The organism is Burkholderia sp. BCC0506, from assembly GCF_902833145.1.
Classification (GTDB): Bacteria; Pseudomonadota; Gammaproteobacteria; order Burkholderiales; family Burkholderiaceae; genus Burkholderia.
This window is the reverse complement of record NZ_CADFEN010000004.1, coordinates 1-115,343: the sequence shown is the minus strand read 5'-3', so window position 1 is coordinate 115,343 and position 115,343 is coordinate 1. Positions and strand designations below refer to the sequence as shown.

Annotated in this window: 96 protein-coding genes and 1 pseudogene; 40 read left to right on the top strand and 57 right to left on the bottom strand. The window is 66.0% G+C overall.

Annotation, left to right across the window (positions count from 1 at the left end; translation table 11 throughout):
• The first annotated feature begins 71 nt into the window (after positions 1-71).
• The 4 genes from HWX62_RS10525 (at position 72) to HWX62_RS10510 (ending at position 4,792) form a co-directional block, all read left to right on the top strand.
• Complete coding sequence (locus tag HWX62_RS10525; protein ID WP_175928654.1) at positions 72-2,669, top strand: fimbria/pilus outer membrane usher protein; 2,598 nt, start codon at positions 72-74, stop codon at positions 2,667-2,669.
• Positions 2,670-2,678: 9 nt separating this feature from the next.
• Positions 2,679-3,686, top strand: coding sequence for a fimbrial protein (locus HWX62_RS10520; RefSeq protein WP_175928655.1), 1,008 nt, complete (start codon positions 2,679-2,681; stop codon positions 3,684-3,686).
• A gap of 156 nt (positions 3,687-3,842) precedes the next feature.
• Positions 3,843-4,097, top strand: a complete 255-nt coding sequence (locus HWX62_RS10515) for a GlsB/YeaQ/YmgE family stress response membrane protein (RefSeq protein ID WP_175875304.1) — start codon at positions 3,843-3,845, stop codon at positions 4,095-4,097.
• 362 nt (positions 4,098-4,459) lie between these two features.
• Entirely contained in the window at positions 4,460-4,792 is a 333-nt protein-coding gene (locus tag HWX62_RS10510; protein ID WP_175928656.1) for a type 1 fimbrial protein, read from the top strand.
• A gap of 29 nt (positions 4,793-4,821) precedes the next feature.
• On the opposite strand, the gene HWX62_RS10505 is transcribed toward HWX62_RS10510, so the two are convergent.
• The 3 genes from HWX62_RS10505 to HWX62_RS10495 all read right to left on the bottom strand — a co-directional run bounded on the left by HWX62_RS10505 (position 4,822) and on the right by HWX62_RS10495 (position 7,789).
• Complete coding sequence (locus HWX62_RS10505; RefSeq protein WP_175928657.1) at positions 4,822-5,694, bottom strand: LysR substrate-binding domain-containing protein; 873 nt, start codon at positions 5,692-5,694, stop codon at positions 4,822-4,824.
• Between the two features lie 106 nt (positions 5,695-5,800).
• A complete protein-coding gene (bla, locus tag HWX62_RS10500; RefSeq protein WP_175928658.1) occupies positions 5,801-6,700 on the bottom strand; it encodes a class A beta-lactamase in 900 nt (299 codons plus the stop codon).
• Positions 6,701-6,907: 207 nt separating this feature from the next.
• On the bottom strand, positions 6,908-7,789 hold the full coding sequence (locus HWX62_RS10495) for a peptidoglycan DD-metalloendopeptidase family protein (protein WP_175928659.1): 882 nt from the start codon (positions 7,787-7,789) through the stop codon (positions 6,908-6,910).
• Positions 7,790-8,288: 499 nt separating this feature from the next.
• Here HWX62_RS10495 and HWX62_RS10490 point away from each other — a divergent pair, with 499 nt between their 5' ends.
• From HWX62_RS10490 to HWX62_RS10480, 3 genes are all read left to right on the top strand, one after another.
• Positions 8,289-9,185 (top strand): LysR substrate-binding domain-containing protein, encoded by an 897-nt coding sequence (locus HWX62_RS10490; protein ID WP_175928660.1) that lies wholly within the window; start codon positions 8,289-8,291, stop codon positions 9,183-9,185.
• A 46-nt stretch (positions 9,186-9,231) separates the two neighbouring features.
• A complete protein-coding gene (locus HWX62_RS10485) occupies positions 9,232-9,618 on the top strand; it encodes an ester cyclase (protein ID WP_175928661.1) in 387 nt (128 codons plus the stop codon).
• Between the two features lie 503 nt (positions 9,619-10,121).
• Positions 10,122-12,293, top strand: coding sequence for a hypothetical protein (locus HWX62_RS10480; protein ID WP_175928662.1), 2,172 nt, complete (start codon positions 10,122-10,124; stop codon positions 12,291-12,293).
• An 86-nt stretch (positions 12,294-12,379) separates the two neighbouring features.
• Here HWX62_RS10480 and HWX62_RS10475 read toward each other — a convergent pair whose 3' ends face one another.
• Positions 12,380-13,120, bottom strand: coding sequence for a sulfite exporter TauE/SafE family protein (locus HWX62_RS10475; RefSeq protein ID WP_175928663.1), 741 nt, complete (start codon positions 13,118-13,120; stop codon positions 12,380-12,382).
• 131 nt (positions 13,121-13,251) lie between these two features.
• Positions 13,252-14,253, bottom strand: a complete 1,002-nt coding sequence (locus tag HWX62_RS10470; protein WP_175928664.1) for an aldo/keto reductase — start codon at positions 14,251-14,253, stop codon at positions 13,252-13,254.
• A gap of 141 nt (positions 14,254-14,394) precedes the next feature.
• Here HWX62_RS10470 and HWX62_RS10465 point away from each other — a divergent pair, with 141 nt between their 5' ends.
• Positions 14,395-15,306, top strand: coding sequence for a LysR family transcriptional regulator (locus HWX62_RS10465; RefSeq protein WP_175928665.1), 912 nt, complete (start codon positions 14,395-14,397; stop codon positions 15,304-15,306).
• A 51-nt stretch (positions 15,307-15,357) separates the two neighbouring features.
• Here HWX62_RS10465 and HWX62_RS10460 read toward each other — a convergent pair whose 3' ends face one another.
• Entirely contained in the window at positions 15,358-16,512 is a 1,155-nt protein-coding gene (locus HWX62_RS10460; protein ID WP_175928666.1) for a porin, read from the bottom strand.
• Positions 16,513-16,893: 381 nt separating this feature from the next.
• Between HWX62_RS10460 and HWX62_RS10455 the strand changes: the two genes are divergently transcribed.
• From HWX62_RS10455 to HWX62_RS10445, 3 genes are all read left to right on the top strand, one after another.
• Positions 16,894-17,991, top strand: coding sequence for an OpgC domain-containing protein (locus HWX62_RS10455; RefSeq protein WP_175928667.1), 1,098 nt, complete (start codon positions 16,894-16,896; stop codon positions 17,989-17,991).
• 61 nt (positions 17,992-18,052) lie between these two features.
• Positions 18,053-19,000 carry an alpha/beta hydrolase-fold protein gene (locus HWX62_RS10450; protein WP_175928668.1) on the top strand — a complete coding sequence of 316 codons (948 nt, stop codon included), beginning with the start codon at positions 18,053-18,055 and terminating at the stop codon, positions 18,998-19,000.
• 184 nt (positions 19,001-19,184) lie between these two features.
• Positions 19,185-19,943 carry an SDR family oxidoreductase gene (locus tag HWX62_RS10445; RefSeq protein ID WP_175928669.1) on the top strand — a complete coding sequence of 253 codons (759 nt, stop codon included), beginning with the start codon at positions 19,185-19,187 and terminating at the stop codon, positions 19,941-19,943.
• Between the two features lie 102 nt (positions 19,944-20,045).
• On the opposite strand, the gene HWX62_RS10440 is transcribed toward HWX62_RS10445, so the two are convergent.
• A complete protein-coding gene (locus HWX62_RS10440) occupies positions 20,046-20,420 on the bottom strand; it encodes a hypothetical protein (protein WP_175928670.1) in 375 nt (124 codons plus the stop codon).
• A gap of 20 nt (positions 20,421-20,440) precedes the next feature.
• Positions 20,441-20,725, bottom strand: coding sequence for a hypothetical protein (locus HWX62_RS10435; protein WP_175928671.1), 285 nt, complete (start codon positions 20,723-20,725; stop codon positions 20,441-20,443).
• Between the two features lie 12 nt (positions 20,726-20,737).
• Here HWX62_RS10435 and HWX62_RS10430 point away from each other — a divergent pair, with 12 nt between their 5' ends.
• The 5 genes from HWX62_RS10430 to HWX62_RS10410 all read left to right on the top strand — a co-directional run bounded on the left by HWX62_RS10430 (position 20,738) and on the right by HWX62_RS10410 (position 28,412).
• Positions 20,738-21,664 (top strand): LysR family transcriptional regulator, encoded by a 927-nt coding sequence (locus HWX62_RS10430; RefSeq protein ID WP_175928672.1) that lies wholly within the window; start codon positions 20,738-20,740, stop codon positions 21,662-21,664.
• 22 nt (positions 21,665-21,686) lie between these two features.
• A complete protein-coding gene (locus tag HWX62_RS10425; RefSeq protein ID WP_175928673.1) occupies positions 21,687-22,361 on the top strand; it encodes a response regulator transcription factor in 675 nt (224 codons plus the stop codon).
• A gap of 154 nt (positions 22,362-22,515) precedes the next feature.
• A complete protein-coding gene (locus HWX62_RS10420; RefSeq protein ID WP_175928674.1) occupies positions 22,516-25,770 on the top strand; it encodes an efflux RND transporter permease subunit in 3,255 nt (1,084 codons plus the stop codon).
• Positions 25,760-26,965, top strand: a complete 1,206-nt coding sequence (locus HWX62_RS10415; RefSeq protein WP_175928675.1) for an efflux RND transporter periplasmic adaptor subunit — start codon at positions 25,760-25,762, stop codon at positions 26,963-26,965. Before HWX62_RS10420 ends, HWX62_RS10415 begins: the two co-directional genes overlap by 11 nt.
• Entirely contained in the window at positions 26,958-28,412 is a 1,455-nt protein-coding gene (locus tag HWX62_RS10410) for an efflux transporter outer membrane subunit (protein ID WP_175928676.1), read from the top strand. The genes HWX62_RS10415 and HWX62_RS10410 overlap by 8 nt, the downstream gene beginning before the upstream one ends.
• 85 nt (positions 28,413-28,497) lie before the next feature.
• On the opposite strand, the gene HWX62_RS10405 is transcribed toward HWX62_RS10410, so the two are convergent.
• A complete protein-coding gene (locus tag HWX62_RS10405) occupies positions 28,498-29,673 on the bottom strand; it encodes a porin (protein ID WP_175928677.1) in 1,176 nt (391 codons plus the stop codon).
• On the opposite strand from HWX62_RS10405, the gene HWX62_RS10400 reads away from it, so the two are divergent.
• A complete protein-coding gene (locus tag HWX62_RS10400; protein WP_175928678.1) occupies positions 29,672-29,869 on the top strand; it encodes a hypothetical protein in 198 nt (65 codons plus the stop codon). The two genes, HWX62_RS10405 and HWX62_RS10400, sit on opposite strands and share 2 nt — an antisense overlap.
• Positions 29,870-30,014: 145 nt before the next feature.
• Entirely contained in the window at positions 30,015-30,287 is a 273-nt protein-coding gene (locus tag HWX62_RS10395; protein WP_175928679.1) for a DUF4148 domain-containing protein, read from the top strand.
• 300 nt (positions 30,288-30,587) lie between these two features.
• On the opposite strand, the gene HWX62_RS10390 is transcribed toward HWX62_RS10395, so the two are convergent.
• The 4 genes from HWX62_RS10390 to HWX62_RS10375 form a co-directional block, all read right to left on the bottom strand.
• Positions 30,588-31,271 (bottom strand): response regulator transcription factor, encoded by a 684-nt coding sequence (locus HWX62_RS10390; protein ID WP_175928758.1) that lies wholly within the window; start codon positions 31,269-31,271, stop codon positions 30,588-30,590.
• A gap of 58 nt (positions 31,272-31,329) precedes the next feature.
• The gene (locus HWX62_RS10385) at positions 31,330-32,661 is read right to left on the bottom strand and encodes a HAMP domain-containing sensor histidine kinase (RefSeq protein WP_244136034.1); all 1,332 of its coding nucleotides are present in this window, start codon (positions 32,659-32,661) and stop codon (positions 31,330-31,332) included.
• 79 nt (positions 32,662-32,740) lie between these two features.
• The gene (locus tag HWX62_RS10380) at positions 32,741-33,487 is read right to left on the bottom strand and encodes a response regulator transcription factor (protein WP_244136019.1); all 747 of its coding nucleotides are present in this window, start codon (positions 33,485-33,487) and stop codon (positions 32,741-32,743) included.
• Positions 33,488-33,672: 185 nt separating this feature from the next.
• Positions 33,673-33,882, bottom strand: a complete 210-nt coding sequence (locus HWX62_RS10375) for a hypothetical protein (RefSeq protein ID WP_175928681.1) — start codon at positions 33,880-33,882, stop codon at positions 33,673-33,675.
• Between the two features lie 276 nt (positions 33,883-34,158).
• On the opposite strand from HWX62_RS10375, the gene HWX62_RS10370 reads away from it, so the two are divergent.
• Both HWX62_RS10370 and HWX62_RS10365 read left to right on the top strand, forming a co-directional pair.
• Positions 34,159-34,464 (top strand): DUF4148 domain-containing protein, encoded by a 306-nt coding sequence (locus HWX62_RS10370; RefSeq protein WP_175928682.1) that lies wholly within the window; start codon positions 34,159-34,161, stop codon positions 34,462-34,464.
• Positions 34,465-34,828: 364 nt separating this feature from the next.
• Complete coding sequence (locus HWX62_RS10365) at positions 34,829-35,998, top strand: porin (RefSeq protein WP_175928683.1); 1,170 nt, start codon at positions 34,829-34,831, stop codon at positions 35,996-35,998.
• Positions 35,999-36,119: 121 nt separating this feature from the next.
• Here the strand turns inward: HWX62_RS10365 and HWX62_RS10360 are convergent, their stop codons facing one another.
• The 8 genes from HWX62_RS10360 to urtA all read right to left on the bottom strand — a co-directional run bounded on the left by HWX62_RS10360 (position 36,120) and on the right by urtA (position 43,840).
• Entirely contained in the window at positions 36,120-37,145 is a 1,026-nt protein-coding gene (locus HWX62_RS10360; RefSeq protein WP_175928684.1) for an aliphatic amidase, read from the bottom strand.
• A gap of 78 nt (positions 37,146-37,223) precedes the next feature.
• Complete coding sequence (locus HWX62_RS10355; protein WP_175928685.1) at positions 37,224-37,559, bottom strand: zinc ribbon domain-containing protein; 336 nt, start codon at positions 37,557-37,559, stop codon at positions 37,224-37,226.
• 37 nt (positions 37,560-37,596) lie between these two features.
• Positions 37,597-38,835, bottom strand: a complete 1,239-nt coding sequence (gene fmdA, locus HWX62_RS10350; RefSeq protein WP_175928686.1) for a formamidase — start codon at positions 38,833-38,835, stop codon at positions 37,597-37,599.
• Between the two features lie 61 nt (positions 38,836-38,896).
• A complete protein-coding gene (gene urtE / locus HWX62_RS10345; RefSeq protein WP_175928687.1) occupies positions 38,897-39,586 on the bottom strand; it encodes an urea ABC transporter ATP-binding subunit UrtE in 690 nt (229 codons plus the stop codon).
• Positions 39,587-39,620: 34 nt separating this feature from the next.
• Positions 39,621-40,364 (bottom strand): urea ABC transporter ATP-binding protein UrtD, encoded by a 744-nt coding sequence (gene urtD / locus HWX62_RS10340; protein WP_175928688.1) that lies wholly within the window; start codon positions 40,362-40,364, stop codon positions 39,621-39,623.
• A gap of 3 nt (positions 40,365-40,367) precedes the next feature.
• On the bottom strand, positions 40,368-41,537 hold the full coding sequence (gene urtC, locus HWX62_RS10335) for an urea ABC transporter permease subunit UrtC (protein WP_175928689.1): 1,170 nt from the start codon (positions 41,535-41,537) through the stop codon (positions 40,368-40,370).
• Positions 41,538-41,592: 55 nt separating this feature from the next.
• Positions 41,593-42,510, bottom strand: coding sequence for an urea ABC transporter permease subunit UrtB (urtB, locus tag HWX62_RS10330; RefSeq protein WP_175928690.1), 918 nt, complete (start codon positions 42,508-42,510; stop codon positions 41,593-41,595).
• A gap of 55 nt (positions 42,511-42,565) precedes the next feature.
• Positions 42,566-43,840 (bottom strand): urea ABC transporter substrate-binding protein, encoded by a 1,275-nt coding sequence (gene urtA / locus HWX62_RS10325; RefSeq protein ID WP_175928691.1) that lies wholly within the window; start codon positions 43,838-43,840, stop codon positions 42,566-42,568.
• Positions 43,841-44,064: 224 nt separating this feature from the next.
• Between urtA and HWX62_RS10320 the strand changes: the two genes are divergently transcribed.
• Both HWX62_RS10320 and HWX62_RS10315 read left to right on the top strand, forming a co-directional pair.
• On the top strand, positions 44,065-47,490 hold the full coding sequence (locus HWX62_RS10320) for an ATP-binding protein (protein ID WP_175928692.1): 3,426 nt from the start codon (positions 44,065-44,067) through the stop codon (positions 47,488-47,490).
• A gap of 67 nt (positions 47,491-47,557) precedes the next feature.
• Positions 47,558-48,496, top strand: coding sequence for a response regulator (locus tag HWX62_RS10315; protein WP_175928760.1), 939 nt, complete (start codon positions 47,558-47,560; stop codon positions 48,494-48,496).
• 15 nt (positions 48,497-48,511) lie between these two features.
• On the opposite strand, the gene HWX62_RS10310 is transcribed toward HWX62_RS10315, so the two are convergent.
• A complete protein-coding gene (locus HWX62_RS10310) occupies positions 48,512-50,425 on the bottom strand; it encodes an FUSC family protein (RefSeq protein WP_175928693.1) in 1,914 nt (637 codons plus the stop codon).
• Positions 50,426-50,533: 108 nt separating this feature from the next.
• Positions 50,534-51,631: a branched-chain amino acid aminotransferase gene (locus tag HWX62_RS10305; RefSeq protein WP_175928694.1), complete on the bottom strand. Its 1,098-nt coding sequence runs from the start codon at positions 51,629-51,631 to the stop codon at positions 50,534-50,536.
• Positions 51,632-51,814: 183 nt separating this feature from the next.
• On the opposite strand from HWX62_RS10305, the gene HWX62_RS10300 reads away from it, so the two are divergent.
• Positions 51,815-52,273, top strand: a complete 459-nt coding sequence (locus HWX62_RS10300; protein ID WP_027806114.1) for an Lrp/AsnC family transcriptional regulator — start codon at positions 51,815-51,817, stop codon at positions 52,271-52,273.
• Positions 52,274-52,401: 128 nt separating this feature from the next.
• Here HWX62_RS10300 and HWX62_RS10295 read toward each other — a convergent pair.
• Positions 52,402-53,283, bottom strand: a pseudogene (locus tag HWX62_RS10295) (quinone oxidoreductase); the annotation flags it as partial.
• On the opposite strand from HWX62_RS10295, the gene HWX62_RS10290 reads away from it, so the two are divergent.
• The gene (locus tag HWX62_RS10290; protein WP_244136018.1) at positions 53,267-53,557 is read left to right on the top strand and encodes an MFS transporter; all 291 of its coding nucleotides are present in this window, start codon (positions 53,267-53,269) and stop codon (positions 53,555-53,557) included. The pseudogene HWX62_RS10295 and the gene HWX62_RS10290 overlap by 17 nt on opposite strands.
• Positions 53,558-53,601: 44 nt before the next feature.
• Entirely contained in the window at positions 53,602-54,333 is a 732-nt protein-coding gene (locus HWX62_RS10285; RefSeq protein WP_175928695.1) for an ABC transporter substrate-binding protein, read from the top strand.
• A gap of 32 nt (positions 54,334-54,365) precedes the next feature.
• On the opposite strand, the gene HWX62_RS10280 is transcribed toward HWX62_RS10285, so the two are convergent.
• The 7 genes from HWX62_RS10280 to HWX62_RS10250 form a co-directional block, all read right to left on the bottom strand.
• A complete protein-coding gene (locus HWX62_RS10280; RefSeq protein WP_175928761.1) occupies positions 54,366-55,568 on the bottom strand; it encodes an MFS transporter in 1,203 nt (400 codons plus the stop codon).
• Positions 55,569-55,791: 223 nt separating this feature from the next.
• Positions 55,792-58,128, bottom strand: coding sequence for a dockerin (locus HWX62_RS10275; RefSeq protein WP_175928696.1), 2,337 nt, complete (start codon positions 58,126-58,128; stop codon positions 55,792-55,794).
• 58 nt (positions 58,129-58,186) lie between these two features.
• On the bottom strand, positions 58,187-60,460 hold the full coding sequence (locus HWX62_RS10270) for a LamG-like jellyroll fold domain-containing protein (protein ID WP_175928697.1): 2,274 nt from the start codon (positions 60,458-60,460) through the stop codon (positions 58,187-58,189).
• 407 nt (positions 60,461-60,867) lie between these two features.
• A complete protein-coding gene (locus HWX62_RS10265) occupies positions 60,868-62,058 on the bottom strand; it encodes a M20 aminoacylase family protein (protein ID WP_175928698.1) in 1,191 nt (396 codons plus the stop codon).
• Positions 62,059-62,136: 78 nt separating this feature from the next.
• Positions 62,137-63,471 carry a DUF3100 domain-containing protein gene (locus HWX62_RS10260; RefSeq protein ID WP_175928699.1) on the bottom strand — a complete coding sequence of 445 codons (1,335 nt, stop codon included), beginning with the start codon at positions 63,469-63,471 and terminating at the stop codon, positions 62,137-62,139.
• 48 nt (positions 63,472-63,519) lie between these two features.
• Complete coding sequence (locus HWX62_RS10255; RefSeq protein ID WP_175928700.1) at positions 63,520-65,037, bottom strand: aldehyde dehydrogenase family protein; 1,518 nt, start codon at positions 65,035-65,037, stop codon at positions 63,520-63,522.
• Positions 65,038-65,090: 53 nt separating this feature from the next.
• Positions 65,091-65,963: an NAD(P)-dependent oxidoreductase gene (locus HWX62_RS10250; protein WP_175928701.1), complete on the bottom strand. Its 873-nt coding sequence runs from the start codon at positions 65,961-65,963 to the stop codon at positions 65,091-65,093.
• A 143-nt stretch (positions 65,964-66,106) separates the two neighbouring features.
• Here HWX62_RS10250 and HWX62_RS10245 point away from each other — a divergent pair, with 143 nt between their 5' ends.
• Both HWX62_RS10245 and HWX62_RS33195 read left to right on the top strand, forming a co-directional pair.
• Positions 66,107-67,015: a LysR family transcriptional regulator gene (locus HWX62_RS10245; protein ID WP_175928702.1), complete on the top strand. Its 909-nt coding sequence runs from the start codon at positions 66,107-66,109 to the stop codon at positions 67,013-67,015.
• Positions 67,016-67,494: 479 nt separating this feature from the next.
• Positions 67,495-67,806 (top strand): hypothetical protein, encoded by a 312-nt coding sequence (locus HWX62_RS33195; protein WP_175928174.1) that lies wholly within the window; start codon positions 67,495-67,497, stop codon positions 67,804-67,806.
• Between the two features lie 242 nt (positions 67,807-68,048).
• Here HWX62_RS33195 and HWX62_RS10235 read toward each other — a convergent pair whose 3' ends face one another.
• From HWX62_RS10235 to HWX62_RS10140, 20 genes are all read right to left on the bottom strand, one after another.
• A complete protein-coding gene (locus tag HWX62_RS10235) occupies positions 68,049-68,978 on the bottom strand; it encodes an N-acetylmuramoyl-L-alanine amidase-like domain-containing protein (protein WP_244136017.1) in 930 nt (309 codons plus the stop codon).
• Positions 68,979-69,208: 230 nt separating this feature from the next.
• Complete coding sequence (locus HWX62_RS10230) at positions 69,209-72,181, bottom strand: hybrid sensor histidine kinase/response regulator (protein WP_244136016.1); 2,973 nt, start codon at positions 72,179-72,181, stop codon at positions 69,209-69,211.
• Between the two features lie 62 nt (positions 72,182-72,243).
• On the bottom strand, positions 72,244-72,900 hold the full coding sequence (locus HWX62_RS10225) for a response regulator (RefSeq protein ID WP_175928764.1): 657 nt from the start codon (positions 72,898-72,900) through the stop codon (positions 72,244-72,246).
• Positions 72,901-73,162: 262 nt separating this feature from the next.
• The gene (locus HWX62_RS10220; protein WP_175928703.1) at positions 73,163-74,161 is read right to left on the bottom strand and encodes a fimbrial protein; all 999 of its coding nucleotides are present in this window, start codon (positions 74,159-74,161) and stop codon (positions 73,163-73,165) included.
• A 176-nt stretch (positions 74,162-74,337) separates the two neighbouring features.
• Positions 74,338-76,971 (bottom strand): fimbria/pilus outer membrane usher protein, encoded by a 2,634-nt coding sequence (locus HWX62_RS10215; protein WP_175928704.1) that lies wholly within the window; start codon positions 76,969-76,971, stop codon positions 74,338-74,340.
• An 86-nt stretch (positions 76,972-77,057) separates the two neighbouring features.
• Positions 77,058-77,798, bottom strand: a complete 741-nt coding sequence (locus HWX62_RS10210) for a fimbria/pilus periplasmic chaperone (RefSeq protein WP_244136015.1) — start codon at positions 77,796-77,798, stop codon at positions 77,058-77,060.
• A gap of 118 nt (positions 77,799-77,916) precedes the next feature.
• Positions 77,917-78,501 carry a fimbrial protein gene (locus HWX62_RS10205; protein ID WP_175928705.1) on the bottom strand — a complete coding sequence of 195 codons (585 nt, stop codon included), beginning with the start codon at positions 78,499-78,501 and terminating at the stop codon, positions 77,917-77,919.
• Positions 78,502-78,663: 162 nt separating this feature from the next.
• Entirely contained in the window at positions 78,664-79,320 is a 657-nt protein-coding gene (locus HWX62_RS10200) for a response regulator transcription factor (protein ID WP_175928706.1), read from the bottom strand.
• Between the two features lie 882 nt (positions 79,321-80,202).
• Positions 80,203-80,910 (bottom strand): M15 family metallopeptidase, encoded by a 708-nt coding sequence (locus HWX62_RS10195; RefSeq protein ID WP_244136014.1) that lies wholly within the window; start codon positions 80,908-80,910, stop codon positions 80,203-80,205.
• 491 nt (positions 80,911-81,401) lie between these two features.
• The gene (locus HWX62_RS10190; RefSeq protein WP_175928708.1) at positions 81,402-81,902 is read right to left on the bottom strand and encodes a hypothetical protein; all 501 of its coding nucleotides are present in this window, start codon (positions 81,900-81,902) and stop codon (positions 81,402-81,404) included.
• Positions 81,903-81,994: 92 nt separating this feature from the next.
• Positions 81,995-82,507 (bottom strand): peptidoglycan DD-metalloendopeptidase family protein, encoded by a 513-nt coding sequence (locus HWX62_RS10185; RefSeq protein WP_175928709.1) that lies wholly within the window; start codon positions 82,505-82,507, stop codon positions 81,995-81,997.
• Positions 82,508-82,605: 98 nt separating this feature from the next.
• Positions 82,606-83,454, bottom strand: coding sequence for a fimbrial protein (locus HWX62_RS10180; protein WP_175928710.1), 849 nt, complete (start codon positions 83,452-83,454; stop codon positions 82,606-82,608).
• Between the two features lie 320 nt (positions 83,455-83,774).
• Positions 83,775-84,068 carry a hypothetical protein gene (locus tag HWX62_RS10175; RefSeq protein ID WP_175928711.1) on the bottom strand — a complete coding sequence of 98 codons (294 nt, stop codon included), beginning with the start codon at positions 84,066-84,068 and terminating at the stop codon, positions 83,775-83,777.
• A gap of 66 nt (positions 84,069-84,134) precedes the next feature.
• Positions 84,135-84,449, bottom strand: a complete 315-nt coding sequence (locus HWX62_RS10170; RefSeq protein WP_175928712.1) for a hypothetical protein — start codon at positions 84,447-84,449, stop codon at positions 84,135-84,137.
• Between the two features lie 98 nt (positions 84,450-84,547).
• A complete protein-coding gene (locus HWX62_RS10165; RefSeq protein ID WP_244136013.1) occupies positions 84,548-86,692 on the bottom strand; it encodes a peptidase domain-containing ABC transporter in 2,145 nt (714 codons plus the stop codon).
• A 39-nt stretch (positions 86,693-86,731) separates the two neighbouring features.
• Complete coding sequence (locus HWX62_RS10160) at positions 86,732-87,991, bottom strand: HlyD family efflux transporter periplasmic adaptor subunit (RefSeq protein WP_175928714.1); 1,260 nt, start codon at positions 87,989-87,991, stop codon at positions 86,732-86,734.
• Positions 87,988-89,847 (bottom strand): TolC family outer membrane protein, encoded by a 1,860-nt coding sequence (locus HWX62_RS10155; RefSeq protein ID WP_244136012.1) that lies wholly within the window; start codon positions 89,845-89,847, stop codon positions 87,988-87,990. The genes HWX62_RS10160 and HWX62_RS10155 overlap by 4 nt, the downstream gene beginning before the upstream one ends.
• 324 nt (positions 89,848-90,171) lie before the next feature.
• The gene (locus HWX62_RS10150) at positions 90,172-91,134 is read right to left on the bottom strand and encodes a fimbrial protein (protein ID WP_175928715.1); all 963 of its coding nucleotides are present in this window, start codon (positions 91,132-91,134) and stop codon (positions 90,172-90,174) included.
• 419 nt (positions 91,135-91,553) lie between these two features.
• A complete protein-coding gene (locus HWX62_RS33295) occupies positions 91,554-92,105 on the bottom strand; it encodes a 4Fe-4S dicluster domain-containing protein (protein ID WP_347879936.1) in 552 nt (183 codons plus the stop codon).
• Positions 92,106-92,592: 487 nt separating this feature from the next.
• Positions 92,593-93,378, bottom strand: a complete 786-nt coding sequence (locus tag HWX62_RS10140) for a GntR family transcriptional regulator (protein ID WP_175928716.1) — start codon at positions 93,376-93,378, stop codon at positions 92,593-92,595.
• Between the two features lie 164 nt (positions 93,379-93,542).
• On the opposite strand from HWX62_RS10140, the gene HWX62_RS10135 reads away from it, so the two are divergent.
• Both HWX62_RS10135 and HWX62_RS10130 read left to right on the top strand, forming a co-directional pair.
• Positions 93,543-95,105 (top strand): DASS family sodium-coupled anion symporter, encoded by a 1,563-nt coding sequence (locus tag HWX62_RS10135; RefSeq protein WP_244136011.1) that lies wholly within the window; start codon positions 93,543-93,545, stop codon positions 95,103-95,105.
• 38 nt (positions 95,106-95,143) lie between these two features.
• Positions 95,144-97,552: a hypothetical protein gene (locus tag HWX62_RS10130; protein WP_175928717.1), complete on the top strand. Its 2,409-nt coding sequence runs from the start codon at positions 95,144-95,146 to the stop codon at positions 97,550-97,552.
• Positions 97,553-98,048: 496 nt separating this feature from the next.
• Here HWX62_RS10130 and HWX62_RS10125 read toward each other — a convergent pair whose 3' ends face one another.
• Positions 98,049-99,140 carry a potassium channel family protein gene (locus HWX62_RS10125; protein ID WP_244136010.1) on the bottom strand — a complete coding sequence of 364 codons (1,092 nt, stop codon included), beginning with the start codon at positions 99,138-99,140 and terminating at the stop codon, positions 98,049-98,051.
• 60 nt (positions 99,141-99,200) lie between these two features.
• Entirely contained in the window at positions 99,201-100,535 is a 1,335-nt protein-coding gene (locus HWX62_RS10120; RefSeq protein ID WP_175928718.1) for an FAD-binding oxidoreductase, read from the bottom strand.
• A gap of 212 nt (positions 100,536-100,747) precedes the next feature.
• Here HWX62_RS10120 and HWX62_RS10115 point away from each other — a divergent pair, with 212 nt between their 5' ends.
• Positions 100,748-101,395, top strand: coding sequence for a hypothetical protein (locus tag HWX62_RS10115; RefSeq protein ID WP_175928719.1), 648 nt, complete (start codon positions 100,748-100,750; stop codon positions 101,393-101,395).
• Positions 101,396-101,408: 13 nt separating this feature from the next.
• Here HWX62_RS10115 and HWX62_RS10110 read toward each other — a convergent pair whose 3' ends face one another.
• A complete protein-coding gene (locus tag HWX62_RS10110; RefSeq protein WP_175928720.1) occupies positions 101,409-101,684 on the bottom strand; it encodes a hypothetical protein in 276 nt (91 codons plus the stop codon).
• Positions 101,685-101,855: 171 nt separating this feature from the next.
• On the bottom strand, positions 101,856-102,065 hold the full coding sequence (locus tag HWX62_RS10105) for a hypothetical protein (RefSeq protein WP_034204620.1): 210 nt from the start codon (positions 102,063-102,065) through the stop codon (positions 101,856-101,858).
• A gap of 451 nt (positions 102,066-102,516) precedes the next feature.
• On the opposite strand from HWX62_RS10105, the gene HWX62_RS10100 reads away from it, so the two are divergent.
• From HWX62_RS10100 to HWX62_RS10085, 4 genes are all read left to right on the top strand, one after another.
• On the top strand, positions 102,517-103,371 hold the full coding sequence (locus tag HWX62_RS10100) for a helix-turn-helix domain-containing protein (protein ID WP_175928721.1): 855 nt from the start codon (positions 102,517-102,519) through the stop codon (positions 103,369-103,371).
• Between the two features lie 130 nt (positions 103,372-103,501).
• Entirely contained in the window at positions 103,502-105,175 is a 1,674-nt protein-coding gene (locus HWX62_RS10095; RefSeq protein ID WP_175928722.1) for an ATP-dependent helicase, read from the top strand.
• Positions 105,176-105,257: 82 nt separating this feature from the next.
• A complete protein-coding gene (locus HWX62_RS33045) occupies positions 105,258-105,881 on the top strand; it encodes a DUF6402 family protein (protein WP_244136009.1) in 624 nt (207 codons plus the stop codon).
• 146 nt (positions 105,882-106,027) lie between these two features.
• Positions 106,028-106,399, top strand: a complete 372-nt coding sequence (locus tag HWX62_RS10085; protein ID WP_244136008.1) for a hypothetical protein — start codon at positions 106,028-106,030, stop codon at positions 106,397-106,399.
• Positions 106,400-106,526: 127 nt separating this feature from the next.
• Here HWX62_RS10085 and HWX62_RS10080 read toward each other — a convergent pair whose 3' ends face one another.
• On the bottom strand, positions 106,527-108,086 hold the full coding sequence (locus HWX62_RS10080) for a methyl-accepting chemotaxis protein (RefSeq protein WP_175928723.1): 1,560 nt from the start codon (positions 108,084-108,086) through the stop codon (positions 106,527-106,529).
• A gap of 232 nt (positions 108,087-108,318) precedes the next feature.
• Here HWX62_RS10080 and HWX62_RS10075 point away from each other — a divergent pair, with 232 nt between their 5' ends.
• The gene (locus HWX62_RS10075) at positions 108,319-109,833 is read left to right on the top strand and encodes an MDR family MFS transporter (protein ID WP_175928724.1); all 1,515 of its coding nucleotides are present in this window, start codon (positions 108,319-108,321) and stop codon (positions 109,831-109,833) included.
• Positions 109,834-109,892: 59 nt separating this feature from the next.
• Here the strand turns inward: HWX62_RS10075 and HWX62_RS10070 are convergent, their stop codons facing one another.
• On the bottom strand, positions 109,893-110,891 hold the full coding sequence (locus HWX62_RS10070) for a quinone oxidoreductase (RefSeq protein WP_175928725.1): 999 nt from the start codon (positions 110,889-110,891) through the stop codon (positions 109,893-109,895).
• A gap of 131 nt (positions 110,892-111,022) precedes the next feature.
• On the opposite strand from HWX62_RS10070, the gene HWX62_RS10065 reads away from it, so the two are divergent.
• The 5 genes from HWX62_RS10065 to HWX62_RS10045 form a co-directional block, all read left to right on the top strand.
• On the top strand, positions 111,023-111,895 hold the full coding sequence (locus tag HWX62_RS10065) for a LysR family transcriptional regulator (RefSeq protein WP_175928726.1): 873 nt from the start codon (positions 111,023-111,025) through the stop codon (positions 111,893-111,895).
• A gap of 80 nt (positions 111,896-111,975) precedes the next feature.
• The gene (locus tag HWX62_RS10060; RefSeq protein ID WP_175928727.1) at positions 111,976-112,536 is read left to right on the top strand and encodes a GNAT family N-acetyltransferase; all 561 of its coding nucleotides are present in this window, start codon (positions 111,976-111,978) and stop codon (positions 112,534-112,536) included.
• Between the two features lie 9 nt (positions 112,537-112,545).
• Positions 112,546-113,394 carry a MerR family transcriptional regulator gene (locus HWX62_RS10055; RefSeq protein WP_175928728.1) on the top strand — a complete coding sequence of 283 codons (849 nt, stop codon included), beginning with the start codon at positions 112,546-112,548 and terminating at the stop codon, positions 113,392-113,394.
• 124 nt (positions 113,395-113,518) lie between these two features.
• A complete protein-coding gene (locus tag HWX62_RS10050; protein WP_175928729.1) occupies positions 113,519-114,499 on the top strand; it encodes a sulfonate ABC transporter substrate-binding protein in 981 nt (326 codons plus the stop codon).
• 218 nt (positions 114,500-114,717) lie between these two features.
• The coding region (locus tag HWX62_RS10045; protein WP_244136007.1) for a pyridoxal-phosphate dependent enzyme at positions 114,718-115,343 on the top strand (626 nt) is incomplete at its 3' end.

The following is a 115,343-nucleotide window of genomic DNA, read 5'->3' as shown; positions in this document are numbered from 1 at the left end:
GCCGCGCACGCCCGCGCGACTGCGCAGGCTAAACGCGTCCGCGCGATTCGACACTATCTGGAGTACTGCTCATGACCACGACTCGACTGCCGCGCCATACCGTGGCCGACATGCCCAAGATCAAGCCGATCCATCTGCTGGTGGTGGCTTGCGTTGGCGCGTGGTCGAGCGAGGGTCGCGCGACCGCTCAATCCGCCGCCGGGAGCACGCTCGCGCAAGTCGAGTTCGACGGCGCATTCATGCAGAATCGCCTGGGCCGGAATTTCGACGTCTCGCGCTTCGCGCAGCGCAACGTCACGGCCCCGGGCGTGTACACCGCCGACATCCATGTCGGCGCCGACTGGATCGGCCGCTACGACGTGCGCTTCGCGGCCGCGCCGGACACGGGCGACGCCCAGCCGTGCTTCGACCGCACGCTGCTCGAACGCGTCGGCGTCGATTTCGGCAAGCTCGCGCCGGAAGTCGTCGCGGCGCTCGACGGCGAGCGCGCATGCCTGCGGATCGAGCAAGTCGTGCCGGAGGCAAGCGCGGCGTTCGACTTCACGCGCCAGGTACTGCGGCTCTCGATTCCGCAGGCATCGCTCGCGCGCAAGGCGCGCGGCTACGTGAACCCCGATCAGTGGACCGCCGGCGAAACCGTCGGCCTGCTCGGCTACAACTTCAACCTCTATTCGTCGAAGGCCAGCGGCCATACCACCCAGACGCAAGGCTACCTCGGCCTGAACGGCGGCGTGAATCTCGGCAGTTGGCGTTTTCGCCACGAAGGCTCGTTTGCATGGTCGTCGCGCGGCCAGAGCCACTACCAGAATCTCGCGACCTATCTCCAGCGCGACCTGCCGTCGCTGTCGTCGCAACTCGTCATCGGCGAAAGCTATACGTCCGGGGAGCTGTTCGATTCGACGCAGTTCCGCGGCGTGCGCCTGTCGACGGACGACCGGATGCTGCCCGACTCGCTGCGCGGCTATGCGCCCGTGGTGCGCGGTATCGCGAACAGCAATGCGAAGGTGACGATCCGCCAGAACGACGTGACGATCTACGAAACGACGGTCGCGCCGGGCAATTTCGAAATCGACGACCTGTATCCGACCGGGTATGGCGGCGACCTGGAGGTGTCGGTCTCCGAAGCCGACGGCTCCGTGCACACGTTCTCCGTACCCTATGCGGCCGTGCCGATGTCGCTGCGGCCGGGCATCAGCCGCTACAGCTTCGTCGCGGGCGCGCTGCGCAATTCCTACGGATCGAGCCAGCCGCTGTTCGCGCAGGCCACGTACCAGCGCGGCCTGACCAACCTGCTGACGGCCTATGGCGGCGTCACGCTTGCGGGCGGTTACGCATCCGCGATGCTGGGCGGCGCCCTCAATACGTCGTTCGGTGCATTCGGCACGGATGTGACGCATGCCATGACCTCGATTCCCGGCGAGAAGCGCTACAGCGGTTCGAGCGTACGCGTCAGCTATGCGAAATCCGTCGAAACGACCGGCACCGACATCGCCCTTGCCGCGTATCGGTATTCGACGGACGGCTATTTCGGTCTCAACGATGCAATGCAGGCGCGCGATGCCGTGCGGGACGGCCGCCCGGCCAGTTCGGTCTGGCGTCAGCGCCATCGCGCGTCGCTGGCGCTCACGCAGCGCCTCGGCGCGACCGGCGGACGCATCAACGCCACGGCATCGGCCGTGAACTACTGGAACCGCTCCGGTTCGGACGTCAACTATTCGATCGGCTATACGAACCAGTTCCGCAACCTGTCCTATAGCCTGACGGCCACGCGGCAGCGCAACGCCGGCGGCGACATGAGCACGCTCTATTACGCGAGCGTCACGATCCCGTTCGGCCGCGCGCGCCCGGTGACCGTCACCGGCAACGTGTCGCACGACTCGCTCGGCCGCACCCGGCTGCAGTCGACGCTGTCCGGGTCGCTCGGCGAGGATCACGCGCTGTCGTACAGCGTCAGCGCGAACCATTCGACCGGGTCGGGCTCGGTCACCGACGGCAGCGCCAACGTCACGTACCGCACGCGCATGGCCGAAATCAATGCCAGCGCGGGTGCGGGCACGGAGTTCCAGCAGGGTTCGCTCGGCGTGCGCGGCGCGTTGGTCGCGCACCGCGGCGGCATCACGTTCTCGCAGCCGTTGTCCGAAACGTTCGCGATCGTCGAGGCACCGGGTGCGGCCGGCGCGCGCGTCACGAACGCGTCGGGCGTCAAGGTCGACGGCAACGGTTACGCCGTCGTGCCGTACCTGACGCCGTACAGCCTCAATACGGTCGCGCTCGACCCGAAGGGGATCTCGATGGACGTCGAGCTGAAGGAAACCAGCCGGCAGATCGCGCCGCGCGCCGGTGCGGTGCCGCTCATCCGGTTTGCCACCGACACCGGCCGTGCCGCGCTCGTCCGGGCACCGCAGGCCGACGGTACGCCGTTGCCGTTCGGTGCCACCGTGCACGACGAGACGGGCAAGGAAGTCGGGGTCGTCTCTCAAGCGAGCAAGATCTTCGCACGCGGGCTCGCCGACAGCGGGTCGCTCACGGTTCAATGGGGCGCCGACCATCGCTCGATCTGTCGGATCGCATACGACCTGCCGGTCGCGGACCATCGCCGGCAATCGTCCGGCATCCAGACCGTCACGAGCGTCTGCCAGGCCGATGCGACGACCGCCGCCACTCAATAAGGAATCGATATGACCACCCTCTACGCATCGTCCGCATCGCCCCGGGTGACGAGCCGGGCAGGCATCGCGCATCTGCGCGGCACACGTGCCGGTATTGGCCGACGCGCGGCGCGCATGATCGCGGTTGCGTCGACCCTTGTGCTCGCATGCACCGCATTTGCGACCGACGCGGCTGCGGAGACCCTGTATGCCTTCGGGCAGGCGACGTTGTCGAGCCCGTCGAACGCGCCGGCCGGAACCATCGTCGCCCGTCAGTACTTCACGCCCGAGGACATTTGTGGCAAGAGCACATGCCAGATCACTGACACCACGATGAACTCGAAGGGCAGCGTGTGGGGCAGCACCACCGGTCCCGACCTGGACACCAACGTGTCCGGCCTGTCGACGCGGATGCTGATTGACGGCCAGGTGGCCACCTCGAAGACGAAAGCAACACTGCGCGATAGGCTCGAGATACAGTTGTTTCGCAACAGCGGCCAGCCGAAGGACGGTTCGCTCAATGCGGGCTCCTTCAACGGGTATTACTACATCCATTACAAGTCCGGCCTCCTCGGTCAAACGACAATCATCCACCTCGCCGCGAACGTCAGCTTCATCAACGGAACGTGCTCGGTTTCCGACCAGAACGTCACGCTGCCGACAGTGCAGAACCGCGACTTCAACGGCGTGGGCTCGACTGCAGGCGCCACCGATTTTCACGTGCAGTTGAACAACTGCCCGGCCGGCTACAACCGTATCGGATACCAGCTGGACCCGCTGGACGACGTGGTCGTCGGCGTGCCCGGCGGCATGCGGTTGCGTCCGGGTGCGACGGCCCGCGGCATCGGCATCCATATCGCCGATGCCGCGACCGGGCAGCCGCTGATGCTGCGACAATCGCACACGGTAACGAACTACAACCGGGCCACCGGCGGATCGCCGTCGATTCCGCTCCGGGCGTCGTACCTGCAAACGGATGCGACGATCGGCGGCGGCTCCGTTCATGCCGCGGCGCAGGTCCTGCTCGATTACCAATGAACGGCAGGCACTGCCCGGCCGCCCCGACATCCGCACGACACGGCGTCATGCGATACTCGGCGCACCGCGCGGTGATTTCCCGACGCCGGGAACCTCGGTGCGCCGCGCCGGTCCACTTCCCTTCGTCAACAGCACAACGGCTATAAGGAGGCATTCATGCTGCAATTCATCGAAACCCTGGTCGTCGGGCTCATCGTCGGCCTCCTCGCCCGCGCGCTCAAGCCGGGCGACGACAAGATGGGCATCCTGATGACCATCGTGCTCGGCGTCGTCGGTTCGCTGGTGGCCGGCTATATCGGCCGCGCCGCCGGCTGGTATGCGCCGGGCCAGGGCGCCGGCTGGATCGCGTCGATCATCGGCGCGATCGTGCTGCTCGTCGTCGTGGGTGCGATCCGCAAGCGCGCGAGCTGAACACCGCACGCCGCGCCTCATGGCAAAACGGCCGCTCAGTCAACGAGCGGCCGTTTTCTTTTGGCGAATCGTGATTCCCGGGATCGTCGAATCGTTGAGTCCTCAACGATTCACCGGCAAATCGCGCATCCATCGGCGCGCCTCGTCCGAACTTACATCATCGGCAATACCCTGACTTGCGGCCGCACAAATTTGAGATAAATTGAATGAACCAACCCGGCGTCATTTGCTCGTCGCCGCTATTTCCGGTTTTTCACTCAAGAGGTTCGATGAAGTTGCCGTTTACGCATACAGCACCGCAGCGTTGACGGACTGCCACCCGAGCGGCCGCGCTGCGACGCGCTTCCTCTCTGGAGCCTGTCATGAAGCATCGTGTGTTCGCCTCGTTCGCCCTGGCTGCCTCGCTTCTGGCCTCGTCCTCGTCATTTGCCGCCGGCACGTCCGGCATCATCTACTTCTCCGGCATGATCGTCGAGCCACCGTGCGCGTTCGCGCTCGATACGGCCGACGCCGCGCATGCGCACGTGCGCCCCGACTGCCCGCGTCCCGCGAGCGGACAAGTCGCGTTCGTCGACGCGGCCAGCCTGCGCACGATCAAGACCACGACCTTTACGCAGGCCTCCCGCGCAATCGTTTTACCTGACCGTCCGGGCAACGCGCACGCACCGATGATCGCCGTCGTGACCTACCAGTAAAGCCCGCCGCGGCGCCGCGGCGCCGCGCGTCAGTCGCGATGGCGCGCGATCCAGTCGCTGAACGCGCGGATCTTCTGCTGGTTGCCGAGGTTCTCGGGGTAGACGAAGAAGTAGCGTGCGCCCGTTTCGAGCACGATGTCGAACGGCCGTTCGAGCCGGCGCGCGCTGACGTCGTCGTCGACGAGCGTCACGTCGCCGATCGCGATGCCGAAGCCCTGCATCGCCGCGTTCGTCGCCAGATCGAGCGTGTCGAACGTCGGCCCGCGCGCGGGATCGACGCCGCGCTCGCCCGCATGGTCGAGCCAAGCGCGCCAGTCGCGATGGTCGCGCGTCGGATGCAGCAACGTATGGCGCGCGAGATCGCCGATCGTGCCGAGCGGCGACGCCTGCCGCAATTCGGGCGCGCACACCGGTGTCAGCCGCTCGTCGAACAGCGGCAGCGCGACGACGCCCGGGCCCGGCGACGTGCCGTAGACGATCGCCGCATCGAACGGCTCGCTCGAGAAATCGACGACGTGCTGCCACGTGGTCGTGATCTGCACGTGGAGATCGGGATGTTCGCCCTGGAAGCGCATGATGCGCGGCAACATCCAGCGCATCACGCAGGTCGGCACCTTCAGCGCGAGATCGGTGCGCTGCCGCGTGAGCTTCATCGAGATGTCCTCGATCCGCGCGAAGCTCTCGTCGACCACCGGCAGCAACTGCTCGCCCTCCGCCGTGAGCGTGAGGCCCTTCGCATGCCGCTTGAACAACGGAAAACCGTAATGCGCCTCGAGCGTCTGGATCTGCCGGCTCACCGCGCCCTGCGTGATGCACAGCTGCTCGGCCGCGCGCGTGAAGCTGCGGTGGCGAGCCACCGTGGAGAAGATCTGCAGCGCGTGCAGGGGCGGAAGTCGGCGCATGGCGAACGGGAAACGGAAAACGGCGCGGAAGGATCGCGCGCCGACACCGGCGCGCGCTGACCGACACGATAAGCCAAACGCCGGCTTCGCGCGAGACGGCGCAGGCTCAGGCCGTCGCGGCAAGCGCGCCCGCGGCGATGCGCGCCGCCGACGCGACGACGTCCGCGCGCGCCGCGGCACCGGCCTGCGGCTGCGTGAACGACACGGCCATCACGATCGGCGCACGCGACGGCGGCCACAGCACCGCGACATCGGTCGTCGTGCCGTAGCCGCCGGTGCCGGCCTTGTCCGCGATGCGCCAGCCGGGCGGCACGCCCGCCGCGATGCCGGTCGCCCCGCGTGCGCCGCCGGCCAGCCATTCGGTCAGTTGCGCGCGCTGCGGTTCGCGCAGCGTGTCGCCGAGCAGCAGCCGCTGCAGCGTGTCGACCATCGCGACCGGCGTCGACGTGTCGCGCTCGTCGCCGGGCACGGCCTGGTTCAGTTCGGGCTCCCAGTGATCGAGGCGGAACGTGGTGTCGCCGCTTTCGCGCGCGAACGCCGTGACGGCCTGCGGGCCGCCGAGCACGCCCATCAGCAGGTTGCCCGCGCCCTTGTCGCCCGACTGCAGCATCGCGGCACACAGCTGCGCGATCGTCATGCCGGTGTCGACATGGCTTTCCGTCACCGGCGAGCCGGACACGATTTCATAGCGGCGGTACAGGATGCGGCGCGGCAGCAGCGATGCGTCGAGCGCGCCGCGCGCGAGCACCGCGGCGGCGGCCATGACCGCATACGTGCCGCACAGCGGGAAGCGTTCGCGCGCATGGTGCGCGATGCGCACGCCGTTCGACGTATCGAGCGCGGCGACGCCGAGCCGTCCGTTCGAGGCCTTGTCGAGCGCGGCGAGCTCGGCTTGCGCGGTGTGGGCGCGCCCCTGGTCGGCCACCGGCGCGGACGTGCATGCGGCGACGAACGGCGCGGCAACGGCGGCGAGCAACAGCGAGCGGCGTGTCGGAGAGTGTTCCATGGATGAGATCTGTTCTGTCGGAAACGATGGCGCGAAGCGACGCGGCCGCGCATCGGCGACGCGCGACCGCTCACACCGACGGCCGGCCCGCGACGGCGTTTGCCGCGCTTCCCCGAAAGACGCCCGTCGGCCCCGCGCGCAGGCGGGATTCGCATGAACCCTAGCGTAGCAGCGAGCGCCGCCGCGTTCCAGCGAAACGGCCGCGCTTCACCCTTGCGACGACGGCAGGTACGGCATCGGGTTCACCGGCTTGCCGTCGCGTCGCACCTCGAACAGCAGCGCGACGCGCGAGTTGTCGAGGTCGCCCATCTCGGCGATCGCATCGCCCTGATGCACGATATCGCCCGTCTTCACGAGCAGCTTGCGGTTGTGCGCGTAGGCCGTCAGGAAATCCGCGTTGTGCTGGACGATGATCAGGCTGCCGTAATCGTTCAGGCCGGTGCCCGCATACATCACGCGGCCGTCGGCCGCGGCGCGAACCGGGTCGCCCGGCCGGCCGGCGATCTGGATGCCGCGGTTCTGCCCCGGCCGGAACCCTTCGACGATCTTGCCGGTTGCGGGCCACCTGAGCGCGACACCGCCCGCATGACGCCGGGTTTCCTTGACGACCTGACGATCGCTCGCGGCCGATGCGACGGCCTGCGAACTGGCCTGTGAACTGGCCTGTGAAGCGGCCTGCGCAGTGGCCGGAGTGCCCGCCGCGCCATTGCCCGCGACAGTCTGCGTGCCGGCCACGCCGGCGGGCGGCAGCGGCTGCTGCTTGACGATGCGCAGTACCTGTCCCCTGCGCAGCCTGCCGTTCGCGGCCAGCTTGTTCCAGGTACGCAAGTCGGCCACGCTGCAATCGTTCGCGGATGCGATGCCCGTCAGCGTATCGCCGCGTTTCACGACGTACTTGCGCGCGACGAGAATCGGCGCGGGCGGCATCGTGGCGGCCGCCGGCGCGGCAGGCTGGCTCGCATCGGAAGGTTGTCCCGCCAGCGTGTCGCTCGGCGGAACGGACTGCGTACTTGCACAACCGGCCATGACGAGCACGGCGGCCAGGCCCGACAGCCACGCCGCCTTGCGGTGAATCTCGCGCGTTTTCATGGACGATCCGACTCCGGTTTGACAATCTTTCAAGCATCTCAAAAACGGAACGGCCGACGTGTAACCGGATGCAAACAATGATGACAAACGATCACGGACCGGATGCCGGCCGGCATTCGCTACCGGTAATACGGTCCGATCCGGAAAAACTTGATGGTCTTTCCGCAGAAAAACGGAAGCATTTTCGTCGCAAAAAACTATGGCCGATTCGTTTTGATAGGCTCGAACCTGACATTCACCGCAACCATGCGACGAATTCGGCCCCGGCCCACGCGACGCCGATGCACAGGAACAGCAGATGCAGCGCGATCTTGAACGACACGCCCCACGACGGATCGATCCGCATGACAGGCTCCCCGGTTGATGTGCGTTCATGATCGGCCATCGATCGCGCCCCGAAAATGCGGAAGCGGCGAACCGGGCCTCAGGCTGCCCCTGAGACCGGCGCGGCGGTTCCTGCTAACTTATCGGCCATTCCCACCCCTCGCCTCGCCCCATCATGCGCTTCGACCTGACCGACCTGCGGCTCTTCCTGAACATCTGCGAGGCAGGCACGATCACGGGCGGCGCGGAACGCACGCACATCACGCTGCAGGCGGCGAGCGAGCGCATTCGCGGAATGGAGGACGAGCTCGGCGTGCCGCTGCTGCACCGGACCAAATCGGGCGCGCAGGCGACCGATGCGGGGCGCGCGCTCGAACACCACGCGCGCACCGTGCTGCAGCAGATCGATCACATGCGCGGCGAACTGCAGCAGTACGGCCAGGGGCTGCGCGGCCATATCCGGCTGCTGTGCAACACCGCGTCGCTGAGCGAATACCTGCCCGACGCACTGGCCGATTACCTGCCGCGCCATCCGAAGCTGTCGATCAGCGTCGAGGAACGCTCGAGCCAGGAGATCGTGCACGCGATCCGCAACAAGACGGCCGAGGTCGGCATCGTCGCCGATTCGGTCGGCCTCGGCGGGCTCGAACAGAAGCCGTTCCGCGAAGACTGGCTGATCGCCGTCGTGCCGGCCGCGCACCCGCTCGCGTCGCACGACCAGGTCGCGTTCGACGACATCGCCGACGAAGACTTCATCGGCCTCACCGACGGCAGCGCGCTGCAGGTGCATCTCGCCGACCAGGCGCGCGCGATCGGCAAGCGGATCCGCTATCGCGTGCAGTTGAAGAGCTTCGACGCGATCTGCCGCGTGATCGCGAGCGGCGTGGGCATCGGCATCGTGTCGCGGCACGCGGCCGAGCGCGCGATGCAGACGATGGACGTGCGGCTCGTCGAACTGTCCGATCCGTGGAGCCATCGGAAACTGACGCTTTGCGCGCGATCGTTCGACGCGCTGCCGAAGTACACGCAGGCGTTCGTCGCGTTCCTGTCCGGCGACGCACCGCCGCGATGACGCACGCCGTATTCGACTCGACCCATCGACACACGGAGACATGGCCATGACCGATACCGATCTCGCCACCCGCTACCGCGCGTATATCGATTGCCTGAACCGGCAGGACTGGACGGCGCTCGGCGCGTACGTGGCCGACGACGTGATCCACAACGATCGGCCGCTCGGCCTCGCCGGTTACCGCGCGATGCTGGAACAGGATTTCCGCGACATTCCCGATCTCCGTTTCGACATCCGGCTGCTCGTGTGCGAGCCGCCGCGCGTCGCGTGCCGTCTTCGCTTTGCGTGTGCGCCGAAGGGGACGTTCATGGGGCTCGCCGTCGACGGCCGCAAGGTCACGTTCGCCGAGAACGTGTTCTACGAATTTCACGAAGGCAAGATCCGCCAGGTGTGGTCGGTGATCGACAAGGCGGCGATCGAGAAGCAGCTTTGAACGTCGTCGAAACGGCGGGTCGCCGCGCGCGCTGCAGCCGATGGACAGTCGCGGATCGAACGTGCCTCGATTCGTATGGATAACGTTTTCTCTCTTCATGCATCGGAAACCTGCTCCGATGCCGCGCTGCCGTGCGCCGCTTGCAAGCCGTTCCTTCGGGCGATTGCTGCGCACCCGTCACGAAAAATCCCGGCGATTTCCGTGTAATTCCACCCAACCCCTCACACTCCACCTTCCTGCCATTCGGGTTTCTACCGGCGCATTCGACGTGAAAGTTCATTGACATCGCGTCGCTCGATGCCTAAATTTGGAAAACGTTTTCCATCGCTCGAGCGCGACGCCGGTCATGGCCCGCGCAGGGGGAACGTGTGCCCGCTCGCTATGCGATCCAGGCCATCCGCGTGCAGGGAACAGGGTTGCAAGGCGGAGGCCGGGTACGGGCATCGCGCGCGGCATCGGCCACACATGCCCGTGCTTCACCACTATTCAAAACTGGAGACACCATGCATCCGCGCAGCAGATTCGCGCTCGGGGCCGCGCTCAGCGCCCTTTCCGTCGTGCTCGTCAGCGCGTGCGGCGGCAACGACGTGACCGACACGCCGCCGTCGCCCCCTTCGTCCACCACGCCGACCACGCCGTCGCTCGCGCCGAACTCGCTGCAGGCGCTCGTCTACGGCGCGCCCGACACCGGCGTGCCGGCCGGCACGAACATTCCGGTCACGATGATGGGCCAGATGCGCGCGTTGTTCGACCTGATCCGGAAATCGCCCGATTTCACGCAGGTCGTGATGGATCTCGGCGACGGCACGCCCGTGCACGTGCTCGACACGAATACCGGCGACAAATTCCTGCCCGGCAAGCTCGCGCTCGGCCTGTCGTACATCCTGATCGACATGAAGTCGAAGAACGACCCGCAATACGCGAGCTACCTCGCGACGTACCAGACGATCACGACCGCGATGATGGCGCAGTCCGGCAGCAACTACGCGTATGCGAACACGTCGTGGGGCGAGTACTACTATCTCGTCGCGCTGAACAACCTGAAGGCGCACGGGATGCTCAACGAAGTCTTCAGCGACGCGATGCTCGCGACGCTGCAGCAGCGCCTCACGTTCTGCGACATGTTCGGCCCCGATGCGAGCGGCAAGACCAATACGTGCCCGGCCGCCGGCACGCCGATCGATATCGCGTCGCTCAACACCGCGCAGAACTACTATGCGGTGTCCTACGGCATCGCCGGGCTGCGCCAGAAGCTCGGCTGGAGCAGCCCGTCGTTCGCATCGAAGACCGATCCGGCGGTCGCGACGATGGGCGCACGCGACGCGCTGCTGTACACGCTGACGAACCACATCCGCAACGACTCGTCGGGCGGGTTCTCCGACGAAGCATCGAACACGCACACGACCTACTACGACCAGGCGCGCTTCGACCGTTACAGCACGCTGCTGATCGGCGAAGTGGTCGAGCGCACGTTCGAGATGGGTAACGAAGCGAATCTCACGCCGGAGCTGAAGGGCTATTTGCGCAAGTCGGTCGACCTGATCCTGCCGCAGCTGAACGCCGGCGGCCAGGGCTTCAACTACGGCCGCTCGATCGGCCCGTACGGCGATTCGGCGTTCATGGAAGTGCTGACGGCCGCGGCCAATGCCGGCGTGCTGACCGACCGCGAGAAGCAGGTTGCGTATGCGTTCATCTACCAGGCCGCGCGTCGCTTCGACACGTACTGGTACGACCCGTCGCTGCCGACGCCGTCGGTGAACATGTGGGTCAAGGGCCGCGGCACCGACACGTATCGCGGCAAGCCGCGCGTGATGGGCGAGAACTTCAGCCTGCTGCACCAGTACCTGTACGTGAACGCATGGTGGAACAAGCTCGGCTTCGGCGGCCAGGCGCCGATGGCCGATTCGGATTACGCCGCCTGGCTCGACGCGCTGCCGCGCTATACGCTCACCTGGTACAACCGGCCGGGCGACACCGCCCATCCGTACAGCGCCGCGCTGCTCACCGTGCGCGACGGCCGGCGCGTGATCAACCTGAACCTCAGCCAGGCGCCCGACTACGATTCGTACACGCCGTATTACCCGGTGCCGTTCTCCGACAAGCTCATCTACGGCACGACCGACCTCGGCTATGCGCTGCTGGTGCCGCAGGTGACGTACAACGCGAAGACCTACATTCCCGTCACGTACTACAAGAACCTGAACGTGCAGCAAGGCAACGGCCAGGTGATCGTGTCGTTCGATACGACGAAGTTCCGGCTCGCGTCGAAGAACGCCGCCTACACGACGGATCTCGACCTGCAGGTGCATACGGTGCTGACGTTCGCGCACGGCACGATCTCGCGCAGCGATACGCTGAGTTCGGGCGCGCTCGCCGGCAACCTCGCGGTCGAGACCGACTTCACGTCGTTCGCGGATTTCGCGTCGACGCAGGCCAATGGCGACGGCGTGTCGGTGACGTACGCGAACAGCGCCGCGACCGGCTATACGGCATCCGGGTTCGACAACTGCGCGCTGTCCGCCTTCGACACGGTAAACGGCGCGACGAATCCGCTGTCGACGACGCCGATCGGACAACTGCACTCGAACTTCGCGTGCACGACGAAACCGTTCGCGCTCGGCGCGGGCGCGACCCGCACGGTCGGGTGGACGCTGAAGTACGCGGATCCGGCGTGAGCGGCGCGACCGCCATCCCGTGACCGATCCCGAAGCCGGTTGCCGGAACCGGCTTCGGGATCATGCATCGGCGCCCGGGCACGCGTTCACCCTCGCCCCGCCCCCGCCATGTACGCGCCGAGCGCGATCAGCCCGACGAAGAAGCAACGCTTGAACATCTTCTCGCTCATCACGCGCCGCGCATATTGCCCGCCGGCCATGCCCGCCAGCGCGGGCACGAGCGCGAGCGCCGACACGCCGAGATCGACCGTCTGCAGTGCGCCCGTCACGCGCAGTTGCAGGCCGAGCACGATCGTCGATGCGGTAAATGACAGCCCGAGCGCCTGGATCAGGTCGTCCTTCGACAAGCGCAGCGCCTGCAGGTACGGCACGGCCGGTACGACGAACACACCGGTCGCGGCCGTCACGACGCCCGTCAGGTAGCCGACCACGGCCGACAACCATTTTTCGTGGCGCCCCGGTGCGGGCAGCCGCGCCGCCGCCAGCCCCCACAGCCCGTAAAGCACCAGTACGACGCCGAGCGCCGCGTGCGTCCACGTGCTGCCGGCCGCGAGTGCCGGCAACCCGCCCGTCAGCGTGCCGACCGTCAGGCCGACGAGCAGCGGCCACAGCCGGCGCAGCAGCGCGCCGAACGACGGACCGAGCCACAACTGCCACACATTGGTGATGAACGACGGCACGAGCAGCAGGCTCGCCGCGGCCGACGGCGGCATCGCGAGCGTCAGCAGCCCCATCGCGATCGTCGGCAGCCCGAGCCCGATCATGCCCTTGACCGCGCCGGCCAAAAGGAAAACCAGCGCGATGATCGTCAGCGTATGCATTTGCATGGCGGCATTCCGTCCGTTGAGTACGGCGCCGATGGTGCCTGCCCGGCATGCCGCCCGCCATCTGGTTTTGCCTGAGGCTGGCTCGGGGCCGTCCGACGGGGCTGTCAGGCTCGTCGATCCGGCCCCGTGAATCACCCCCGGCCTTGCTCGCTGTCGAGGTGCGCCATCTGCGCGGCCGGATAGCGCTCACCGGCCGCCGCCCCGGCGGGAACCGCCGCTTCGATGCGCTCGAGATCATCGACCGTTAGTTGCAATTCTGTCGCCTGCAAACCATCCTGCAGTTGCGTGCGCTTGCGTGCGCCGACCAGCGGCACGATGTCGGCGCCGCGCGACAACGCCCACGCGATCGCGACCTGCGCCGGATTGCTGCCCTTCTCGTCGGCGATCGCGCGCAGCGCGTCGACGAGCGCGAGGTTGTGCGCGAGGTTCTCGCCCTGGAAGCGCGGGCTCGCCGAACGGAAATCGCGCTCGCCCTGCCGTGCCGCGCTCCAGCGCCCGCCGAGCAGCCCGCGCGACAGCACGCCGTAGGCCGTCACGCCGATGCCGAGTTCGCGGCACGCGGGCAGGATCTCGGCCTCGATCCCGCGCGACAGCAGCGAATACTCGATCTGCAGATCGGCGATCGGCGCGGCGGCGGCCGCCCGGCGGATCGTGTCCGCACCGGCTTCGGACAGCCCGATATGGCGCACGTACCCGGCCTTCACGAGATCGGCGATCGCGCCGACCGTCTCCTCGATCGGCACCGCCGGATCGACGCGGGCCGGGCGGTAGATGTCGAGGTAGTCGGTGCCGAGCCGCTTCAGCGAATACGCGACGAAGTTCCGGATCGCCGCGGGCCGTGCGTCGTAGCCCGCAAACCCGCCCGCCGGATCGCGCAACGCGCCGAATTTCACGCTGATCAGCACCTGGTCGCGCGTCCGGCCGCGCAGCGCGTCGCGAATCAGCATCTCGTTGTCGCCCATCCCGTAGAAGTCGCCCGTATCGAGCAGCGTGATCCCGTTGTCGAGCGCCGCGTGCAGTGTCGCGATGCTTTCGTCGCGATCCGCCGGCCCGTAAAAATCCGACATCCCCATGCAGCCGAGCCCGATCGCCGAAACCTGCGGGCCCGTGCGGCCCAGTTGACGTGCGTCCATGTCCGTGTCCTTGCGGTAGTGACTGAATAAACCGGATTCTGGACGCATCGCGGCGTGCGATAAACGCGAAACCCCCAACCAATTCATTCGACACTGATTAACAATGGAGCCTGTTCCCATCCGCCACGCTCCCGCCCCCGCATGGACCATCTGCAAGCAATGCGCATCTTCGCGCGCGTCGCCCATCTGGGCAGCTTCACGAAAGCCGCCGAGCAACTTCAGCTGCCGCGCCCGTCGGTCAGCAACGCCGTCCAGTATCTGGAGAAGCACCTGAAGGTCCGGCTGCTGCAACGCACGACGCGGCGCGTCGCGCTGACCGCCGAGGGTGCGACCTACTACGAGCGCTGTACACAATTGCTGGCCGATCTCGACGATGCGGAAACGCTGTTCGAGGATGCCGGCGCGTCGCCGCGCGGCGTGATCCGCGTCGACCTGCCCGAACGGTTCGCGCTGAACCACGTGATTCCGGCGCTGCCGGATTTCCACGCACGCTACCCCGACCTGCGCGTCGTGATCAGCATGACCGACCGGTTCGTCGACCTCGTGGCCGACGGCATCGACTGCGCGGTGCGGGTCGGCGCGCTGTCCGACACGTCGCTCGTCGCACGGCGCGTCGGCGAGATGGCCCAGATCAACTGCGCGTCGCCGGCCTATCTCGCGCGCCACGGCACGCCGCGCTCGCCGGACGATCTGCCGGACCACGTCGCGGTCGGCTATTTTTCGAGCCGCACGGGCCGCGAACTGGACTGGGAATATGCGGACATGGATTCAGGCGAGATGCACACGGTGAAGATGCGCAGCGTCGTGTCGGTCAACAGCTCGCAGGCGTACCTCGCCTGCTGCCTCGCGGGCCTCGGGCTGATCCAGGCGCCGCGCGACGGGCTCGCGCCGCTGCTCGCCGACGGCTCGCTGGTCGAGGTGCTGCCGGAATGGAATGCCGGGCCGCTGCCCGTGTCGGTGGTGTTCCCGTCCGGCCGGCACCTGGCGCCGCGCGTGCGGATCTTCGTCGACTGGCTCGCGCACACGCTCGGCGGCACGCACCGGGCGGACTGACGACGGCCGTGCCGGGGCCATCCACCCCGGCGCCGGCGCCCGGTCGGAACGTCAGAACTTGTGGCGGATCGCGGCGCGCACCGAGAACTGGTTCGACGACGCCGACGGGCCGTCCGTCCCGACGACATAGCCGCCGTCCGCCGCCGTGCCCGTCTTGTCGCCGGCTACCTTCTGCCACGCGCCCTGCAGGTACACGTCGGTGCGCTTCGACAGGCTGTAGTCGGCCATCAGCCCGACCGTGTGGTACTTCGGCTTGATCGAACCGGCCGCGGCATCGTACTTGCCGTCCGTGTACACATATTGGGCGCCGAGGAAGAAGTCGGGCGTGAGCTGGTACTTGCCGTTGACTTCGAAGTTCTGGAACTTCGTCGCGGTCAGCCCGAGGCCGGCGAACGTCGACGCCGGCAGATACACCGTCGATACCGGATTCTTCACGTCGGTCTTCGTATAGACGAAGCCGACCGTGGCCGGGCCGAACGTGTAGTTGACGCCGCCGCCGAAGATCCGCAGGCGATCGGCGACGAAGTTCGCATCGTCGGCCGCGATCGCGCCCGCGCTGCCGACGCCCGGGTTGTTCGCCTGCAGGTACGCGGCCGCCACCTGCAGCCCGGCCAGCGAATACTGCGCGCCGATGCTGTACTGGCGGTTGTTCGAGAAGCCCGTGCTGTTGCTGAAGCTGTACGTGCCGCCGAAGGTCAGGCCGTTCCAGTCGGCGCTCGCGTACTTGACCGTGTTGTTGACGCGGAACGAGTTGTCGGTGTTGTCGTTGTCGAACGGGTGCGAGAACAGCGTGCCGCCCCAGTTGCCGTTCGCGGTCAGCGGCGCGAGATAGTCGACGACGGCATCGTACTGGCGGCCGAAGGTCAGCGTGCCGAAGCGCGACTCGGACAGCCCGACGAACGCCTGACGGCCGAACATCCGGCCGCCCTGGCCGAGCCGGCCGTTGTTCACGTCGAACCCGTTTTCCAGCGTGAAGATCGCCTTCAGCCCGCCGCCGAGATCCTCGCTGCCCTTCAGGCCCCAGCGGCTGCCCTGCGCATAGCCGCTCGCGAGCTGGTAATTGGTCTTTCCGACCCCATTGACATTGACGTTGTTCGTGTAATTGAAGCCTTCGTCGATCAGGCCGTACAGCGTCACGCTGTTCTCGGCAAAGGCCGGCGCGGCGAAAGCAGCGAGCGCGGCGGCAAAAATGACGGGGTTCTTCATGACGGATCTCCGGAGCCGGGGGCCGGGCAGGCCGAACGCCCGGCGAATGTTTGGTCTGTTCTAGCTGTGGCCCGCAGGGCGGACGACGCGGTGTGCGGCCGCGTGAGGACAAAATGGTGTCACGTCGGAAACCGTCCGTCCATCGGGTGCGGGTCGTCGCGCGCAAAGCGTTGCGCTCGTCCAACTGCCCCGTTGCGCAGACAGCCTGACCGGGCTTATCGGCAGCGGCCGCCGGGCCGGCCATCCGCGTAAACCCGATGGGCGTCGCATCGGTGGCACAATGCGCATCCGTTCGCCATTTCTTCACGAAGTCATGCTTCACCCCGATTCACGCGCGGCGCATGCCGGCCGTGCCCGCGGCCCGCGCCGCAAGGCGCTCCGATGACCGCGCCCGCCCGGGCCGGCCGCTACGCCGAGCTCGACTTCTTCCGCGGCCTCGTGCTGCTCGTGATCGTCGTCGACCACATCGGCGGCAGCATCCTGTCGCGCGTCACGCTGCACGCGTACGCGCTGTGCGACGCGGCCGAGGTGTTCGTGTTCCTCGGCGGCTTCGCGACCGCCATCGCGTACAACTCGCTCGCCGAGCGCCACGACGAGGCCGCCGCGCGCCAGCGCTTCATCCGGCGGGCGTTCGAGATCTACCGCGCGTTCCTCGTCACGGCCGGCCTGATGCTCTTGATCACCGCCGTGCTGAATGCGTTCGCGATCGACGGCCCGAACATGCCGACCAACGATCTCGACGGGCTGCTGCACAAGCCGCTCGCCGCGCTGCGCGACATCCTGCTGTTCCGCCGCCAGCCATACCTCGCGTCGGTGCTGCCGATGTACGCGTTCTTCGCGCTGCTCGTCCCGCTCGCGCTGCCGCTCGCCCGCACCCAGCCATGGCTGCTGCTCGCGTTCAGCGGATCGCTGTGGTACGCGGCGCCGCACGTCGCACGTTTCTTGCCGACCGTCGAAGGCGCGCCGTGGGATTTCAACCCGTTCGCGTGGCAGTTCCTGTTCGTGCTCGGCGTGATCGCGCGCTGCCAGCCCGTCTACCAGACGCTCGCGCCCAGGCCGCAGGGCTGGCTGCTGACGGCCGCGTCGCTCGCGATCGTCGCGGCCGGCGCGTACTACCGGCTGCGCATCGAGCCGTTCCCGACCGATCCGTCGATCAAGCAGAACCTCGGCGCGCTGCGGCTCGCGAACTTCCTCGCGATCGCGTGGCTCGCCGCCAAGCTCGTGCACCTCGGGTGGATGAAGAAGATCGCGCACGCGATGCCGTGGATCGGCACGATCGGCCGGCAAGGATTGCTGTGCTTCGTCGCGGGCACCGGCATCTCGCTCGCGGTCGATTCGCTGCTCTACCAGGCGACCGAAGGATATCTCGACGTGCCGCTCGGGCTGGCCGCCGACGCCGTCGCGATGGGGCTGCTGTATCTCGTGGCCAAACTCTACGGGCCGCTCGTCGCGCGGCTGCCGTTCCGCTCGCGGCGATGACGCGCCGCGCCGTCATGCGCCGCTGCTACGATAGCCGGCGTCTTTCCTGAAACGATTCGCCATGCGCCGACTCGCCCTTCCGCTCGCCCTTGCCCTGATCGCCGGCGCCATCGCCACCGCCCATGCCACGCCGCCGGCGCAGGCGCCTGCTGCCGCGCCGTCGGCATCGCCCGCGCCGCCGGCCGTCCAGACCGCCACGACCGCGTCGGCCGCGCAGGAGCCGTCGGTCAATCCGGGCAGCAGCGTCGTGCTGCGCACGTTCCGCTCGGCGTCGCTCAAGCGCGACTGGTCGTACACCGTCTACCTGCCGCCCGGCTACAACCCGGAAGGGGCGCGCTACCCGGTGATGTACCTGCTGCACGGCAACGCGGGCAACGCGAACGACTGGATCACGCAGGGCCGGCTGCAGGCCACCGCCGACACGCTGATCGAGCGCCGCGACATTCCGCCCGTCGTGATCGTGATGCCGCAGGGCGGCACCGACTGGTACGTCGATCGCAAGGAGAAAATGCAGAGCGCGTTCCTCAACGACCTGCTGCCGGAAGTCGAAGCACACTTCGCGGTGTCGAACCAGCGCGCGGGCCGCGCGATCGGCGGCGTGTCGATGGGCGGTTTCGGCGCGCTGCGCTTTTCGCTACTCGAGCCGGGGCTGTTCTGCGGCGCGATGCTGCTGAGCCCCGCGATCTATGCGAACGAGCCGCCGCTCAATTCCGCGGCGCGCTACGTCGGCGTGTTCGGCGACCGGCAGTTCGATCCGCGCGTGTGGCACGAACTGAACTACCCGGCGCTGCTGCGCGGCTATTTCGCGCGCAACTGGCGCGTGCCGATGTTCATCGCGGCCGGCGACGACGACCTGACGATCCAGGCGGAATCGAGCGTGCTGTACACGCACCTGCGCCGCGCGCAGAACCCGGCCGAGCTGCGCATCGTCGACGGCGGGCATACATGGGACGTGTGGCGCGGGATGCTCGGGCAGGGGTTGAAGTATGCGCTGGAGTGCGTGAAGTAAAGGCCGGCGGGCGTTGTCTCGCCCTGCCGCTCGGTCGGCTGCGCGTTGAACGAAAGCCACGGTATCCCGTGCGCTTAACGATGTCGCTCGAATCCTTACCGGCCGCATTTCGTCTACATTGCCGAAGTGGCGATGGCATCGTTCGTCGCCTGCCTCCCCTACTCGACCCGCAGGAAATCACGCCATGTCTGTCTCGAAGCAATTCGCCGCCGTCACGGGCGCCGGCTCCGGCATCGGTCGCGCCGCGGCCATCGCGCTCGCCCAGGCGGGCTTCACCGTCGCGCTGCTCGGGCGCACGGAGGCGTCGTTACGCGAAACGCAGGACGCCATCCGCGCGGCCGGCGGCGACGCGCACGTGTTTCCCGCCGACGTCACCGACGAAGCGTCGGTCGACCACGCATTCGCGCAGATCGCGCAACGGTTCGGCCGGCTCGATGTCCTGTTCAACAATGCCGGCCGCAATGCCCCTGTCGTTTCCCTGGACGAATACGAACTCGACGTGTGGAACAGCGTCGTCGCGACCAACCTGACCGGCGTCTTTCTGTGCGCGCGCGCCGCATGGCGGCTGATGAAAGCGCAGACGCCGCAGGGCGGCCGGATCATCAACAACGGCTCGATCTCGGCGCACGCGCCGCGCCCCGATACGATCGCATACACGGCCACCAAGCACGCGGTGACCGGGATCACGAAGTCGCTCGCGCTGGACGGTCGCCGGTACAACATCGCGTGCGGCCAGATCGACATCGGCAATGCCGCCACCGCGCTCACGGAACGGATGACACAAGGCGTCCCGCAAGCGGACGGCCGGCTCGCGCCCGAAGCGCGAATGGACGTCGCGCATGTCGCGAGCGCGATCGTCCAGATGGCGAATCTGCCGCTCGATACCAACATCCTCAACATGACGATCATGGCGACCGCGATGCCGTTCGTCGGTCGCGGATAGCGTGCACTGCGGCCCGCGCCGGGCGGCAGCGTTCGCGCACGGGCTGCTACCGACCCGCTCCGACGCCGCCGAATGCAAGCGCATTCACGACGCAACTGAGTTTCAGTGAGGCAGGCTGATCGCCTGCTGCTCGTCTTCGAGCAGTTGCGTCAGTGAACCGTGCAACCGTTCAAGGCTGCGCGGCGGGAGTGCAAAGCTGGCCCAGCCGAGCCCACTGTGACGCAACAACAGCACCACGCCGCCCTGCAGCGGATGGCGTTCGGCGTACCAGCAGGGATCCATTTCGGTCACGAATTGCTGCGCGTGCGGCGGACGTTCCGGCACGGCAGGCTGCATCGACGCGCGCAACAAGCTCAAGTACTGGATGACTGCGTCCACATCCTCCGGATCGAGCACTGCCGCGCCCCGTTCGATCGACATCAGCACGACGAGCTTGCCGCGCTCCTCGATCATCTTGATGCTCAACGGTTGTGCCATCTTCGTCATCCTTGCCGCAGTTACGTGATCCCATTATCGTCCGCGGTACACGTCGGCCGGCTGAAGATTTGTGATCCGCGCATGAATCTTTTTTTAGAAAGCTTGATAAAGCGCGTCGTGCCCATCGTCCGCGGGGCGGCACCGCTTTCTAAATGAAATTTCATCCGGTCAGCACCGTTTTTTAACGTCCCGCGCCCGCGTGCCTTCCATAATGAATTCGCTGCCCGACCCGGCAGGCGCGGCACGATGCGTCGACGCAGCCCGCTGAAGACCGGCGCGCCGCCCCGTATTTCCGGCCAATCCATTCCTCGCCGATCATGAACCAACTGCAAGCGATGCGCGTTTTCACGCGTGTGGTCGAGTTATCGAGCTTCAGTCTCGCCGCACGTCAGCTCGGCATGTCGGCCGCCGCGGTCACGCGCAGCGTCGGCATGCTCGAAGCCCACCTGAACATGCGCCTGTTGAACCGGACCACGCGCAGCCTGTCGCTCACCGAGACAGGCCGCGAATATCTCGACGGCTGCCGCGCGATCATCGAGAAGCTCGACGAGATCGAATCGAATCTCGCGCAGGTCAATCGCGACCCGCACGGCACGCTGCGCATCGCCGCGTCGGCAACGTCGGTTGCGGCCGGGCTTGGCGCGCTGCTGTCCACGTATCGCCTCGAGCATCCGCGCGTGCGATTCGACGTGACGACGTTCGATATCCAGGTCGACATGGTGGAAGGCGGCTACGACGTGTGCTTCTGCGACGATCACCGCCTCGTCAACTCGACCTTCGTGTCGCGGACGTTGACGAGCGTGCGCGACGTGATCGTCGCGTCTCCCGACTATCTCGCGCGCCACGGCAAGCCCGTCGAGCCGGCCGACCTGAATGCGCACAGCCTGCTGACCGTGTCGAACGGCGCCGCGCGCAACTGGGAGTTCTCGGATGCCGACGGCGCCTGTCGCATCTATACGGGCAATGCGCTGGCATCGACCAGCAACACGATGGTGCGCATCGCGGCACTCGATCACATGGGCATCGCGCAATTGCCGCATCCGCTCGTGGCCGACGATCTCGCGCGCGGCACCCTGGTGCCGATTCTCGAACGCTACGAAGTGAACGGCGGCCCGCGCTGCGTCTCGATCCTCTACCCCAGTCGCAATTATCTTTCCACGAAAGTGCGCAGCTTCATCGACTACGTGGTCGACCACTATCGCGCGCCGGACCGCACCGCCGCCATGCAGCTTGCCGCCGCCTGATTCCGCCGGAATCGCGCACGCCATGGCACACATCCTGACGATCGAAGACGATCCGCTGCTGGCCGATCACATCGCGCACACGCTGCGTGCCGAAGGCCACCGGATCGACGTCGCGCGCACCGGTCGCGACGGCATGGCGCGGGCGATGAGCGCGAACTACGACGTCGTCACGCTCGATCGCATGTTGCCCGACCTCGACGGGCTGACGATCCTCGCGACGATGCGCGGCGTCGGCCTCGATACGCCGGTACTCGTGATGAGCGCGATGTCCGACGTCGATCAGCGTATCCAGGGGCTGCGCGCGGGCGGCGACGACTACCTCGTCAAGCCGTTCTCGCTCGAAGAGATGTGCGCGCGTATCGACGTGCTGATTCGCCGGCGGCCGCGCGGCACGCACGTCGACACGGTGCTGCGCGCGGGCGAGCTGGCGCTCGACCTGGTGCGGCGACGCGCGACACTGGGCGCGCACGAGCTCGCGCTGCTGCCGACCGAATCCCGCGTGCTCGAATTCATGATGCGCAACGCCGGCCGCGTGCTCACGCGCACGATGATCTTCGAGGCCGTATGGGGCTGCCGCTTCGATCCGGGGACGAACCTGATCGACGTGCACGTCGGCCGCCTGCGCAAGAAGGTGAACCGGCCAGGCGCCACGCCGCTGATCCGCACGATCCGCGGTTCCGGCTACATGCTCGGTTGAGTCCGCCCGCTACTTAAAACTTGTTTCATCTTTTTTGCCACCGGCTGTTAGGGGCCGCTCCGCAGAATGCGGTCATCGGTTGCGCCCCGGTGTTTTCCCGAACACGCGCACATCCGGCTCTTCTTCACGACGATTTCGAACGGAGCGGCACCTCATGCTGAAAATTGTCCGGCTCGCGCTCACGCGGCCCTATACGTTCGTCGTACTGGCGCTGCTGATCCTGATCGCGGGCCCGCTCGCGGCGATCCGAACGCCCATCGACATCTTCCCGGACATCCGCATTCCGGTGATCAGCGTCGTCTGGAACTACGCCGGCCTGCAGCCGGACGACATGGCCGGACGCGTGATCACGTACTACGAGCGCACGCTTGGCACGACGGTGAACGACGTCCAGCATATCGAGTCGCAATCGTTCCGCGGCTACGGCATCGTGAAGATCTTCTTCCAGCCGACCGTCGATATCCGCACGGCGACCGCGCAGGTCACGTCGATCTCGCAGACGGTGCTCAAGCAGATGCCGCCCGGCACCACGCCGCCGCAGATCCTCAACTACAACGCGTCGACGGTACCGGTGCTGCAGATCGCGCTGACCAGCAACACGCTCGACGAACAGAAGCTCGGGGATTACGCGGTCAACTTCATTCGGCCGCAGTTGCTGTCGGTGCCCGGCGTCGCGATTCCGACGCCGTACGGCGGCAAGACACGCGAAGTGCAGATCGACCTCGACCCGCAGGCGCTGCAGTCTAAAGGGCTGTCGGCGCAGGACGTCGCGCGCGCGCTCGCGCAGCAGAATCAGATCATCCCGGCCGGCACGCAGAAGATCGGCCGCTTCGAATACAACATCAAGCTCAACAACAGCCCGCTCTCGCTCGATGCGTTGAACGACCTGCCGATCAAGTCGGTGGGCGGCACGACGATTTACATGCGCGACGTCGCCCATGTGCGCGACGGCTACCCGCCGCAGGGCAACATCGTGCGCGTGGACGGCCACCGCGCGGTGCTGATGAGTATCCTGAAGAACGGCTCGGCGTCGACGCTCGACATCATCGCGGGCGTGAAGGCGAAGCTGCCGCTGGTCGAACAGACGCTGCCGCCGGGCTTGAAGCTCGTCACGATGGGCGACCAGTCGACCTTCGTGAACGGCGCCGTCAGCGGCGTGGCGCGCGAAGGCATCATCGCCGCCGCGCTGACCTCGCTGATGATCCTGCTGTTCCTCGGCTCGTGGCGCTCGACACTGATCATCGCCGCGTCGATCCCGCTGGCCGTGCTGTCGGCGATCGCGCTGCTCGCGGCCACCGGCGAAACGCTGAACGTGATGACGCTCGGCGGCCTCGCGCTCGCGGTCGGGATCCTGGTCGACGACGCGACGGTGACGATCGAGAACGTGAACTGGCACCTCGAACAGGGCAAGGACACGCGCACCGCGATCGTCGACGGCGCGAAGCAGATCGTGATGCCGGCGCTGGTCTCGCTGCTGTGCATCTGCATCGTGTTCGTGCCGATGCTGATGCTCGACGGCATCTCGCGCTTTCTGTTCGTGCCGATGGCCAAGGCGGTGATCTTCTCGATGGTGTCGTCGTTCGTGCTGTCGCGCACCTTCGTGCCGATGCTCGCGCAATACCTGCTCAAGCCGCACGCATCGGCCGGTCACGCGTCGGGCGAACTGGCCGCGGTCATGGATCCGCACGCGGGCCATGCCGGCGCGCACGACGCTCCGCCGTCGCGCAATCCGCTGGTGCGCTTTCAGCGTGCATTCGAGCGCCGCTTCGAGTCCGTGCGCGCGTCGTACCGGATCCTGCTGGGCCTCGCGCTCACGCGCCGCAAGCCGTTCGTCGTCGCCTTCCTCTGCATCGTGGCTGCGTCGTTCCTGCTCGCGCCGTCGCTCGGCCGCAATTTCTTCCCGACCATCGATTCCGGCGAGATCGCGCTGCACGTGCGTGCACCGGTCGGCACGCGTGTCGAGGAAACCGCCGCCGAGCTCGACCGCATCGAGAACACGATTCGCGGCGTGATCCCGCCCGCGCAACTGCGCGAAGTGATCGACAACATCGGCCTGCCGAACAGCGGGATCAACCTCACCTACAACAACAGCGGCACGCTCGGGCCGCAGGACGGCGACATCCTGATCTCGCTGTCGCGCGATCACACGCCGACCGCCGACTACGTGCGCACGCTGCGCGAACGCCTGCCGCGCGCCTATCCGGGCACCACGTTCTCGTTCCTGCCCGCCGACATCGTCAGCCAGATCCTCAATTTCAGCGCGCCGGCCCCGGTCGACCTGCAGGTGGCCGGCCCGAACCAGCAGGCCAATCTCGCCTATGCGCGCGAGCTGTACCGCAAGCTGCGCCTGATCCCCGGCGTCGCCGACCCACGCATCCAGCAGGCCAGCACCTATCCGCAGTTCACGGTGACGGTCGACCGCACGCGCGCCGACCAGTTGGGCATCACCGAGCAGGACGTGACGAACTCGGTGGTCGCGACGCTCGCCGGCACCAGCCAGGTCGACCCGACCTACTGGCTCAACCCGCACAACGGCGTGTCCTATCCGATCGTCGCGCAGACGCCGCAGTACCGGATGACCACGCTGTCGGCGCTGCAGAATCTGCCGGTCACGGGCGCGAATGGCCAGTCCCAGCTGCTGGGCGGCCTGGCCACGATCACGCGGGGCGTCGGCAACGCGGTGGTGTCGCACTACAACATCGAACCGCTGTTCGACGTCTACGCGACCACCCAGGGGCGCGACCTCGGCGCGGTCGCGACCGACATCGACGGCATCGTCAAGGCCACCGCAAAGGATCTGCCCAAGGGCTCGACCGTGACGCTGCGCGGCCAGGTGCAGACCATGAACGGCGCGTTCGCGGGCCTGCTGCTCGGCCTCGTGGGCGCGATCGTGCTGATCTACCTGCTGATCGTCGTGAACTTCCACTCGTGGGCCGACGCATTCGTGATCGTCTCGGCGCTGCCGGCGGCGCTGGCCGGCATCGTGTGGATGCTGTTCACCACGCATACGCCGCTGTCGGTGCCGGCGCTGACCGGCGCGATCCTGTGCATGGGCGTGGCCACCGCGAACTCGATCCTCGTCGTCAGTTTCGCGCGCGAGCGCCTGGCCGACACCGGCAACGCGCTGGCCTCCGCGCTCGAAGCCGGTTTCACGCGCTTCCGCCCGGTGCTGATGACCGCGCTCGCGATGATCATCGGCATGGCGCCGATGGCGCTCGGCCTCGGCGACGGCGGCGAGCAGAACGCGCCGCTCGGCCGCGCCGTGATCGGCGGCCTCGCGTGCGCGACGATCGCGACGCTGTTCTTCGTTCCCGTCGTGTTCAGCCTCGTGCACCGGCGCGATGCGCTCAAGCACGACGCGTCCCGCGCTTCCTCCCCTTCCGCGTCCGGAGCTTCCCATGTCCACTGAGATCGATATCAAGTCGCCGAAACGGCTGCCCAACCTCAAGCTCGTCGCCACGGTCACCGCGCTGATCGCGGTCGGCATCGTGGCGACCGGCATCATCGGCCGCGCGCACGCGAAACAGGAAATGACCAGCTGGTCCGCCGAACAGGCGGTGCCGACCGTGGTCGCGTACACGCCGCAGACCGGCGGCGAAGGCGCCACGCTCGTGCTGCCCGGCCACCTGTCCGCGTTCGAGAGCGCGCCGATCCACGCGCAGGTGTCGGGCTACCTGCATGCGTGGTACACCGATATCGGCGCGCACGTGAAGTCGGGGCAACTGCTCGGTCTGATCGACACGCCCGAGCTCGACCAGCAACTGCAGCAGGCCCGCGCCGACCTGCAGAGCTCGCTGGCCAACGAGAAGCTGGCCGCGTCCACGGCCGCGCGCTGGACCCGGATGCTCGCGCAGGATTCGGTGTCGCAGCAGGAAACCGACGAGAAGACCAGCGACCTCGCGGCCAAGCAGGCGATCGTCGCCGCCAACGAAGCGAACGTGCGGCGCCTCGAGGCGCTGGAGGCGTTCAAGCGCATCGTCGCGCCGTTCGACGGCGTCGTCACCGCGCGCAAGACCGACATCGGCCAGTTGATTTCGGCCGGCGGCGGCGCCGGCCCGGAACTGTTCGCCGTGTCCGACGTCCATCGGATGCGCGTCTACGTGAGCGTGCCGCAGAACGAGGCCGCCGCGATCCGGCCCGGCATGACGGCCACGCTGACCGTGCCGGAGCATCCGGGCGAAACCTTTCGGGCGACGCTCGCCGACACCGACGACTCGATCGCCGATTCGACCGGCACGCTGCTCGTCCAGTTGATGGTCGACAACCCCGGCGGCAAGCTGATTCCCGGCGAATACACCGAAGTGCATTTCGCGCTGCCGGCGGGCAGCACCCACGCGCTGACGATTCCGGCCAGCTCGTTGATCTTCCGGCAGGCCGGCCTGCAGGTCGCCGTGGTCGGCAAGGACGATCGCGCGGTATTCAAGCCCGTGACGATCGCGACCGACCTCGGCACGCACGTGCAGATCGCGACCGGCCTCGCGCCGGACGACCGCGTGATCGACAACCCGCCCGACTCGCTCGCCGACGGCGACCCGGTCCGGCTCGCGGCGCCGGCGGGCACCGTCGCGTCGGCCGCGCGCGATACGGAGCGTGCGCATGGCTAACCGGCTTCGGCTCTGCGCGATGCTCGCCGGCGTCGCGTTCCTCTGCGCGTGCTCGTTCGCGCCCACGTATCGCGCGCCGCAAACGGCGCTGCCGGCCAGTTTCAAGGAAGCGGGCGGCTGGCAGCCCGCGAAGCCGGCCGACCGCATCGCGCGCGACGGCTGGTGGAAGGCGTTCCGCGATCCCGTGCTCGACCGGCTCGAAGCACGGGTGGCCGCGGCCAACCCCGACGTGGCCGCGGCCGTGGCCCGCCACGACGAAGCGGCGGCGCTGTTCGATCAGGCACGCTCGGGCCTGTTCCCGACCATCGGCCTCGGCGCGCAGGTCTCGAGCAATCGTCAATCGGCCACGCGGCCGCTGCGCGGCGCGAACCAGCCGAACGTCTATGGCGACGACACGTTCGACGCGGGCTTCGACTACGACCTCGATCTGTGGGGGAAAGTGCGGAATGAAGTCGCGGCCGGGCGCGCCGACGCCCAGGCCAGCGCCGACGATCTCGCGTCGGTGCGGCTGAGCCTGCAGGCCAGCCTCGCCAGCGCGTACTTCAACCTGCGCGGGCTCGATCAGCAGCAACGGCTGCTGACCGACACGATCCACACGTATCAGCGCGCGCTGCGCCTGACGATGAGCCGGCACGCGGGCGGCATCGCGTCCGATCTCGACGTCTCGCGCGCGCAGACGCAGCTCGATTCGGCTCGCGCATCGGCCGAGGACGTCCGGGCGCGGCGCGCGCTCTACGAGCACTCGATCGCGACGCTCACGGGCGTGCCGGCGTCGTCGTTCTCGCTGCCGCCGGACCTGAACGCGGCGTATCTGCCGACGATCCCGGCCGGCATTCCCGCGACGCTGCTGCAGCGGCGCCCCGACGTCGCGGCCGCCGAGCGACGCATGGCCGCCGCCAACGCGAAGATCGGCGTGGCGCGCGCGGCGTTCTTCCCCGACATCACGCTCGGGCTGATCGGCGGCTACCAGAGCTCCGGTCTCGGCCACTGGCTGCGCGCGCCGAACGAAATCTGGTCGATCGGGCCGAGCCTCGCACTGACGCTGTTCGACGGCGGGCGGCGCCAGGCGCTCACCGACCAGGCGCGCGCGCAACTGGCGGAGAACGGCGCGAAATACCGTGCGGTGGTGCTCGATGCGTGCCGGCAGGTCGAAGACAACCTCGCGCTCACGCACCACCTCGGCGACGAAGCCGATCGCGAACAGGAGGCGCTCGATGCGGCCGAGCGCACGTTGCAGCTGTCGATGTCGCGCTACCGGGACGGTGTCGTCAGCTATCTCGACGTCGTGACCGCGCAGACCATCGAACTCGATACGAAGATCGCGATGCTGGAGCTGAACACGCGCCGGCAACTGGCGGCGGTGGGGTTGATCGCCGCGCTGGGCGGCGGGTGGTCGACCGATGAAGCCGCATCCGGTCCGCAAGCCCCGGCTCGTTCGACGAACTGAGTCCCTTGCGACATGGACGAGGCGTGTCGCATTTCAAGGCACCCGTCGCGATGACGGGTGCCGTTTTTTACGCCGGCCCGGCGGCTCAGAACTTGTGACGGATGCCGGCCGCGACCACGGCCTGACGATCGTTGCCTGATGCCGCGAGATTGAAGACGCCCGCGTGGCCGAGCACCGCGACGCCGTCCGCGCCGGTCACGCGCTGGTACACGCCTTCCAGATAGAGGTCGGTGCGGCGCGACAGCGCATAGTCGGCCTGCAGCATGAACTGGTTCCACTTCGGCGCGATGCTGCGGCCCGCATCGTCGAAGCGGCCCTGCGTGAACGTATAGGAGCCGCCCAGCGAGAACGCCGGCGTGAGGAAGTAGCGTCCGTTCAGTTCGTAGTTGCTGAAGGTCAGCAACTGGCCGTTTACGCGGCCGTACGCGCCGCCCTGCGACAGCTCGCGCGGGTCGTTCAGGATCGTCCTGGTATAGACGAAGCCGATCGCGGCATGGTCGAACGCATAGTGCGCGCCGGCGCCGAACGTGCGCCAGCGGCCGCCGACGAGCATCGCATCGCCGTCCGCACTGCTCAGCGAGCCGCCGGTGTTCTGCCGCGCGTCGACACCGCCAGGCTGGTTCGACTGCAGGTACGCGACGGCGAGGTCGATCGGGCCGTTCGCATACTGCGCGCCGACGCTGTATGCGTTGTCGTTGCTGAACCCGCCGCCCTGATTGCTGAAACCGTACGCGCCGCCGAACGTGAAGCCGCCGTAGTTCGCGCTGCGGAACTTCACCGCGTTGTTCATCCGCGTGTCGTTGGCGAGATTGTCGTTGTCGTACGGATGATCGGCGAGGTTGCCGCCGAATCCCGAGCCCGTCGCCGACAGCGGCGCGACGAAGTCGACCAGGAAATCGTACTGGCGGCCGAGCGTCACCGTGCCCCACTGGCGGCTCGCGAGGCCGACCCACGCCTGGCGGCCGAATTCGTCGCCGCCGTTGCCGAACTTGCCGTTCGCGACGTTGAAGCCGTTCTCGAGGGTGAACACGGCCGACAGCCCGCCGCCGAGATCCTCGTTGCCGCGCAGCCCCCAGCGCGACGTGCTGACGTTGCCGCTCTGCAGGCCGTAGACGGGCCCCGCGCCCGCGGCCGATTTCTGGTTGCTGATGTAGTCCAGGCCCGCGTCGATCGTGCCGTACAGCGTCACGCTGCTCTGCGCATGCGCCGCGCTCGCCAGCAGGCACGCAACCGCCGCCGGAATTGCCAGATATTTCTTCATGATGGTTTCGTTGGAGTGGATCGGTCTGCTCGCATCGCCGGCCCGTGCGGCAGAGCCGCTCGTGCGCGATGCGATCGCGCACAATTTAGGCAGCCGGCATGACAGCGCGGTTATCGAAACGGCCCGAAAAATGAAACCTGCTTCATCCTGGCGACATACCGGCTTCATGTCCGCACGCGTTCGCAACGGTGCATGAATTTCTTTTCACGTTGCGTATGCCGATCCGCTAACGCGTCCCCTCTATGCTTGTCCTCAACCCGTGCGCGACACCGATATCGATTCCGATACCGATGCGCCGCGCCAGGGGAGCTACCCAGTCAATCATCATGAGGACTCCAGACATGAAAACCGCCAACATCGTCGCCGCCGCCGTGCTCGCCGCGATCGCCACGCTGTCCGTTCCCGCGTTTGCGCTGACCGCCAGTCAGCCGGTTCAGGTGTCGCCGGCCGCCACGAAGGATGGCGCGCCCGGCATCCAGGCTGCCGGCCAGTGGGTGCCGCCTTATGGCCAGCCGATCCACGAGAAGACGCGCGCCGAGGTTCGTGCCGATCTCGTGCACGCCGAACAGGACGGACAGCTCAAGTACCTGAACTCCACGCTCTATGCGCATTGATGCGCGCGACGTGCGGCCGGGCGCGGTGCCTGGCTCACGCCGCTCGCGCCGCCACCCGCTCACTGAATTGCTCACCATCCATGAAGCTTCGACCGTTGCTCGCTCCGCCCGTCTCACGCTCCTCGCGATTGCCGCGGGCGTCGTGCTGTCAGGCTGCGCCTCCGTGCAGCCGGACGGCCCCGGCGATTGTGTCGGCCCACCCGACTTCTGCGTGCCGTTCTTCGGCTCGTCAACGCACGACGGGCGCGTTGCCGCCGGCAGCGCGCCCGTCAGGTCCGTTGCACGGACGGCACCGCGCGTTCATGCGTCCGGCAGCGTCACCTGGTAGCCGTAGCGGCTCACCGTATCGATGCGGACGTCGGGCAGATGCCGCGCGAGCTTGCGGCGCAGCCGCGACACCACGAGATTGACGCTCGATGGATCGACATCCTCCTTGTCCTGCCAGACATACCGGATCAACTGGTCACGCGGCACCGGCGCATTCGGGTGGCGCATCAGGCATTCGAGCAACAGGTATTCGCGGCGTGTCACGGCGACGCGCAGCTTGCCGTCCTTGAGTTCGCGCGCCAGCGTCTCGAACGCGGATGCTCTCGCGATCGGGCGACCCGCATCGCGCGGCCCGGCCAGCCGCTGCAACGCCTGCAGGCGTTCGTGCAGCTCGATGAACGAATAAGGCGCGCAGAAACACGCATCGGCGCCCGCGCGCAGCAGATGGATGCGTTCGCGCGCCGACGCCTCGCCGATCAGCACCACGAGCGCGGCGCCGCCGCCGTCGGCGACGAAACGCGGCAGCAGCGTAATCAGCGCGGCATCGCTGCCGGGCTCGAACGCGGTCGCGACGATCGCGTCGAAAGCCTCCTGCGACGCGAGAAACAGGCCGTCGCGCGGATCCTCGGCGCGCTGCAGGCTGTGCCCGCTTTCCTGCAGCGCCTTGTGCAGCCACGACGCCTCCGGATGCGGCGAGGTCACGAGCAGGATGCGCATCGTCAACCGGCCTCGCGGCGGAAATACGCCGGCACGTGCGGTCTGGCACGCACGGGCATCATCCCAGCGACCTCGGCCAGCATTCGATCGTCACGCGCGTGCCGGGCTCGGCACTGCCGATGCGCAGCGTGAAATCGTGCACGTTGACGACCGTCGACACGATGCTCAGGCCGAGCCCGGCGCCGGCGAGATGCCCGGTACGGCGGCTGCGGTACCGATACCGCAGCACCGCGTCGCGCTCGTCGGCCGCGATACCCGGGCCGTTGTCGATCACGTCGATGCGCGGGCCGAACGGCGTGTCATGAAGTTCCAGGCGTACCGTGTCGCCCGACGTCGTGTACTTGAGCGCATTGTCGAGCAGGTTGGTCAGCGCCTCGAACAACAGTGCGCGATCGCCGTGAATCCGCGCGACCGGCTCGACGGACTGCACGAAGCGGATCGCGCGACTGTCCGCGAGCGGTTCGAACAACTGCCCGACGTCCACGACCAGATCCTCGAGCGACAGCTCCGCAAATCCGCCTCGCCGCTGCAGGGAACCGATTTCGGCGATACGCAGCATCGCCCGGAAACGGCTGAGCAACACGTCGGTTTCGTTGCGCGCACGCGAGACGAGATTCTCAAGCACGGCATCGTCGAGCCGCCCCGCGCGCTGGGCGGCCTGCGCGAGCAGCGTGTGCACGTGTGCGAGCGGGGTCCGCAAGTCATGCGCGATGCCGTCGCAGACACCCTTTACCTCGTTCATCAGCCGCTCGATCTCCTCGAGCATATGGTTGACGAGATGGGACAGCAGATCGATCTCGTCGTGTCCGCCGACCGGCAGCCGCTGGCCGAGGTCGCCCTGCGCAATCCCCTGCGTGATGTGCCGGACCGCCTTCAGACGCCGCATTTGCCGCACGCTGAGCATCAAGCCGCCCACGACGCCCGTGCCGAGGCAGAGCAGCCCGCCGCCCACCAGCGCCTGGATGATCCCCGCGCGGATCCGCAGGATGTGCGTGAGGTCGCGTCCGAGCACCAGCACGTCGCCGTTTGCCCGCCGCTCCGCCATCGCGCGGACGACCGGCGGCACCTGGTCCCCCGCGATCGGCATCGTGTGATCGAGCGTCACGCCGTTGCGATTCGGCCGCATACCGGCGGGCAACGCCAGCACATCGCCGGCAATATGCGTGCCGTCGGCGGTAAAGAGCCCGTAGTAGTTGGTATGCATCCGCTCGTGCTCGATCCGGTGCCGGATCGCGGCGGGAAGCTGGTCGTCCTGTATCGAATCGAAGTAGATCATCTGCCAGTCGATCACCGTGTCGGTTTCCCGCTCCATGTCGTGCGTGATCACCGACGCAATGAAACCGAGCAGCAGCATGACCGACACGGAGAACGTGACGGCGTAGACCGACACGAGCCGGAACGTACTCGAGTACCAGCGTCGCGCGGGCGCCGGCTGGACGTGATGCGCGGCGGACGCCGCGGTAGCCGGGTCAGCCAAGGCGATACCCTGCACCGCGTACCGTCTGGATCATCTGCTGCGCATCGGGCGGATCGATCTTCCTGCGCAACCGGCCCATGTGCACTTCGATCAGGTTCGTGCCGGGATCGAAGTGATAGCCCCATACGGCCTCGAACAACATCGTCCGCGTGATGGTTTGCCCGGCATTGCGCATCATGTATTCGAGCACGCGGTACTCGGTCGGCAACAGCACGATTTCTTCGCCGTCGCGAAACACCTTGCGCGAAATCAGGTCGAGCTTGAGCGGGCCAACGGATAGCGTCGTGTCGAGCGCGGCCGGCGCGGCCTGGCTGCGGCGCAGCAGCACCTCCAGGCGCGCGGCCATTTCCTCGGGATCGAACGGTTTGGTCAGGTAGTCGTCGCCTCCCGCGCGCAGCCCGCGAACGCGCTCGTCGACATCGCCGAGCGCGCTCAGCATCAACACGGGCGTGCGCACGCCGACGCTGCGCATCGTGGTCAGGATCGTGAGGCCGTCGACGACCGGCAGCATCCGGTCGAGCGTGATCACGTCGAACTCGTTGCCGAGCGCGCGGGCCATGCCATCGCGCCCGTTCGCCACCCATTCGACCGTAAAGCCGCGCCCTTCCAGCTCCCTGACTATTTCGTTCGCGGTGATTTCGTCGTCTTCGATCGTGAGCACGTGCGCGACGGCCGCACCGTCCTCGGCCGGCCTGTCAGGCAGGGCGGGCTCGTTAACCGGGGAAGCTGAAGATGCCATGTACGATTCTCGTCTTCATCGAAGGGACGTATGCGCGTCGAGACCCGACGGTCGAACGTGCTCGTGCAGAGCTTATGCGGGCACGCGTAAAAGATGCGCATCGGCTTCATGAAGAAAGTTTCATGTCCGGCGGCGGCGTGCGGGCCGTCGTCGTCCCTGGCCGTACCGGGCGCCGCAACGCACGATCAGCCCCGGTGCGAGTGGGCGCCCGATCCGTCCGTGCGACGCGAGGCGAGATCGCGTGCGGCGTCGATCGCACGATCCCGCTGTTCGGCTTTCGCGTGCGCGAGCGTCGCATCGGCGATCGCGAGCCCTGTTCCCTGCACCTTCGCGAACGCCGGCAGCGACGTACATACCAGCGCGACCAGTCCAGCCATCGTGACGATTGATTTCATTGCGTTGCTCCAGTGCGCACCGCGCGGCGCGCGGCATCGATCGGGTCATCGCTCGACGATACGCCGCTGCGCCTAACCATCCGGAAACACACGCATGAAGGATTCTTTAACTTCCATGCATTCGGCAGCCGCGGCAGAGCCCGATCCGGGCGTGCCTAAAACAAGTTTCATCCTCGCGCTGCCGTTTCGATAGTCCGCCGTGCCTACTCTTCGTGTCGCGGCCGACGCAGGCATCCTGCCGTACGGCCTCGATCCAACGCTATCCAGGAGCCGAAGATGAATCATCCCGTCCGTTACCTCGTCTGCGCCGCCATGCTCGCATCGAGCGTCTCCGCGCATGCCGAGACGAAGCTCACGTCGGCGCAATGTCACGACTATCCGTTCGTGCATGCGAACGGCCCGGTCTCCCACCGGCAGCTCGTCAACGAACTGAACGAGCTGGAGTCCGTCGGCTACAACCCGTCGTCCGGCGACGAGAGCAGCTATCCCGACGATATCGATTCGGCACAGGCGCGCCTGATGCAGAAGTACCGGCACGATTGCGCCGGGGCAGCCAATACCGTCGCGTCGAGCGGCAACTGAATCGTCTTCGTCGACCGTTCTCCGAGTTTTGCGCGCGAGCCTCGCGGCCGCGCGCGTTTTTTTTGCCGTTTCGATATGTCGACGTTTCACGCGAATAAAATTTTCATGTCAACCGGCGAAACATGGAAAACAACACATCGCACAGCGTACGACGGCCATGCGACTCGAAAGCGCCGCACATTTCCGCGTGACTTCGATCTGCGCACGACCCTTCCGGATACTGAAAGATAGTCTTTCCATACACGTTGCGGCGACCGGTTTTCCCTCTGCCTACACTGCGTCGTCCGCCGAGATTGCATTTCGGACAACATCGAAGTCAGTCCGTCCGGCACTGACTACTCAGCCACACCATTAGAGGAACGAAATGAAGCGTCGAACGATGAAATTGTCCTGGTTCGGATTCGCGCCGGCACTCCTGCTCGCCGGTGCGGCGCACGCACAACAGAGCATCACGCTATACGGGTTGATCGACGAAGGCCTCAACTTCACGAGCAATGCGGGCGGCCATCGCGCATGGCAGATGTCGAGCGGCGACACGTTCGGCAGCCGATGGGGCCTGAAAGGCAGTGAAGACCTTGGCGGCGGCGACAAGGCCATCTTCCAGCTCGAAAATGGCTTCAACGTGAACAGCGGCAAGCTCGGTCAGGATTCGAGCATGTTCGGCCGCCAGGCGTTCGTGGGCCTTTCATCATCACGGTATGGCACGCTCACGCTCGGACGCCAGTACGACACCAGCGTCGACGCGCTCGGCTTCGGCGGTCTCACGGCGGCCGGCAACTGGGCGGGCGACATCGCTACCCACCCGTTCGATAACGACAATACGGACTGGGATTTCCGCGTCAACAATGCCGTCAAGTATGTGACGCCGACATACCGGGGACTCACGGCCGAAGCGATGTACGGCTTCAGCAACCAGCCCGGCGGCTTCTCGAACAATCGCGTCTGGGGCGCCACGCTGAACTACCAGAACGGCAACCTGACCGCGGCGGCGTCCTATCTGAAGCTCAACAATCCGGGGCTCGCTGCTGGCGGCGCGGTCGCCAGTGGCGATCTCTTCAACGGGTCGTCGCAGCAGGACATCGGCGTAGCCGCTTCCTATCAGTTCACCCATGTGCTCGTCGGCGCCGCGTGGTCCCATGTCGATGTCTACAACCCGGCCGGCAATGCATGGATCGAAAATACCGCCCTGCCGAACGGCGCGACGTGGAATGCGTGGAAATTCGACAACTTCGAACTCAACGCTCAGTACTACTTCACTCATGCGCTCTGGCTGGGAGCCGCCTACACGTTCACCATGGCGCACCTGTCCGCGTCCGACACGAAATATGTCCCCAAGTGGCACCAGGTCGGCCTGATGCTCGACTATGACTTGAGCAAACGTACGTCGCTGTATGTGCAGGGTGCGTGGCAGCATGTCGTCGGCGCGCATACCGGGACCAGCTTCGACGACGCGCAGATCGTGGACGCGTCGGCCGGCGCGTCGTCAGGACCCAACCAGATGGTTTATCGCTTGGGCATGTTGCATCGTTTCTAACGCCAGACTCCCGCACCGGAACCCGCTCGGTGCGGCTTCGGTGCGGGGGCAGGTGGTGCCAATCAAAGCTCGATGCGCATCACCTTCACGAATTCGCTCGATTACACCGGGGTGCACACCCTCAGTCTTCGTGCGGGATTCCTTCGATCGGACACTCCGGCGTGCCGGGGGTCGCGCGCGTGAGCGCTTCGACACGGCGACGCGTGGCGTCGGGATCCGCGATCCAGTCGCGATAGAAACCGAACGGACAATCCGCGACGCCGTTCGCGCCATCGCCGGAATGAAGCGTGCCGGTATAGCCGCGATGCAACAGCTTGTACAGATGGTTCTGCGACTGCATGTTACGCCGCGCGTCGCGAATCATGCCGAGCGACAGCTCCGCATACTGCACACCCATTTCCTCCTCGCCGCATTCGCCGAGCGTGCGCCCGTCGAACCCGACGATCGCCGAGTGGCCGAAGTACGAATACACGCCGTCCCAGCCCGTGGCGTTGGCCACCGCCACGTAGGTATTGTTCATCCACGCCATGGCCTTCGCGACCATCACCTGCTGCTCCTTCGCCGGGTACATATAGCCCTGGCAGCGCACGATCAGCTCCGCGCCATTCATCGCGCAGTCGCGCCAGATCTCCGGATAATTGCCGTCGTCGCAAATGATCAGGCTGATCTTGATCCCCTTCGGCCCGTCCGTCACATAGGTGCGGTCGCCCGGATACCAGCCTTCGATCGGCGTCCACGGCATGATCTTGCGATACTTCTGCACGATCTCGCCGCGATTGTCGATCAGCACGAGCGTGTTGTACGGCACCTTGCGCGGATGCTCCTCGTGGCGCTCGCCCGTGATCGAGAACACGCCCCACACGTCGGCCTTGCGGCACGCCGCCGCGAAGATATCCGTCTCTTCGCCGGGGATCGTCGACGCCGTATCGAACATTTCCTGACGGTCGTACATGATGCCGTGGGTCGAATACTCGGGAAACACCACGAGATCCATGCCCGGCAAACCCTGCTTCATGCCGACCACCATGTCGGCGATACGGCGCGCGTTGTCGAGCACCTCCGCCTTCGTGTGCAGCCGCGGCATCTTGTAGTTGACCACCGCGACACCCACACAATCGCGGCTACTCGAAATATCACCCTGTCGCATGACGCTTCCTCCTCGAACGCGTTGACGCCGCGCGCGGCTGGCCTCTGCCTGCGGGCATCGGCTCGCGCGCGGCACACCTTAGTGGCTGATCATCCACGGCCGTCCCGCCGGCCGCTTGAGGCCGTCCGACGCCGTGCCCGCGAGCTTCGCCGCGCCGCCCGAGCAGCAACTGCAACCGGCGCGATGGCGCAGCGGCGGCCCGTCGGCGGACTGGCGCGGCGCGTGCGCGGCACGCTCGTTGGTCGCGTGCGCGGCGCGGCGCGCGCCTCCCATCAGCGCCAGCGACGGCGCACTGATGACGCGCCCGCCTTGCGCGCCGCAGTCGGGACAGCAGCACGGTTTTTCGCGGTCCGCGATGCGGCGCATGACGGAGAACGGCCCGCAGCGTGCGCACTCGAAGTCGTAGATTGGCATGACGGCCTCCTTTTCCTTCATCGTTGCAGTGTGTCGCTCACGCCGTCGCGAGATCCGGCGAACACGGCAGATCCACGCCGCCCTGGATGTGCCGGATCGGGCCGTCGGCATTCGGGCGAATGTCGAAGTCGAAGATCTGCGTGGGCAGCCACAAGGTCGCGCACGCGTTCGGAATATCCACCACGCCGCTGATATGCCCCTGCACCGGCGCGCAGCCCAGCAGCGAATACGCCTGCGCGCCCGAATAGCCGAATTTCTTCAGGTACTCGATGGCGTTCAGACATGCCTGGCGATACGCGGTGGTGACGTCGAGATAATGTTGACCGCCCTGCTCGTCGACCGAAATGCCTTCGAAAATGAGGTAGTCGTTATAGGTCGGCGTGATCGGGCTGGGCTGGAAGACCGGGTTGCGAATCCCGTATTTCGCCATGCCGCCCTTGATGAGATTCACGCGCATATGCACCCAGCCGGCCATTTCGATCGCACCGCAGAACGTGATCTCGCCGTCGCCCTGGCTGAAGTGCAGGTCGCCGACCGACAGGCCCGCGCCGTCCACGTAGACCGGGAAAAACACCTTCGAGCCGCGCGACAGGTCCTTGATGTCGCAATTGCCGCCATGCTCGCGCGGCGGCACCGTGCGCGCGCCCTGCGCGGCGGCCTTGTCGCGTGCGTCGCCGGCGAGCTTGCCCATGTGCGCGGTGGCCGCGAACGGCGGATTCGCGAGCGGCGGCACGCGATCGGGCGCGGTGGCGATCAGGCCGGTTTCGCGTGCGTTCCAGGTCTCCAGCAGTGCCGGGTCGGGCAGGCAGCCGATCAGGCCCGGATGAATCAGGCCCGCGAAATTCACGCCTGGAATATGGCGCGAGCTCGTATAGACGCCATGAAAATCCCAGATCGATTTTTGCGCGCTGGGGAAATGATCGGTGAGAAAGCCGCCGCCGTTCGTCTTCGAAAAGAAGCCGTTGAAGCCCCATTGACTGTCGGCCTTCGCGCCGATGTCGAGCAGGTCGACCACCAGCAGGTCGCCGGGCTCCGCGCCGTGCACGCCCACCGGGCCGGAGAGAAAATGCACGATCGACAGATCGATGTCGCGCACGTCGTCGGCGCTGTCGTCGTTCTTGATGAAGCCGCCGGTCCAGTCGTAGGTTTCGAGGATGAAATCGTCGCCGGGCTTGACCCAGCAGGCCATCGGAATGTCGGGGTGCCAGCGGTTGTGCACCTGTTCGTTTTCGTAGGCCGACTGGTTCAGATCGACCTTGATGAGAGTCTCGGGCATGGCGTTCGCTCCTGGGTTCGCGGATTGACATACGGCGCGGCGCGCGAACGCCGCGCCGCGCTCAGACGGACAGGTATTCGCGGATGCGGTCGGTGTCGCCCGCATCGCGCGTGCTTTGATGCACGAAGCGCCCGCCCTCGATCACGAACAGGCGGTCGGCCACGTCGAGCGCGAAGCTCAGCACCTGTTCAGACACGACGATGGCGATATGGCGGCTCGTTCGAATCTGGTTGAGCGCCTTGGCGATGTCCTTGATGACGGACGGCTGGATGCCTTCGGTCGGCTCGTCGAGCAGCAGCACTTTCGGGTCGGTCGCGAGCGCACGCGCGATCGCCAGCTGCTGTTGCTGGCCGCCCGAGAGGTTGCCGCCCTTGCGCTTTCTCATGTCGAACAGCACGGGAAACAACGCGTAAAGCTCGTCGGGCACGCGCTGGCTCTGCGCGTTTTCGAGGCCCGTCTGAATGTTCTCCTCGACGGTGAGCGACGCGAAAATCTGCCTTCCTTGCGGCACGTAGCCGATGCCTTTCGACACGCGCCGGTAGCTCTCGTCCTTCGAAACATCGGCACCGGCCACGCGCACCGTGCCGCGATTGGCGGGCAGCATGCCGATCAGCGCCTTGAACAGCGTGGTCTTGCCCATCCCGTTGCGGCCCATCACGGCCACGCTTTCGCCTTGCGCAACGGAAAAGTCGATGCCGTGCAGCACTTCGCTCTGGCCGTAGCTGACGACGAGATCGTCGACTTCCAGCATGATGTGTCCTCCGTGTTGTCGTTCGGTGGCCGACTCAGTGGCCCAGGTAGACGTCGATCACGCGCGGGTCGGCCTGCACCTGCGCCATCGGCCCTTCCGCGAGGATCTTCCCCTGATGCATGACCGTGACCTTGTGCGCGATGCGCTCCACGAACGCCATGTCGTGTTCGATCACGATCATCGAGCGGTTGCGGCAGATACGGTCGAGCAGATCGGCGGTCAGTTCGCGTTCGCGCACGCTCATGCCCGCAATCGGTTCGTCCAGCATCAGCAGTTCGGGGTCCTGCATCAGCAGCATGCCGATTTCGAGCCACTGCTTCTGGCCGTGCGAAAGCAGCCCCGCTTCCTGGTCGAGCGCGCCGGCCAGGCCGATTTCATTGGCCACGTCGCGCACGCGGTCGGCCACTTCGGCGTCCTCGCGATAGGCCAGCGCCCCAAACACGCTGCGCCCGCGCGGAAACGACACTTCGAGGTTCTGCGCCACGCTCAGGTTTTCGTAAATCGACGGCGTCTGGAACTTGCGCCCGATCCCTTTGCGCACGCGGCGGAATTCCGCGAGGTTCGTGATTTCCTCGTTGCGGAACTTGATGCTGCCCGCCGTTTCCTTCGTCTTGCCGCAGATGAGGTCGAGCAGCGTGGTCTTGCCCGCGCCGTTCGGGCCGATCACCACGCGCAGCTCGCCGCGTTCGAGATACAGATTGAGCGAATCGATCGCCTTGAAGCCGTCGAACGACACGGTCAGGTCTTCGATCGCGAGCAGAAAGTCGGTATTGCTCATGCTTCACGCCTCCTCGTTCGCCGCGCCGAGCAGCCGCCGCACGCGCGGGCGCACATGCGCGTCGTAAAGACCGGCCAGCCCGTTCGGAAACACCATCACCACGCCGATGAACATCGCCGCCATCAGATAGAGCCAGAGATTCGGAAAGCTCTCGGAGAACCAGCTCTTGCCGAGATTGACGAGAATCGCGCCGTACACCGCGCCGACCAGCGACATGCGCCCGCCGATGGCCGCGTAGATCACCATTTCGATCGACGGCACGATGCCGACGAACGACGGCGACATGAAACCCACCTGCAGCGTGAACATCGCGCCGCCGATGGCCGCGAGCATCGCCGCGAGACAGAATGCGAACACCTTGAACATCGCGACGTCGTAGCCCGAGAAACGCACGCGGTCTTCCTTGTCGCGCATCGCGAGCAGCAGCGTGCCGAGCTTGCTGCGCTGAACCCAGCGGCAGGCGAGCAGCGCCCCGATCAGCAGCGCGGCGTTCACGAAATACAGGATCAGCTTCGCGTGATCGGTGCGAATGTCCCAGCCGAGCAGCGTTCGCAGGTCGGTGATGCCGTTCACGCCGCCCGTATAGCCTTGCTGGCCGATGATGAGCACCGAAAGGATCAGCGCGACCGCCTGCGTGATGATCGCGAAGTACACGCCGCCCACGCGCCGCTTGAACATCGCGTAGCCGATCACGAACGCAAGCGCCGTCGGCACGACGAGCACCGCGAGTATCGAGAACGGCAAGTGATGAAACGGCTTCCACCACGCGGGCAGCGCGGTGAGCTGATTCCAGTCCATGAAATCGGGAATGCCCGGCGTGGTCTGCGTGCGCGTCGCGGCCGGATCGGACGCCTCGAGCTTGAGAAACATCGCCATCGCATACCCGCCGAGGCCGAAGAACACGCCCTGGCCGAGGCTGAGCACGCCGCCGTAGCCCCACGCGATCACGAGGCCGATCGCCACGAACGCGTAGGTCAGGTACTTGCCCATCAGGTTCAGGCGGAACGTGTCGAGCACGAGCGGAAACACGACGGCGATCAGCAGCGCGAGCAACGCGATGCCCGCATAGCCCGACGCATCGAGCCGCGCCACGCGAGCGCGCCAGCCGGCCGGCGGCGCACCGGGGCCGGATCGCGGGGATACGCCGACCGCCGTGGGTTGGATGGGTTTCATGTCCATCTCTCCAGTCGAATGAAGCTGTGAATGAGGCTTGTGCATGAACGCGGTCTCAAACTCGCCGCACCTTCGACGCGAACAGGCCCTGCGGGCGCAGCATGAGAATCACCACGACGGTGAGCAGCGTGAGCACGCGCGCGATCGAGCCCGACAGAAAGAACTCGCTGATCGACTGCATCTGCGCGATGCCGAACGCCGACGCCACGGTGCCGAGCAGGCTCGCCGCGCCGCCGAACGTCACGACGAGAAACGAATCGACGATATAGAGCGAGCCGCTCGTCGGCCCCGTCGAGCCGATGGCCGTGAAGGCCGCGCCGGCCACGCCCGCGATGCCGCAGCCGATCGCGAAGGTCATGCGGTCGGTGCGCCGCGTGTTGATGCCCGCCGCGTTCGCCATCGGCCGGTTCGCGACCGTGGCGCGCACGCGCAAGCCCCAGCGCGACCGATAGAGCGCAAGCAGCAGGCCGCCCGTCATCAGCAGCGCGAGGCCCATCACGAACATGCCGCTCACCGGAATGTCGAGGCCGGGCGCGGGTTCCCACGAACCCATCAGCCAGTCGGGCAGCGCCGGACTCACCTCTTTCGGCCCGAAGGTCGAGCGGAACACCTGCTGCATGCCGAGGCTCAGGCCCCAGGTCGCGAGCAGCGTATCGAGCGGGCGCTTGTAGAGATGGCGGATCAGCGCCCATTCGGCGAGCCAGCCGGCCGCGAAGGCCAGCACGAACGCCGCAAGAATCGCGAAGAAGAAATACACCGGCGTGAGCGCGTGCCAGACGTTCTGCGAGAACCACGAAAACAGGTAGACCGTATACGCGCCGATCGTCATGAATTCGCCGTGCGCCATGTTGATCACGCCCATCTGGCCGAAGATCACGGCGAGCCCGAGCCCCATCAGGAGCAGGACGCTGAACAGGCTCAGGCCGGCGAAGCCCTGCATCAGCGTGATGTTGAAAATATCGGTTGCGGACATCGAACGCTCCTCGCGCGGCGGCGTCATCGGCCGCCGCGCCGCTGCGGTTGACGGATTACATGTAGCCCTTCGGGAACGGATTCGGCTGGATCGGCTGATCCGACTGCGCGACGACCTTGAACTGGCCGTCCGCCTGCCCCTGGCCGATCAGCGAGCGGCTCCACAGGTGATGGTTCGCATCGACCTTCGCGTAGCCTTGCGGCGCGTTCGCCACCTCGATGCCGGCCGAATGCGCGACCACCTTGTCCACGTCGAAACTGCCCGCGCGCTCGCACGCGGCCTTCCAGATCCACGGGCCGAGATAGGCGGCCTGCGTCACGTCGCCGATCACCGACTTCTGGCCGTAGCGCGCCTTGAACGCCGCGACGAACTTCTTGTTGTTGTCGTTGTCGAGCGACTGGAAGTACTTCATCGACGAATAGAAGCCCGCGAAGTTGTCGCCGCCGATGCCGAGCACTTCGTCCTCGGTCACCGACAGCGTCAGCAGGAACTGCTTCTGCGGCGTGATGCCCGCGGCCTTGAGCTGCTTGTAGAACGCCACGTTCGAGCCGCCCACCACGGTCGCGAAGATGCAGTCCGGGCGCGCGAGCTTGATCTTGTTCATCAGCGACGCGAACTCGGTCGTGCCGAGCGGGTAATACTCCTCGCCCGCCACCTTCGCGTGCAGATGCTGTTCGATATGGCGGCGCGCGATCTTGTTGGACGTGCGCGGCCAGATGTAGTCGGAACCGATCAGGAAGAAGGTCTTGGCCTTTTTCGTGTTCGACGCCCAGTCGAGCGCCCACAGAATCTGCTGGGTCGCTTCCTGGCCCGTGTAGAACACGTTCTTCGACTGTTCGAGGCCTTCGTAGAAGGTCGGGTAATAGAGCAGCCCGTTGTCCTTCTCGAACACCGGCAGCACCGCCTTGCGCGAGGCCGACGTCCAGCAGCCGAACACGGCCGCGACGTGGTCGTTCTCCAGCAGCTTCTTCGATTTTTCGGCGAAGGTCGGCCAGTCGGAGGCGCCGTCCTCCTGAATGATCTGCACCTTGCGGCCGAGCACGCCGCCCATCGCGTTGATCTGCTCGATGGCGAGGCGTTCGGCCTGGATCGAGCCGGTTTCGGAGATCGCCATCGTGCCCGTGGCCGAGTGGAGCTGGCCGACCGTCACCGTGGTGTCCGTGACCGCGAGGCGCGTGGTGTTGACCTTCGCCGTGGGCGGCGTTTGCGCCCACGCGCCGCGCGGCAGGCCCAGCGCCATCAGCGGCGCGGCGGCGAGACCGCCGAGCATTTTCCGGCGCAGCGGCGAAGGCATCCGGGCGTCATCATCGAGTCGATCGTCTGCGGACATCACGTTCTCCTTATCGGGTGCCCGGCGCGAGGCGCTGCGGGCTGGGTCGAGGTTGGACGCAATGTAGAAAGCCAATTTGAGGATCGAAATACGTCAATCGACGTATTCCCGCCGCGCGGACTGGAATGTAATTTGCATTGCAGGGCGATCCTGAGCGGCGTGGTCCGCCGTTGCGCCGTCCGCGCCCCGCTCGTGCCGCTTTCGCACCATTTCGGATCATCTTCATGTCCCAGAGTCACCCGTCAGTGGGCGCGCCCGGTACGCAACGCATCGTCAAGGTGCGTCGCGACTACAACGCCTGGGTCGGCGACGAAACCCTCGAGGACTACGCGCTGCGCTTCACGCCGCGCTCGTTCCGGCGCTGGTCGGAGCTGCGCGTGGCCAATACGGCAATCGGCGCCGTGTCGTTCCTGGTGCTGGAAGCGATCGGCGGCAGTCTCGTCGTCAACTACGGCTTCACGAACGCGGTCTGGGCCATCGCGGCCGTCTCCGTGCTGATCTGGCTCACGAGCCTGCCCATCAGCTATTACGCGGCGCGCTACGGCGTGGACATGGACCTGCTCACGCGTGGCGCGGGCTTCGGCTATATCGGCTCGACGGTCACTTCGCTGCTGTACGCGGTGTTCACGTTCATTTTTTTCGCGCTCGAAGCGGCCATCATGTCGCTTGCGCTCCAGCTGTATTTCCATATTTCGCTGGCGATCGCCTACGTCGTAAGTTCGCTCGTCGTGATTCCGATCGTCATGTTCGGCATCACGCTGATCAACCGCCTGCAAAGCTGGACGCAGCCGCTGTGGCTCGTCTTGTTCGTGCTGCCCTACGCCGCCGTGCTGTGGCGCCATCCCGACCTGATCGCGCAATGGACCACCTTCGCGGGCTTCGCGCCGCAGGGCCGCGCGTTCAGCCTGATCGCCTTCGGCCAGGCGTCGACGGTCGTGTTCGCGCTGATCGTCCAGGTCGGCGAACAGGTGGACTATCTGCGTTTCCTGCCGCCGCTCACCGCGAAGAACCGCACGCGCTGGTGGTTCGCGTTGCTCTCGACGGGGCCCGGCTGGATCGTGCCCGGCGCGCTCAAGATGCTGGGCGGCGCTCTGCTCGCCTTCATCGCGCTCCAGTACGAAGTCGATGCCGGCCACGCCACCGAGCCTACGCAGATGTACCTCGTCGCCTATCATCTGCTGCTCGATCCGTTGGGGCTCGCGAGCTGGGCGCTGCCGGCGATGACGCTGTTCGTGATCGTCTCGCAGTTGAAGATCAACGTGACCAATGCCTATGCGGGCTCGCTCGCGTGGTCCAATTTTTTCGCACGGCTCACGCACAGCCATCCGGGCCGCGTGGTATGGCTCGTGTTCAACGTCATGATCGCGCTGCTGCTCGTCGAAATGGGCGTGTTCGACGCAATCGCGAAGGTGCTGTCGCTCTACGCGAACATCGCGATTGCGTGGATCGGCGCGCTGTTCGCCGATCTCGTCGTCAACAAGCCGCTCGGCTATAGCCCGCGACATATCGAGTTCAAGCGCGCGCATCTCTACGATGTGAATCCCGTGGGCGTCGGCGCGATGCTGATCGCAGCCGCCGTCGCGATGCTCGCGCATAGCGGCCTGTTCGGCGTGCTCGCCCAGGCGATGTCGTCGTTCATCGCGTTCGGCGCGGCGTTCGCGTGCGCGCCGGTGCTCGCGATACTCACGCGCGGTCGCTTTTACATTGCCCGCGCCGCGCAGCCTACCGGCGACGCGCCCTCGCTGCGCTGCGCGATTTGCGAAAACACCTTCGAGCCCGACGATACGGCGTACTGCCCGGCCTACGGAGGCACGATCTGCTCGCTGTGCTGCTCGCTCGACTCGCGCTGCCACGATCGCTGCAAGCCGCACGCGCGCTTCGCGTCGCAGGCCGGCCGCGCGCTGCACCGCGTGCTCCCGGGCGCACGGCTCGGCCCCGCCGCGCTGCGGCTCATTCACTATGCGAGCCTCGTGCTCGCCATGCTCGCGGTGCTGGGCAGCGTGCTCTATCTGATCTGGTCTCAAAGCGCGACGTCGATGATCGCCGCCGGGCCGTCGATCGGCCAGGCGCTTTCGGGCAGCTTTCTGAAGATCTTTTTCGCGCTGTCGCTGGTGGGCTGCATCGCGGCCTGGTGGTTCGTGCTGGAGCGGGAAAATCGCCGCGTCACGCAGGAAGAGTCGCAGCGGCAAAACGAGCTGCTGATGCTCGAAATCGACGCGCACCAGAAAACCGACGCGGCGCTCAAGCGTGCGACCGCCGCCGCGGAATCGGCCAATCAGGCCAAGAGCCGTTACGTCTCGGGTTTGAGCCATGAATTGCGCACGCCGCTGAACAGCATTCTCGGCTACACGCAGTTGCTGCTGCAGGCGAAGGAAGAACTCACGCCCATGCGCTACAACGCCGTGCGCACGATCCATCGCAGCGGCGAGCATCTGCTCGCGCTGGTCGACGGCCTGCTCGACATCGCGCGCATCGAGGCGGGCAAGCTTCAGTTGAACATCGCGAAGGTATCCCTCGCCGATTTCGTCTCGCACCTGACGTCGATGCTGCGCCCGCAGGCGCTCGAAAAAGCACTCGCCTTCGACGTGCAGACGGTCGGCCGGCTGCCCGCCACCGTGCGCACCGACCAGAAATGCATGAGCCAGATCCTCACCAACCTGATCGGCAATGCGATCCGCTTCACGTCGAGCGGCACGATCACGCTGCGCGTCGGTCACGTGCTCGATACCCTCAAATTCGAGGTGATCGATACCGGCCCCGGCATCCCGCCCACCGAAATGGAGCGCCTGTTCCTGCCGTTCGAACGCGGCGAGGCGGCCCATGCGTACGATCACGGCGCGGGCCTCGGACTCACGATCTGCCGGCTGCTCACGCAAGCGCTCGGCGGCAGCCTGGAAGTGGACAGCGAAGTCGGGCACGGCACGCGCTTCGTGGTACGCCTGTTCGCCCCCGCCGTCGACGCGGCGGCCGACACCCACGCCGAACTCGCGTCGATCCGCGGCTATACGGGGGCGCGCCGCACCATTCTCGTGGTCGACGACCTCGACGATCAGCGCGACATCGTCGTGCAATTGCTCACGCCGCTCGGCTTCGACGTCGCCGAGGCGGCCAGCGGCACCGATGCGCTGCGCTGGCTGGCGATGCACACGGCGGACGCCATCATCATGGACATTTCGATGCCGTTGATGGACGGCTACGAAACCAGCCGCCTGATCTCCGAGAATCAGTTGTCGAACGCGCCCATCGTTCTGCTCTCCGCCAACGCGTTCGCCGACGACCGCGATCGCGCGAGCGCGACCGGATGCAAGGGCTATCTGGTGAAACCGCTGCAGGTGAACCTGCTGCTCGACAAGCTGGCGCAGCTGCTTGCACTCGACTGGATTGCCTCCGATACCGGTGCGAGCGCGCTACCGGCGGTCGCGACACGGCCGCTCACGCCCGCCGCGTGGCCGCGCGAACTCGTCGAACGTCTGCATGCGCATCTCGAAGTCGGCTACGTACAGGGCGTGATCGAACGGCTCGACGCCGCCCGCGAGACCTGGCCCGAGCTGCGCGATCAAGTCGACGCGTTGCGCGCGTTGGCCGAACGTTTTCAGTTAAGGGAACTCGAGCATGAACTTGACCGACTCGCGCGCGGCGCGAACGCGTGACGCGCACACCACGATCGTGGCTTCTCCGATCGTCGACGACCCGGCCGCGTGGCGGCGCGAACGGCCCATGATCCTGATCGTCGACGACACGCCGGAGAACCTCGCCTTTCTGTCCGATACGCTGCAGGCGCACGGCTACGCGGTGATCGTCGCCTTGTCCGGCGAGGATGCGCTCAAACGCCTCGCGCGCGTGACGCCCGACGTGGTGCTGCTCGACGCCATGATGCCCGGCATGGACGGCTTCGAAACGTGCGTGCGTATCAAGCAGGACGGACGGCACGAGCATCTGCCCGTGATCTTCATGACTGCACTGACGGAGAGCGAGCACGTCGTACGCGGCTTTCGCGTGGGCGGCATCGATTACGTGACCAAGCCGGTGCAGCCCGAGGAGCTGTGCGCGCGCATCGGTGCCCACGTGCGGCGTTCACGCGCGCAGTTGTACGCGGAGGCCGCCCTGTCGCTCGACACGCGCGCGGCGCTGATCGTCGGTGCGGATGGCACGATCCGGTGGCAGAGCCCGCAGGCCGCGCATCATATCGCTGCGTACACGACTGCGCATGACGGCCCCGCCGATGCCGCGCAAACGGCGAACGCACACGATACCGGTGCGCCGCCGAAGCTGCCGGTGCCGCTGCGCACCTGGTTCGTCGACTGGCTCGCGCGCGGCGCCCCGGGCGACGCCGTGCACGAATTCAGCTCGGGCCAGATACGCCGCTCGGCCAGCGCGACACGCGGTCCGGAACCGGGCGAATGGATCGTGATCCTCAAGGAAAGAGACGACACCGCGCATTGCCATGCGCTCGCCGAACGCTTCGGCCTGACCCTGCGCGAGGCCGAAGTGCTGCTCTGGGTGTCGCACGGCAAGACCAACCGCGATATCGGCGACATCCTGGGCATCGCCCCGCGCACGGTGAACAAACATCTCGAACACCTGTTCCGCAAGCTCCACGTCGAGACCCGTGCGGGGGCAGCCGCCGCGGCGCTCAAGATGCTCGAGCGCGCATGAAATGGATTTCGTCGTTCAAGCCTCTGGATCGAGCGCCAGCCCGTTCCTTGCCCGTGTTTTTCCGAACAGCGCGCGCTCGAACACCCGGTTGAGTTCGCTCAACTTCGCGTCGAGCCGAGCCAGTTCCCGATGGTCCGGTAACGGACGATCGCCGGCTATCGCGAGCGTGCCGCTCCCGACGTTCGCAACCGCATCCAGTCGCATCGAGCGGCTGCGATCCAGGTCGCGCATCAATGCATCGATGCGCGTGACGATGGCTGCGCACGCATGCCGCTCGAATGCGACGACCGGCCCACCGGCTTCGACCGGCAAGCGGGTCGCCGCGATGCGACCATACAGCCAGCAGACCAAGAGCGTGTCCAGCAGCCGTCGCGCATCGCCGGAGACACGAAGCATGCGCCACGCGGCCAACGGCCTGATCGCCATGCGCACGTCGTGAAAACGGCGATCGGCCGCGCGCGTCTGCGCCGCCCCCGGCCGCGCGCCGTCGCCGCGTTCGTGCACGAGCTCGCGCAACGCCGCCAACAGGCCGTGCGCGCGCGTCGCGATGTGGCGCGATGCCGCCAGCGGCATCACCAGCATCGCCGCCGCGAGCGACACCGCACAGCCGATCAACACCTCGCCGATACGCAGTTCCGCGAGCGCGCCGATCTCGAACCCCAGTTGCGCATAGACGAGACCGATCAACACCGTGAGAAAGAACACGCCGCGCCCATACGCGTGCAGGATGTGGTACGCCCACGCAAACACGCAAACGCCCATGACGACGGCCGCGAGTGCATTCGCATGATGCACGGCGCCGACGACGAGTACGCTCGCAAGCGCGCCGGCGAGCGTGCCGGCGACGCGTTGCGCGCCGCGATAGATCGTGTCCGCGCACGAATACGTGCCAAAGAACACGACGAACGTACTGAGCACTGCCCACATCCACCGCTCCGACGACAGCGTCTCGCCGATCGACATGGCGGCGCACGCGGCCGCCGCGGCACGGATCGCCGGCAACCAGGCAAGCGTGCGCCAGCCGGCAGCCCACGGCGCCGCGCGCGTGTGCCGCGGCATCGCGGGCGGACGTGCCGCGCTCATGCGCGCCGCCACGTCGTCGGCGACGCGCTCGAAGCGGGCGATCGCCGCGCGTAGCGCCGCGGCGGCGGCGTCGGTCCGATCGCGCTTCAGCACGCGTCGCGCCGCCACGATCTCCAATGCGACGAGCGCGGCGTGCAACGCATGCGCGTCGCCTTCATCGCGTGTCGACGCGTGATGCTCGAGGGCGATGGCGGCTTCGTTCAGCGCCAGCAGATGCGCCATCGCATCCAGTGCGCCCGCGTCCGATGTGTCGCTTCGTGCGATGCATGCCGCTTGCAGCGATACCGAGCGCGCGATGAGCCGTGGCGTGGGCGCCGCATGCGCCGGCAACAGCATGCGGCAGACGAGCACGACGCTTGCGGGGCCTGCGATCGACATCGCCAGCATGTGGCCGGCCTGCGGCGCGGCCGGGTGCAGATACAGCCCGAGGTAGTACATCGCGATCGCCAGGAACGCGCATCCGATCGTGCGCGGCCCCCGGGTCTGGCACAGCATCGAACAGAACAGCACGATCACGAAACCCGCCTTGCCGACGGCCGGCCACGGGCTCGCGGCGGCGGCCGTGGCCGCGGCGAAACTCGCGCATGCGACGCCGTACTGCCAGGCAAGCGATTCATACCAGTCCAGCCGGTGAGCATCGCGCAGGAAGAGCGGCGCGATCATCGAGAAAAGTATGCCCACGGCGCCGGTGGTGATCGCAAAACCGAGATGGAGCGCCCATGCAATGCCGAGCGCGCCGGCAAGCAGGCTCGCGAGGGCGGCCCGCACACCGCCCAGCAGCCGATGAAGACCGGGGTCGGCAATGAACAGGCGGTCAATCGCCCGTGACAACGAAACAGCTGACATGATCGAAGCATTCCAGGAGGCTGCGCGGCGGCTTCCGGCCGGGATGCCGGCCGCGGCTTGCGTGACGGCCATCGGGCGTCGCGTGTCGCGAGGGCCGCCGCACCGAGCTCAAAACACGCGTTCGACCCAGCCGTGGCGATCGGCTTCGCGCCCGTTCTGGATGTCGAGCAGCGCCGCCTTCAGGCGCGACGTGACCGGCCCCGTGCCGCCTTCGCCGATCGTGAAGTCGTACGTCCGGCCCTTCACCCTGCCGATCGCCGTCACGACCGCCGCCGTGCCGCACGCGAACGCCTCGACCAGCCGACCGCTGCGCGCATCCGCCTGCCACTGGTCGATCGTGTAGCCCTCCTCCCGCACCGTGTAATTCAGATCCCGGGCCAGCGTGATCAACGACGCGCGCGTGATGCCCGGCAGGATCGTCCCGTTCAGCGGCGGCGTCTGGATCGACCCGTCGTCGAACACGAAGAACACGTTCATCCCGCCCAGTTCCTCGATCCAGCGGCGTTCGACCGCGTCGAGAAATACGACCTGCTCGCAGCCTTCGCGGGTCGCCTCGGCCTGCGCAGCCAGGCTCGCCGCGTAGTTGCCGCCGCATTTCGCGTCGCCCGTGCCGCCCGGCGCGGCCCGCGTGTAGTGCTCCGACACCCACAGCGTCACCCCCGACGCGCCGCTCTTGAAGTACGCGCCGACCGGCGTCGCGATCACGCAGTACAGGTACTCCGGCGACGGCTTCACGCCGAGCACCGCCTCCGTCGCGATCATGAACGGACGCAAATACAGCGCCGCGCCGTCGAACGCCGGAATCCAGTCGCGGTCGGTCCGGACCAGCGCACGGACCGATTCGACGAACATCGCCTCCGGCAGCGGCGCCATCGAGAGCCGCTCGGCCGAATGGCGAAAGCGCCGCGCATTCGCATCGGGGCGAAACAACGCCGCGCCGCCGTCCGGCAACCGGTAGGCTTTCAGGCCCTCGAAAATTTCCTGCGCGTAGTGCAGCACGAGCGTCGCCGGATCGAACCGGAACGGCTCGCGCGGCCCGATTTTCGCGTGATGCCACCCTTGTTCCGCCGAGTAGCGGATCGTCACCATGTGATCCGTGAAGACCCGGCCGAAACCGGGATTGGCGAGCAGCGCCGCGCGCTCGGCCGCCGCGACGGGGTGAGGATTTGGTTCGAATTCGAAGTGCTGGACGGAATCGGTGCTCATCGTTTGCCCCTTGATCGGCAGCGGGACCGTCCCGGCTGCTACGGGCAAAAATTTATCGTAGAAAAAATAATTTCAGGTTGCGTGTTCGACTTAAGATCGAGGCAGTTCAGCAATGCAATGCTTCGAAAATCGACTATCCAGGCATCGCATGCCTCAACCCACCGTACCGGATCAATGGCCATGATCGAGCTGGACGAAATGGACCGCCGCATTCTGAGAGCGCTCCAGGAAGACGGGCGCATCCAAAACGTGGAACTGGCGCAGAAAGTGGGCTTGTCGCCGTCACCGTGCCTGCGTCGCGTCAGGCAACTGGAACAGGCGGGTGTCATCGAGCGCTACGCGGCGCTGCTCGACGCATCGAAGATCGGCGCGGGGTTGACCGTCTTCGTCCGCATCTGGCTGACGAGCCAGGACGCGAAAACCGTCGACCGTTTCACCGAGGCGGTTCAACGTCTTCCACAGGTGCTCGAGTGCCACCTGATGGCGGGCGATTGCGATTGCCTGCTGCGTGTCGTGACCGCCGATATCGACGCGTACCGGAAACTCCAGATCGACCACTTGACCCGGATAGAGGGCGTGCAGAGCGTGAAGACCGAGATTCCGATGCAGAAGATCAAGCAGACTTCCGTGCTTCCGCTTTGATCGTGCATGCCGCTGCGGCACGCCGCATGCGAAACGCCGTTCCTGTCGGGCCGAGGAACGCGTTCGTCACCGGTGACGCATGCACATCGCCGCACCGGCATCTGCGTCGTATGAACGCTCGGCGGGGACTACCCGATGTCCATCACCGCCTTGCCCGACTGGCGGCGCTCCTCGAGGGCCGCATGCGCTTCCTCGACGTTGTCCAGCGTGTAGTGTCCGTTGATTTCGACATGCAGCGCGCGCTGCCCGATGGCGGCGAACACGTCGTCGGCGCGGCGCTGCACGGTGCGCGCGTCGGCGAGATGATCGGCGAGCCGCGGGCGTGTCAGGAAAAGCGAGCCGGCTTCGCCGAGTTCGTAGGGATCGAGATCGCGGATCGGGCCTGTCACCGAGCCGTAGTTGACGACCAGCCCGCGCACGCGGGTCGCGCGGAAGCTGTCGCGCAAAGTCGTCCTGCCGACGGCATCGAACACCACGTCCACACCTCGACCATCGGTCAGTTCGCGGATGCGATCCGCGAAGCCGCCGTTCTCGTAAAGCAGGACGTGATCCGCACCGCGCGCCCGCGCGATCGCGGCCTTGTCCGCCGTGCTCGTCGTGGCGAACACGTCGACGCCGCGCCGCTTCGCCAATTGCACCAGCAATTGGCCGATACCGCCTGATGCCGCATGGACGAGGCAGGTCATGCCGGCTTCGAGCTTCCCGACGTCGTCGAACAGATAATGCGCGGTCGAGCCCTGGAAGATCGCTGCCGCGGCGAGATCGTACGCAATGTCGTCCGGGATGCGTGCAAGCCGCGCGGCGGGGACGACTGCATACTGGGCGTACGCTCCCCACACGATGCACCACGCGACGCGATCGCCCGCGCGCACGGATGTGACGCCCGCCCCCACCTCGACGACCTCCCCTGCGCCCTCCATGCCGAGCGTGCACGGAATCCGCACGGGATAGGTGCGCGAATCGCGGTACTTCCCCTGTCGCGTGTGAACGTCCATGAAGTTGATGCCGGATCTGAGCGGCAGCGCCTATTGGGCGCTGATCCAGGACACGATCCCCGGCCCGAAACTCGGCAGTGTCGGCGGATGCGTGCATGCGATCGCGAACTGCGCGGGCATCGTCGGCCCGGCTGCCACCGGTTTTCTCGTGCAGGAAAGCCATACGTTCCTCAGCGCGTTCTTTCTCGCCGGCGGTATCGCGCTGGCCAGCGTGCTGGCCGTGGCGATACTGCTGAGGCCGCGAGCGCTCGCGCAGCGCAAGTCGAGCGATGCGCGGGTCTGTGGCTGACGGCCCGTGCCCACCTGTGAATCTCCGTTCTGCACACGATCAACATGAAACCCGATCCATCCGTCATTCGCGCATTCACACCGGCCGGCAAGCTGCGGGCATCGATCAATCTCGGGAACCCGATTCTCGCGGGCAAGGACATGTCGGGCGCCCCGACCGGCGTGTCGGTCGACCTGGCGCGCGCCTTCGCCGCAACGCTCGGCGTGCCGCTCGAACTGGTGGTGTTCGATACGGCGGGCAAGTCGGTTCAGGCGGTCAGCGACGAGCGGGCAGACATCGGCTTCTTCGCCATCGATCCGCGACGAGGCGAAACCATCGCGTTTACCGATCCGTACGTGCTGATCGAAGGCTACTACATGGTGCGCGACGAATCGTCGATTCGCGCCAACGACGATGTCGACCAGCCGTCGATCCGCGTGGCAGTGGGTGACGGAAGCGCCTACGATTTGTTCCTGACGCGCGAATTGAAGCATGCGCGGATCGTTCGGGCGCCGTCATCCCCGGCCGTCGTCCGAACGTTCCTCGATCAAGGCCTCGAAGTCGCCGCCGGCGTCAAGCAGCAGCTCGAGGCGGACGCACGTCGAACCCCGGGCCTGCGTTTGCTCGACGAGCGATTCATGGTGATCCGTCAGGCGATGGGTTTGCCGAAGTGCCGCGGGACGGCGGCAGCCGAAACGTTGCGCGCCTTCGTCGAGCAAGCGAAGGCGTCCGGATTCGTCGCCGAGGCCCTCGCGCGGCACAAGATTGCCGGCGCGTCGGTGGCGCCCGCTGCGTAGGCCGATGCCGCCCATGCGTACCGGTCTGGGCGTCAGTCCGACACGCGTGCGGTCGATCGCGTCCGGGCGGCGCCGACGGCAACGACCATGCCGCCCAGTATCGCCATGCCGGCGGCGGTCAGCGTCACGACGAGCGCAACGCGCCCGCGACCGGAGAAGAGCCCCACGAGCAGCCCGGCAAGCGGCTGCGTCGCGTTGTTCAGCAGGACGATGACGCCCGTCGTCTTGCCGTAGTCCCGAGGGGGGATGATCGCCTGCCGTGCGCTGCGGATGTACACGTTGAACATCTTGTCGAAACCGATGACCATCAGGAAGCCGGCCACGTACATCGCGATCGAACCCGACATGCCCATCACGAGGCCGCCTGCCGCGATCGCAACGAATGCGACGATGCCGAGCCGCACGCGCGACACCTCGATACGCGCGACGAACAACAGGATCGCGACCGTCGCGACGGCACCCGCGACCTGCAGTCCCGCATAGAAACCGCCGGATTGCCGGAACGCACCGGTGACCATTGCAGCCGACGTCGCAAGTGTCGTCCCGATCACGAGGTTTTCCGCCGCCGCCAGCAGGACCAGCCGCCCGAGCCCCGGCAGCGTGGCGACATGCGTCAGCGCCACGCCGAACGGCGCATACCACGGCCCGTCGAAGCGTTCGGGAGGCGCGACACGCGCCGTGCTGGTCCGTTGCCAGACGAAAATCAACATGTCCGCCGCGGCAAACAGTAACGCCGCGCCGGCGACGGCCCACTCCCAGGTGCGCCACCCCAGCAGCGCCGCCGCGACGATCGGCCCGAGCACGACGCCCAACTGATCGGCGAGCTGCGTATGGGCCAGCACTTTCTCGAAGCGCTGTTGCGGAAAAATCTGCGGCAGCAGCACCTCCCGGGCGACGAGACCCTGGCTCGTGAGCGCGCCGCATACGGCGGACAGCGCGATCAGCCAGCCGATCCCGTTCCACGCGACATAGCCGACGATGCCGATCAGGCAAGCGGCGGCCCGGCTGGCCTGGCTCACCCGCAGCACGCGAATCGGTGACACGCGGTCGCTCAGTGCACCGCAGATCGGGAAGGCAATGAATCGCGGAAGCGTTTCGATGAAAAACGCGAGCCCGGACCACGTCGCTTTCTGCGTGACCTGAAAGACGACGAGCGGCACCAGGAAGAGCAGCATCTGGTCTGCAAGCCGCGACAGAAAGAGAGAACCCAGAAAGGCCGGCTGGTCGACACGCATCACGCGTATGCCTCTGCAAGATTGGTCGGAAGGCGCCCGCGGGATACGCCCGCTTCGCGGGGCGCTCGGTACGTCGATCCGGACGCGCCGCCGATGTTGCGCTGCTCGGATCGATCCCGCTGACGAGCACGAGAAAGCATGAGATCCTCGCCCTTGCCGCCATTCAACCACGCGCACCGTCCGGTTGCAAACCGCAACCGGACGGTCGACAGGCCGATCGACCTCAATTGCTGAAGATCAGACCGCGAGCGGCGCCATTGACGTAAATCCGGCCGTAGGTGTTCCAGTCGCCGGCCATCACGCCGGAGTCGCCGAATTGGTGCGCGTCGTCGTTGAAGCGCGCCCACGTCGCGCCGCCGTCGTCGGAATGGTAAATGCCCCAGACGCCGTTCAACGTGCCTTCCACGTAGACCGCGGCCGAGTACGGCGAACCGGTCGGTGCCTTGCCCAACGCGATCACGGTGGCGCCCGGCGTGCCGTTGGCCGACGCAAAGGCGCCGAGCTTCGCCCAGGTCGCCCCCGCGTCCACCGAGTGGTACACGGCCGTGCCGTCGGCCAGCCAAAGATCGCCCTCCGCGTTCGGATTGACCGCCATCGACGTATCCCGCCACGCATTCCACGCCAGATTCGCGTTCACCGAGCCCTGGCTCAGCGTGAACGTGTGGCCGCCGTCGTTCGAGACGTAGATCTTGCCGCGCTGCCAGCTCCACGACGCACCGCCCGAATCGTACGCATAGACCTTGTTCGGGTTCTTGCGGTCCGCGGCCAGGCGGTAGGCACGCGGGAAGCCGTTCCAGACGGCGCTGAACGCCGGCAGGTTGGTCGCCGTCCAGCTGGCGCCATTGTCGGTGGTGTACGACGGCACCGAGTCCGGCGGTGCCCAGGTCACGTTGTTGCGGGACGGGACGACCAGGTTGCCCACGTTGCTCTGGCTTGCCGCGGCACCGTTGGGCAGCGACGCGAACGTCGCCCAGCTATTGCCGCCGTCGCCCGACCAGAAGCCCTTGGTGGCATGGCCGTTGGCGTTGTCGACGCCCGCGGCGGCGATGTACGTCGGATCGGACCACGACATATCGGCCGAATTGCCGCTGCTCCACGTGTTCAACGGGCCTTTCGTCGGCCTCGTCGAGAGGTCCGTATTGACCCACGTGCCGATGTCGCCGGCGCTGTTGATGAAGTTGTACGACGCACCGGGCGGCGCCGTGACGAGCGCGAGCGTCACGGTTTCCTCGAGGTTGTCGACCTTGGGGCTCCAGGTCGGCGTGGGCGACGACGCGTTCATGGTTTCACAGATGCCGCCGCCGTGGACGTGCATGATGTGATCGCGATTGGCGGGGTCGATCGCGACGCTTTCCACCCAGCCGGCGCAGCCATCCGATGCCGTGCCGGTATGCGGCATGCCGGCCTCGATTTCGCGCCACGTGCTGCCGCCGTCGTCGGATAGCTGGATGGTCTTGCTGGTGTCGCTCCAGCCGGTCATGCCCAGTGCGATTCGGGCGGACGCGCCCAGACCGGAGACGGACAGGCCGCCAAAGCCGTTGCTGTCGGAACTGTCGAGCAGCGTCCAGTTGCCGTCGTTGCTGCCGCCGAACCGGTAGAGATAGCTCGGCCCCCCGATGCCCTGGCCGACGCCCGCGTTGAACACCACGTAGAAGTTGCCGTCGGACGTGCGCACGACGTGCGGGATGTAGTAGCCGGACACCGTCGGCGGGACGGGCACCGGGGTCCACGAGAAGCCGCCGTTGGTGGACTTGTACAGCGTCGACGTCAGGCCCGCCGCGTTCGCGTAGTCCGGGGCGACGGTGGCCCACATGATCCAGGTCGGCTGGCCGCTACCCTTGCCCGACGTATCGAAGATCACCTGTTCGACGCCGATCGGGGAACTGCCGCCGCTGATCGTGGTGGAAGACAGCCCCGCAACCTGCGCCCATGTGCGGCCCGAATCGCCACTCTTCCACAGGCCGGCCGTACGCGACCCGTAGAACAGCGTCGACGGATTGTTCGGGTCGACCTGCAGGCGCTCGCCGGTGGCCCGGCCGTTGTCGTTGCCGCCTACCGGGAACGGCAGGTCGTAGTGCGTCCAGGTGTTGCCGCGATCGCTGGAGATGTAGATGCGGCCGTTGTGCCCCTGCGTCACCGTAATGCCGGTCATCATGTAGACGAGCTGGTCGTCGTTCGGGTCGAGTGCGAGGCTTTCGACGCCGTGGAAGTCGCCCTCGCCCGCACCGAAACCGATGCCGTCGGTGATCGGCGTCCATGTCGAGCTGGTCGCGTTCCAGCGGTACGCGCCGCCGACGTCGGTGCGTGCGTACAGCAGGCTCGCGTTGGTCGGATGATAGATCAGGCCGGTGACGTAGCCGCCCCCGCCCCACTTGACGCTGGTCCAGCTCGCCGCCGGCAGGTTGCTGCCGCTGCCGTTTCCGCCGATCTGGCCACGATTGGCGGCGACATTGGCGGCCAGACTGGACGCGCCTGTCGTGCTGTCGGATCCACCACCACAGCCCCATAACGTACACGCCACCGCCGCAGCGGCAATCCATCGCTGAGAAAACACGGTCATCGGAGAAATCCTTGAAGGAAGAGGTTCATCGCAGGGCCCGCCGTCGGGCCCTGCGCAATCAATTCGCCATGAGCGATGCAATCTGCGCAGCGCCGAGCGCACCGCGATAGATGCGGAAATCGTCGATCAGGCCGTGGAACGTGGCGTCGGCACTGTATTGCGATTTGCCCAGCCAGTTCTGCGTGGTACCGCCGAGGCGGAACGGCGCCTGGAACATCGCCGTGTTGGTACCGACGGGCGTGCCGTCCACGTAGATCGTGCCGGTCGAACCCGACAGCGTGACGGCCACATGCACCCATCGCTTGCTCGGCAGCTCGGTGGGCGCGTCGATGATCTGTTCCGGAGGGCCGTCACCGGGGCCGTTGGCCGTCATGGCGAAGCGCATGCCGGCCCAGCCGTTGCGCATCTGCCCGCGCGGCGTGAACATCATGTAGCGGTGAAAGCCCGTGCCGAAGTCGAACAGGCGTGCCCACGTCTGCGAGCCGTTCCAGAACACCCAGCTGGCGATGGTGAAGTCCGACACATCGGCCAGCAGAGCGTCGGGCAGCGCCACATACGCGCCCGAGCCGTTGAGCGAGACCGCGTTGCCGCTGCGCCCCGTTGCCCACGTAGCGCCGTTGAGCGTGCCATTGCGCCCGTTGCCCGAGCTATCGGCGGCCGTGATGCCGCTGCCTTCATCGAACGCGAAGTGCGCGAGCAACTGCTGCGCCGTGATCACTTTCACTTCGTTCGAGTGCGCCGATTCGCCCGCAATCGTTTGCGCCGTCACGACATAAAAATACGTGCCGGCACCGGCTGGCATATCCGTATAAGTCAGCAGATCGGTGATCCCGCTCTGGATGGTGCTGTACGGTCCGCCGGCAATGGTGGCGCGCTTGACGTTGTAGCTGACGGCGTTGCTGCTACCCCACCACGACAGCACCACCTTGCCCGCACTGGCGTGGCCGGTCAGGCCGCTCGGCGTGGCGGCAGGGGTGCCGGGGTCGAGCGTGCAGGTGAGCGTGCCGTAGCCAAGCTGGTCGAATCCGCCACTGTTGGGGCCGTAGTTGCCGCCGCCGCCTTCCGGTGCCACAAGCTCGGCTGCGCGCTTGGTGTAAGGCGCCGCCAGACCTTTGCGGTTGATGTAATGGTTGGCCACCAGCGCCCAGCAGGGCCGCCCCAGGGCGCTGCCTTGCCCGCCGGTGGAGAGCTGCGTCTGGATGACGCCGGCGCTGTTCTGGTACGTGACGAAAGGCACCGTGTGGAACGCGCCGTCCGCCTGCGTCAGGTTGGCCTTGGCCACGTATTCCGCGCCTGCGAGGAAGCGGTTGTTGTCGTAGCCGTACAGGTCGATGCCCTGATTCCACGCCATCTCGCAAATGGCGCCGGTCAATGCAATGCCGAGCACACTGTGCCCCTGGTCCCGGCCGGCTTCCTGCCATTGCCCGAGGTTGCCGGGATGCATGTAGTACACGGCTTGCCGGATACAGCCGTTACTGCCACCGCTCTTGAAATGCGTGACGGCCTCGTTGACGAGCTCGGCATCGTCGCACAGCACGCCAATGGCCAGGACGCACGCGATGTTCGCCAGTCCCCAGTTGGCCCAGTAGTGCGTGTCCATTGCGGTGTCGATACGGGTCAGGAAAGCATGGCTGACCGGGTAGAACACATTGCGCATCATCGCCTGAAACGCGGCGAGGCCGGCCGGGCTCCAGCCGCTGTAGCTGCGCATGATTTCGGCAGCGTTGGCGAACTCGTAGCCATAGATGCCGGCGGCGAGCGCCACGTCGCTGCCGCCGAGCGTCGTCAGCGTCGAGGCCCATTGGTCCAGATACTCCACCGCCTTGTCGGCGTAGCGCTTGTCGTCCGACACCTTCCAGCGCAGCGCGTCGCCATAGGCGGCGGCGATGTCGTTGTAGAGCGCGCCGTAGTTCTGGCCATGAGTGGGATCATTGCCGCGATAGATGCCGGCCTGCGGGTTCGGCTTGTTCGTCAGGCGCGTGTGACCGTTGGCGACGAGCACGTTCCAGCTGTCGACCCACGGGGACGCTTGCGCGCCGACTTTCGCGCGCATGCGTTCGAAATCCGCCTCGGTATGCAGCAAGCCGGGATGCGTGAAGGTGCGGGTTCGGGCAGTGCCTGCCGACGTCGCGCGTGCGTCGATACCGCCAGAAGTTGGAGCAACTCCGGACGCCAGGGCGCTGTTGTTTGCCGATGTACCCTCAGCGTCTGTAACCGCGTTACCTCCGTCACCGCCGCATCCGGTCAGAAGCGTTGCACCGAGACCCATCACGAAATGGCGTCGTGCAATATTCTCGATGTCGCCGAGTGGGACGATTTCCTCGGACAGCATCGTCGATGCTCCCTTGTCTCGCATGTCTGGATCCCCTGTTTTTTAGCTATCGTCAACGCGACAAAAATGTACTATCCGTTCCGTATTCATCAGGAACGGGAAGCATTCTATCCAGTGTGATAGGGATCCAATCAAGCGGAAAATAACAAATTCACCGATGACACGCACTTGTCACATCGATGATGCAAGGATCGAGGCATGCACGAGGCGGCCGGGCACAGCCGTAGAACAGAGCAAAGGTCGTCACCGTTTGCGAAGTACACATGGCGCTTCATCGGCCGACGCCGACGCGGACCCGCAAGACTTCCCCGGAATCCAGTCTATTCGTCCAACGAAATAAAATCGTCGCCGACCGTTGTGTCGCGCAAAGCGGCGTCGACTCCCCCTGCAGTGTCGGCAGCGCCTGCCTATCGCCCCAACACGCGCTCCACCAACCTCACGAAATAACTCGCCCCGACCGGTAGCAACGCATCGTTGAAGTCGTAACTGGCGTTGTGCAGCAGGCAAGGCCCGCCGCCATGACCATGCACGCGATGGTCTCCCGCCCCGTTCCCGAGGAATGCATAACAACCCGGCTTCTCGCGCAGCATGAACGAGAAATCCTCCGCCGCCATGGTCGGATCGACGGCAGCGTTCACATGCGCGTCGCCCACCAGCTCGCGCATCACCGCCACCGCCACGGCCGTCTGCTCGGCGTCGTTCACGGTAGCCGGATACTGGCGCTGGAAATCCACCTCGCTCTCGCAATCGAAGGCCGCGGCCGTCGCGGCCACCACGGCGCGCATACGCGTCTCGATCAGGTCGAGCGTCGCATCGGAGAAGGTCCGCACCGTGCCACCGAGCCAGGCATCGGTCGGCACGACGTTCATCGCCTCGCCCGCATGCACTTGCGTGACCGACAGCACCGCGCCGTCGACCGGATTGCGGTTGCGCGTGACGATCCCCTGCAGCGCATTCAGCACCTGGCCCGCCGCGAACACCGGATCGCGGCCGAGGTGCGGCATGGCCGCGTGGCAGCCGGCACCGCGCAAGTCGATCCGGAACAGGCTGGTCGAGGCCATCAGCGGCCCCGGCCGCACCGCGAAATCGCCGGCCGCGATGCCGGGCCAGTTGTGCAGCCCGAACACGGCATCCACCGGGAAACGCTCGAACAGGCCATCCTCGATCATCGCGCGTGCGCCGCCGCCCGCTTCCTCGGCCGGCTGGAAAAACAACTGCACGGTGCCGTCGAACTCGCCATGCCGCGCCAGGTGGCGCGCGGCCCCCAGCAGCATGGCGGTGTGCCCGTCGTGGCCGCAGGCGTGCATCGCGCCGGGCACCGTCGAGCGATGCGCGAAAGTGTTGGCCTCCTGCACGGGCAGCGCATCCATGTCGGCGCGCAGGCCGATTGCGCGCGCGCGACTTCCGCGCTTCAAGGTGCCGACGACACCGGTGCGACCGACGCCGCGCGTGACGGCATAGCCCCATTGCTCGAGCCGCTCGGCGACGAGTTCGGCGGTGCGGAACACGTCGTAGCCGACCTCGGGATGGGCATGGATATCGCGGCGGATCGCCGTCAGTTCGTCGGCGTACGCGACGATGGAATCGATCAGTTTCATGCGGAGGGAAGCGCTTTTGTCATCGTCGCGACAGGACGGCGGGCCGGTCCATGCCGGCCGCCGCCGCGCCGCGAGGCATCAGATATGGAACAGCTGCGCCACCAGGGTCGCGCCGATGAAGGTGCCGGCATTGGCCACGAAGGACACCAGCACGATGCGCCAGCCGAGCCGGCGAAAGGCCGGGATGTCCTTGGCGATCGACAGCCCCGCGAACACCAGCATCGGCGTGGTCACCCCGAGGAAATCGTTGTGCGAGCCGAGCGCGGCGATCTGCGCAGCCCACGGGGACCACGGCGAGGTCAGGAACATCGCCACCACCGATACCCAGCAGACCGCCGGAATCCGTCGCCCCGTCACGCGCGCCAGCGCATCGCCGACGATCGTCGCGCCCACCATGATCGCGATTCCCGGCAGTCCCACGAGCGGCGTGGTGCCGTGGGCGATCCAGTCGCACACGAGCGCCATCGCGGCCGTCACGATCCAGGCCAGCAGCTTGCCGCCGTAGCCGAGCGCGGGCGCCTCGGTCCGCACGTCGCCCAGCGACGGGCTGGCCGCCTCGGGCTGCGCCGATGCCTTCGTGGTGCGGCCGATCAACGGCTCCAGCACGCGATAGCCCCAGACCGCGAGCGGCAGCGAGATGAACAGCGTGAAGTAGGTACCGATGGTGGTGGTGATCAGGTTGCTGGCCGCGGCGAACGCGAGCACCGATTTCGCCGTCTCCGGGTCCTGCTGCGCGGCGATCGCGCCCGAGGCGGCCGCCATCATGCTGCCCGAGCCGACGCCCGAGCCCATCGCCAGCGCGAGCGGATCGAAGATGCCGAGGCTGGTCACGAAACCCGCGAACACGGCGATGAACACCGCACCGAACACGGTGCCGGTCAGGTACTCGGCCAGCACGCCGCGGCCCTCGGCCGAATCCATCCCGTACTTCTCGCCGATGATCGCGAGGCTCGGCTCGCGGCCCACCGAGAACGTCGCGCCAATCGCCTCGCGCTTGATGCCGAGCAGCAACGCGAGCGGCAGGCCGAGCAGGATGGTGCCGACGAAGTGGCCGAATTCCTGGAAGGCCAGCGCCCAGCCCGCCGACGCCAGCTTGGGCAGCGCGCTGCCCACCATCAGCCCGAGCTTGGAGACGAACAGCAGCAGCGCCGGCTGCAGGATCGCGGCCGCGAAGAACTGGTCGGGCACGCTCAGGCGCGCGCTGCCGTTCCAGCGCGCGCTGGCCAACCCGACCGCGGCGCCGAGCAGCAGCGCCCAGATCATCGGCAGCAGCACGACCTTGCCCGGCCCCAGCTTGAACGTGAACGAGCCGATCCATTCGGCGACCAGCAGGATGCCGGCCGCGTAAAGCAGGACCTTGGCGGTGGCCGCGCCGCCAAGCTCGCGGCGCTCGATACCCAGTGCGTGTTCCATGACGAGTCTCCCCTTGAAGCCCGGCTGCCGTCGCATGCGGGCCGGTGGTTACAGATAACCGAACGCGGTGGGCGGCGCTTCGGCCGTCTCGACCCACACGCTCTTGGTCTGCGTGTATTCGTACAACGCCTCGACCCCGCTCGAGCGGCCGTAGCCGCTCATGCCGTAGCCGCCGAACGGCGACGCCACGTTGATGGTCTTGTAGCCGTTGACCCAGAAGGTGCCGGCATTCACCTGCGCGGCCACGCGATGCGCGCGCGCCACGTCGGTGGTCCACGCCGCGCCGGCCAGGCCGAAATCGGTGTCGTTGGCGATCGCGATCGCCTCCTCCTCGGTGTCGAACGGGATCGCGGCCACCACCGGCCCGAAGATCTCGGTGCGCGCCACCTCCATCGCATTCGACACGCCGGCCAGCACGGTGGGCGCCACGAAGTAGCCGCCGCGGCCCTCCGCGACGCGCTCGGCGGAGCCACTGACAAGCGTGGCGCCAGCCGCCACGCCGCGCTCGATCATCGACATCACGTGGTCGTACTGCTTGCGATTGTTGATCGGCCCCACCTCGGTCGCATCGTCGAGCGGCGCGCCGACGCGGATCTTCTTCGCCCCGGCCGCCACCATCGCGACGAACTCGTCGTAGACGGCGCGCTGCACCAGCAGACGCGAACCGGCCACGCAGCTCTGGCCCGCGCCGGCGAAAATCGCCGCCTGGGCGGTCAGCGCGGCGCGCTTGAGGTCGGCATCGGCGAACACGATATTGGCCGACTTGCCGCCCAGCTCCAGCACGCACGGCAGCACGCGGCGCGCGGCGGCCTCGGCGATGCGCGCGCCGGTGGCCGGCGAGCCGACGAACACCACCTTGCTCACGACGCGATGCGCGATCGCGGCCTGCCCGGCGGTGTGACCGAAGCCGGCCAGCACGTTGACCAGGCCGCGCGGCAGCCCCGCCCGCTCGCCGAGCCTCGCGACCGCCAGCGACGTGAAGGGCGTCAGTTCCGAGGGCTTGAGCAGCACGCCGTTGCCCATCGCCACCGCGGGCGCCACCTGCCAGCCGCAGGTGAACACCGGCGCGTTCCACGGCGTGATCTGCAGCACCACGCCGGCCGGCTCGCGGCGGGTGTAGTTGAGGTGCGAGGTCGGTACCGGGATCACGCTGCCGTAGAACTTGTCGGTCCAGCCCGCGTAGTACTCGAACATCTCGGCGACCTTGCCCACCTCGCCCCGGCAGTCGCGGATCGGCTTGCCCGAGCCCAGCGCCTCCAGCCGCGCGATCGCCTCGGCCTCGGCGCGGATCGTGCGCGCCACCTCCTGCATCACGCGGCCGCGCGCGGCATGCGTGAGCGCCCACCATTCGCGCTGCGCGCGGCGCGCGCTGTCGGCGGCATGGTCGATCACGGCTGCGCCGGCGTCGCGATAGGCGAGCGTGGCCTCGCCCGTCGCCGCATCGTCGAGCTGGATCGTGTCGCCCTGGCCGGCGACGAGTTCGCCGTCGATATACGAGCCGATCGTGGCGGCACCGGGGAAGAAATGCGCGAAGGCGGCGAGCAACTGGTCTGCGTGCTGGGTCATGTCGGGTTTCCGTATGGGTGAGTCGAGCGGGATCGTGGCGCGGCTGCCCGGCCTCAGGCGGGGTCGAGGAAGTCGACGATGCGGTTGAAGTCCTCGCCGTCGGCGACGGAACCCTCGCTGGCGGCCCACACGCGCGCCGCCTCGCGCGCCACCGGCGCGACGCTGTCGAACTGGTCGAGCAGCCCCAGCGCGAGCCGCACGTCCTTGCGCATCAGCTTCATCGTGAAACCGGAATCGAACTTGCCGTTGAAGATCCAGGTCGGGTAGTTGGTCAGCGTCGCGCTGTTGCGGCCCGAGCCGCCGTTGAGCGCCTCGACGAGCTTTTCCGGATCGACGCCGGCCGCGCGCGCCGTGCGCACCGCCTCGCTGGCGACCAGCAGGTGCACGCCGGTCAGCAGGTTGTTGAGCAGCTTGGTGACGTGGCCGGCGCCCACCGGGCCTACATGCACGCGCTTGGCGCTGATCGCCGCGAGGATCGGCTCGACGGCTGCGATATCGCTGTCGGAGCCGCCCAGCACCATGGTCATGGTGGCGGTGGCCGCGCCCTTCGGGCCGCCGCTCACCGGGCCGTCGACGAAACCGATGCCGCGCTCGGCCAGGGCCGCCGCGACGCGCCGCGTGCTGTCCGGATCGGCCGTGGTGGTGTCGATCACGATGCTGCCCGGTTTCGCGTTCTCGAGCACGCCGCCCGCGCCCAGCACCACCGCCTCGACCACCGCCGACGTCGGCAGCGACAGCAGCAGCACGTCGGCGTCGCGCGCGATCTCGGCCACCGAATCGCACGCCGACAGCACCGCTTGCTCGGCCAGCGCGCCCGCCACGCCCGGCGCCGCGTCGTAGCCAAGCACCGCGTAGTCGCCGCGCCGCAGCGAACCCGCGATACCGCGCCCCATGTTGCCCAGACCGATCACGCCCACCGTTTTCATCCGACGACTCCCGTTAGCTGTTGGTTCGAGGCCGGCACGCCAGCTTGCGCCTGCCTTGCATGGCTACGATGTTCGGTCCGGCGATCCGTATAATCAATCAACGCCAATATTGGAATTGTTCTCTTTTTTAGAACGCCTGGATCATGAGCGACACCCTGACCGACAGCCGGATCGTCTATTTCTACGAGGCCGTGCGTTGCGGCACGATCCGCGCCGCGGCCGACTGGCTCGACGTGGCGCCTTCGGCCGTGAGCCGCCAGATCGGGCTGCTGGAGAAGGAGCTCGCCGCCACGCTGGTGGAGCGCCACGCGCGCGGCGTGACGCCCACCGAGGCGGGACGCTGCGTGATCGAATATTTCCGCGAGCAGCTCGCGCACCGCGACGACCTGATCTCGCGTCTGCAGGAGCTGCGCGGGCTCAAGACCGGCCAGGTCAGCCTCGTGCTCGGCGAGGGCTTCGTCTCGGATCTGCTGGCCGGGCCGATGCAGCAGTTCTGCCGTCAGTTCCCCGGAATCCGCGTCAACCTCGACGTGGGCAGCACCAACGACGTGATCCGCAAGATCTCGAACGACGAGGGCGAAATCGGCCTCGTCTACAACCCGCCCGCCGAGCCCAAGCTGGTGTCGCGCGCGTCGAAGCGGCAGCCGATGATGGCGATCGTCGGCCCCGACTTCCCGCGCCGCAGCCACAAGGTGCTGACGGTGCAGCAGCTCGCCGCCTACCCGCTGGCGGCTACCCACCCGTCCTACGGCACGCGGCAGATGATGGAGGCCGTGGAATACGCCGAGCGCGTGCGGCTCACGCCGAGCGTCACCACCAATTCCTTCGCGATCCTGAAGGAGTTCGTGAAATCGGGGCTCGGTATCGCGGTGATGCCGGCCTTCGCGGTAACGGCCGAGCTGCAGGCCAGGGAGCTGTTCGCGATCGAGATCGCGCATCCGATCCTCGAGAACGCCGAGGCGCACATGGTCACGCGTGTGGGCCGCAAGCTCTCGGTGGCCGCCAACAAGATGCTGCAGATGATGACGGGGCAGATGCGGGCGTTTCGCTAGCGGGGATGGCCCTGACTCGTGCTTCTGCCCGCGACGCGGGGTTGGGTGGAGACGGTTTCATGAAACCGCTGATCGTATTCGTAACGCCTCGCTGTACCCGAGACACCCGGATATTCCAAAGTCGTCGCGCTCGCCCGGTGCTAGGCGAATGACGTTCCGCGAGCAGCCCTCGTTCCGCTCAAGAAAGTTGGTCGGTGGCCTTTAACGCTGATCGAAGCAAAGGTAACGCTACGTGCCCGTGACGGCCCACACACCTCGCTTCCGACACGCAGTGATATTACTCGGGTGTCGGCGCGATCGCGACCAACAGACCGTCGATGTGCCGATCGAAGGCATCATTGTTCTCGAAAGACACCTACAGCACGGTTTGGCCGCCCAGGGGGTCGGCGTGCGTGCCACGCCGGCCAGCACATCGCGCCCGACGCGCCCGACGCGCTCGACGCGCGCGGGGGCGCGCCCCCGGCCGTGGCCGCCGGGGCGTGCTCCGGCTGCGGCGCCTCAACGAGACTCGCCTCCATCAGCGCGAGCGCGGCGTCCGAGCGATCGCGCAGGCGACTATTGCGCGCGTCTTTCCGATCGAGCGCTGGCGACGAAGCCGGCGGATAGGTTTTGACGTACAGCGCGACGAGCTCGCGCTCGCTGTAGAACGCGTCGGGGAACGCCTACACGTGCTGTTCATGACGCTCGAGGATGAGACCGGGCAGGTCAACGTGATCCTCTGGCCAGGTCTGTTGGAGAAGTTTCAGAAGGAAGCGCTCGGCGCCGCGCTGTTGGCCGTGTACGGCGTATGACGGGCCGAAGGTCAGGTGCGGCATCTGATCGCGAGCTAGCTCGTCGACAGGACCGAGTTGCTCGGCGCCCTACCGACGACGTCACGGGAGTTCTGTTGACCGCCGTAATCCCCGTCGAACGCGATTGCCCACTGTCGCCAATCGGCCATCATATAGCCCGACGACGATCCGGCGGATCTGCTGTGGCATCTCGACGGGATTGCGGCGCGACCGTAGCGCTCGGCGGCCCGCGCGCATGACGTTCATGATTTCGGCCGCAGTACGACGATGCCCGGCGTGTGCGCGACATACGCAACGAACGGCGAATCGACGACCTTGCGATTGATGTCGAGCGACGACGCATTGCGCAGCATGGGCCCGCGATCGGTCATCACGAAGATGCCGACGTGCGTGACATCGAGCCCGTCCGCCGTCGCGTAGATGCCGATGTAGTCGCCCGTCTTAAGCTGATTCACAACGTAGGCGTCGACGAAGGCAGCCGGAATGAATGTGATCGCGCGGTACGTGGCCGGTAATCCGGCCACGTACGCGCGGCCGTCGCTTCGAAGGTTCAGCATCTTGTGGACCGTCACCGCACGCGGGCTGACGCGGGCCGTGACGTCGTCGACGTTGCGAAATGGCCGGTACGCCCAATCGGTAAAGAAATGCTTGCGTCGCAAATAGGCGACCTCGCCGTCAACATAACGCGTGTCGATGAGGTTCAGCATGAACGTCATTTTCGTCGTGGACTTGCGCAGTGCTTCGACGTAATCCGCGAATGTGAAGCAGTCCATCCCCTGCAGATCGACCACAAGCTGCTCGGGCACGCTCGGCGAACCGACCAGCGTATCGTCGCGATACGGCGTGCCGAGCAGTGCGCGCGACATGCGGTCGATCGCCTGCCCGGCGTCGTCCAGTGGGTGCGCGGCACGCTCGGCGAGCAGCATATCGAGCCGATCCGACGACGCGGCGTCCATCTTGACGGCGATCGACCCCGATGGCGGAAAGAACGCCGCCCCGTCGGCCTGCGTGCTATCGGCCCCGTCGCCGCCGCATCCCGCCAGAACGGCCAGCAGCAGCGCAGAAATGGTTTTTTTCTTCATGTTGATCCGCGACAAGAAATCGAATACCGGAAAATCGAGGCAGCCCACCCTCCGGCGAGAATCGATCCGAAATGCCGCCGATCGACTCACGCTCGGTTCACAATGGAAATGTGTCGGGAAAAACTGCCCGGCTTCGATTCTAAAAGTCCTCGTTCGTGCAGCACAATCAGACGAACGCTTCAATAAACCAGCGACGTTAGGACCAGTCTCGTCGCGGTATCGGCGAACCGTCGGCAGATGGTGAGTCGCCTGCCCTGCCGTGCCGCGGCAATCCGGCACTGCGCAACGGCGACTCTGGACGCGCTAGCCGCGTCCGCGGCTTACGATTCGGATGGCAACCGATCGAGCGCGCCGACGATCTCGTCACGCAGGGCCGGCCACAATTCGGCAACGACCGATATCCCTTCGTCGTGAACGACTTGTTGCAGGCCGGAACACAGCTCGGACAGCACGTCGCTCCCGGCTGACAGGAAGCCGCCGCTCAGGAAGTGGAATTCGCGCACGATGGTGTCGGCGTCGCCGGTGCTCAACGCGCGGTCGATCGAGGCAAGCGAGTCCAGCGTGACCCGCCGCATAACCGCCATCATTCCCGACACCGGACGCCGATCGGCATGCTGCCGTGCGGGTCGCTCGCCGGCGCCCGACGCAATCGCATACGGCCGGAGCGCGCGCTGCAGTGCGTGCAGCGTCACGGGTTTTCGCAACAGTGTGCGGACTCCGGAGCGGGTCGCGCGCACTTCATCTTCGGCGCTCGCGTGTGCCGTCATCGCGACGACCGGGAGAGCGGCATGCTGCTCGCGTATCGAACGGGCCAGCGTCCAGCCGTCCATGTCCGGAAGGCCAAGGTCAGTCAGGACGACGTCGGGATGCGTGTGACGCACGTGCTCGAGCGCGTGCTCGCCGCGTTCCGCGAACACCGCGTCAACGCCCAGTTCGCCGAACTGATCGGCCAGCATCATGCGCGTCGCCGGATGATCTTCGACGGCTAGCACACGCAATCGCGCACCGTTCGGGCCGAGCAGCGCGCCGACGTTGTCCCCGTCGCCGTCGTGCTCGTCGGCCGGCGCGTCCGTCGTGACCGGCAGCGGGATGTCGACACGAAACGTGCTGCCCACGCGCGGCTCGCTGTCGACCGCGATCGTTCCCGACATCGCATCGACCAGTCGCTGGCACAGCGCAAGCCCGAGACCGGTTCCGCCGTATTCACGATGAATGGTGTCGTCGGCCTGTTCGTAGAGCTCGAAGATCGCCGCCTGCGCGGCCGCGGAAATGCCGATTCCGGTGTCGACGACCCGAACTTCGACGCGTTCAGCACCATCTGCGCGATATCCGCGAGCCAGCACGCTCACGCTCCCGGCTCGGGTGAACTTGATCGCGTTGCCGACGAGATTCGACACGACCTGCCTGATCCTGATCGGGTCGCCGATCCGGTACGGCGCGAGGCCGTCCTCGATGTCGGCGCGGAACTTCAGGCCCTTCTTCTCCGCGAGCGGACGAAACGATTCCGCGACCTCGCGCAACAACGTCACGCAATCGAACGGCACGGCATCGACGTGCAATTGGCCGGCCTCGACCTTCGACAGGTCCAGTACGTCGTTGACGATATGAAGCAGCGCCGTCGACGACGAATCGGCCAGCGCGAGCCGCCGACGCTGCACTTCGGACAATGTGCCGCGCTTCATCAGTTCGAGATTGCCGATGACTGCATTGAGCGGCGTGCGGATTTCGTGGCTCATGGTCGCGAGGAACACCGATTTCGCGCGATTGGCCTGATCGGCGGCTTGCCGCGCGGCGTCGAGCGACTGCTCGATCAGCTTGTTCGCCGTGATGTCGACGACGGTGCCGAGCAACGCTTGCCTGCCTCGATATTTGACCCGCACGAAATTGACGAGAAAATGCGCGTCGCCGCCTGCGTCGTCAGACCGCTCGAGCGTAATCTCTTGCGCGGGGATCCCGTCGGGACGCGCCATGCCATCTCTCGTCCGAATGTGCGCGAACGTCTCCCGGATTCGGAACGTCAGCGCCCCGGGCTCCGCTCCGCGCTCGTGGCGCGTCATCGCCTGATTGGATGTCAATACGTCGCCGGTCGCCTCGTCGATCAATGCGAGACCGACCGGGGCCGTGCGGATCAGCGTTCGATTCAACTGTTCGCTTTCCTGCAGACGCGCCGCGCGCCGATAGGAGGGCGTCAGGATCCGGCGATCGAGAACGATCAGGCAACCGGCCAGAATCGCGAGCCCGAGCAGCGCCGCTGCGGCGGTCACGGCGAGACGCTGCGACACGCCTTCGAGTACGGCTCGCATCGAATACACATTGACGAGAAACCAGTCGCTTCCCGGTAGCACCCCGCGAACGACGAACCGCCCGTCGCTCATGCGGTGCTCAAGCCCGTCGGCAAGATGGTCCGGCAGTCCGCGCGCCGCGTCGTGCCAACCGGCACGACGCACGCCGGGCGAAACCGCAACGATCTGCTGCGCCGCATCCACGACGGCAAATCCGGCGTCCGCGCGCCCGTCGCCCCCTTCGTCCGGAAGATCGAACGGCGCGATCGAATGGACCAGCAATGCGATCGGTCGCCCCTGCTCGTCGAACACCCAGCTCGCACAACGCAACAGCATGTCCGACGTGACGGGATCCTCGCGCGGCGGCAGCCAGATCACCGTGTCCACGGCTCGCCCGGGATGCCGCGAAACTTCCCGCACCAACGCCGCGACATCGGGCCACGCCCGCGGCAACACGACGGCCAAGTTGTCCAGCTTGTCGTGCGGCAGCGGCGAATCCGGAGCCACGCGCAATAGTGCATCGACGAAATGCCCATCGAGCCCGATCAGATAGACCTGATCCGGTCCCATCGTCGTATGCTTGCGGCCAACGGCATTTCCGAGCAGCTTTTCGGACAAGGCAAGCAATGGCAGATAGTCGCGGTAACGATGAGCGGGATCCGGAATGGCATGGGCCGCATAGACCAGGCTCGGATCGGAGGAATCGCGCTCCAGCAGCCTCCCTCTCACGGCAAAAGCCCGTTCGACTTCCGGCGACGGTCGGCGGCCGGGATCCCACGCTCGCTCGGCAGCCGACGTGACGCGCTTCAGCAGTGTCGTACTCTCCGACATGCCGACAAGCAGACGCGCCTTCTCCGTCAGAAAGCGCGCATGCATCGACGCATGGAAATCGCTGACCTCCAGCAGGACAACCGCGGCCGCACACAATACGATGAATACGCCGAGCGCGGCCCCGCCGACCGTCAGCAGCACGCGCTGATACGCGCGCATCCACTCCGGATCGAACTCCATCCGGCGCATCGAGCGCCTGTACCGGTGGAGCCATTGACGGAACACGGGCATCGCGCGCCGGGTCATTCGCCCGGTTCATCGTCGCGGCCGATCCCCTCGTCGTACCGGATCAGGTCGGCGTCGCGCGTAATGCCGAGCTTGCGCATCGCGGCGAGCTTCTGCGCGCTGATGGTCTTCTTGCTGCGATGGAGTTTCTCGGCAATTTCCGTCACCTTGTAGCCTTCGCGAAACAGCCGGACGATTTCGGATTCGCGCCGCGACAACGCGCTCGTGCGCGCCGCATTGCCATCGGCACGGTCGAGCAATCCGGAAATCGTCGGCGACAGGTACCGGCCATTGCCGTACGCGATATGGGCGGCCGTCACCAGATGGGACATTGCATCGGACTTGCTTACGATGCACTGGACGCCGAGCGACCGAAGCGCGCGGAACACCGTCGGCGAATTGAGCATCGTCACCGTCACGATGCGCAGTGCCGGATGGTGGCGCTGCAGATACTCGATGATCGACTGACCGTCACCGTGGGTACCGGCAGGCATCACGTAATCGAGCACGAGAACGTCACACGGCGTCGTGGCGAGCCTCTCGATCAGCGCGGAGGTGCTCGACACGATCGCCGCCACGTCGATCGTCGGAATCTCGGTCAGGATCTGCGCGATACCGTGGCCCGAAACCGGATGGTCGTCCGCCACGATCACACGTACTGATAGCTCGTCCATCGTGCGTTCGCAAATTGGACAGCTGGCGCCTCGCGACGACAGCTTGTCGTTCATGCCAAGTCGGCGGAGGCATTGTATCTCAATAACAATTGAGATCGTTTTCCTGAAGGCTGTTGTGTTTCGATTGTCTCGCGAAATTCAGATCAGTAAAGACCGGCAATTCATTCGTCGTCGTGGAAATACGGCGATTCCGTAAAGGCACGGCCGCGCAAATGCGCGTGCCCGTTATGCGGAAATGTGCGTAACGCGGCCGCTCGGGCGCCTATTGGTAGCTCAATGTGAATGTTGCGCGCGCATTCGCGCTTCCCGGTGTAACGGTCGCGCCGGTCTGCACATAGCTGACGCTCAACGGAATGGTAAGCGCCGACTGCCCTTGTGTGATCGTACCCGCATGCCACTGGTTGATATTGCCAACGGCGGCTGAATCGGGCCCGAAGCCGACGAGCGTGCCGCTGCGCCGTATCTGCATACCGACGCCGGAGGCGGTGGAGCCTTTCCTCAATGACAGTACCGTCGACGTATTGGTCGGCACGGTCGCATCGGTGAGCGTCACATACGCGTTGGTCGAAGTCCCGAGGTTTCCGCCCGAGCAATTCAACACGATGTCGAACATGCGAGAAACCGTGGTCGTTCCGACCCCCTTGAACTGCACGGTGGCCACAGCGCCCATCGGTACCGTGACCTCCGGCGTTGCCACCTTGCAGGTCGGCACGCGCGGCTGGACGACGACGGGCGATGTGAATCTATACTCGACAAGCAGATCGCCATTCACGCTGCCCGCTCGATAGGCGGCGTATGCGCCGTTGAGCACGCCTCCGGCTGTAATGTCTCCGGTTTTGATCAACTGAACTGTAATCGGGTAATTCTCATCCCAAGAAGTATTGACGACATAGTCGCCCTTGAATGGCGCTGCGGTTCGATTGGGGCCCGCAAGTATGCGAATCCCGATATTCGGAATGGCCGTCGGATAAATACCGCTTGAATCGGAAACGCCCGCTCCAGCAACGTAAGTATACACACCGGGCGAACAGCTGACCGTTGCGCGTGAACTTGCCTTATTGTTGAAGATCGGCGCGCCGGTAGCTTCGTATATGACACCACCGACCGGAACTGAATCAGGATCGAATTCAGGTGGACTGAAGCCTGACACCATCGCAACGTAGTAGTTCAGTCCATTGCTGGTCAACGACTTGCAAGCCGCCGATACATCGTTGGCAGCAAAACCTGCCGAAATGAAAATCAGTTTCAAAAGCGCTTTCATCACTCGTTTCCATGCCTCATGTTGATCATCTACCGGATGACCACCGTGCGCATGCCATCCTTCCCGCAGCCGCATGACGAATCGATACCGCAATCGCGGCCATTCAATGCAGGCGCCGCCTGTGGCACGGTCTGTCCGTTTGGTCGACTTCTGGTCGGCGCGCCCCTTCCGTGCATCTAGCCGGCGTGCAGTGGCTCGCGATCTGACGGGGCCGGTGCAGCATTCGCCATGCCCCTATCCACGCATGGCAATTCGAAGCTACGCAGTGACTGCTGCGTACGCACCGGCAGCGAATATGAAATCCGGCACACGGCCTTGACATTTCCCTTTTCCCACTCCACGTTCAGTTCGCCCTTCTCCGCCAAGCCGCGCGCCAGCAGCTTGCCAGCTTGCCCGACCACACCGATGTCCTTGCCGTCCTGATCGGTGACCACCGCGCCGAACGGCACCGGCGAGCCGTCCGCCTGCCGCATGCGAATCACCGCCGATCGCCCGTACTCGGTCTTGAACACCAACAACGGGACGGCGCCTGCCAGCGGCGCGACGCGCTGGCTCGTTTCCTTCAGTTCGACGTCCGTGGACAGCCCCTTGGGATCCAGCGACACGTCGTTCATCGAGAACGGCGTCAGATACGGCACGATTGCATAGCCGTTCCGGTCAACCCTCACGCCCGACGCGTTGGTCACCCGCGCGCCTTCCGCGTGCTTCGCCTGGACGATCGCGAAAGTCTCCGACAGCGGTTGCGAAAGCGTGAGCCCGCCGCGGTGCGCGACGATCGCGCCGCGCGCCCCAATCGAGAACTGCTGGTAGTCCGCGCTCGCGCCCACACTGCCGCTCACTTCCGTGCGCGCGCCACGATACGAGACGTTCGCGCCGCCGCTGGTCTGCGCGCTGCCCACGCCGCTGCTGCGGTTCACGTTCACGCCGTACGACAGGTTGCTGTCGACACCGGCCGAGCCGCTCAGGCTGGTCGAGATCTGCGTCGTCCCGCGCGTGTCGCGATTGAAGCTGGTCGACAGCGTCGCCGGCCGGGTGCGGCCGATCGGAATCGACAGCCCGACGTAGACCAACGTGCTGGCCTGCCCCCAGGCATCGCGCTGCCGCGTCGCCGACACGTTGTACGACACGTTCCGGAACGCATTGCTATAGCCGACCGTGAAATCGACGTCCGATCCACGGCGATTCCAGTAGGTCGCCGTCGACGCCGTCACGCTGAGGCTGCCGCCCTTTTCGCCGAGCTGCTGGCTCGCGGTCAGCGACGCGCGGTTGCGCTGCCGGTACAGCGTGCCCGAAGTCCTGCTGGACTTCGCACGATGCCGCGCGGCCATCGCGTCGTTCAGGCCGAAATAGCCGTTGGTCGAATAGCGATATGCGGCGATCGCGACGTTCGTCCCTGTGGCTTCGACCGTCTTCGCATAGCTCACGCGAAAGCTCTGCCCCGAATACGTGCGCTCGTTCGAGATCCTGGTCGTCGCATGAGTGACGTCGACGCCGATTGCACCCCACGCGGTATTCAGCACCGCCCCGGCCATTGCTGCAAGGTAGCCTTGCGCGGCCGTCGCGCCTCCATAGCCTGTCAGCCCGTTCGTGAAACCGCGCTGCCAGGTCGCCTGCGTGAACACTGGTGTCGTATTCGGCAGGTTGCGCACCGCCCCTGCGGTGAAACTGTAGCGGTTCTGCCCGGGACGCAACGACATCGGCACGGCCGCATACGGCACGGAGAACGAATGCGTCGATCCGTCCGCTTCCGTGACGACGACGTTCAGGTCGCCCCCATAGCCGGTCGGATACAAATCGTCGATCACGAACCCGCCCGGTGCGACCGTCGTCTCGTACAGCTTCACGCCGTTCTGCGAAATCGTCACTTTCGCGTTGGTGTTCGCGACGCCACGCACGACGGGCGCATAGCCGCGCTGCGACTCCGGCAGCATCCGGTCGTCGGTGTATATCCGCACGCCGCGAAACGACGTCGAGTCGAACAGGTCACCGGACGTATACGTATCGCCGATCACGAGCTGCGACGACCATGACGCCAGATCGCGCTGCACGTAGGTCGCGACGTTCTCGTAGCGCCGACGGCCGCGGTCGTCCCAGTTGAACGACCCGCCGTGCCGGAAATGCCAGCGCCGGTAGTTGAATCCGCCATCGATGCCGACGTAGCCCTGCGTGCTGCCGTGCCCAGCGCTCGTGCGCGAGTTGTAGACGTTCGCGTTATAGCCGACCATCGCGACGGGCACACCCTCGCTCCACTGATCGGGGCTGACGTAGCCGCGCGCGTGGCGGCGCATCGATATCTGCGGGATGCTCAGGTCGAGCCGGAGCTCGTTGAAGTCGAAGCTGACGGAGGCCTCCGGAATCGCCTGACCGATGCGCACGCACGCGCCTTCCCGGTCCAGCAGCGCGTGAACATCCGGCGGCAGGCGGCTCAGATCGACACCGATGCGGTCCAGCAGCGCCTTGTCGAAGCATGGCTGGGCGTCCGGCGTAGCCTCCGCGGCCTTGAACGGCACCTCGAGCCGTCCTGCCCAGTTACCGTCGACATAGACGTCCGGGCTGTAGAGGCCGGCACGCACCACGTTGCCGCGCGAATATCGCGACACGTCGATCGCGCCCGAGCCATTATTCAGAAATCCGCCCTCGAATTCGACTTGCGCGATTTCCGTCTGCGCGACCTGGAGCGGCCGGGCGCCTTCGTGCGAGGCCGCACGCGCATCCGTTTGCCAGCCGGCGACGATCGAGAGAACCAGCGCGCATATCGGCTTGAGCCGAGGCCCGATTTCCGCGTGCGGGCCGTTGTATTTCTTCTTCACGTACTTCCGCTCCCCATTGATGATTCGCTCGCCCCCGTCTCGTCCGCGTCCCCCGGCCGCTCGAGTCGCTGTTGCCCAACGTCATGTCACTTCGCGATCGTCGCCTCGTGCGCATGGCTGGAGCCCCAGTCGTCCACGCTGCTGTACAGGACCGTCCCGCCCGCGAGCGCAACGCCGTCAGCGCCGACCAGCGGAAAAGATGCCGTTTCACCGGCACCGACATATCCGAGTTCCGCCGCGTAGGTTTTCCCGCCCGACTTCAATTCGACGCCGGCGAGATTGACGACGTATGGGCTCGGATTGGCGGCTCTCAACACAGGGCGGTGTGCATCGTCGGTGCCGAGTGTCCATTTCAGCCGCGCCGGCGCGTCCCATGGGTTGCCCGGCAGTCCGGCGGGCCGGTACATCAGCTTGACCCGCGTGCGAAACGCGAACTGCAGCCTGTTGATGTCGTCCTTGTCGTTGACCTTGGGCGGTACATCGAGCACGTTCAGCCAGAACAGCGACTCCTTGTTCGCCGGCAGCGGCTCGCCGGTGTAAAGAATTCGCAGCGTCTGCCCCTTGGCCGGTTCGATGCGGAAGATCGTCGGCGTGATTACGAACGGCACGTCGATCGCATCCGGCGATGCGCGCTCGTTCCCCTTGTCGATCCAGGCCTGGACGAGCGCGGGCAGCTTGCCGTCATTGGTGAGCTGCACCGTGACCTCCTTCTCTTTCCCGGGGAAGACGACGCGTGTGCCAGACAACGTCACGCTGGCTTGCGCGTTCATGCCGAACAGCAGCGAAACCAGGATCGCGACCATTGCATATGGACGAATCATCTTCATTTCCTCCCTTCTTTTTATATGGACTACGAATAAACAAGACCACCGTAAGCGCATCGGCAGGCACCCGGCGCCGGCCGCCTTCCAGTAGCCGGCGCGCTTGCTTCAACGCATCGTGCGATCAGGGATAGACGAGCGAATACGTGACGAACGAGTTGGCCGAACCGCCGGTTACGGTCGCGCTCGTCGCGACGTACTGCGCGGCGAATTGCAGCGTCGCCGTGCCGGTGCCGCCCGCAGCCGTATCGATATCGACGGTCTGTGCGCCCTGCGCCGAGCTTTCGGCACCGATCTTGATCGGGTCGTACTTGTCGTTGAGGATCGCGATCTGCACGCCGTTCGCCGCATCGGCACCGGTCAGCTTCAGGCGGCCGGTCGCGAGGTCGACGTTAGGCCCCGGTTCGAACGCGACCGACACCTTCTTCACCGGTGCTGGAATGACGCTTTCACCGTCCTTCTTGTCCGTCGCGCATCCCGACAGCGTGAGTGTGAATGGCGTCCGGCCGGCGGTTGCGCCCACGGCGGCAAGCTGGTTGGTAGACGCCTTCGGCAGTGCGACGGTCAGGTCGTTCGTCCCGCCGTTGATCTTGCAGGTCGACGCGACGACCGAGCCCGTAAAGTTAATGGTGCCATCGGACGCATGAGCCGTATTGGCGGCAGCACATGCGAGACCGAACATTGACATCACCAGCGTGGTCTTTTTCATTTATATCTACTCCGTTGTTGATGATACTAACTTGATATAACCAATGTTTACGCCCGCCACCGGGCAGCTACTCCGCGCAGGACCCTCCATGAACGCGCAACTTATTTCCCAAAAATAACTACTCTTGAAAATTCGCTTTTACCATCTCAAACCGGGCCAACATCAGTCGATATCTCCAACCAGATTCATACTGATGGCACATTTGATAAGATCGACATCATTCTTTACGCCAAGCTTTTTCATCGCATTTATTTTCTGTGCGCTTATCGTCTGTTTCGCCTTGTTCAACCGTTCAGCGATTTTTACGATCGGCATGCCTGAACCGAACAACCTGACAATCTCGATTTCGCGTGCAGACAATTTCGTCGCCCGGCGATTGCGGTCTAAGCCGTTCGACTCCAGCATGCTGCGGATCGAAGGCGACAAATACCGGCCACCACCGTGGCTCGCGTAGATCGCGGCGATGATGTAGCCGACATCGTCGAACTTGCTGACGACCGCGGAGACGTCGCGTTCGAGAATCGAGCGAATGATCACGGGATTTTCCCGCGTCAGGAGCGTGATGATCCGGAGTTCCGGAAACGTTCGTCTCAGATATCCGAGCAACGGCAATCCGCCCATCGCATTCCTGATACGCATCGAATAATTCATCATGACGACGTCGCATTTCGAATTGCGAAGAGACGAAAATAGTTCATCGGAGTTTTTGCATATTCCGACAAGGCCAATCGAATTGGTAACCGACGCGATATATTTCATGCCAGCCAGAGTTAATGGGCAATCGTCCATGACGACTGTATTGATACTGAGACTCTTCATCGCGACCTCTGCAATCCCCGCAGGTAATTCTCTTTATTAAATTCCAGTATCCGCATGCACCGCACCTGGTATTGAACAACTCATGTCGTCAATAATTTTATAAATCGCGATACAAACCGGATATAGGACCCCTGCTGGAATTCTCGGCCATCAATAGGACAAGTCTTATGTTTTACGATCTTTGACATTTGACCGTAGCCTGGCGTCTACTTCATTCGATGCGACGCTGTCGATATCGTGTCTTTTACGCGAGCGGGTGCGCTTCTCGCGATGGCGCCGCAAAAAGGCGTGAGGAACGCTGACCTAGGCCATCTCTAGCATCTGGACGACCAGATCGGCATCCGGGCATGTCGAGAACACCCAGCCGACCATCCGATCCGTAAGCAGATCGAGTACCACGGCCAAATAACGCCAACGGCCCTGCACCCAGACATCCGTCGTGTCACCACACCAGACCCGATCATGCGCGCCAACCTCGAATTCACGATCGAAATGGTTCGGGACATCGATCCGCTAGACCGTGGCCTGCTTGTGGGCATGGCGACCGCTGCTTGCAGATCAATCCAGGTTCTTCGGTCAAGCGGCTTGCCTTGAAGCGGCCAATCGCCGTACCTTCTCCGCGCATCATCTCCGTGATGCTGCCGCTGCCGGCAGAGCTTCGGCCATCGACGAACAGCTCGCGTATCCGGCTACGCACTGCCCTGCGCCCGGCCTCGATGCGCTGGGCACGCTCAAGTCACGCGTACGGACAGGATCGTGATACGTCGAACACCGCTCAGATCAGTTCGACCGCTTCGCTTGCGACAATCGGATCAGTTGCCTCGCACGTTCGACTCCGACATCAGCGGCGCTGCCCACGTCGACATCGTTTGCATCTTGCGATCACTGCCACACGCGTTCAACGCATTTTTTGCGCGCCGCGGTGTGCTCTACATTTTGCTCATTGCGCATGCAATTCGTGTAGGCCGCCACGTACTCTTCAAACATCCTTTGCGCCTTATCAGGCGAAGCAACTGTCAATCGCGCAGCAAACTCGCGCGAGCCTATTTCGAAATGCTGATAATCGATCGGAAAATTCCAGTAGCCGCCCCAGCCGAGAAATCCATTGTCAGCAAATATGTCAATGACACTCTCGGACATCCCTGGTCGTTTAGCTTTGTTCGGCCGAATATCGCGACGATTGACAGAAATCAGCGCAGCGACAGACGGACGAATCGAGGCAATACCGTTCTTTCCAAAAGAAATATAGGGATTTTGGACGGGATTGATGTCTATCGCCACACCATATGCATGAAGCGACCATTTTTTACCGCCAGTGATCGGTCGCGAATTAAATGCAGAAGTATTGTTGTCGTCCATCGACTCGATGTCGCCGCCATTGTAAAAATCGATCGGACGTGACTTGGCCAGCGGGAATTTTAACTTGTATAGTTGGTCGAATATTACCTGCACCCGAGGTGCGACCGCGTCGAGTACGACAACGACACCTGTTCGCCGTTGACCCGAGAAATCGACATATGAAAACGAGACATTTCTCAGGCGTTCACACGTAACGGGAGAATTTCTCGATATCACCCCTCTTGCTTGCATGGCTCCACATCGCGCGGGTGTAATCGATGATATTTCGGAAAATGCACTTGTACTCGGTAGTGCGACAGACATCAGGAGCATTAGCTTGTTCATAGTCGGAACAACTAATCTTGAGTTCATTTGATTTCCTTGTGTGATAAGCACTTCCCGGATAAGTCAAGGCTCTTGTGCGGCGAACGATATCTGTCGATGACTACACCATCATGCGGTGCGGGCGGGCGCTCGCTTCAGCGAGAACACCTGTCAACGTGCGTCGAACAAACCGCGAAGCCGAATTACTGGTGAAAAGCATATCGATGTTAATTATATTTTTATATAAGACATATAATTGCATTTACCATCCGTTAATATGACGCGTCTCAGGCTCTGTTTGCATTTCGTAGTGACGACCGCGCGGCGCCCGCGTAGCGGACTCGTGCCGCGACCAGATGGTCGCCGCGCTGATCCGAAGGCACTTCTGCCATCACGGGGTGGATGGCCGGCCGGCGCGGTTACTTCGTCTTGTCGTCGCAACGCGACAGATACTGCCGATGCAGCGTGATTCGGTATGCCTCGAGATCCCCGCGCAGCACGGACCGGTAAGACGGCAACGAATCGCAGTAGCCGTAAGCGGTCCGGATCGTTTCCGGATCGCGGCGGATTTTCCCGTTCAGGTAATCGCCGACGCACCACTCGCGATCCAGTTGCCGCATCGTCTCGCGATATCTCGCCTCCTCCCGCTGCTCGCATGTCAGTCTTTCGAGCGATCGGGCGAACGTACGTTCCACCGAATCGACCTGCGTCACGCTGGTGCCGGCCGGGCGACCGCGCGTCGCGACGTCGACGTTTTGCTCGAGCGGGGAGCGGAATCGGTATGCGTCGACTCGATGCTCGACGCCGTGCGTCGTCGCCCGATCCTCGTCGATCCCGCCGACCGTCGCGGGATCCGGCTGAGCTGCGCAGGCGACGCCCGCAACAAAAAAAGCGGACGCGACGAGTGCCGGTTTCGGCATTGGCCGTTGCGGGTCTCCGCCCCTCGCCGCCGGCAACGCCTCCGCTTGCAGGAGCCGGGGCGGAAATGCCGGAATCGCACGTTGCGAAAACGTCATGACGTGGTACGTGCCGGCAGATAGATCAGCGGATCGACCGCATAACCGCCGCGGCGGATTTCGAAATGCAGCCGCGCGTCGCCGTCGCCGCTACGACCCAGTTCCGCGATGACCTGGCCCTTGTGCACCTTGTCCCCCTCCTTGACGAGCATCGTTCGGTTGTTCGCATACGCCGTGAGAAAGACATCGTCGTGCCGAACGATGATCAGCCGGCCATACCCTCGCAAATCGCTTCCCGCATAGACGACGACGCCATCGGCAGCCGCCTTCACGGGCGCGCCCACGTCGCCGGCAATATCGATGCCGCGATCGCGGCCCGGCGGCGAGGACAACTCGCCTTGCACCGGCCACATGAAGTCCGGTGAGCGACCTTGCGACAGGCCTGTCGCCCTGCGAACGCACGGCGACTCGAGCTCGGCCGGCGCCGCGGACGGCGGTGCTGCCGATCGGGCATGCGCGACGTTCGAACCGACTACGGCCATCAACAGCGGGATCATTTTCCAGTTCATTTCCACTCCTTTCACTTCAATTCATCAAAGTCGGCGACCATCGCGTCACACTGCCGAGGCGGCGCCCGTCCGACGCGAACTGTCGGCCTCTCGGGTCGTCACCGATAATCGATCGAGAAGGTGGCCCGACCGTTGGCGGTGCCCGGCACGACGGGCGCGCCGGTCTGGAAGTAGCGCGCCTGCAACGGCACCGCGATCGTCTCCGCCGACGACACGGATGCCGCCACTTCCCACGGCTCGCCCAGCGGCAACGGACTTCCGTCATCCTTCAGCACCTGAATCGCCATCCCCCTCGCCGTGCTGGTGGATGTCAGCGCCAGCAGGCCGGCCGATGCATCGACCGGGTTGTTGCCGTCGAGCCGCATCGCCAATCCGAACTTGCCTGCCACGCCCGTATCGCAACGCAGCCCGATCGAGAATCGTCGGGACGGAGACGTCGTTCCGACCGCGGCACCGGGGCGTGCCGTGTACGTGCCGAGATCGACGGAGACGGCCGGGGTCGTGGTTGCGCACGTCGTCGCCTGGAACGAGATGTTGTCGAATCCGCGCGTCAGGAAGCGCGCCGCATCGGAATCGTCGCCACTGCCCGATCCCCCGATCAAGACGGTCGGTACCGACAGGACCGGCAGCGGCGTCGGCGCAACAGGCGTCGGACCGGTCTTGACGAGTTCGAGGTCGACCGTTGCGGAAACGATCGTCGGCATCAAGACCGAGCCAATGACGGTTCCGGTCGGGATGGCCGCCATGCCGCTGCCGCGGCTACCCCGATAAGTGACGAACAACGCGAGACCATTCGCGGCAAGCTGCGGATCGTTAGCCGGCCGGTACAGGGTCGCCTCGACCCGCTTCACGATGGCCTCCGGTGTCTTGACGCACGACGCACGGATCTGAACGCCGGTCAGCTGCCACAGCACGGTGTTGATCGGTGTATCGGCCGACACCTTCACGGAAGCCGGCAGCGTGGCGAGCGTGGCCGACGAACCGGACGCGATGATGCATTTCGCGAGGGACGCGCATGCGACGCCACCCGTACCGAACCACATCAACCACGCGCATGCCACGGCCCGAAACACGCCGAGAGACGAATTTACCCGTGCACGCGTTCCCGATTCCACGCCCATCATCAGCTCTCCTTATTGGTATTCACTTTCGATGCCAGTCTGTCCATACATACACGCCATGCTCGCCGACGCGGGCCGGCCCGATGCCGGAGCGGCTGACGGGATGCACGCCATTGGCCGCTCCGGATGCGGATGCCCGCGTGCGGTTAGCGGCGCAAGCGGGCGATCACGCCAGCCGTTCCCGCGAAGAGGGATAGCAGCCCCAGCTGTCCTGCGGCCGTCACCGCCACGACGGTCGCAACCGCCGCCCCGGCCGCCACCGCCACGAAGCCGATGCCGGTCACGACACCGGTGGATGCGCTCTCCGACGGAAAGGGATTGACCCACGGCTCGGCAGGTTCCGACGGCGGTTTGAGCAGGTTACCGAGCCAGTTCATCACGCCGCTCACCGAGGCGCCGCCGGAAACGGATGCGCGTTCGGCTGCATTGATCTCACGCATGACTTTCCTTGTGAAGTAACGATGGAACACTGGACACGATGTCCGAAGCGTGCGGACGACGCGCCGTCATTTCGGCGCCGGCGTATTCATGTCGAACAGGTTTTCCATGATCGAATTGAATACCTTGACGGTCTGCGTCGCGTCGTTGATCACACCGTACAAGGCGCCGCCGACGATGCCAAGCACACCACCGGCGATTGCGCCCACACCCGCACTGAGAATGCCGAGCCCCAGGTAGCCACCGGTGCTGCCGCCGCTGACCCCCCCCTTCCAGACACCGGCGATCGCTCCGCCGACACCGCCGACCACGGACGCGCCGCACCGGCTGAAGAAGCCGCCGCCGCTCACTTCGCCGATTTCCATCATGGTCAACTCACGCATACGTTTTCTCCGTTGATTTGCGTATTGCCGATCGTTCGGGCCGGATCGGCATCGGCCGTCCCGTTGCGCGACGCGCAACGGAAGTTCTTGCAACGCACCTAGACGACAGCCGCTACGCCGGCCTCCTGCGGTTCCGTTTCGTGCGCTCTTCCGCGCTCGAGCACGATGACGCGATCCGCGCTGCGGATGGTTTCGGGCCGGTGCGCGATGATGATCCGCGTGATGCGCATTCCCTTCACCGCGTCGTTGATCAGCCGCTCGCACGCCACGTCGAGATGGCTGGTGGCCTCGTCGAGCACCAGAATCGACGGGCGTCGGTAGAACGCGCGCGCTAGCAGAACACGCTGGCATTGCCCCCCGGACAGCGACGACCCCATGTCGCCGACCAGGCTCTGGTAACCCATCGGCATCGCAACGATGTCGTCATGAATCTGCGCGAGCCGCGCGGCCTCCTCGATGCGTGCGTGATCCGGCTGGGCATCGAAGAAGCAGATGTTGTCGGCCACCGACCCTGCGAACAGAATGTCGTCCTGCATCACGCTGCCGATCCGCTCGCGATAGGCACGCAATCCCAATTTGCGGATATCGATGCCGTCCACCGTCACGGTGCCGCGCTCGGGCACGAGCAGGCCGAGCAGGATCTTCGCCATCGTCGTTTTGCCTTGTCCCGACGGCCCGGCGATCGCGACCGACTCGCCGGCCGCGATCGAGAACGAACAATTGTCCAGGACCCACGGCTCCGTCTCCGCATAGCGAAAGCTGATGCCGCGAACGTCGATTGCCGGCGCGTCCGCATCCGGCAAGCGAATGCCCGCCGACGACTCCATGTCGCTCTCGGTGTCGGTCAACACGATGTCGGCAAGCCGCTCGCCATGCAGTCGCAACATCCGGAAATCGATGACCGTGCCGATCAGGCCCGCGCCACGCGACATGAACTGATCCGCGAAGCTGACGAATGCGACGAGCATCCCCGCCGAAAACTGGCCGGCGAGTACCTGCCGCGCCGCCAGCCAGACGAGCACGACCCGGCCCGCGCCGGCAATCAAGCCCTGCACCGTCGAAAACCCGATCGACAGGCGCTGGACGACGACATGCCTGTTGGCGGTCTCGACCACGGCATTCGCATAGGTGGCGACACGCGCCTCCTGCCGGTTCGCGAGCTTGATCGCCTGCACGCCGCGGATCGACTCGAGCAGGTTCGATTGCGCGCGTGCGTCGTACACGATCTGCTCCTCGTTCGCCTGCTTGAACGGCCGGTATGCAATCCACCGGATCACGCCATAGGCCGCGAACAGCCCCAGCACCAGCCACGTCAATGTCGCGCTGTAGACGAACAGCATCGCCAGCGTGATCGTCGCCATCACTCCATCTAGCAGCGCGCCGACGAACTGCGTGGTGAGGGTGCCCTGGATCGTGTGAATCGCGCCGAACCGGGATACGACGTCGCCGATGTGCCGCTGCTCGAAATACGCGAGCGGGAGCTTGAACAGGTGCGCGCAGACATTGGCCGTCCACTGCACGCCGAGCAGGCTGGAGAACCACGTGACGACCCACGAGCGTAGCGCGGTCACCGCGCTCTGGAACACCACGACAAGCAGGAAGCCGGTGCCGAGCAACGTGAGCAGGTCGGCATCCGCCGATACGAGCACCTGGTCCATCACCCATTGCATGTAGAACGGCGTCACGACACCGAACACTTCGAGCACCGCAGACAGCAGCAGGACCTGCGTCAACGTCGAGCGGATTCCCGTCACGCTGCCGACGAGGCCCGACATCGAGATCGACTCGCGAACCTGCGCCGTTTTGAACGATGGCGACGGCATGATCTCGAGCGCCACGCCGGTAAAGTGCCGGGACGCGTCGGCGATCGGTACGTCCCGTATGCCGCGTGCGGGATCGTGGATCGTGATCCTGCCGCGCGACACCGACTTCAACACGACGAAATGATTCATGTCCCAGTGCAGGATGCACGGGCGGCGAAGCTTGCCGAGCTCGTCGAGATCGAGCCGCAGCGCGCGCGACGCGAGCCCGAGCCGATACGCGATGCCCATCACGTCGTTGAGCGTCGTGCCTTTCAGCGATGGGCTGAAGCGACGTCGCAGGCTCACTAGATCGATGTCGTAGCCGAAGTAGGCTGCGACCATGCCAACGCACGCCAACCCGCACTCGGCCGCCTGGGTTTGCAACAGCATCGGCAGGCGTCGCCGCCAGCCGAAGTGCAATGCATCAAGCCATTTCATCATTGCTCCGCTTCATCACGAGTCAGTCGATCGTCCGCGCCGTCATGCCGATGCGCGGCGCCCGAGCGCGTACAGCGGCTCGAGCACCCACTCGATCAGCCTGCGCGTGTCGATCAGCACGTCGGCTTCGAGCGCCATGCCGGGTCGCAGCGCTTCGCGCTTGCCGTACGCGATCACGTCCTGCCGATCGAGCGCGACGGTGACGCGGTACAACTGCTCCCGGACGTCGGTACGGCCGGTGAGGGTTGCCGCCTCCTGCGGCGTCAGCGCGGTGCGGGACACCTCCGTCACCCGGCCGAACTGCTGGCCGAATTTCTGGAACGGATAGGCGTCGTAGCGCAGCACCACGCGCGCGCCCGGCCGCACGAAGCCGATCGCGCGGCTCGGCACCATCAGCTGCGCTTCGAGACCGGCGCTGACCGGCAGCATCGACACCACCGACTGCCCTGCATTGACGGCCTGCCCTGGCTTCGCAAGCAGCGCGGCCACGACACCGGGCTGCGGCGCACGCAGGACGACGACCCGGCGTGCCTCGTTTTCGGCGATCGACTGGTCGAGCTCGGCGAGCTTGCGCTCGATGGCGCTCTGCTGGTTGCGCGTATTGAGCGGAAGCTCCCGAAGCTGCTGGCGGCACTGGTCCATCTGCTGTTCGACGTCGAGCCGCTGCCGTGCGAGATCCTGCAACCGTGCCTGCGCGTCGAGCAGCGCGGCTTCCTGCTGCTCGACCTGGCTGTTGGATGCGTAGCCCTGTGCGCGCATCGACTTCAGCTTGTCGAGCTGGCTCGTCGCAAGATCCACCTGACGCAGGCGCTGCGTGCGTTCCAGGCCGATCTGGACCCTCTGCCCGGCCAGCGCATTGCTCCGCGCGACGAGGCCACGCCGCGTCTCTTCGCTCAATCGAAGCTGGCTCTCGAGATCGGCCTGAAGTCGCGAGCGCTGGTATGCGAGTTGCCGGCCGACCATCTCGCGCGTGCTGCCCAGCTCGCTCGCCACCTCGCCGGAGACCGTCATCAGCTCTGCCCCGGCTTCGACCTGCTGACCTTCGTGCACGCGCGTGTCGATTACCGTGCCCGTCATCGGCGGCGCAACCGTCAGAAGCCCCTTGGCAGGCAGCAACTGACCGGCCACGCGCTCGCGTTTCGTGTAACTGCCGAACACGATGAACGCGACGAACGCGAGCGTGAGCGTCGTGGCAACGCCGATCGTGATCCAGCGCGACGGGGGCGAATACAGACTGACGGTGCCCATCAGCTTGTGCTTGGTTGCGTCGAGGGCTTCGTCGCGAAACAGGAGATCGGTCATGTGCGCGCTCCGCGCGAAGCCGGCGCCGCAGCCGGCGACGGGATGGCGCCTCCCCGGCAGGCCAACGACGCGACGTCGGCGTCGCTGAGCGTGCCGAGCGCCGCGGACAACTGGATGCGGGCCCGCAGATAGCGATATCGGGCATCCGCGACATCGCGAAGCGCCTCGAAGTACCGCTGCTGTGCATTGAGTTCATCGATTTGCGTGCGCAACCCCACGTCGCGACCGTACCGGGTCGATTTCACTTTGCTGTCTGCCGATGCCACGGCGCGCTCGCGCGCGCGCATCATCGCGAGACCGTTCACGATGCCGAGATACGAGGCGCGCGCCGCTTCGCGCGCCTTACGCCGCGCATCCTCCACTGCATCGCGGGACTGGTCCCGGCGGCGATACGCTTCGCGAGACGCCGACAATTGCCCGCCACCGGCGAACAGTGGAATCGTGACCGTCACGCCGACCGTCGTGGAACGCGTCTTCGACGTCGTGCCGAAAACGTTGTCCAGCACGTTCTCGTTCGCCCCGCGGCTCCAGTTCGTCCCGTAGGTCGCCTGAAGACTGACGAGCGGCAGGTGCGCACCGGTCGCCGCCACGACGTCCGCCTTCGATTGATCGAGTCGTTCCTCGGCGATCCGGACGTCGAGATTTTCTCGAGCCGCCTCGTCCATCGCGGCCCGCAGATCGAACGGCATCGTGTCCGGCACGCAACGCCATTCGACCGGGTCGATCGTGTCGGCGTCGAGGCCCGTCAGGCGGCGAAACGTGCCGCGCGCGACTTCGAGATCGTTCTGCGTGCCGACCTTGCGCGCGAGCGCGTCATCGAGATTGGCCCGTGCTTCGTCGACATCGGTCAAGATGCCGTCGCCGACCTGCAGCGCCGCGCGGGCCCGGTCGAACTGCGCCTGAAACGTCTTTCGCGCGGCCTCGACCGCCTGCAACACCTCGCGGGCGTGCAGCACGTCGAAATAGGCGTCGGCGACCGTCGAGATCAACGTCTGGCCTGCCTTCGTAAACTCGACATCGGCTTCGTCGGCAAGTGCGCTGCCGCGCCGGAACTGCGCGAATCGCGTCACATCGAACAGCGGCTGCACGATGCTCGCCGTCACGTTGTGCCGGCGCACGGCCGCCGCATAGGCGGCCGTCGGCTGGTCTTGCTTCGTATAGGCGCCGTCGAGTTGGGCGCGCGGCAGCAAACCGGCCAGCCCTTGCCAGCGCTTTTCACGGCCGGCGAGCTGCGCGTCGTGCGCCGCGGCGAACCCGGCGTCGAACCCGCGCGCGGCATTCACCGCATCAGCGAGATCCGTCGCATGGGCCGACGACACAAACAACAGCAGGATCCCGACGAGCGACGCGCCGCGCGGCCGCGTCGCACCGCCGGCCGGCCGCACGCATCGCCCGGCGCGCGCCGTCCAGCTGCGCGGCACGGCACCCGCAAGGTGTGCTTTCCGCGATCGATCGACGGAGATCGTCGCGGCGAGTACTATCGACGGCATTGAAAGTCCAGGTAGCAAAGGTCCGATTCGAGGCGGCACGATGCTGCAGTTCGGCATGGCCCAGAATCGATTCGGGATTCCGCCGGAAAAATCCGGTGCGGATGCGGTCGCGCCGTCGGAAGCCATCCCCGTCCGGCATCGATCTTTTATCTGTAATACTGAATTTATCGAAGGAAATTTCGCCGGCCCAGGTTCAGACCGGAAAGGAACGAGAAGAAATCCGCGAACGATACGGACCAGCGGCCCTCGGCCGGATGAATAGCGGCGATCGACACGTCGATATTGACACCGTGGACAGAAGCGGATGTCGCCGAGACCGGCCTGCCGTTGACGACGACGTGCGCGCCCGTGCCGATACTGATGCACGACAGCGCGTTCCCGCCGTTGAAGCCGAGAATACTGCCGCCGGCCGTCAGGCCCGCACCCGATATCCGGCGCACATCGCCATTACTCAATTCACGCATCGTTTTCACCTGAAAAAATCACCAAATCCGAATTTCTTAAATCCGCCGCCGCGGCATTGACGACGACGTTTGAATGTTACGTTCGTGCCGATCCATTTCAATTGGACACGCACGCTAATTCGAATCGGACACGTCCTTCTATTTCGAGATGAATGGACGCATTCGTTTTCGCACCGCGAAACTCGAGCAGGTGGGAACCCCTTCGCGTGAATGACGCGCGACGCCGCTAGTCATAGCTCATCGTGACGGTGATCGATGCATTGGCGCTGCCGCCGGTTACCGCAGCGGCGGTTTGGTAGTAGCGCGCCCGAAACGGCACGCTGTAGGAGCCGGCTGCGCCCGAATAGCCGGTCATTTTCGTCGTCGTCCCGAACGCAAGCGGCTTCCCACTTTCGTCGAGCAATTGCAGACCGATCCCCGTCGCGCTCGACGACCCGTTCAACGTCGCGACCGAATCCCCGGTCCCCGGCACGATCTTCGTCGTCGGGTCGAACCGGTAGTAGATGCCCGTGCGGCCCGCCGGGCACGCGTTGAGCCGAAGATCAAACGGCGTCTCGCCAGCCGTCGACCCAACGCCGGTGAAGCGGTTCGTCGTCGGTCTGACCATGTTCACGCTGATGCTCGGCATCGAACAGGCCGGCGTCGTGATTCTGAAACCCACGGTCTTCAACGTCGCAACCGTCAGGCCATCCAGTTTCATCTGCGCAAAGACGGAACCGGCCGGGACGTCGCCGACGCCGACCGGCCCCGTCACGACGAGCCTCGCGCCGAGCGTCGAGTTGCTCCATCCCCAGTCGCCGGTCCAAGCGCCGCCGTCCCCTTCGCCCCAGTACCGTGGCGCAGACGTGCCGGCCTGCTTGTCATAAAATGCAAGCCCGATACCCGGCACCGTGGTCGCAAACGTAAAGGGCGTCACGCTGCTGCCGACCCTGGCTCCGCCTTGAACACTCCGATTGGATCGCCCGGGCGCACTGCACCGTGCGAACGAAACGGCATCGGTCGCGACGCCCACGTCGTCCAGTACAGTGCCGACAGCGGTGCCCGGCGCCACGTGATATTGCGGCTTCAACGCGACATTGACGATCAGCTCGGTCTTGTTGTTGATGAATTGGCAGGCTGCGTCCGCGTCACCCGGCGTCGCCAACGACGCCGTCATCAGGCAGCCTGCAAAAAGGCGATACAAGTTCATTTCTCGGTACTCGGATTCATGCGCGCACGCCGCTTCACCCGCTCGCGTGGCGCGACGCCGCGTGTCGCCCGGACGGGCCATCCGGCAACCGGCCGATGGAACTTTTCACTAACGGGATGGCGCGATCGCGACAGGACGTTGACGGGATATTTGCCGATTCGACAAGACCGGTGCGGATGCGAATCATGAATACCCGCGCCGGTCGATTCCGAAAGGATCTTGAAAACCAATACCGGTCGAGTCTATCTGTGAAGGTCACACCCGGAAATAAGACATCGTCTCGTTTTCAACGGACTTTGCCAGAATTGACGAGACGAGTCTGATGCTCGGGATCTCTCGGCGCGATCGCCCGCCTTCGCGCGCCGTCCCGGTAACCACGAGCGCCGTTCTCGTGCCCTTCCAGCATCGCTCATGCGCCACTAAACCGTCCGCTTGACCAGCATCGTCCGAATCTCCGAAATCGCCTTGGTCGGCTTCAGCCTCTTCGGGCACACGTACGTGCAGTTCATGATCGTCCGGCAGCGGAACAGCCGGTACGGATCCTCGAGATCGTCGAGCCGCTCGGCCGTCGCGAGATCGCGCGAATCGGCGATGAAGCGGAACGCTGCTGCAGCCAGGCCGGGCCGACGACCTTGTCCGGGTTCCGCCAGTAACTCGGACGACTTCGAACAGCACGCGCACGGGATGCATCCGTACAGCCCGTCGAACTGATCGCACCCTGCCGGCGATTGCAGCCGCTCGCGCGCGGGCGGCGTCGTGGCGTTGATGTCGCCTCGCCAGGAATCGGATTCGGCGTCGGGGTGGCGCCAGCCGGCGACGTAGTGCCCGGCACCCTGGAGGAACAGCCCCAGGCGCATCTGGCGGCGGGAAGGTGTGCTGCGATCGGTGCTCGTGATTGAAGCGACGTAAAGGTGTGAAAAAGGACGTGCGAGATCGGCCGTGCTGCGCATCGTGTCGATCAGTTCCGGCACGAACGCGAGCGCGGGATCGTGCGCGGTCGCATCCGCGAACTTCGCGGCGAGGTCGTCGGTGCCGACGAGGCGTTCGGTGCGCTGCCGCAGCGTGTCGCCGTCGCGCAGCGCGATCTCGACGACCGAGAAGCGCGTCCCGGGATCGGTCGACGCGCGCGGCGCAGCCGGATCCTTCCGGTTCCGGCCCGATGGGAGCGTCGGATACTAGCGAAGCATTCGCACCGGCCCATCCAAGTATTCGAGCTTTCTATATCGCGTATTCAGCGCTGCCCGAGGGGAGTCAGATAACTTCGCTCCGTCCATGACGCTGCCGATGAACCGGGTGATGGCTGACCGGGTGCTTGCTGCTCCCGTGATGCGTCAGGCCGGCAGTCGACACGCGCCGTGCCGCCGACATGGCGGAACGACGAAATTCCAAGAAAGAGTCAATCGGAAAGCTGAATCAGGACGGGATTTCCCAGGGATCCGAATGAACTGTCCAATCGATTTACTGCGCGGCGCCATCGCCATGATCCACGACGGAAGGCGCGCCGCAGGCGACAAATCGCGCTTCGACACCGCTTCGCACCACCAGGTCGAAGCGCTCCGGCCGAATATGAAACAGCGTGGACTCGCACGTGCGGCCGTCAGCCAGACGAGACGTACGCCGCAACACCAGCAGCGGCCCCTGCTTGCCGGTCTTTAGCAGGGCGGCGATATCGTCCGGCGCGGCCACGGCCGTCACCGACATGTCGGCGTCGGCAATGCGCCAGCCGAGCAACTGCTCCAGCAGTTCGTAAGTCGGCATGCTATCGGCTTGCGCATAAGCGACGTCACGTGCCTCGGGCAACAGACAGGTCTGCGCGAGCGCGATCGGCTCGTCGTCGACCCAGTGCAGGCGTTCGAGATAAATGCAGCGCGTGACGTCGGCTGCGAATACTTGCTGCAAGCCCGGCGGGACGTCACATGTTTCCATTCGCAGCAATTCCATTCGCGCGCGGGCGCCCTGCCCGGCGATCGAATCGTGGAGCCCGCGGAGCACGTCGAGCCGATGCCGCAGCCGCTGCTTCGCGGCGAACGTCCCTTTGCCCTGCTTGCGCTCGACGATACGCGCATCGGCCAGGCGGTCGAGCGCGAGCCTGACGGTCACGCGGCTCACCTCGAAACGTTCGCTCAACTGCGCCTCGGACGGCAGCTTGCCGGTCGGCTCGTACACGCCGCGTTCAATTTCGTCGCGCAGCGTCGTCGCGATCTGCTCGTAAAGCGACGTCGCGTCCTCACGCACCAGCGTCATCGGTCTTTCCTTTCCGTGCTCGGCCCGCGCTATGCGCGATCTCGGATATCGATATGAAAAGCAATTGGATCGCTCAACTTGTATTAATACGTATTATGACATTTCGACAGATGATCGGGGCTGCCGTTTCAGTTTCACGGCCCCGACGCACGGGGAGCATATCAGTGACTGACAACGCAATCGGCACGCCGCCGCTCGACGGCGCGCAGGCCAGCCGGCCGACACGGGCCGAACCGGCCACGGCGCCGCGCACCGATCCGCATGCGACGGGCCGTTCGCGCAGCGCACAGTGGCGTGCCGCGATCGGCTTCGCCGCCGCGTGGCTCGCGTTCTTCGCGATCGCGTGGTGGCTGCCTGCGCCTGCGCATCTGTCCGCCGAAGGCAAGGCGACGCTCGCCGTCGTCGCGTGGGTCGCGATCGTATGGATCACCGAGGCGATTCCCGTCGGCGTGAGCGGCATCCTGCTGCCGATGCTGCTCGTGCTGTCGCACGCGAGCCCGTCGTTTCCGAAGGCAGCCAGCGGCTTCGCCGCGCCGGTCGTGTTCCTGTGCCTCGCCGCGTTCCTGTTCTCGGCGATCATGCAGGCGAGCGGGCTCGACCGCCGCATCGCGCTGCTACTGCTCGACCGGCTGAAGGTGCGCACGGCCAACGGCGTGATCTGGGCGATGTTCGCGGTGAACTGCGTGATGGCCCTCGTCGTGCCGGCCGCGAACGCACGCGCCGCGACGCTGCTGCCGGTCACGAATGGCATCGTCCGGCTGTTCGGCGAAACGCCGCGCGAGCGCGCCGCGCGCAAGGCGATCGTGATCCAGACGCTCGTGTACGGCGCGATGATCAGCGGCATGTGCATCCTGACGGCGCATCTGCCGAACATGGTCGTGTCGGGCTTGCTGGAGAAACAGCTCGGCATCCGGATCTCGTACCTGACGTGGCTGAAACTGCAGTGGCCCTATCTCGGGATGTTCGCGATCACGCAAGCCTGGGTGCAGTTTCATTTCCGCTCGCGCGCCGTCGCGATTCCCGGCGGCCCCGGCGCGATCGCGGCGATGCGTCGCGCGCAACCACCCGCGGCGCGCAACGACTGGGCCGTACTCGCACTGTTCGCGGCCGTCGCGGTGTTGTGGGCCACCGAGCCGCTGCACCACCTGCCGTCGGAAATCGTCGCATTGATCGCGCTGGCGCTGCTGTTCGCGCCCGGCGTGCTGCGGTTCGGCTGGGCCGAGGTCGAACAGCGCACGATCTGGGGCACGCTGTTCCTGCTCGCCGGTGCGTTGTCGCTGTCGTCGGCGATCAGTGCGTCGGGGCTCGCGAACTGGGCCGCCGATCACGTCTACGTCGCCGCGCGCGGGCACGGCTGGTGGCTCGCCATCGCGATCGTGATGCTCGGCACGCACGTGATCCGCATCGGCATGCTGTCCAACGTCGCGGCCGTCACGATGATCGCGCCAATCGCGCTGGCGCTCGCACCGCGTCTCGGGCTGCATCCGGTCGCGTTCACGATGCTCGTCAGCGATACCGACAGCTTCGCGTATCTGCTGCCCACTCAGATCACCGCAGGCGTCATCGCGTACAGCAGCGGCGCGTTCTCGACGGCCGACTACGCGAAGGTCGGCGCGGTATCGGTGCTGATCGCGATCGTCTACGGCCTCTGCGTGATGGCACCGTGGTACGCCTATATGGGTATCCCCGTCTGGGACGCGAGCGCGCCCTGGCCGTTCGCGCACTGACGCGCGCCCTCTTCCATCGACATCATTTTTCCTTCGCCATGAACGACTCCGACGACACTCTCGATACCGTCGATGCGCGCGCCGCCGCGCTGCGCGACCGCCTGGGCCCGCACGTCGCGCCCCAAGGCCTGTACGAGCGCCACAAGCGCCTGCCGTTCGCCGGACGCGTGCAATGCAACGTCACGCGCCTCGAAGCCGGCGAGTGGAACGAGATCGTGCTCGACTACGAGGTCGGCTCGTCCGGCATCGCCGACGGCGGCTGGCTGAAGGCGACCTTCAAGTTCTACTCGGACTGGGCGCTGTTCCAGACGAGCGACCCGAGCGCCGCGAACTACATCAGCGCCGAATACCACGCGGCGCCGCTCGTGCCGGGCCAGAGCCCGGCCACCGTGCAGGCGCTGAACGTGCGCTTCGACCAGAAGGGGCACGAGCGGCCGTTCCAGAAGGCCGTGATCGTCGACGTCGTCGACGGCTACGTGAACGCCGGCGACCGGATCGTGATCCGCCTCGGCGACCGCCGCCGCGGCCCCGGCACGCGCGTGCAGACCTTCGCGGAAGACAACTTCCGCTTCCGGCTCTACGTCGATCCGCTCGGCACGTCGCGGTTCGTCGCGGTGCCGGGCGACGTATCGATCGACATCCGTGCCGGCGCGCCCTCCGACGTGCTGCTGAACGGCCCGCGCTTCGTGCAGCCCGGCACGCGCGCGCCGTTCCGGCTGTCGCTGCAGGACCGCTGGGGCAACGCGTGCCGCGAGGTCGGCGGTCATGCGCGGGTCGTCGCGTATGACGCCCGTGGCGAGATCGTCTACCGGCGCGAACACGCGCTGCCCGACGCAGGCTTTGCGAGCTGCGCGGTGGACGACCTGCCGGTCGACGCGGGCACGCTGCGCATCGTGGCCGACGTGCCGGCGCGCCCGGACGTGCGCGCGGCCGAAGCGTGGCTGACGGTCGACGCGTCGCTGCCCGCGCCGCGCGCGCTGTATGCGGATCTTCATGTGCATGCACACGACACGGTCGGCACCAACAGCCCCGAGTACAACGCGCGCTACGCACGCGACATCGGCGGCATCGACGTGCTCGGCTATACCGCGAACGATTTCCAGATCACCGACGAGAACTGGCGGCTCGGCGTCGACGCGGTCGAACGCTTCAACGAGCCGGGACGCTTCGTCGCGTATCCGGTGCAGGAATGGTGCGGCAGCTCGACCGCGGGCGGCGACCACAACGTGGTGTTCCTCGGCGACGCGCGACCGGATTTCCCGTACAACGCGCGTGGCGAGCACAACCGGACGCTGGTCTGGAACGAGGACATGAAGGGGAATGCGGTCGAACTCGGCCGCTGGCCCGTCGAGGAACTGTGGGATGCGTATGCGGACGATGCCGCGCAACATCTGGTGATGCCGCACGTCGGCGGTCGTCGTTATATCCCCGACTGGCACCATCCGGAGCTCGAACGCCTCGTCGAGATCGCATCGTCATGGGGCCATTTCGGCTGGCTGTACCAGGACGTGATCGCACGCGGCTATCAGCTCGGCGTCGCGGCCAGCGGCGACGAACATCGCGGCCGGCCCGGCGGCGGCGCACCCGGCGTGCAGGTGTTCGGCGTGCATGGCGGGCTGACGGGCGTGCTCGCGCCCGCGCTCGATCGACAGCACGTCGGCGAAGCCCTGCGCGCGCGGCACACGTGGGCGACCACCGGCGAGCACAGTGCGCTGCTGGTTCGCTGCGGCGATCACCGGCAAGGCGACGCATTCGCGCACGAAGGGCCGGCGCGGCTCGACTATCGGCTGCTCGGCCAATCGGGCTGGGAATACGTGGCCGCCTACGATCACGACGGCTTGCTGTGGGAACGCAACCTGCATGCGGAACTCGGCTATGCGGAGCGCCTGGTCCGGGTGCGCTGGGGCGGCGCCCGCATTCGCGACCGCTACCGCTGGGCCGCATGGCGCGGCCGGATCCGGATCGTCAACGGCACGATCCATCGTTTCGGATCGAATGGGTTCGAGCATGTCGAGGAATCGGCATGGCGGTCCGGCGCGACCGACGTCGAATTCCATAGCGACACCTACGGCGACGCGGACAGCATCGAGCTCGACATCGGCAATCTCGCCGCCGCGACGATCGTGGTCGAAGGCACGATCGACAGCTTCGCGAAGGTCGGCGATCCGCTGCAGCGCAACCCGTTCGTGCACGCGCCGGCGTTCCGCTTCGAAATCAGCGGCGCGGAGCTGCTCGCGCGCGGGACGGCGATGCATGCGCTCGGCGGCACGGAGTTGTTCGTCGCAATCGAGCGTCTGACGGACCACGCGCTTCCAGTCGACCTGGCGGACAGCATCGACGTCGCGCCTCGCAACGCATCGTTCGGATTCCGTCCCGTGTATTTCTTCGGTCGGCAGCGCAACGACAGCAAGGTGTGGTCGTCCGCGCAGTTCATTACGTTTCGGTGAAGCGGCGGTCGGATCCGATGCGTGATGGCAATGAACCCGGGTCGCCTCAGCGGCATAGCGCCTCGAGACGCTTGCCGTTCGTGTTCGGCCCGAAAATCCAGATCATAACCACTCTGCCATCTCCCGCCCGATGACAGATCCATCGCTGACGTCAATGGGACGCCCGTCTGCATCGTTCAACTGCTGCATCAGCATCTTATAATTAGGAGGTGGAGCTATACACTTTGCGATCGCTTCGACAACGTCAGATATCGAGACATAACCCTGATGAAGATGTATTGGCCAATTTATTAAATTATTGAGAAATATGCGTGTTTTCGGCTGATCGCCGCGCAACCGGGCTCCGAGCCATCAATTCTAACGAAGATCGATGTGGATTGATGTTGCCTGCAGGCACCTACACAACGCCTACACACAAAGGAAGAACCGGCAATTCATTGGATATCAAGACATTCAACCCATTGAATAATTTGAGCTTTACAAAGACCAAACGCCGTCAAACATCCGGATCCGGAATCCGCGCCGACTGAATCACCACCAGCGTATCGCCCGCCTCGATCCTGCACGGCGGATCCTCGTAAAACGAATGGATCTTCCCGCAGCGATCGAGCCCGACCACGATCGCGCCCGGCACCACGTTCGTCATGCAGCCGATCTCGTGCGGCAACGCCTCGCGCTCGAGCAGCGTCGCGCGCCCGCGCGTCGACAGCATGTCGTTGACGAACGGCACGATGTAGCGGCTGTGGACCGCATCCGCCAGCAACAGCGCGCCGATCTTCGTCGACGACACGATCACGTCCGCGCCGGCCTGCCGCAATTGCCGCTGGTACAGGTTCTCCTGGATCCGCACGACGATCTTCGTATCGGGCGCGATGCTGCGCACCGACAGCGTCAGCAGGATCGCGGTCGGATCGTCGGTCACCGAAATGATCACGGCCTTCGCCGCGCGCACCTGCGCCTGCTGCAACAGATCCTCGTGCGCCGGATCGCCGAGCAAACCCGTCACGCCGAGCGACGTCGCGGCCTCGAGGGCCTGCTGCTGCGAATCGATCACGATGATCGTCGCCGGATCGACGCCGCTTTCCAGCAACTCGCGCACCGCGATCGACCCCGACAGGCCATAACCGCACACGACGATGTGATCGGACAGCTGCTTCTGCAGGCGTTTCATGCGGAATTCCTCGATGACGCGCTGGATCACGAACTGATACGCCGTGCCCAGGAAAATGAACCAGATGCCGATGCGGATCGGCACGATGAAGAACGCATCGAGCAGGCGCGCCCGCGCCGTGACGGGCACGATATCGCCGTAGCCGACCGTCGCGACCGTGACCATCGTGAAGTACACGAGATCGGCCACGGTCATCGGCGTGCTCTTGGTCGAATCGCGCAGGCCGTCGCGATCGAGATACAGCACGAGGAACGCGAGCGTGCACAGCAGCACGACCGCGCCGAGACGGAACAGCAGCGTGCGCCGCGGCGATGTCGCGGGGCGCGTGAACAGCGTGCGCGCACGCGGCGCCTGCCACGGGTTGCGGGCGCGACGCAGGCGCACGCGCAACGAGCGGCGCTGATCGGATGGCGTCAACGGGAAATCTCCTGAAGGATGCGGGCTCGATTCTACGACGGGAACGCGTGCGCCCGGCCGTCACAGCATGCTGCGCGGCCGCACCATCGTCCCGTCGACGAAACGCCGCGCGCGAAACGCCGACAGGTCGAGCGACGACGCGCCCGTGTCGATCCATTCCGCGAGCAGCCGGCCGACGATCGGCCCCATCGCGAAACCGTGCCCGCAGAACCCTGTCGCGATCGCGAGCCCCGACGGCGTGCCGGGCGCATCGATCACCGGGATGCCGTCGGGCAGCACGTCGATCAGCCCGGCCCACGCCTCGACGACCTGCGCATCCTTCAACGCGGGAAAGATCGCCTTGAGCTTCGCGAGCGCGCGCGGCGCATGCGCGCGGTTCGGCTGCGGTTGTGGATCGCGCGGCTCGATCGGCCCGGTCGAGCCGTTGATGCGGGCGAACACGTCGCGCCATGCGGACGCATTCAGGTGCAGCCGGAATTTGTCGCGCTGCGACCAGAATTCCGGCCAGAAGAGGCTCAACCCACGCAGGTGACCGAGCGTCAGATCGACGTCGACCTGCATGTCGTCGGCGAGATTGATCGCGCCGTTCTTGCGCTGCCGGATGCCGAGACCATGCCCCCACACCGTCGCCGCCGACACCGGCGGGACCACGTTGGTGCGCATGCAGGTGCCGCGCACGGCCTGCTGCGGCAGCCGGATGCCGACGCCGTCGAGCAGCCGGAAACTGGTCGCGCCGGCCGCGCAGATCACGCGCCGCGTGCGGATCGTGCCGCGTTCGGTCGCGACGCCGACGACCGCGCCGCCCGCCGTCTCGATCGCGGTCACGCCGCAGCCTTCGAAGAAACGCGCGCCGGCCTCGCTCGCGCGCGCCGCGAATGCGGCAGCCACGCGACGCGGCTCGGCCTGCCCGTCGGTCGCCGTATACAAGCCGCCGAGCGTACGCGCGTGCGTCGACAGCCCGTTTACGCGTTCGTCGATCTCGGCGCGCGTCAGCGTGCGCGTGTCGAGCCCGTGCTCGCGCGCCACGGCAAGCCACGCCTGGAACGAGGCCCAGTCGTCTTCGTTGTCCGCCAGGTAGAGGCAGCCGCCCTGCCGCCATTCGAGATCGAAGCCGAGCGCCTGCTCGAGGCCTTCCCAGATCCGCATGCCGGCCATCATCAGCGGCACTTCGGCGGATTCGCGCCCCTGCTGCCGCACGAAGCCCCACGCGCGCGTCGATTGCTGGCCGGCGATGCGCGACTTGTCGAGCACGACGGCTTTCAACCCGCGCAGGCCGAGGTAATAAGCGGCCGCGCAGCCCATGATGCCGGCGCCGGCGATCACGACGTCGGCTTCGGGCGGAAACGCCGTCTCGGCGTGGCTGAATGCGTCGTGCAGCGGATAGGTGGTGGTCATTGTTTTCTGTCGGATGTCGGTGCGTGGCCGGCAAAGCTTATCCCGGCAACGTCGTCACATGAAGCGGGCGGCGTGCGCGAGCCGGGCGCCCGCGCATTCGCAAACGCAGGCCCGCTCGCCGCTTCCCGCCGACCGTCCCCGTTTTTTCGGCTTGACGACCCCGGATCGCCGCAGGATAAACTGTATATCCATACAGTGTCATCGCGGTAAAAATGATCCTCCCCCCATTCGATCCCCCCAAGCTGAACGACCTCACCGAATGGTGGACGCAGTGCACCTACGCGGACGTCCAGCGTCTGATACTCGAAGTGCAGCACCTGCGCCTGACGCTCTGGGAGTTGAAAGCCCACGTCGCGGACGCATCGCGCCGCATCCGCGTGCTCGATCCGGACATGCTCGCGCACGGGTCCGCGCTTCGGCGGCTCGGCTACCTGCTCGAAAAGGAGATCGAGCGCGCGAATCCGATCGGGCGTACGCGCGACGTATATGCGCCGTTTTCGGACGAATGGCGTGCCCGCGCGGCACTGCGCTGCGCGTTGCGCGCGCAGCCCGGGCCGGCCGAGGCCGGCACGCTGCCGCGCACGATTCCGGAATTTCAGCGCATCACCTGGGCCGAGCTTCGCGATCGCTGGCGTCACCTGAGCGACAAGAAGTCGAATCGGCAGAACGTCGAGCAACGGATGGTGCTCGAGATTGCACGCCAGCGCTCCGTGATCCTGGCGCGGGCGCGCAAGCTGGTCGACGCCGCGATCGCCGAGGCGGCGGCGGATGGCAAGCAACTGTTCGCACTCGATCAGCTCCAGCGGCTGCTGTCCGTCGAGCGGGAAGACGGCGAGCCGTTCATGTACCTGCCGGCGTAGCGCGAACGCGCAATCAATGCGAATGGCGCGCTTGGGTGCCTGCCGTGCGGTCGAACGGCTGCAGCCTCGCAAGCTGCTCGATCGACATCGTGACGACTTCGAGCACGTGCCGCGCGATTTCGTCGTCGGCCATGCCGGCGTTGACGTACTGCTCGATGCTCATCGTGCGGGGTGGATAGCAGCCGGTTTCGTCGTCGACGATGTCGATCCGGGCGGTGCGCCTCTCCGGCGACAGCACGACCTGGACGGTTTTGCCGTGAACGACGGTCTGCATGCACAAGGTGGCCATTCGCAGTCTCCGATTGCGTTGCTTCCGGGCGATCGATACCTCACAACAGGAGTCGTCAATCTACAAATTTCCCGACGCATTCGCAATATTCAGGCATGAATGGCAACCGTTCGGCGTGTCGCGCTCCCGGTCGACCCGATGTCCGCGGCACGGGCATGCGCATACGCTGCGCTACGCGTAGCGGCTCAGCCATTCTTCGGAGAATTGTCTCGCGTACGCGACCGCTTCGGCTTCGGTGTCGAATTCACCCAGCTTGCGGAATGCAGCCTCACGGCTGAAACCTACCTTCGTGACCTCGACCTGCGCGGCGTATTTGCCGGCCTCCGTCACGCGCGGCTCGCAGTTCATTTCGTATCCGCGCATCAAGAATTTCTTCTGCATCGGTTCAACACTTTTTTGAGACGGCGAAATCGTAGCACGCAGCTGCGCGAGCGCTCAAAATGTATCCGCGTCGGTTTCAGTAGAGGAAACCGTCGATCGAATCGCCCGGCAAAAACGGACGGGAGGCCCCCGGTCCGGCCAGTACGCCCTGCGCTGGTGCAGCGCGCCGCGATTACCCGCCGTCTCGTGGGGAATCGCATCCCGGCTCCCCGAATCCCGACCTGAAGGTGTCGAACGCCGCTTCACGCGCTCGCTTCGACGCCGGCCGCGCGTAACGTCATGACACACCTTTCACACAAACGCACCGTTCACCACACTGAATGACGACCATTTTGCGGTAAAGTTATCTTTTCCGTGCGTGGCCGGTCGGCTCGCCATTGGACGTCATGAAGACTGTCCGCCGAGACTGCCGCAAGGCGTCGTTCTGAACGTCACGATCCGTTCCCGTAGCATGACCACTGAAGCAATCACCACGGATTCCCTCGCGGTTGCCGAGCGCGTGCGCGAGCTGATGACCCGCAACGGCATCGGCAAGCGCCAGCAGACCACCGAGCTGTGCCGCATTCTCGATCTGAGTTTCTCGCAAGGCCACCGCAAACTGCGCGGCAGCAGCCCCTGGACGCTCGCGCAGATCAAGAAAGTCGCCGAAGCGTACGGCGAACCCGCCGCCCAGTTGTTCGGCGCGCAAACGCTCGACCCCGGCATGGTCGGCGCCTATTCCCAGGAAGCCGTCCTGTATGCGGGCGTCGCCGAGATTCCGTGCACCGCCTGGATCGGCGCGCCGCTCGAAGCCGGCGCGCGCCCGGAGTTCGTCGCGTACGAACAGCACGGCCGCTGGCGCGTGCTGCGCCATACCGGCGTGCTGTACCAGAACGCGTACGACGTGCACAAGATCGAGATCTATCCGCGCCGCGCGGAGAGCGACAAGCTCGTCGTCGCGGTGATCGACCCCGATCGCGTCAGCGCAACCGAGCTGTGCCGCTATCTCGAACGGCAGGGTTTCGCGACGGCCGCGTTCAACGGTCTCGCGGCGTTCGTCGACGCGCTGCAGGGCCAGGCCTTCGACGCGGTCCTCACCGAATGGCTGTTCGACGACGGCACGGCCGCCACCGCGATCAAGGCCGTGCGCACGTCCGACAACCCGGGCGCGCCGATTTTCGTGCTGACGGGCGACCTGCTCACCGGCCGCGCGAGCGAAGCCGACATCAGCGAAGTGATCCGCGCGTTCGACGTGGTGTGCTACGAAAAACCCGCGCGCATGGCGATCCTCAGCGCCGATCTCGCGAAGCGGCTCGCGCGCGGCTGACGTCGACCGCCGGGCCGGGCGCCCGAATGGCGAACGGCGCACGCCTACACGGCGCCGCGGGCATGAACGGGTTCCTCAGTACAATAGCCGCACCCGTTCACGCCCACGCCGGCATCCGCCGCCCGACGCCATGGCCCGCCTCATCCCCGACGACTGGAAAAGCCTCGCCGCGACCGGCGCGGCCGAACGCGAGCGCGAAACGCTCGCCGCGCTCGAGCACGCGCTGCCCGACAGCTACACCGTGTATCACGGCGTCCACTGGACGCGCGCCGACCAGGCGTTCTCGGTGTTCGGCGAAGCCGCGTTCGTCGTCGTGAGCCCGGCCGGCCGCGTGCTGCTGATCGAGCAGAAGGCCGGTTTCCTGCGCGAAACCCCGAAAGGGCTCGTGAAGGTCTACCTGCAGAAGGAGCGCAATGTCCCGATCCAGCTCGCGCGTACGCAGGAGACGCTGCACCGGCGCCTGACGGCCGCGCTCGGCGCGGGCGTCTACGGCGTCGAGGCGCTGCTGTACTGCCCCGACTACGCGATCCGCGACGCGTCGATCGCCGGCGTCGCACCCGAGCGCATCGTCGATGCGTCGCGCAAGGCGCAGCTCGCGCAAGTGATCCTGCGGATCCTGCCCGAGGACGACGAACCCTTTCCGAACGCGCCGAAGCTCCACCATTTCCTCGCGGACGAGCTCGCGCTCACGCCCGACACGAGCGCGCTCGTCGGGCAGGCCGGCACGCTCGTCACCCGGCTGTCGGGCGGGCTCGCCGCATGGGCACGCCAGCTCGAGTTCACGCCGTTCCGGTTGCGCGTGACCGGCACCGCCGGCTCGGGCAAGACGCAGCTCGCGGTGCAGGTGATGCGCGATGCCGTCGCGGCCGGCCGGCGCGTGCTCTACGTATGCTTCAACCGGCCGCTCGCCGACTACATCGCGCGCATCGCGCCGCCCGGCGCGAAGATCGCGAACTACCACCAGCTGTGCGACTGGGTCGCGCGCGACGGCGGCTACACGCCCGACTTCCAGGTGCCCGGCGAATTCGAACGACTTGAAGCGCGGTTCGCGGACGCGCCGATTCCCGAGCGCTGGCGCTTCGACGTGCTGATCGTCGACGAAGGGCAGGATTTCCATGCACCGTGGGCCGCCGCGCTGGAGCGGCTGCTGGCGCCGGACGGCGCATGGTGGTGGCTGGAAGATCCGCTGCAAAACCTGTACATGCGCGAACCCGTCGCGCTGCCCGGCTGGGTCACGCTGAAGGCGCTCACGAATTACCGCAGCCCGCGCGACCTGCTCGAATTCGTGCGCGACGTCGTCGGCCGGGTCGAACCGCTCGCGGCCGAACTGCGCTCGGGCAGCCCGTTCGACGGTTCCGATCCGTCGGTGTCGGCATACGGGGAAGACGGCGCGTCGGGCGACGCATTGGCGCAAGCCTGCATCGACGCGACCAAGCGCGCGATCACGCAGGCGCTGTCGCTGGGCTTTCGCAAGCAGGACATCGCGGTGCTGTCGTACCGCGGTCGCGAAGGGTCGGTGCTCGCGCCGCTCGATCAGCTCGGCCCGCACCGGATCAAGCGCTTCACCGGCAAGTACGACCTGTTTGGTAATCCCGAATATCGCGAAGGCGACGTGCTGCTCGATTCGATCTACCGCTTCAAGGGCCAGTCGGCGCCGTGCGTGATCCTCACCGAAGTCGACTTCGACACGCTCGACGCGCGAGCCGCGCGCAAGCTGTTCGTCGGCGCGACACGCGCGACGATGAAGCTGCTGATCGTCGCGTCGTCGCGCGCGGCGGCGCAACTGGCGCACGCGGCGGGTTGACGCGGCAGGCGGGCACGCCCCTGCCCGTTACCGGAACGATCACCGACATCGTGGTTGTTGACACAATCGGGCACATTTCGCGATGCTCCGCGCCCTTGTCCACGCTCGTTTCGACCTGTTTCGGCAATACCTGACGGTTTGTCCGTTTGCAGCCGGCTTTTACGATGCCAGGCCATTCGTTGCAAACGGGATAGCCCATGGCCGACGCAAAAAAGCTGCCTTACTACAAACCGAAAAAAGGGTTGTTCGGATCGGAGTTGAGGGAATACAAGGGTTCCCGAGGGTGCGTTCCGCTCGATACGCAAAGGAGCGTGTCGATCGACAGGCTTGCACCGGGGGAAAAGCCGCCTCCTCCGCCACCGAAACCGATTTCCAGGCCTTCGAATGCCCCGAAGCCTCCTGCCGCCCCTCAACCGCCGCCGCAAGCCGATCAGGCGATAACCAAAAGGCCACCAACGCAGGCGGATTCCGAGGTTTCGAAAACCCGCCCCCTTTCGACCTCCAGGATGTGCCAATCGCAATGGACAATCTGGGCTGGAAGGTTTCAGCCAGGCTTGCGCGGATCTGGTTTGCGGGCGCTGCGCATATTTACAATAACGATCCAGCGTCAGCCCAGCCGCTGAATGACATGCAGCCATCGGAAATGTTGAAATTTTCAGCGAAAAATACTTTAAATACGAAAAATCGGGCACCTTCTATTGCCTAAGCGCCTCTGGAAAAATCACGCACATCTATGTTTACGTGAAAGACAACCACTCTTTCAATGGAAAACAACTTTAATCTTGGTGAGATATGCCGAATAGAGCCATCAGATACATTGGCCTAGCCATTGCCATTTATATATGCACAGGTTTGGCCATTCATTTCAATCGCCCCACCTACGGCCAATGTGATTTCCATGATCGCCCGGATACATTAGATGGCGGCATAAAAAACATGAACGGCGTTTGGTATCGATTCAAGCTGTGTGGCACTGGCGGGAATGATCAGGACGCGACCGACGACGACATCGAACTAAGCGTGTTTAGTGAAAATGGCGAGCTTCTTGCGAGACGATATTTCTCCGTCAACTGGTATCACGGAGATAGCTCTCACCCGCCCCTGCGTTACGAGGGCAACCTGGTTCGCTATATCGACTTGACCGATGAATCGAATTACAAGAAATATCTGACAATCCCGCCGTCCAAGTGGGATTGGCTTCGCGCCAGATTGCCTTTGTTTTAAGGGTTACAACCTAAGTTTTTGATTTATAAGACAGACTGCGCGCTCGGATCACCGACGAGAGCATCGACCAACCCGCGAAAACAAGTCGCATCAGCGCACAGATCCGCGGCAATTCACCTCGTCACGCTCAAGCCACCCGAAACGCCCCCACCGCCCGACGCAACCCATCCGCCTGCTCCTCGAGCGACGCAGCCGCGGCCGCCGCCTGCTCGACGAGCGCCGCATTCTGCTGCGACACCTGATCCATCTGCGACACGGCGCGATTCACCTGCTCGATTCCGTCGCGCTGCTCGCTCGAGGCGGCCGCGATCTCGGTCATGATGCCCGTCACGCGTCCGATCGCCTGCTGGATATCCTGCATCGTCGTGCCGGCGACGCCGACGAGCCGCGAGCCGTTCGCGACACGTTCGACCGATTCGCCGATCAGTGTGCGGATTTCCTTCGCCGCGGACGCCGAGCGTTGCGCCAGCGTGCGCACCTCGCCCGCGACCACCGCGAAGCCGCGGCCCTGCTCGCCCGCGCGCGCGGCTTCGACCGCCGCATTCAGCGCGAGGATGTTGGTCTGGAACGCGATGCCTTCGATCGTGCCGATGATGTCGGCGACCTTCTGCGAGCTCCGGTCGATCTCGTTCATCGTGCCGATCACCTCGCCGACGACCGTCGCGCCGCGCGTCGCGATCTCGCTCGCGCTGTCCGCGCAAGCCTGCGCCTCCAGCGCGTGGTCGGCGTTCTGCTTCACGGTCGCCGTCAGCTGCTCCATGCTCGCGGCCGTCTGCTGCAGCGCCGACGCCTGTTCCTCGGTGCGCTGCGACAGGTCGGTGTTGCCCGCCGCGATCTGGTGCGTCGCCGTCGAGATCGCTTCGGTACCCTGGCTGACCTGGCGCACCGTATCCGCGAGGCTGCGCTGCATGCCCGTCACGCCTTTCACCAGTTCGGCCATCTCGTCACGCGACGACCAGCGCACTTCCGACGTGAGGTCGCCGTCCGACAGGCGACGGAAATGCGACAGCAGGCGGTTCACCGGTTGCGTGATCGCGAAATGCAGGCCGATCGCGCAGCCGAGGCACGCGGCCAGCCCGAATGCGATGCCCGCGATCGCGCCCATGCGCATCCAGCCGTAATAGGTCTGCGCGGTGTCGTACACGGCCTTGCCACGCGCGGCCTGGTACGCATCGAGCGCGTCGGTCGCCTGCGTGAGCGCGACCGACAGCGGCGGTGCGACCGTCATCAGCAAGCGGTCGGCTTCGTCGCGCCGCCCTTCGCGAATCGCATCGATCATCGGCTTCAGCGCCTGCCCGATCAGCGCCTGGCGCGCGGCGTCGAGGCGGCTCGCGAGCGGGCCCTCGTCGCCGTCGTGCGGCATCGCCGCGTAGGTGCGCCACGCCGTGTCGGCCTTCGCGAGATAGCCCTCGGCCTTCTTCACGAGATCGGGCACCTCCGGCGCGTCCGGATGCAGCAGCGCACGGTCGAGCGTGGTGCGCACGATCGTCAGGTTCAGGCTCGCCGCGGACAGCGCGGTCTTCGCCGCCAGTTGCCGCGTGTAAGCCTCGTCGAGGGCGCGGTTCGAGCTCTGCATGCCCGCGAGGCCGATCAGCCCCGACACGACGAGCAGCGCGGCGACGAGGCCGAGCGTGGAGAAGATCCGCGTACGGATCGAGAAACGGGAAAACAGGGCGTTCAGGTTCATGACGGCACGTGAGCGATGAAAAAGGCCGCGGCAATCGGTCCGCGGCACGCTGTATTACGGTTTGCCTGCAAAAAACTTGAGTCCGCGCCTGCTTTCCGGCTGATCGTCGTCAATTTTTCGGGCGGGGCAACCTCCTGTTACGACTGCAACATATCGAGGCTCGGCAGAAATTGACTAGTCAATCATCCATGACTATATTTCGATCCAGTTTCCTGCCATGGCAGATATCTCGATGACAACCGATACCCTCCTCACTCCGCCGGCCGCCGATACGGCTCGCCGCGACGCGCCGACCGGCCTGATCGTCGCCGCGCTGTTGCTCGTCATGCTGCTGTCCGCGCTCGACCAGACGATCGTGTCGACCGCGCTGCCGACGATCGTCGGCGAACTCGGCGGGCTGGACCAGTTGTCGTGGGTCGTCACCGCGTACCTGCTGTCGTCCACCGTCGTGCTGCCGCTGTACGGCAAGCTCGGCGACCTGTACGGCCGCAAGATCGTGCTGCAGGCCGCGATCGTGCTGTTCCTCGCCGGCTCCGCGCTGTGCGGCGTCGCGCAGGACATGACGCAACTGATCGTGCTGCGCGCGCTGCAGGGGCTCGGCGGCGGCGGCCTGATGGTCGTCACGATGGCCGCGATCGGGGATCTGGTGCCGCCCGATCGCCGGGCGCGCTATCAGGGGATGTTCGGCGGCGTCTACGGCCTCGCGACGATCGTCGGCCCGCTGCTCGGCGGCTTCCTGGTCGAGCATCTTTCATGGCGCTGGATCTTCACGATCAACCTGCCGCTCGGCGCACTCGCGCTCGCGGTGATCGGCATGGCGTTCCGGCCGCACACCGCGCACGTGAAGCACCGGATCGACTACATGGGCGCCGCGTTCCTCGCGACGGCCCTCACCTGCGTGATCCTGTTCACGAGCGAAGGCGGCTCGCTGCTGCCGTGGACGTCGCCGCAGCTGTGGATGACGCTCGTGCTCGGCCTCGTCTCGATCGGCGGCTTCATTTATGAAGAGCGCCTCGCGGCCGAACCGATCATGCCGCTCGAGCTGTTCCGGCATCGCACCTTCGTGCTGGTCAGCCTGATCGGCTTCGTGGTCGGCATCGCGCTGTTCGGCTCGGTGACGTTCATCCCGCTCTACCTGCAGGTCGTGAAAGGCTCGACGCCGTCGCAGGCCGGCATGCAGCTGCTGCCGATGATGGGCGGGATGCTCGTGACGTCGATCGTCAGCGGGCGGCTGATCTCGCGGCTCGGCTCGTACCGGCCGTTCCCGATCGCGGGGACGCTGATCGGCGGCGTCGCGATGGCGCTGCTGTCGACGCTGGCGCTCGATACGCCGCTGCACACGATGTACGCATATATGGCGCTGCTCGGGATCGGGCTCGGCATGGTGATGCCCGTGCTGACGCTCGCCGTGCAGAACACGGTCGAATTCCGGCACATGGGGGTAGCGACGTCGGGCGCGACGCTGTTTCGCTCGATCGGCGGCTCGCTCGGCGTCGCCGCGTTCGGCGCGCTGTTCTCGCACGGGCTGCAGTCGCGGCTGATGCAGGCGCTGCCGGCCGGCACCGAGCTGCCGCCCGCGCTCGGCCCGGCCGCCGTGCACCAGTTGCCGGATGCCGTGCGCGACGCGTACCTGCACGCGTTCGCCGGCTCGCTGCACGTCGTGTATCTGGCGGCCGCGACGGTGATCGCGATCGCGTTCGTGCTCGCGTGGTTCGTCGAGGACGCGCCGCTGCGCAAGCACCACTGAGCGGCGGGCCAATCGCGACGCGACCGTCGGGCCGCGTCGCGTTCCACCCGCACCCGCCGTCACGCCAGCAGCACGACCCCGCCCGTCGTCGCGCGCGACTCCAGCAACCGGTGCGCATCGGCCGCCTGTTCGAGCGGCAGCCGCGCGCCGATTTCGACGTGCATTCCGCCCGCGAGCCGGTCGAGCGTCGCGCGCGCCGCCTCTCGATACGCGCCGACGTCGCGCGCGATGAAACCGAGCACGCTCGGCCGCGCGAGCGCGATCGAACGGGCCGGCCCGAGTTCGTCGAGATCGAACGTTTGCCGCGCGCCGATCGCGGCCACCTGCCCGATGCTCGCGACCATGCCGAACGGTCGGATCGCCCCGAGCGTGCGGGTCAGCACGTCGCCGCCGATTCCGTCGATCGCGTAGTCGACGCCCGCCCCGCCGCCGAACGCCCGCGCGGCCGCGACGAAATCCTCCTCGCGATAATCGACCACCGCTTCGGCGCCGTGCGTGCGCACGAGCGCGGCTTTCGCGGCCGATCCGACCGTGCCGATCACCCGCGCGCCGAGCGCACGCGCCCACTGCGTCGCGAGCAGCCCGACGCCGCCGGCCGCCGCATGCACGAGCACCGTATCGCCGGCGCCGACCTGCCGGACGCGATGCAACAGCATGTAGACGGTGATCCCCTTCAACAGCCCGGCGGCGGCGGCTTCGTCGCTCAGCGCGTCGGGAATCGGCAGCACGCGCTCGGCCGGCATCGTGCGCAGGCTCGCATAGCTGCCGGTCGGCATGCCCGCATACGCGACGCGCTGACCGGGCACGAGCGCCGTCACGCCCGGCCCGACCGCGTCGATCACGCCGGCCGCCTCGACGCCGAGCGCATCCGGCAGCGCGGGCAACGCGTGCGCGCCGGTCCGGAAATAAATGTCGACGAAATTCACGCCGATCGCGGTCTGGCGAATCCGCACCTCGCCGGCGCCCGGCGGCGCAACGGGCGCATCGACGCGGCGCAGCACGCCGGCGTCGCCGTAACGGTCGATTCCGATCCGGATGGCATTGGCAGTTTGGGTCATCACGTTCCTCGCTATCGAATGAAGTGACACCATCATCCCATCGTGCATAATCGAACGGAATTCACGTAGAACGCCCAATTACTGTGCAAAATTCGACCGATCGCGATTCTGTCACCCCATCCGCGCTGCCGATGAGCTGGGACGACATCCGCTACTTCCTCGCGGTGATGCGCGGCGGCAGCCTGTCGGCCGCCGCCCGGGCGCTGCAGGTCCAGCACTCGACGGTCGCACGGCGCATCGACGCGCTGGAGTCGGCGCTCGGGATCCGGCTGTTCGACCGGCTGCCGCGCGGCTGGCCGCCGACCGACGAAGGGCTGCATCTCGCCGAACACGCCGCGCGCCTCGAAGCCGACGCGCATGCGTTCGCGCGCGCGGCGCAAGGCGCGGCCGCGCTCGACGGCGTGGTGCGCGTATCGGCGTCGCCGGTGTTCGCCAGCCATTTCCTCGCGCCGCGGCTGGCCCGCGCGCTGCGCGCGTGGCCGGCGCTGCGGATCGACCTGATGGGCGAGATGTATGCGGCGAACCTGTATGCGCGCGAAGCCGATCTCGCGGTGCGGCTGTCGCGGCCGAGCGAGCCGGGGCTCGCCGCGCGCCGGCTCGGGACGATGCGCTTCGCGCTGTGCGCGGCACCGGAATGGGCGGATGCGCCGCCCGACACCTGGCCGTTCGTCGGCTACGACGACGCGCTCGCGCAAACGCCGCAGCAGCAATGGCTCGAACGCTTCGCGGCCGGGCGCCGCTTCGCGTTCATCGCCAACGACCTGGCCGCGCAGCATCGCGCATGCGCAGCCGGGGCCGGCGTCGCGCTGCTGCCGCGGTTTCTCGTCGACGATCCGGCCGCGCACGCCGGCGCGCCGCTCGTCGAGCTGACGGCCGCGCCGCGTTGCGACATCGAGCGCGAGATCTGGCTCGTCGTTCACCCGGACGTGCGCCGGTCGCCGCGCGTGCAACGCGTCGCCGACGCGATCGCCGATGCGGTTCATGCGGCGGACGGCCGCCTGTAAGCCGCCGACACCGCAAACGGCTTTGCCACGCGCGGCGGCGGACGGCATAGTAGCGTTTTGACTTCAACCGCCCTGCCGCCATGTCCACCGCTTCCGCCTGCGTCGTGCGCGACGCGACCGACGCCGATCTCGATGCGATCCACGCGATCTATGCGCACCACGTTCGCCACAGCGTCGCGTCGTTCGAGGAAACGCCGCCCGACGTCGCCGAACTGCGCGCACGCCGCGACGCGGTGCTGAACCACGGGCTGCCGTATCTCGTCGCCGAATGCGACGGCCGCGTGGCCGGCTATGCGTACGCGACGCCGTACCGCACGCGCAGCGCGTACCGCTTCACGATCGAGGATTCGATCTACATCGACGATGCGCAGCGCGGGCGCGGGATCGGCCGTGCGCTGCTCGCGGCGCTGATCGCGCGCTGCGAGGGCGGCCCGTGGCGGCAGATGATCGCGGTGATCGCCGACGGCGGCACCGGCGGCTCGACGTCGCTGCATCGCGCGTTCGGCTTCGAACCGGCCGGCCTGCTGAAAGCGGTCGGCTTCAAGCACGGCCGCTGGATCGACACGGCGCTGCTGCAGCGCCCGCTCGGCGGCGGCGCGAACGCACGCCCCGCCTCGCCCGAGCCGGCGTCGGCGCGCTAGAATGGCCGCATGTCAAAACAGACTCATTCCACGCCCGACGAGGCCACGCCGGATTCCCGCAACGAGTACACGGTCGACGAACTCGCGCGCGTGTCCGATACGACCGTGCGCAACGTCCGCGCCTACCAGGATCGCGGGCTGCTCGCGCCGCCGGAAAAACGCGGGCGCGTCGGCATCTACGACGACACGCACGTCGCGCGCCTGAAGCTGATCAACCATCTGCTCGCGCGCGGCTACACGCTGTCGAACATCCAGGACCTGATCAAGGCGATCGACGAAGGCCACGATCTGCGCTCGATCCTCGGCCTCGAAAACGCGATCGGCGGCCGCTGGTCGCACGAGCTGCCGAAAACCTACTCGATCGCGCAACTCGCGCAGATGTTCGGCCCGCAGGCGACCACGCAACTGTCGCGCGTGACCGAGCTCGGGCTGCTCGAACGGCGCGGCCTGTCGTTCGTCGCGAAGAGCCCCGCGCTGCTCGAGGCGGCGGCCGCGATGACGAAGGAAGGGATTCCGCCGCGCGAGCTGCTCGACGTGATCAGCCTCGCGCGGCCGCATTTCGACGCGATCGCGCGGCTGCTCGTCGATCTCGTCGTGAAGCGGCTCGACCGCTACGACGCCGGCACGCTGCCGCCGGCCACCGACGTGCCCGAACTGGTCGACGCGATCTGGCGCCTGCGCCCGCTCGCGGCCGTGTTCGTCGAAGGCGAGACGAACCGCGCGCTCGAAACCGCGGCCGGCGCGTATCTCGGCGGGCGCGTTGCCACGATCCTCGACAAGAAGCTCAGCGACGAGGCCGCGCGGCAGTCCGGCACGACGGATACGTCCGATTCGGCAGGCAACGACGACAAAGCATAGCGCCGTCGCCGTCATATCCATATCGGCAATGCTTCGTTTGCGGGCACGATCGCCCGTGCGACGATTCTTCCAACCGAGCGGCACCGGCCGCTCCCCCGAAGATGTCTCGCATGGAGTTCGTTCGATGATTCGTTTCACCCGCTGGATCGCCCGCGCCGCCACCGTCTCGCTCGTTGCGCTGTCTGCCGCGTCGGCATTCGCGCAAGCCGGCGCCGACAAGATCGTGCGCATCGGTTATCAAAAGGCCGGCCTGCTGTCGATCGTCAAGGCGCAGGGCGCGCTCGAAGCGCGGCTCAAGCCGCTCGGCTACGGCGTTCAATGGTTCGAATTCCCGGCCGGCCCGCAACTGCTCGAAGCGCTGAACGCGAACAGCATCGATTTCGGCTACACGGGCGCGCCGCCGCCCGTGTTCGCGCAGGCGGCCGGCGTGCAGTTCGTCTATGTCGGCGCGGAACCGCCGGCGCCGCACAACGAAGCCGTGTTCGTGAAGGCCGATTCGCCGATCCGGACGGTGGCCGCCCTGCGCGGCAAGAAGGTCGCGCTGCAGAAAGGCTCGAGCGCGAACTACCTGCTGCTCGAGGCGCTGAAGAAAGCCGGCGTGCGCTATGACGAAATCCATCCGGTGTATCTCGCGCCGGCCGACGCGCGTGCCGCGTTCGAAAGCGGCAACGTCGACGCGTGGGCTGTCTGGGATCCGTACTACGCGGCCGCGCAGAACGCGCTGAAGGTGCGCACGCTGTCCGACTACACGGGGCTCGCGGCGACCAACAACTTCTACGAGGCGACGCGCGGTTTCGCGCAACAGCATCCCGACGTGGTCGGCGCGATCCTGAAACAGGCGCGCGAAACCGGCCAGTGGGTCAACGGGCATCCGGCCGACACGGCCGCGCTGCTCGCGCCGAAGGTCGGGCTGCCCGAGGCGCTCGTCGAGACGTGGATCAAGCGCGTGCCGTTCGGTGCGGTGCCGATCGACGCGCGCATCGTCGCCGCCCAGCAAGGCGTGGCCGATGCGTTCTACGCGGCGAAGCTGATTCCGCAGAAGCTGAGCGTGGCCGACAACGCGTGGGTCGACAAAACCGTGGCGAGTGCGCTGGCGGCGAAGTAATGCGCCGCGCGGCGCGCTGATTCGAACGGTTGACAACTACCACTGCAATGGTCGATGCTTCAGCACATGAGCCGCCAAGCATCCACCATCGCGCTGATTATTCGCACCATTCTTCGAATGGTGGGTTAGCGCGCATCCGGCTCAACGACGACAACCCGCCCCTGAGGCGGGTTGTTTCATTTCCGCCCAGGGCATTTCAAACCCGCCCTCGAAAGGAAATGACCGTGTCCTTGTTCCGAAGCTCGCCTGACGCTTGCACCGCGCCTGTCAAGCAGGCTCAACCTCCGATCGACTACGTCAAGAAAATTCTCACCGCCCGGGTGTACGACGTCGCGCGTGAAACCGAACTCCAGCCGGCCCGCAACCTGTCGGCCCGGCTGCGCAACGCCGTGTACCTGAAGCGCGAGGACAACCAGCCGGTGTTCTCGTTCAAGCTGCGCGGCGCGTACAACAAGATGGCGCACATTCCGGCGGATGCGCTCGCGCGCGGCGTGATTACCGCGTCGGCCGGCAACCACGCGCAGGGCGTCGCGTTCTCGGCGGCGCGGATGGGAATCAAGGCCGTGATCGTCGTCCCGGTCACGACGCCGCAGGTGAAGGTCGACGCGGTGCGCGCGCATGGCGGCCCGAGCGTCGAGGTGATCCAGGCGGGCGAATCGTACAGCGATGCGTACGCGCACGCGGTCAAGGTCCAGCAGGAGCGCGACCTCACGTTCGTCCACCCGTTCGACGACCCGTACGTGATCGCCGGCCAGGGCACGATCGCGATGGAGATCCTGCGCCAGCACCAGGGCCCGATCCACGCGATCTTCGTGCCGATCGGCGGTGGCGGGCTCGCGTCCGG

Coding starts and splice junctions, on each gene's coding strand:
- HWX62_RS10290 (WP_244136018.1), top strand. CDS start 53,267: ATGAAGTTGATGCCGGATCTGAGCGGCAGCGCCTATTGGGCGCTGATC.
- HWX62_RS10370 (WP_175928682.1), top strand. CDS start 34,159: ATGAATCATCCCGTCCGTTACCTCGTCTGCGCCGCCATGCTCGCATCG.
- HWX62_RS10250 (WP_175928701.1), bottom strand. CDS start 65,963: ATGAAAACGGTGGGCGTGATCGGTCTGGGCAACATGGGGCGCGGTATC.
- fmdA (WP_175928686.1), bottom strand. CDS start 38,835: ATGCCCGAGACTCTCATCAAGGTCGATCTGAACCAGTCGGCCTACGAA.
- HWX62_RS10415 (WP_175928675.1), top strand. CDS start 25,760: ATGTCCACTGAGATCGATATCAAGTCGCCGAAACGGCTGCCCAACCTC.
- HWX62_RS10185 (WP_175928709.1), bottom strand. CDS start 82,507: ATGAACTGGAAAATGATCCCGCTGTTGATGGCCGTAGTCGGTTCGAAC.
- HWX62_RS33045 (WP_244136009.1), top strand. CDS start 105,258: ATGCTCCGCGCCCTTGTCCACGCTCGTTTCGACCTGTTTCGGCAATAC.
- HWX62_RS10175 (WP_175928711.1), bottom strand. CDS start 84,068: ATGCGTGAGATCAATGCAGCCGAACGCGCATCCGTTTCCGGCGGCGCC.
- HWX62_RS10280 (WP_175928761.1), bottom strand. CDS start 55,568: ATGCGTGTCGACCAGCCGGCCTTTCTGGGTTCTCTCTTTCTGTCGCGG.
- HWX62_RS10060 (WP_175928727.1), top strand. CDS start 111,976: ATGTCCACCGCTTCCGCCTGCGTCGTGCGCGACGCGACCGACGCCGAT.
- HWX62_RS10245 (WP_175928702.1), top strand. CDS start 66,107: ATGAGCGACACCCTGACCGACAGCCGGATCGTCTATTTCTACGAGGCC.
- urtA (WP_175928691.1), bottom strand. CDS start 43,840: ATGTCCGCAGACGATCGACTCGATGATGACGCCCGGATGCCTTCGCCG.
- HWX62_RS10190 (WP_175928708.1), bottom strand. CDS start 81,902: ATGCCGAAACCGGCACTCGTCGCGTCCGCTTTTTTTGTTGCGGGCGTC.
- HWX62_RS10425 (WP_175928673.1), top strand. CDS start 21,687: ATGGCACACATCCTGACGATCGAAGACGATCCGCTGCTGGCCGATCAC.
- HWX62_RS10380 (WP_244136019.1), bottom strand. CDS start 33,487: ATGGCATCTTCAGCTTCCCCGGTTAACGAGCCCGCCCTGCCTGACAGG.
- HWX62_RS10365 (WP_175928683.1), top strand. CDS start 34,829: ATGAAGCGTCGAACGATGAAATTGTCCTGGTTCGGATTCGCGCCGGCA.
- HWX62_RS10115 (WP_175928719.1), top strand. CDS start 100,748: ATGATCCTCCCCCCATTCGATCCCCCCAAGCTGAACGACCTCACCGAA.
- HWX62_RS10055 (WP_175928728.1), top strand. CDS start 112,546: ATGTCAAAACAGACTCATTCCACGCCCGACGAGGCCACGCCGGATTCC.
- HWX62_RS10050 (WP_175928729.1), top strand. CDS start 113,519: ATGATTCGTTTCACCCGCTGGATCGCCCGCGCCGCCACCGTCTCGCTC.
- HWX62_RS10220 (WP_175928703.1), bottom strand. CDS start 74,161: ATGAAAGCGCTTTTGAAACTGATTTTCATTTCGGCAGGTTTTGCTGCC.
- HWX62_RS10400 (WP_175928678.1), top strand. CDS start 29,672: ATGATGGTTTCGTTGGAGTGGATCGGTCTGCTCGCATCGCCGGCCCGT.
- HWX62_RS10510 (WP_175928656.1), top strand. CDS start 4,460: ATGAAGCATCGTGTGTTCGCCTCGTTCGCCCTGGCTGCCTCGCTTCTG.
- HWX62_RS10285 (WP_175928695.1), top strand. CDS start 53,602: ATGAAACCCGATCCATCCGTCATTCGCGCATTCACACCGGCCGGCAAG.
- HWX62_RS10165 (WP_244136013.1), bottom strand. CDS start 86,692: ATGATGAAATGGCTTGATGCATTGCACTTCGGCTGGCGGCGACGCCTG.
- HWX62_RS10485 (WP_175928661.1), top strand. CDS start 9,232: ATGACCGATACCGATCTCGCCACCCGCTACCGCGCGTATATCGATTGC.
- HWX62_RS10210 (WP_244136015.1), bottom strand. CDS start 77,798: ATGAAGATGATTCGTCCATATGCAATGGTCGCGATCCTGGTTTCGCTG.
- HWX62_RS10230 (WP_244136016.1), bottom strand. CDS start 72,181: ATGGAGTTCGATCCGGAGTGGATGCGCGCGTATCAGCGCGTGCTGCTG.
- urtE (WP_175928687.1), bottom strand. CDS start 39,586: ATGCTGGAAGTCGACGATCTCGTCGTCAGCTACGGCCAGAGCGAAGTG.
- HWX62_RS10275 (WP_175928696.1), bottom strand. CDS start 58,128: ATGACCGTGTTTTCTCAGCGATGGATTGCCGCTGCGGCGGTGGCGTGT.
- HWX62_RS10450 (WP_175928668.1), top strand. CDS start 18,053: ATGCGCCGACTCGCCCTTCCGCTCGCCCTTGCCCTGATCGCCGGCGCC.
- HWX62_RS10120 (WP_175928718.1), bottom strand. CDS start 100,535: ATGACCACCACCTATCCGCTGCACGACGCATTCAGCCACGCCGAGACG.
- HWX62_RS10495 (WP_175928659.1), bottom strand. CDS start 7,789: ATGAAAACGCGCGAGATTCACCGCAAGGCGGCGTGGCTGTCGGGCCTG.
- HWX62_RS10465 (WP_175928665.1), top strand. CDS start 14,395: ATGGACCATCTGCAAGCAATGCGCATCTTCGCGCGCGTCGCCCATCTG.
- HWX62_RS10435 (WP_175928671.1), bottom strand. CDS start 20,725: ATGGATTGGCCGGAAATACGGGGCGGCGCGCCGGTCTTCAGCGGGCTG.
- HWX62_RS10170 (WP_175928712.1), bottom strand. CDS start 84,449: ATGCGTGAGTTGACCATGATGGAAATCGGCGAAGTGAGCGGCGGCGGC.
- HWX62_RS10110 (WP_175928720.1), bottom strand. CDS start 101,684: ATGGCCACCTTGTGCATGCAGACCGTCGTTCACGGCAAAACCGTCCAG.
- HWX62_RS10395 (WP_175928679.1), top strand. CDS start 30,015: ATGAAAACCGCCAACATCGTCGCCGCCGCCGTGCTCGCCGCGATCGCC.
- HWX62_RS10095 (WP_175928722.1), top strand. CDS start 103,502: ATGGCCCGCCTCATCCCCGACGACTGGAAAAGCCTCGCCGCGACCGGC.
- HWX62_RS10375 (WP_175928681.1), bottom strand. CDS start 33,882: ATGAAATCAATCGTCACGATGGCTGGACTGGTCGCGCTGGTATGTACG.
- HWX62_RS10305 (WP_175928694.1), bottom strand. CDS start 51,631: ATGAGCACCGATTCCGTCCAGCACTTCGAATTCGAACCAAATCCTCAC.
- HWX62_RS10160 (WP_175928714.1), bottom strand. CDS start 87,991: ATGACCGATCTCCTGTTTCGCGACGAAGCCCTCGACGCAACCAAGCAC.
- HWX62_RS10205 (WP_175928705.1), bottom strand. CDS start 78,501: ATGAAAAAGACCACGCTGGTGATGTCAATGTTCGGTCTCGCATGTGCT.
- bla (WP_175928658.1), bottom strand. CDS start 6,700: ATGGAACACTCTCCGACACGCCGCTCGCTGTTGCTCGCCGCCGTTGCC.
- HWX62_RS10490 (WP_175928660.1), top strand. CDS start 8,289: ATGCGCTTCGACCTGACCGACCTGCGGCTCTTCCTGAACATCTGCGAG.
- HWX62_RS10105 (WP_034204620.1), bottom strand. CDS start 102,065: ATGCAGAAGAAATTCTTGATGCGCGGATACGAAATGAACTGCGAGCCG.
- HWX62_RS10390 (WP_175928758.1), bottom strand. CDS start 31,271: ATGCGCATCCTGCTCGTGACCTCGCCGCATCCGGAGGCGTCGTGGCTG.
- HWX62_RS10360 (WP_175928684.1), bottom strand. CDS start 37,145: ATGCGACAGGGTGATATTTCGAGTAGCCGCGATTGTGTGGGTGTCGCG.
- HWX62_RS10445 (WP_175928669.1), top strand. CDS start 19,185: ATGTCTGTCTCGAAGCAATTCGCCGCCGTCACGGGCGCCGGCTCCGGC.
- HWX62_RS10525 (WP_175928654.1), top strand. CDS start 72: ATGACCACGACTCGACTGCCGCGCCATACCGTGGCCGACATGCCCAAG.
- HWX62_RS10270 (WP_175928697.1), bottom strand. CDS start 60,460: ATGCTGTCCGAGGAAATCGTCCCACTCGGCGACATCGAGAATATTGCA.
- HWX62_RS10470 (WP_175928664.1), bottom strand. CDS start 14,253: ATGGACGCACGTCAACTGGGCCGCACGGGCCCGCAGGTTTCGGCGATC.
- HWX62_RS10320 (WP_175928692.1), top strand. CDS start 44,065: ATGTCCCAGAGTCACCCGTCAGTGGGCGCGCCCGGTACGCAACGCATC.
- HWX62_RS10080 (WP_175928723.1), bottom strand. CDS start 108,086: ATGAACCTGAACGCCCTGTTTTCCCGTTTCTCGATCCGTACGCGGATC.
- HWX62_RS10520 (WP_175928655.1), top strand. CDS start 2,679: ATGACCACCCTCTACGCATCGTCCGCATCGCCCCGGGTGACGAGCCGG.
- HWX62_RS10480 (WP_175928662.1), top strand. CDS start 10,122: ATGCATCCGCGCAGCAGATTCGCGCTCGGGGCCGCGCTCAGCGCCCTT.
- HWX62_RS10475 (WP_175928663.1), bottom strand. CDS start 13,120: ATGCAAATGCATACGCTGACGATCATCGCGCTGGTTTTCCTTTTGGCC.
- HWX62_RS10405 (WP_175928677.1), bottom strand. CDS start 29,673: ATGAAGAAATATCTGGCAATTCCGGCGGCGGTTGCGTGCCTGCTGGCG.
- HWX62_RS10310 (WP_175928693.1), bottom strand. CDS start 50,425: ATGTCAGCTGTTTCGTTGTCACGGGCGATTGACCGCCTGTTCATTGCC.
- HWX62_RS10260 (WP_175928699.1), bottom strand. CDS start 63,471: ATGGAACACGCACTGGGTATCGAGCGCCGCGAGCTTGGCGGCGCGGCC.
- HWX62_RS10195 (WP_244136014.1), bottom strand. CDS start 80,910: ATGCAAGCAAGAGGGGTGATATCGAGAAATTCTCCCGTTACGTGTGAA.
- HWX62_RS10420 (WP_175928674.1), top strand. CDS start 22,516: ATGCTGAAAATTGTCCGGCTCGCGCTCACGCGGCCCTATACGTTCGTC.
- HWX62_RS10070 (WP_175928725.1), bottom strand. CDS start 110,891: ATGACCCAAACTGCCAATGCCATCCGGATCGGAATCGACCGTTACGGC.
- urtB (WP_175928690.1), bottom strand. CDS start 42,510: ATGTCCGCAACCGATATTTTCAACATCACGCTGATGCAGGGCTTCGCC.
- HWX62_RS10140 (WP_175928716.1), bottom strand. CDS start 93,378: ATGACGCTGGTGCGTGAGGACGCGACGTCGCTTTACGAGCAGATCGCG.
- HWX62_RS10255 (WP_175928700.1), bottom strand. CDS start 65,037: ATGACCCAGCACGCAGACCAGTTGCTCGCCGCCTTCGCGCATTTCTTC.
- urtC (WP_175928689.1), bottom strand. CDS start 41,537: ATGAAACCCATCCAACCCACGGCGGTCGGCGTATCCCCGCGATCCGGC.
- HWX62_RS10100 (WP_175928721.1), top strand. CDS start 102,517: ATGACCACTGAAGCAATCACCACGGATTCCCTCGCGGTTGCCGAGCGC.
- HWX62_RS10355 (WP_175928685.1), bottom strand. CDS start 37,559: ATGCCAATCTACGACTTCGAGTGCGCACGCTGCGGGCCGTTCTCCGTC.
- HWX62_RS10225 (WP_175928764.1), bottom strand. CDS start 72,900: ATGGACGAGCTATCAGTACGTGTGATCGTGGCGGACGACCATCCGGTT.
- HWX62_RS10440 (WP_175928670.1), bottom strand. CDS start 20,420: ATGGCACAACCGTTGAGCATCAAGATGATCGAGGAGCGCGGCAAGCTC.
- HWX62_RS10505 (WP_175928657.1), bottom strand. CDS start 5,694: ATGCGCCGACTTCCGCCCCTGCACGCGCTGCAGATCTTCTCCACGGTG.
- HWX62_RS10315 (WP_175928760.1), top strand. CDS start 47,558: ATGATCCTGATCGTCGACGACACGCCGGAGAACCTCGCCTTTCTGTCC.
- HWX62_RS10065 (WP_175928726.1), top strand. CDS start 111,023: ATGAGCTGGGACGACATCCGCTACTTCCTCGCGGTGATGCGCGGCGGC.
- HWX62_RS10150 (WP_175928715.1), bottom strand. CDS start 91,134: ATGAACTTGTATCGCCTTTTTGCAGGCTGCCTGATGACGGCGTCGTTG.
- HWX62_RS10515 (WP_175875304.1), top strand. CDS start 3,843: ATGCTGCAATTCATCGAAACCCTGGTCGTCGGGCTCATCGTCGGCCTC.
- HWX62_RS10200 (WP_175928706.1), bottom strand. CDS start 79,320: ATGAAGAGTCTCAGTATCAATACAGTCGTCATGGACGATTGCCCATTA.
- HWX62_RS10410 (WP_175928676.1), top strand. CDS start 26,958: ATGGCTAACCGGCTTCGGCTCTGCGCGATGCTCGCCGGCGTCGCGTTC.
- HWX62_RS10460 (WP_175928666.1), bottom strand. CDS start 16,512: ATGAAGAACCCCGTCATTTTTGCCGCCGCGCTCGCTGCTTTCGCCGCG.
- HWX62_RS10265 (WP_175928698.1), bottom strand. CDS start 62,058: ATGAAACTGATCGATTCCATCGTCGCGTACGCCGACGAACTGACGGCG.
- urtD (WP_175928688.1), bottom strand. CDS start 40,364: ATGAGCAATACCGACTTTCTGCTCGCGATCGAAGACCTGACCGTGTCG.
- HWX62_RS10455 (WP_175928667.1), top strand. CDS start 16,894: ATGACCGCGCCCGCCCGGGCCGGCCGCTACGCCGAGCTCGACTTCTTC.
- HWX62_RS10130 (WP_175928717.1), top strand. CDS start 95,144: ATGAACGACTCCGACGACACTCTCGATACCGTCGATGCGCGCGCCGCC.
- HWX62_RS10430 (WP_175928672.1), top strand. CDS start 20,738: ATGAACCAACTGCAAGCGATGCGCGTTTTCACGCGTGTGGTCGAGTTA.
- HWX62_RS10075 (WP_175928724.1), top strand. CDS start 108,319: ATGACAACCGATACCCTCCTCACTCCGCCGGCCGCCGATACGGCTCGC.